This window comes from Cellvibrio sp. 25HG11W-0 (assembly GCF_057815475.1).
The window spans coordinates 2,364,530-2,479,872 of sequence record NZ_CM174230.1 but is presented as its reverse complement, the minus strand read 5'-3'; the positions used below and the strand labels follow the sequence as shown (position 1 = coordinate 2,479,872).

The following is a 115,343-nucleotide window of genomic DNA, read 5'->3' as shown; positions in this document are numbered from 1 at the left end:
TGCAACGATTCCAGCGATAGCAAGGCATCATGATCAAGTCACTAAAAAGCTCCATAGCCTCAGTCGCAATTGCAAAATCGACTGTTCCATCGGCGGCCATCTCAGAAATTTGCATAGGTGTGCCCTGATGCATATGCAACGCCACCTCTGGGTACTGCTTGATAAAAGACCCTATAACCGGAGGCAAGGCATAACGTGCCTGTGTATGAGTAGTGGCTAATGTAAGCGTGCCTTTGCGCTCATTACTAAACTCTTGAGCTACCTGTTTAATACTTTCTACTTTACGCAGAATCTCGCCTGCGGTTTTTAAAATTGCTTCGCCTGCGGGTGTTATACGAGTCAAATGCTTGCCACTACGGGAGAAAATCTCTACCCCCAGCTCATCTTCTAACAGGCGAATTTGTTTACTTATACCAGGCTGAGACGTGTATAAACTTTGCGCCGTCGCAGACACATTTAAGTCATGGTGCGCCACTTCCCAGATATAACGTAGTTGCTGTAGTTTCATAAGCCCTCCAAATGGCTCATTCACTCGTGCTCCCGCGTAAGGAGCCGTCAGTATTATTGCTCTTGGCCCATGCCAAGAGTTATAAATTCAAGATAGATTATAGGCATTAAATATAAGCCCAGCTTCAACCTATCGTTATGCATGATTATTCGTATTAAATCAAACCTGTTACAACTTTAGACTATATCCAGAGAATTCAAAGTTTTTGCAGAGCGATTATTACAATTCAAAGGAAAAAGTCCTGCCAAAGAGTCCAGAAAGCTATATGAATCAATAGGAAACCCGATCTATTGCGATTTATTTGCAATACCGTGAGGAACATGACCTGTCGCCACATGCTCACTGGCCGAATCACAATGCATTTGTTGATCATCAAAAAACACATCTGCACCATAGGCCTTCAAAAAAGTACCCTTAGATAGCCCACCCAAGAAAAGCGATTCATCGATTCGAATATTCCACGCCCGTAATGTACGAATTACTCGTTCATGAGCTGGTGCTGAGCGTGCAGTTACCAGCGCGGTTCGAATTGGGCATGCAGTACCAAACTCTGCCTGCAATCCTTGTAGAGCCGCTAAAAACTGCTTAAACGGACCACCACTCAACGGCATTTTTGCAGAAGCTTTTTCACTGGCAGCAAAGGCACTTAAACCCTGCGCTTTGAATACCTGCTCGGCTTCATCAGAAAAAATAACGGCATCGCCATCAAAAGCGAAGCGCAACTCATTTTCATTTTCACTTTTACTTTTAGAGGCAATTAAGGTGGCAGCGGCTATACCGTGATCCAACGCATGACGTACATCTTCCGCCTCAGTTGAAAGAAACAAATGACAGCCGAAGGCTGTGGCATACCGATAAGGAGAAGTACCACTACAAAAAGCGGCACGACTTATATTCAAGCCATAGTGCTCAATGGAATTAAATACACGCAAACCCGTATCAGCGCTGTTACGTGACAACAAAATCACTTCGACGCGCGGCTCTCCCTCTAAGCGCTCATTCAAGCGCAAGAGTTTTTGCACAATATGAAAGGCATCGCCGGGCATGAGAATTTCATCTTCATGCTCAATCTGGTAGCGAGCATAAGCTTCTAATCCTTTATTTATATAAACCTGATGGCTCTCATCTAAATTAAACAACGCGCGCGACGATATGGCGATAACTAACTTATCTCCGAAACCTTTTGGCATAGCCCCCTACTCCTTTCGATTCATATTCCACAGAGAACAAATTCAGCTAGAAATCTGCGCTTTTACGGGTACTACAGATTAACCAGCCCGAGTTGCTAAAATTGCAGACATATCTAAAGGCTTTGAATAGCGAAGTAAATTCGTTTCAGCAGCTTCAATTGCTAAAATTGACATGCGATCAGCCAACTCATTACCTTCCACGCCAACATGGCCATTGACATGCAGTAATTCAACGTCATCTTTAAGTGAAAGATAAATTGCGTACATAGACTTAATTAAATCGAGATTTTTTATTTCACCGCCTTTTTTAGTCCAGCCGCTCCTCTCCCAACCTACCGCCCATTGGCTTATACACTGAATTGAATATTGCGAATCACATAAAATTACAACTGAACGATTCGCAGCGATTTCTGCTTGCGCCATTATTAACGCTTGATGAAGCGCATTTAGCTCTGCTGTATTATTCGTGCCCATTGGGTTGTACAACCCATACCACAGCTCGCATAACTGCCCAGCACGATATACAGCCAAACCACTACCAGCCTTACCTGGATTTGGCTCGCAGCCACCATCGGTAAATATTTTGACATCGACCACTAAGGCATCAACCTCTGCCGCACTGTAAGTTTTTATTTTTAAAGCGGTACTCGTTTTTGTCGCACTTAATTTGGTCGCAGCCTTAACAGTTGTTCCCGCAAAAGCGGCGTCCGCCTCTGCGCGACTTGGAAAAGACTTATAACGTGCGCCTGGGTAGCCATCTACCTGCTTTTTGCAGCTATTCCAGTCAGTATAAATGCCAGACTCACGCCCTTGCCAAACAACATAAAATTTTGAAACCATAATTTACTCAAAAGTAATCTTAAACAAGTGAAGTTACTCACTATCAGCTAATTTCACGACTTCGACACGCGCGCTTCTATCACCACGCCCAGCTGGGGCCAAACTGCCAACCCCGTAAGTGCTTATACGCTGTTGTGCCACACCTTTGGCAACAAGTGCCTTTTTAAGTTGTACTGCGTAGCTTTGTGAGTCGCGCTGTTGCTGCAGCAAACCTACCGGCGCATAGTCATGACCAACCAATGCAACTTTCCAAGAAGCCTGTCGTAACATCACCTCAATCAGCGCATTAAGGTGTGCCTCTTTGATTTTTACAAGAGTGTTTCCTTGACCATCATCACTCACGGCATCCGGGAAAACATAATATCCACTACTCGACAGTGCCTTAACTAAGGTTTCCGGACTGGATGCTACACCCAACTCCAATACTTTTTTAGTCTGTAAAACATCCACCTGCATATAAACACGACGATTGCCGCGCTGAACAGAATAAATTGCAACATAAAATGGAATTGCTTCTGCAGTGGTGACTTCATAAGCACCATATTGCTGATACTGATCTAGCCCATAGAGCTGTTGTATTTTAAAATGATTATTAGCCCAGCTATTACTCGTACCACAGTCGCGCCCAAGGCAATGAAATAATTCGCGGTAGTTAAAGTTTTTCAGTTGATCAACATAAAAATCAAAACCATTATCGGCGGTGTGATTATCCGGCAATTCAAGTGTATAGCGAGTCAAGTTACCAGTAAGGCGCTCCTCTCTATCGGCTACCCAAGCTCCTTGTGTTTTTTTATAGCTCTCAAGTGCCAGACTGTACTCATCTACATCACCTTGGCTTTGATACATGATGCGTGCATTTTGGTATGGCTGTAAATTCAAATCAGCAAATGCTGATGAGCTAAGCAATATCAGTAAAAAACCATACATGCGCAATAAATACATAATAACTCTCAAGGTGTGATTGCTAAAAACACTAACAATGAAGCGATAATTTACTGAAAAAATAATTCAAATGGAGCGCAACTTCTTGCACCTGTGATTCCATGTGCAAGTGATGCCCACCACTCAATAACTTTGTATTTACTTGACCAAACAGCGCCACTTCAGCCAAATAGTTAGGATAAATTTTCGGCAGCCCCCCATCACCCAACAATAAATTTATCGGTGCAGTAATTCTATTTACAAATGCATGTATTTGGGCTTGCGTCAATTTTATAACGGAGGGTGCGAGCAAGAGCGGGTCGGTGCTCCAATAAACGCCTTCAGGCACCATTTTAATACCGCGCTCAGTTAAAGCCTTAGCCGCTGCCATACTAAGCGGAAACATACCGCGTGCCCGCGCTTTAATGGCTAATTCAATCGTAGGATAAATAGAGCGCGGTTTTTGCTTGTAGGTTTGCAGCCCTTGAAGTGCATTGGCAAGCTGCTGAGGTGCATCCTCTGCAGCCGCAGCATCTGGAATAAACCCCTCAATTAATGCTAAAGCATTTATACGCTGCGGAAATGTACCTGCTGCAAGCGTACCTACAATGCCGCCACGTGAATGACCTAAAAGCGAAAACTGATGCCAACCCAGCTGATCTGCAACCGTAAATACATCATTGATATCGTCCCAAAGTGTATAGGAAGATTGGCCGAGTCTATGACCACTTTGACCGTGCCCAGCCAGATCCAATGCCACTATATAAAAATCACTATAGTGCCCTTGCTGGCTTACATCCATCTGCAGCAGTGGGATTAATCTGTTAAAACTCGCAGAATTGTCTAACCAGCCATGTAAGGCCAATATAGGTAACCCACCCTCATGCCCCCATGCTTGGGCCGCCAGAGTGATTCCATTTACATTGAAATGCAGGTCGCGCGGCACCAACCTAGCCCCCCATAAAAAGTACTTAACAAGTGAATTCAAAAGCACTCAGGCGTGTTGTAGCCAAAGAAATTCCGCCAACTCTGGGCTTATGATTTCAACCTTAAGTGCTGCTAATGAGCTAGTGCTCATAGGATAGTAATCTGACGCCACACCACAGAGCTGATTAATAACGCGTCCAACCAAAGGCTGATGACTAACCAACAATACTGAGGCTTCGCTGCTTTCATCTTCCTGCAGCTGATTGAGCCAGCCGTAGAGAGCAAGGGAGCTTGCTTCCGGAATAAGCAGCTCAGTTGTTTTAACGACTAGCGAAGGAAAGTATTCCTGCGCTATAAGGGCTGTTTGTTGCGCCCTCACCAAAGGGCTCGCCCACAATTGCTTGAGGTTTGCGACACGCGCAATTGTCTTCTGTAAAACGCTGTGCGTATCAGCACGTCCTTTTTCCGTTAACCGACGTGCCGCATCAGTCGTTTGCTGCATCTCTGCCTGACCGTGACGCAGAATATAGATATTCATAATCTCTCACTTAGCAAAACTCAAATTACAGAAATTACTTATTGGAACCGGCTTCCGATTTATCTACTACATCAGTTGCAACACTTATATTTGTTACCGGCCAATCGGCAAAGGGAAAAGGCTTTTCTTCACTGCTATAACAAAGAAACTTTAAAACCGAAAAAATATAACAAGAAAGCGAATCGCCAAATTTACGCAAGTGCAAATTATCTTCACCGGTAATCAATGAAAACAAAAATTGAACCGCAACCAAACCCCACATAACTAGACTTGCCAACTGTAAAACCGCAGCAAAAAACAGCATAAAAATCAATCTGAGCCAATGCTTACTTGATAAAAGATTTGATTTTAATTGTTCATTATCCATTATTTTTTCCCCAAGAATTCAACATCATAATTTTGTTCACCCAGCATCAAACCGCGCGCCACATCCGCTATCGCACGCTGCTCATACAGAACAGCATAGAGACCTGCAACAAGCGGCATATAAACACCAAGTTCATCTGCTTTTTGCTTCACCTGACGCAGCGTATTCACACCCTCCGCCACTTGACCTAAATTTGCAACAATCTCCTCTAACTTTTTGCCCTGCCCTAATGCATAACCAACTCGGTAATTCCGACTTAAATTAGACGTGCAAGTTAAAATCAAATCGCCAACACCAGCCAAGCCCAGAAAGGTCATAGGGTCTGCGCCCATTACTTGAGCAAAACGCCCCATCTCTGCCAAGCTACGCGTTAATAGCATGGCTTGGGTATTACTACCCGCCCCTAAGGCAGCAGCCATGCCGCAAATTATGGCGTATATGTTTTTTAAAGCCCCTCCCAACTCAACGCCGTAGCGGTCTCCATTGGAGTAGACCCTAAAAGTTGCAGAACTAAGTGTTTCTTGTACACATGCGATAAGCGCTGAATTCTCACTCGCAATCACCGAGCCGGTTTGTTGTAATTGAACAATTTCTTTCGCAAAATTAGGACCGCTAAGGACGCCTATTTTATGCTCTGGCAGCTCTTGCTCTAATATCTGACTCATTAGAGTAAAGCCCTGTGGCTCCAAACCTTTAGCCGTACTGACAACCATAGCAGCAGGCGCCAAAAATGGCTTTATTTGCTGCACAACCACTCTAAAAGAATGACTTGGAATCGAAACGAATATTAAATCCGCCTGCGCCACTGCCGCCTTTAAATCAGCAGTAATCAGCAGTTGCTCATGAAGGGGATGCCCAGCTAGATAGCGTGTGTTTTCCCGCTTGGCTTTACACTCTAAGGCTTGCTCCTCTGAGCGCATCCACAAATAGGTAAGATGGTTATTGTGCGCAATAATATTCGCAATTGCAGTTCCAAAACTGCCACCACCTAAAACTGCTACTTTTAATTGTTTAGTCATAAATTATCCGAGTAGAGAGCATACGCCCAGCCAAAGTCACTGGCATTAATGGTGAAAAAAAAACACAAAGCACACAATTTGTAACTTTTTTGCACAAAATTATTCATCGAAATTTTGTCCACATTTTCTGTGGATAACTTAGTGGATAGTTTTTGGGAAACCCTCTCAAAGCCCCACCAATTCTACCGACATAACAAATCGATCACTTTTTAACCTTATTTATATTTCCTTTATAAATCATATGGTTATAGGTTTAAAGCAGCCGAAAAGTACGTTTTTTCGCAGATCTGCACAATCGGCAAGCACCCCAGCATGAATTGCACAAGCGGTGTGCATAAAGAGTTAGTGACTATTAACCTGAAACAACCGATAGACACATAACCTTCATATTGCAAGCGATCTTTTCCTTAAAGCTTTCATCAAATTGAAATATTTTTTCGCCCATTCAGCAAGATCAACTATTGGAGTAATTCCATTCACGTTGCAAGCTACTCACTCAGTTCGTCGGGGGCAAACTTCCCATAACTGCCGTCAGCATAGATTAATGCCGCACTAGGATCAGACGCTATGAGAACATCTTTTATTAAAGCGATTATTATGTGATGAGTACCATAAGAGGTCACCTTATCCGTCTCACAAATAAATACAGCTGGTGCATCAGCCAATACTGGAACACCTTGATGATCGACCCAGTCACCTATTTCAAAGCGATTTTTTTCCGGTGCCCTGCCTGCGCACAAGTTGGAAATCGCTTGATGCTCCTGCCCTAATACATTAATGGCAAAATGGCTGCCGACCGTGGAAAGATGCTCTTGGCGTGAAACAAGCTGATTGATGCACACAAGTAATGATGCAGGAGAATCAGACACCGAGGTAACAGAGGATACCGTCATGGCAAAGTGCTCTGTTTCACCTACACACGTAGATAAAACACACACACCCGAAGCAAGTCGACGCATTCCCAGTCTCATAACTACTGCTAAATCATTGTTTTGCATAATAAGTCCCCGTACATTTGAGCGCGTATTCTGACCAGACCTGCCGCCACAAACAAGAGCCAACCTCAGAACTGATTAAGTGGCAGACAACATGCCTATTAATTAACTCAAGCTTGAATTAATTTGATTTTCTTGCATTTTTTTCGTTGACGACACCCAATCCCATCGCTATTATGCGCACCACTTGAGACGCACAGCGAATCAACTCGGAGTGTAGCGCAGCCCGGTAGCGCGTCTGCTTTGGGAGCAGAATGTCGGGGGTTCGAATCCCTCCACTCCGACCATTTTCCCACCAACCTGTTTAGGTTTCTCCAGCATGCGCCCGTAGCTCAGCTGGATAGAGCATCCGCCTTCTAAGCGGATGGTCGCTGGTTCGAGTCCAGCCGGGCGCACCATTTTGGGTGACATTAAAAGCCCACATTTCTTTGTTAAAAGTCCTTGTTAACGTACTTCGTTAGTGGATGTTTTTTTGCTACGGTGACTGTAGCTCAGTCGGTAGAGCCCTGGATTGTGATTCCAGTGGTCGTGGGTTCGATCCCCATCAGTCACCCCATTTTATTCTCACACTCCTCTAAAGCCTTATATCTGAGCACAATAGCGGCTCATAGCTAGAATTTTTACCCCCCTCACTCCAAAAGCACTTTTCAGGAATTCTGCTTGGTTCCCGCTTCAGGCTATGGGAAAATGCCAACCATTCATATCTCTAATAGGTAATTTTCGCCCATGTCTGCACTGGTACTCGACGGCAAAGCACTTGCTGAAAAAACAGAACAAGAACTTTCATTGCGTGTTGCAACATTAAAAGCGCGAAGTCAGGGACAAACTCCAATCTTGGCAACTATTCTAGTAGGCGCCGATCCTGCATCGGCGACCTATGTAAAAATGAAAGGCAATGCCTGCAGCCGCATTGGCATGGAATCACTAAAGGTCGAACTGCCTGACACCACTACGACCGAAGAACTGCTTACAAAAATTCACGAACTTAACAGCAACCCCAACGTTCACGGAATTTTATTGCAGCATCCTGTACCACATCAAATTGACGAACGACTTTGCTTTGACGCCATCAACGCCGAAAAAGATGTAGACGGCGTCACCTGCCTTGGCTTTGGTCGCATGAGTATGGGTGAAGAAGCCTACGGCTGCGCAACCCCAAAAGGCATAATGCGCCTACTTGAAGCCTACAACATTGAAATGAGCGGTAAACACGCCGTGGTCGTAGGGCGCAGCCCAATTCTAGGCAAGCCAATGGCATTAATGCTGCTAAATGCGAATGCCACCGTCACCATTTGTCATTCGCGCACAAAAAACTTACCTGAACTTATTAGACAAGCAGATATATTAGTTGGCGCCGTAGGCAAGCCTGAATTTATTAAAGCCGAATGGATTAAAGATGGTGCCGTTGTGGTCGATGCTGGTTACCACCCTGGCGGCGTAGGTGACATTGAACTGGCACCACTGTTAAATCGTGTTTCAGCCTACACTCCCGTACCTGGCGGCGTAGGCCCCATGACCATCAATACGCTGATTTATCAAACCGTCGATTCAGGTGAGAAAAAAATCAGTTAACCAAACTCTGCACGCGCTCATTTTTTTGGGTGCGGCAGTTTTATCGATGTAAATTTAGATTGAAAGTCTCGCAAGTCAATGAACGTCACTCAAGGAGCTGCACATGCGCAACCATCTCATAATAACCGCTGGACTTATCACATTAAGCTGTACCGCCTTAGCAGATGTACGCTATAGCTGCACACTCAATAACGCTGAACGCCTGATTGAAGTTGTGTATGACACCGAAGGACAAGCACTGCCGTGTCACGTTGACTACACCAAAGAAGGCAACACCCAGACACTGTGGAATTACGCCAATACACCCGACGCCTGCGAAACTAAAGCAGCAGAGTTTGCGGAAAAACAAACGCAGTGGGGTTGGAGCTGCAACACCAGCGAACCCAACCAATCAAAAACAGAAGCAGCTGCAGAATAAATCTACAAAAGTAATACCGAGCAGGCTTAGGCCTGCTTTTTCTTTATACGGGCTTTTCTTTTTACAAATATTTTTTACCAATAGACACCCTCGCAATGAGCAACTACCTTCCTATTATTTATCGCGACGCGCAGCTCATTGCCATCAACAAACCCAGTGGTTTATTGGTTCATCGCAGCGAAATAGATCGCCACGAAACACGTTTTGCGGTCCAGCTTCTGCGCGATCAAATTGGGCAGCCTGTTTTTCCTGTACATCGCCTCGACAAGCCAACCTCAGGCGTTTTACTTTTTGCCCTCAATGCTGATTGCGCTCGAAAATTAGGCGATATATTTTTTCATCACCAACTCACCAAGCACTATGTTGCAGTAGTTCGCGGCGTCACGCCTACATCTGGTCACATTGATCACCCACTGACGGAAGAACAAGACAAATACACCGACAGTAAGGCTCGCCAAAATAAACCGGCGCAACCTGCTGCCACGAAATACAAGACGCTTGCACAAATAGAGCTACCATTTGCCGTTGATAAATACCCCTGCAGCCGTTATTCACTTGTAGAGTGTCAGCCGCAAACAGGACGTAAGCATCAATTGAGGCGACACCTCAAACATATTAATCACCCCATCATTGGCGACGCGAAACACGGCAAGGGGCGTCACAACCGTTTCTTTCAAGAACAATTTCATTGCCACCGACTGTTACTTGCCGCCACCCAACTTGAATTAATTCACCCCTATAGCGGAGAATTTATCAAACTCGTGGCACCAATTGGTGAAACATCCCAGCTTGCAGCACTCGAGAACCCCGAATTCAACAAACAGGGCTGCTCATTCCGTAGCACCATAATACAGTTTGGCTGGAGCAACGCCCTACCCTCAAATTGGCTAACACCAGGAATAAATAGCTCATGCGATTAGACAAGTTTCTCAGCGATAACAGCGAACTTTCTCGCTCTCGTATTCAAATCGCCATTAAACAAAAACAAGTTGCGGTAGATGGCATCATTGCCAAGAAAGGCGAGCAGAAAATTCGCGGCGATGAGCTAGTGACACTAAATGACACAGCTATAGCGCCCGTGCCTATTCGCTATGTCATGCTACATAAACCCATCGGTTACGTATGTGCTAATAAGGATAGTGAACACCCCACAGTGCTTGATTTAATTGATTTGCCACACAAGCATAATTTGCAAATTGTCGGGCGCCTCGATATAGACACCACCGGCCTTGTACTCCTAACAGAGGATGGTGACTGGAATCACAGAGTGACCGCCCCACGTCGCCACTGCCTCAAGGTCTATCAGCTCACGACAACTGAGCCCATACCCACCACTGCGATTGCAGAATTTATGGCAGGTGTACAACTTAATGGCGAACCACAGCTAACCCTACCTGCCCAGTTGGAATTACTAAGCAGTCACAAAGCTCGCTTAACTATTCAAGAAGGCAAATATCATCAGGTTAAGCGTATGTTTGCCGCACTGGGCAATCGCGTCACACAGCTACACAGAGAAAGCATTGGGGATATTCACCTAGACCCAGCACTAAGCCCTGGACAATACCGAAGCCTCACACTCAGCGAAATTAATCGAGTTTAATATGCAAGATCTTGCACTTAATTGGCTAGTCAACCAAATACCTAACTATACAGCGGCGTCAGAAAATTGCGGGCTATGGTGTACCGATGAAAATCTAACCGGCGCACTTCCCACTGGAGAGCTGCTAAAGACATTATTACTTATCACCAATCGCTGGGACCTTTATCAGGAGGCCCTAGAATTGAATTTCAATGCGGAATTCAGTGATTTTGATTTGACCCCAATAGCTGATGAAAGCCTAGATTACGTTTGCTATCGCGTATCCAAAGAAAAGCCCATCGTCCATCATGTGCTCAACGAAGCTTGGCGCTGCCTCAAACCACAAGGCAAGCTCTTGTTATCTGGACATAAAAATGAAGGGATAAAAACCTACATTGAAAAAACTGCCAAGCTATTAGGCTGTAGCAAGAATATTCAAAAAAACACAACCGCTTACAATGCGACACTAAATAAGCAAAACCCCTACGACGCAACAATGCGACTTGATGACAACAACTACAAGGTGTTGCGCGCGCTCAACACCGCATCAACCAAAACACCTGAATCAACAAATTTATCCGTCAATTTGCCCCACATAGACACCAAGCCTGGCTTATTTGGCTGGAATAAGATTGATCAGGGCAGCGCTTTTTTGATCGAACAACTTCCAGGCTTATTTTCAAGCTGGTCTCAGCCCCCAAGGAGCTGTCTCGACCTCGGCTGTGGTTATGGCTACCTGAGCCTCGCAGCGGCTCAGCTTGATGCCTGCGGCACCATAGAGCACTGGCACATGACTGACAATAACGCTGCAGCACTCAGGGCTGCAACGCACAATGCCCAGTGTAATGGGCTCAATGCGGAGATAACTGCTACCGATTGTGCAGATAAGCTACAACTCAAGGTTGATTTGATTCTCTGCAACCCCCCTTTTCATCTGGGTTTTAGTCAAAGCGGTGATTTAACTGACAAGTTTCTCGCTGCCGCCCAGCGACTATTAAGCGCACAAGGAACAGCAATTTTTGTGGTTAATCAATTTATACCGCTTGAGCGTAAAGCAGCAGGGAGATTTGCGCAAATCACAACACTGGCCGATAACGGTAGCTTTAAAGTTATTCGCCTCTCCCATCAATGAAAGTCGGCGCCCTCCAATAAATCATAACAACTGAAAGCGGAGCCCAAATTTCAAACCGAGCAACGCGTGAAGTAAAGCTCAACACAATTGGATGAAAGTCAAAATTTTTACAGGTTGACCACAGCAAATACAGACTGGATTATTAATAACCTAATAGCGCTATATGCATGATTTTTTTATAGAAAAGTGTTGACCAACTAAAATTCCAGCTATATTATGCGCCCACTTCCAGAGAGGAAGTCACCGATCCGCCTTAGCTCAGTCGGTAGAGCAAATGACTGTTAATCATTGGGTCGCTGGTTCGAGTCCAGCAGGCGGAGCCAAACAAAGTAAAAAGGCTGCATTTATGCAGCTTTTTTTATGCTTCAAATATACCGAAGCAACAAGATTTATAGTTCACGCCTACCGAGTATTGGGTGTTTATTGCGGAGATTGAGCATGTTTAAAGTAAACGAATATTTCGAAGGCGCGGTTAAATCTATCGCATTTCAAACCGAAACCCTGCCCGCCACTATTGGCGTTATGGCAAAAGGTGATTACGAATTTGGCACCAACCAAAAAGAATACATGACCGTAGTTAGCGGTAGCCTAACTGTTATTTTACCCGGAAGCACTTCCGCAGAAACTTTTAAACAGGGCCAAACATTTATCGTAGAGGCCAATCAACGCTTTAAAGTCAGTGCAGATGTAGAAACCTCTTACCTCTGCTGTTACGAGTAATAATTTTTAAAGTTAAGATTCACCAATCCGCCTTAGCTCAGTCGGTAGAGCAAATGACTGTTAATCATTGGGTCGCTGGTTCGAGTCCAGCAGGCGGAGCCACATAACGCAAAAAGGCCACAGTAAATGTGGCCTTTTTTATTGCCAATGCCCCGACAATAGACATTCTAAAAAAACTAACCTACAGACCTATAACCTACTAAGCGCTCAAAAATAGAATCGGATTGAGCCTGTATGGGTACAAACTGACGCTGGCGCAATTGAATACGGGCATACTCCTCAGCCACCGCTATTGCCGCACAGTTAATAATATCCAAATTACCGGCATACTTAGGCAAATAATCTCCCAAGCCTTCAACACAAATATCAACCCTCACGCCATCATGTAGGCGCACAGGCTCCGCCACTAATTTATACCCTGGCACATAGCAGCGAACGCGCTCTAGCATAGCATTTAAAGCTTCAATTAAATTATCCATATCAACAAAGGAGCAATGCGCCGTCACACTCGTAAGCATCGGTGTCTCAAGGTTAATCTCGTCAACACAAAGCTCAACGGCCAAGTCTCCAACCTGAGTATATTTAAACAGCCCTGCTTTAGTATTTTGATAATATTCATCAATATTCGCTAAAGTGCCGGGGCCTATGGAGTTTGTCGACACAATAGACTTAACCGCTATCTGGCTAATATTAGGTATCACCCGACTCAATACCTGAGCAACAGGGATTGACGCTTGCCCCCCACAGGAAATCATACTTACATTTCGATGTTGACGAACATCGACCATCCCTAAGGCCGGCACACAACACTCGCCAATTTGCGATGGTGTCATATCAATTGCGAAGATTCTCAGCTTTTCAAAAACCTGTGCATGTAATAGATGGTGTGCTGCCGATGTAGCATCAAAAACGATATCGCAAGCATAGTCTTCATTGTAAAATGCCTGAATGCCTTGGTCAGATAAAGGCACACCTAAATTTTTTGCGTAACGCATACCTTCCGAATCAACGTTTCTACCAGAAAAAATTACGCACTCCAAAAATGGAGAACGTTGAATTTTAACAAGCAGATCGGTGCCAATTTTTCCCGTCCCAAGAATTCCTACCCTTAAGCAACTAGTAGACTGATTCGTTACGGAAACAGACTTACTTGCTGAAGAATTAGCTGCACCAAAAAACTGTTTAATGAACTGCATAATTTTTCCCTTGTAAAATTATTTCATTAACCTGAAAAGAGAACTGCGCGACACTTACAATACTTCATAAGCAATACAATTCCATATAACGCAATTGCTTAATACTGTTTTTTGAAAAATTCTAGATGCACCTCTCATTTTTAGGTTATTCCATCAAAAAAAAATTATGAAATAAAAAAAATTTACTACAGTTAATAATCGACTAAAAACATACACGAAAAGCATTGACACCTAAGCTCACATTGTGACGCTTAAATAGCCTCTCAATAGAATTTAACTGACTTGGCGAGTGGTTTTTAATCTAAAAGAACTTTATGCGACAAAATATTTTTAGCCTCTGTTAATAAATCTTTTCATTGATCAAGTAGCTCGTCATAATCCAGCCCCCATCAATATAATTGAAAGGAATTGTGAGGCAACTCACTTATTGCATTAACTTAAGTGTGAGAGATGGGGATTAACCGACTATAAATATAAATGTGGATTTCCGAACCTAGTCGCGTAATGCTTTTAGGTAATCTTCCTGGCTTTCAAAGGAGCATAAAGTGGTTAAACAACCCAAAACCTATTTTGAGGCCATTATGGGGATTAATGCGCCATGGTCCATACAGGAAGTTGTCATAGATGAAAAAAGTCAAATCATTCAACTCGAACTCAGCTATGCATCTGAGTCCTCTCGCTTTTCTTTTTTCTCAAAAAGTTCCGGTAATACTGCTGACAAAATCACACACTCAGAAAAAAGCAAACGCTGGCAACACATAAGCCTCGGCTATTACACCTGTTATATAAGCTCTTCACATTTTGATCAGACAACAAGCCCAATTGGAATTAGCCGCGAAGCGCTTGTACAACCTCACTTTTTAGGAGGAATGAATCGAAATTACACCCACCTTCTACGTCAGCAAGTATCACTCGCGCAAATTCGCGGACTCAATCGCGAAGCTATTGCAAATATGTATAAACTTGATCTAAATCTAGTCGATGAGATCCTAACAGATATAGAAAAAACTCCCGACTCTTATAGGTTAGCCACCTATCTCCCCACGGAAGCAGATCCTATCTGGGAAAGAATCATCACCGATAAACTTCACCTTAAAACACAAATGTTCTCCTTGAAGCTTTTGCTATCGAAACTAAAATTAACCTTTTTTGATAGCCAAAATGAACACAAAATAAAGGAGTCCATCAGTGAATTGCGAAAATACTTTATTGCTCATGTGAATTCACTCGATGCTGAATACAGTCAAATTTGCGCACTCTCAACCCAAAAGAAGGCCGTTGAAGAGCGCCGCAGTAGTGCGCTAAAACTCGTTTTGCCCGCACTCAAAAATAGCATTTGGTTAAAAATAATTACGGATAAAGTAAATTTAAACTCTGGCAATATGCCGCTTAATTTATTTTTAGTGCGCAGTCGCCATGCGTTTCAAAATAGCAGCGACAATAACACCCGCTTAGTTGTACTTAACTCCGTTCGAGAGTTTTTCCGGAAAAATGCCCGCTCTCTAAAAGCTGAACTCGTTCTTATCAACAAACTAATGAATGCGCCAGAAGAACGACAGTTCACGCTCCCTAATGAACAACATCAAATTTGGCAGCGCATTTTAAAAGATGATGCATTTATACCCAGCTCACATATGGCCTATAAACTACTTCTCTCGAATTTGCGTTCGCAGCTATTAATGAACCCCGACCCCACCGTTGAACTCAATGCTGCACGTCGCGTACGCGACTTCATCAATCACAACCAACGCTTTATGCAAGAAGAAATGCGTCAAGTGATACGCATAAGCCACGCACATTAAGACCGAATTAATTAAGGAGTCACTTCATGTCACAAGATGCCGGCATCAGCATCAACAGCGCATTGGTTAGCCGCGAAGAGTTAATTGCAAAAATTACTCGTGGTGAATATCTAGTCATAGCAGCGGATGAAGACGTTCTTGCTAATCTCCCTGCGGGTAACTGGATTGCAGGTACTATCCCCTACTTTATGACGGAGGATGGCGGCAAAGCAGATCGCAAGAGCATCTTTGTAAATACGCTTCAAGGGATAAGTCCCAACCGCGCACCGCGCATTACACTTTACGATGCAAACTCAATTAATCGAATTGCACAAGAAGCGCCCGAGCATGGATTCACCATTGTGATTTTACCCGCTCAATCAGATGTGCATTTAAGCTATGCGCAAAATGCACCCGATTTTCCCAACATGTATTTCTCACCTATTATCGGTTGGATTTCAGGAGTACATCTCGACGACTTAGGAAAGCGCAACGCAAAAATTGGTTTTGGGCCAGCTAATGGCATGCTCTTCGATCAACAAGCTGTTGCCATGCACATCCCTATGCCCGAGCAACAATTGGCCAACATCAATATTATTAACCTGTTTAGTCAGGGTAATGGCCCAGAAATAAAATTTTCCACCACAGGATTCAACGTTAGCGAATGTACGATAAATGGTGAGCCTGGCAATCTTGCAGACTATGTTAAACGCGAAAATATAGACACGCGCCTACCCTTAGTCGCCAATTATTCTGGCGTACTCATTAACGTCAGTATTCAAGAAGTGATTGAAGCAGAACACCGCGTAGCTCTCTACGCTCCCGTATTTGCCGATGTAACCTACAAATTTGCCACCCCCGTTCCTAATTACATAGAGGGCTTTAATAAAATGTTGCCGGGAACCACCAATGACAACATCGCATTCTCCTGTAATTGTATTTTGAACTACCTCTATTCAGAACTTGATGGTAAAAAGACACGTGATCTAACTGGCCCAATTACTTTTGGTGAAGTCGCCTATCAGCTTTTAAATCAAACACTCGTTTATTTAAGCCTAACTGACGGTAAATAACCCCCAGCCAAATACATAAACCCAAGAGAGCACGCGAAAAGCGTTTTTTCTTGGGTAAAAAGAAAACAAGTTAACGACCAGCAGCATAGGCTTTAATATATTGCTGAAGAGGCTTTTCATTGGCTTTAACAAATGCTACATCCGCTTTGGACACTGCCAAGACCGCCGGATCGGCCTTCTCGCGTAAGGCCTTAGCTTGATCTTCAGTTAAATTGTCCAAATCATCTAATAAAAAATATGCCGCAATTGCATTGCCTAACTTTGAGCCTAGGCGCATATACTCTCCAACTGATTTCCATCCATATTGTTGCGTAACAGCCTGAGCTGTTTCCAATAAATTCCGCTGCTGTAAATATGCTGAAATTTTTGCATCCTGCTCTGAAGCTGATAGTGCGTCGAATACTGCTAATGCCTCTGCAGAAGAGGTCATCCCATCTAGTGCCTGTATTACCTCAGCCATAGCGCGACTGGACTGCATCCACCGCTCAACAGATTGCGTACTAAGCTGTGTATTATTCGGCAACAACTGCGCATTAAGCCCTAACGAGCACCAACACAACCCACTAAAAACAATCACTTTAATTAGGTTCATTTACTCGCCTCACTTATTTCGCTAAGCGCAAACAAATAGCCGTAGCCAAAGCCCACACCCAATAAAAAAACAAAACTAAAAATGGTGTTAGCATGCCTAACGACAACCCTGCTACGCCCTTCCCCTCATAGTAGGGATAAAAAACAAATAACTGAATAAGTGTTGGAAATAGACAAATGACAAAACTACGTGCCATTAAATTCCCTGCAAAAATAGGCAGTAAAAACAATAATCCCCATAAACCGCCCCACACAATTCGTGGATACATCCATTGAGGCGCAACTGATCCACTCAGGCGCACGCCTAGCGAGTGATTAATACCGTATTGTGAAAATAGCCACATGACCACACACATAGCTAAACCACCCAAACAACCCGCACCAAAAACCACCAATGCATTTCTCATCATTTACACCTTTATTAATTACTTACTACCGACTTAACTCACTAAAAACTCTACACATATTCATGTTACATCCACATAACAATCGACCAAAAGCCCTTATTAAGCTAAGCCAAAGCAAAGCATATTAGCAGCTTGCTTAACATTTGGTTACACCCGCAGCAGTTTTAAAAATGATAGAATGAGCGACTATTTTTTAAGCAGTGAATTATTCATGTTTCGTTTTTTTGAAAGTTTAATCAACCCTTTTCCTCACCAAGCGCCGCAAGAACCACCAAAAACGCTTTATGCATTTTGTCGGCATTACGCCATAGGGGCTGAGCCTTATTTGATTGCTATGGCGCTTTTAACGGGACTGATTGCCATTATGGAAGTCTCGCTGTTCGGGTTTCTAGGTGAACTCGTAGATAAGCTCAATCAGCACACTCCTGCGACTTTTTGGAAAGAAACAAATAACGAGCTCATATGGATGGGCTTTATTGTCGTTATCGCCCTCCCCCTAGCAGTCTTCGTGCATTCACTTTTTATGCATCAAACGCTGCTCGGCAATTTCCCCATGCGCGTCCGCTGGCAGGCACATCGCTATTTGTTGGGACAAAGCTACCAATTTTATCAAAATGAATTTGCTGGGCGCATAGCGACCAAAGTGATGCAAACTGCACTCGCCGTGCGTGAAACCATCATGAAACTGCTGGATGTCATGCTTTATGTAATTGTCTATTTTACCGGTATACTCGCGCTCGCCATTTCGCTGGACTATCGCTTAGCACTGCCGTTAGTTGCGTGGATAATTGCATATGCAGGGCTACTCTATTATTTCTTACCCCGCCTAGCCAAAATTTCAGCGCGGCAAGCGGATGCCCGCTCAGACATGACCGGACGGTTAGTCGACACCTACACTAATATATCCACAGTGAAACTATTTTCACACTCTCAGCGCGAAGCAGATTACGCCAAGCAAGGCATGGAAAATTTTCTCGGCAGCGTACACCCACAAATGCGCCTAGCCACCTTACTTAGCAGCGGAGTCTGGACAATCAATGCTTTCCTTATTTTCGCTGTTGCCGCTGTCTCCATTTGGCTCTGGTCAAATCTTGCGATCACAACAGGTGCCATCGCTGCAGCCATCGGCTTAGTGCTGCGCTTGAATGGTATGGCACAATGGATTATGTGGGAAGTCTCTGCGCTTTTTGAAAACATCGGTACCGCGCGCGATGGCTTAAACACCTTATCGATAAAACGTGAGGTACAAGACTCTACAGATGCTCCCAAACTCATCGCCAATCACGGCAGTATTGAATTTAAACAGGTGCGTTTTAATTACGGTAAAGAAAGCGGTCTAATGAATTCTTTTGACCTACACATTCAAGCAGGAGAAAAAATTGGTTTGGTAGGGCGTTCCGGCGCAGGAAAATCAACCTTGGTAAATTTATTGTTGCGTTTTTATGATGTAGAGCAAGGCGAAATATTGGTAGACGGACAAAATATTGCGCAGGTTCAACAAGAAAGTTTACGCGCACATGTGGGAATGGTGACTCAAGACACATCACTACTGCACAGATCTATTCGTGACAACCTTGTCTACGGTAAACCCAATGCCACAGATGAAGAAATGATTCGCGCAGCAAAACAAGCAGAAGCCCATGAATTTATTTTGTCATTAAATGATAACCAAGGACGTACTGGATATGACGCTCATGTAGGCGAGCGCGGTGTGAAGTTATCAGGAGGTCAACGTCAACGTATCGCCATAGCGCGTGTACTGATTAAAAATGCCCCTATATTAATAATGGATGAAGCCACCTCTGCGCTTGATTCTGAGGTAGAGGCTGCGATTCAAACCAACTTAAATACACTTATGCAAGGCAAAACGGTTATAGCAATAGCTCACAGGCTGTCCACCATAGCCGCACTGGATCGCTTAATTGTGTTAGACAAAGGCCAAATTATTGAACAGGGAACCCACACGCAATTAATTGAACAAGGTGGCGTTTATGCACAATTATGGGCTCATCAGTCTGGCGGCTTTTTAGGTGATTTCTAACAGCTTTCTTCCAAGCAACCGCCAATAAACACTTACAACATCCGAACAAGTAAGTGTTTCACAGGCTCCATAGCTTAATTAATAGGCTCCCTGCCCCTAAATTGGATTATTAAGATTGCACGTAATGAAAAATAAAAATGCAGCCAAAGAAGTCAGCATTTTTAAAGCAGAATAATATGGAAAATATTGGCTCTAATGTTTAGGAAAATAAAGATCTAGAATCAATAACACCATCCCGACCAAAAAACCCATGTGCCCCACAACAGCCCCTCCAGCCAAAAGCCAACTCAAAAAAATGGCATCATCACCTGGAACCAACAGGCTGTAAATCATAAAAGGGGCCGCGCAAGTCAAGACCAACAATAAACTCAAGGCTATAACTTTTACGCCACGCGGTGATTGGCTTTGACAAATAATACGAACGGGGTTGCGCACGGCAATTACCACATCAGATCATCAGGAATTACATAGTCTTTGTAGGGATCATCCTCATCCGCTTGCAGTTGCGTTTTAACATTTGCGACAACTATAGCCTTTTCATCGCGCTGCGCAATTTTATCTGCAACGACTCGCGGTACCAACTCATAACTTTCGCCCAACTTCACTACAGCCAACACACCGCGTACAACCTGCTCTTGCACCAAGGCAGACACTCGCATTTTTTTGATTACTTTGCCATCAGTGAAGTTATACTCAACATCACCTTTGCCGGAATCTTTCGCTTGACGATGATTTTCAATGAGCTGTTTAATTTGTGCAGCTATGGCTTTTTGTTGTATTTCTGCCTCTCGCTTGCGATTAAGCTCGCGATCGCGCTCAAGCTTTTCTAAACGCGCCTGCTCTACCGATTGCTTAACCTCATCCACAACAGGCTCCGCTGAGCGGCGCGCGACATTCGTCTCTTTACGCTTTTCTTTATTGACCTGTTTTGCTTTTTTATTATCAGCCAACCCGGCCTTAAGCAGCTGATCTTGCAGAGATGCCATAAATATTTACCTGAATAAGAAGATATTGCGCATAATATTACCCTTTTTTAGCCCTGCCCACGAAGCCAAACTATGAAGACTTGGGATATTTTTTGTCGCGTTGTCGATAACTACGGTGATATAGGTGTTTGCTGGCGACTCGCTCGCCAATTAGCAACCGAACACCCAATAAATGTTCGCCTCTGGGTTGATGAGCTTGCCGCCCTGGTCGCTATATGCCCCAATGCCAAAATCCTCCCTCAGCAAAACATAGCTGGCGTGGAGATATGCGAGTGGCCCGAATCGTTTTCAAGCAGTATTGTGCCTGCCAATGTCGTGATTGAAGCCTTTGCCTGTAATCTCCCGCAGAAATACATTGCTGCTATGGCTCAGCAAAAACAGCTGGGCAAGCTAACCCAATGGTTCAACCTCGAATACTTAAGCGCGGAGGAATGGGTCGAGGGCTGCCATGGGCTTACTGCATTAGATCCACAAACTGGCCTGAGTAAAACCTGGTTTTTCCCCGGCTTTAGCACCAAAACTGGCGGCCTAATACGCGAACAACACCTACTGAGTGAACGTGACAGATTTACTCAAAACAACCACAGATTGCACGCTTGGCGAGCCCAATTGGCTGGATATAACTGCCCCGTCGATGCTCTTTACATTTCGATTTTTGCGTATGAAAACCCCGGAATAGGCTCGCTGTTACAGACTTGGCAAAGCGCTCCCAATCCCATTATTTGCTTTATTCCTCAAGGAAAGATCCTCAATAGCATTACCACTTATCTTAAGAAATTTGCGCCTAACTCCATAAATTTCGAAGAAATTGGCGTGCAACAAAAAAATATCACGCTGGGAAATCTGGAACTTATCATTATTCCATTTTTACAGCAGCAAGACTATGACCGCCTACTTTGGGCCTGCGATCTAAACTTTGTGCGCGGTGAAGACTCCTTTGTACGCGCTCAGTGGGCAGAAAAACCGTTGATATGGCATATATATCCGCAGGATGATAATGCTCACCTAGAGAAGCTAGAAGCCTTCTTGGAAAGATACGCAGGTGCAGAGCCTACAGCCATTGCTGAGGCGATTAAGGCGCTCAATCGACACTGGAATCTGGGTAACGACTGCACACAGGCATGGAAAAGCCTCCTAGATCAACGACAAAACTGGGCTCAACATGACAAAATCTGGGTAAATCATCTCAAATCTTTGGGTGATTTAGCCTCAAACATGGTGCAATTTTGCCAAAAAACGCTATAGTAGCGCGCCGAATTTATTCACCCAATATAGAGATTTATCATGAAAACAGGACAAGAATTGCGTGCCGGTCATGTAATCAACATCGACGGTCAACCTTGGTTAATTCAAAAAGCAGAAATAAGCCGCTCAGGTCGTAACACTGCTGTTGTAAAAACCAAATTAAAAAACCTGCTAAACGGTTACTTGACTGAAACCCCATATAAAGCCGACGACAAGTTCGAAGACATTATTCTGGATCGCAAAGAAGTAACCTATTCCTACTACGCAGATCCAATGTACGTTTTCGTTGATAGCGATTACGAGCAGTATGAGCTGACATCTGATGAGTTGGGCGATATGGGCCCTTACATTGAAGACGGCATGGAAGACGTGTGTGAAGCTGTATTCTTTGATGGTAAAGTTATTTCAATTACTCCGCCAAACTCAGTAGTTCGCGAAGTGGTATACACTGAGCCATCTGTGCGTGGCGACACCTCAGGCAAAGTTATGAAGCCTGCGCGCTTGACCAATGGTCACGAACTGCAAGTTTCTGCATTTGTGGAAATCGGCGATAAAATTATCATCGACACCCGCACCGGTGAATACAAGTCTCGCGCTAAAGACTAATATTTACTCGAATCTAGCGGCCAGCACTGGTCGCTAGACTTCCTTTATCTTACCCCTCACCCCTCTAACTTTTTACCTCTTTAATTGCCACCGTATACCTGCCTAATTAACTGCCACCGCATATCTGACTAAAGTCACTCAGCCAGCAGTCGAGCAGTACTTAAATGAACTAATTCTTTGTCTATAGCTCCAACTGAAGCTAAAAAAATTAAGGACAAACAATGAAACATTTATTACTCACATTACACCAGTTCATAATACTTTCAATCTGCGCAGCGTCCCTTCACGCGTTTGCCGATGTCAAAATCGCTCTCGATACCCCTCTCAATCAAGCTATAGCGGAATTTAATCAAAACCTAAACGAGCCAGCAGAAAAAGCGTTCAGTGCGCTAAGTAAAGCCCCAGAGTATCAAAACCAAGCATATTACTATTTAAGTCTGATACAGCTTCGCTTAGGTAACAGAGAGAAAGCAAAAGAGTATCTAAAGCTTGCTAAAGAAATAAAACCTGATGCAGCCAATGAATGGGTATTGGAAGGAGATATGTTATGCCAACAAGCGCAAGAAGCTTCCATTTTTAAAGCCATGAACTATGCCAAGCAATGTATTGCCGCATATGAGCAGGCAATCGCTACAGAACCCAATAATACCTCCGCTCTTACAGCAGCGATTAAATACTATCTTCAAGCCCCTGCTATAGTCGGAGGCAGTGATGATAAAGCAAAGGAAAAGCTTTTAATATTAACGATGCTAGACCCTAACCGCGCAGATAGCATCAATGCCAAACGTTACTTAGCACAGGGCAAAAAACAAAAAGCCATGCAACTACTCGAACAAATGAGCCTACGCGAACAGCAAACCATTGAGGGAGCCTATACCTGCGCTCGCCTCTACCGCGACAATAAAAATTATCTGAAAGCACTCGCAGCACTCAGGAAACTTCGCGAACTTGAACTTACACCCAACACCAACTTCGAGGAGTATTGGATGTACATGGATAGCTATCTGCAGGAAGGAGAAATATTGTTAGCTCAAAAACAAGATCTTAATCAAGCCGTTAGTCTACTTGAAGAATACAATCGACAAGCTAAAAACCCTGCAGATATCCATTATTTTTGGGGAATATGGAGCCTCGCTAAAGCCTATAAAACAATCGGGAATTTACCAGCATATCAGCGCGAAGTAACAAGAATAAAAAAACAAAACTACCAACAGAATAAAGAATTTACCCTGCAGTTTGAGCGCGCCATTAAAGAGACTGTAATTAAATCTGTGTAACTGTTTATCATTAACCCTCCGAAGGGAAGGATAAACAGTATGAACCCAAAAGACCTTGAAGCCTTTGCCCGCGAAGCGGCAATGCACCTGAAAACCGAAAAAGATCTGAGTAATTTCACCCAGATGCTGACCAAAGTCGCCGTAGAGGCTGCCCTCAACGGTGAGCTGGACGCCCATCTTGGCTATGAGAAGCACCAGAAATCCACCGCCTCCAATAGCCGCAATGGGCACACCACTAAAACACTGAAAACGGAAGAAGGTGAATTCCAGCTCAATACCCCGCGGGATCGTGAGGGCAGTTTTGAGCCGCAACTGGTGAAGAAGCATCAAACTCGCTTTACCTCCATGGATGACAAGATTCTGAGCCTCTACGCCAAGGGCATGACAACCCGTGAAATCGTCGCAACCTTTAAAGAAATGTATGGTGCTGACGTATCACCCACATTGATCTCCAAAGTCACCGATGCGGTGATTGAGCAAGTGATTGAATGGCAATCGCGCCCGCTAGATGCGGTCTATCCGATTGTCTATTTGGACTGTATTGTGGTGAAAATCCGGCAGGATAAGCAGGTAATCAACAAAGCGATTTACCTGGCGTTGGGCGTTACTATGGACGGCCAAAAAGAGTTGCTGGGCCTATGGTTATCAGAAAATGAAGGCGCCAAATTCTGGCTTGGAGTACTAACCGAACTTCAGAATCGCGGTGTGCGTGACATCTTGATTGCCTGTGTTGATGGTCTCAAAGGCTTTCCTGACGCCATCACTGCCGTCTATCCGCAAACCCAAATCCAGCTGTGCGTGGTGCACATGGTGCGCAATTCGGTGAGATATGTGCCTTGGAAGGACTACAAGGCCGTAACCACTGACTTGAAGCGGATATACCAATCCGTGACCGAAGAAGAGGCGCTTTTGGCGCTGGAGCAACTAGGCGAGCGCTGGGATGACAAGTACCCGCAGATCAGTCGCTGCTGGCACACGCATTGGGCGAACCTGCGCACGCTATTCCAATATCCTGAAGACATTCGGCGTGCGATTTACACGACGAATGCGATTGAATCCCTGAACAGCGTCATTCGCCAAGCCATCAAAAAACGGAAGTTATTTCCGACCGATGATTCTGCGAAAAAAGTTATTTATTTGGCGATTCAAGATGCGGCTAAAAAGTGGACAATGCCAATTCGAAATTGGCGCGCAGCATTGAACCACTTTATGATTGTCTTTGATGAACGCTTGAGCGATTATCAGTAACCGGCAGTTACACAGAAGTATTTACAGGCTCCCATTAAACGGGACAATATTACTCAATAGTTATTCTCACTTACCGACAACAAACAGCTAGGGCCAACATTCATGTACAAATTTATGAAACAGATCATTCTTCTAAGTGCAACGCTCTTGTCCCTAAACCTACATGCACAAGAGCGTGTTCAAGCCAATTTCAACCATAAAGCTCTACTGAGCAGCGATGACCCACTACTCGCGGCAAACAAACAATTAGTTTACAATTTTTGGCGCGAGGTATTTGAAGCCGGTCATATGGAGTTAGCACCTAAATATATGAGTGAAAATTATATACAACACAATCCAAACGTAGCCACTGGGCGCAAAGCCTTTATCGACTTTTTCTCAGCCCTTAAAAAACCACAACCAATAGTAGATAGAATCAATGCTCCACTCGTCAATATTGTGGCGGAAGGAGATATCGTTATTTTAAGTTTTGTGCGCGAAAAGCCAGATCCAACAAAGAAAGGGGCAACCTACACCACGACGTGGTTCGACATGTTTCGCATTGAGGATGGAAAAATCACAGAACACTGGGACCCAATGATGAAATAACATCGGCAAAACGTATTACGCCTTGGATGAATACTTTATCAAGTACCAATACAGACGCGAACCCAAGAGCAATAAAATAATACTACCGAATAATACCGCATCAAAATAGCTAGAACGCAACTGCCAAAAAACATGAACCCAGGCCAAAATAGCAATTAAGTAAATACCTTTATGTAATTTCAGCCAGTGCTTACCTAGTCGGCGCATCATCCGTTGGGTAGAAGTGACGGCAAGGAGGATTAGGAGAAATACAGCCGGCATAGAGACTAAAATATAGGGACGCTTTACCAACTCAGCCCCAAATCGCGATATATCACCACCGAGAATAAACAAAAAATAGGCACACACATGTAGCAACGCATAAAATAAAACAAACAGGCCCAACATGCGCCTATGGGTTTGTAGCCAACGAAACTGCAGGTAATCGTTATTAATAAGGCGCCTTAAAGGCGTTACCGCCAAGGTTAAAAATAAAAAATATATCGTCCACTCACCCGTATATAAAACGATTGTCTTTGCAGGATCCGCGCTTAACTGGCTCCCCAATACTTGATAAACCAACCAAACGATAGGAATAAGAGAGGCACAAAAAATTAATACTCTTCGCCACATTACAGCCATAGGGGAATCGCCAGAAAAAAACGTTGGATAAATACACAACAAAAAATATCAATAGTACTTTTTCAGGTCCATACCTTTATAGAGATGCGCCACCTGCTCAGCATAGCCATTGAACATTTTCGTGGGAATAATATTGGGTTTAAACAATCCGCTGGGCAAGCGCCGCTCTTCCGCCTGACTCCAGCGAGGGTGATCCACCTGAGGATTCACATTTGCGTAAAAACCATATTCTTGCGGCGCAATCATATTCCACGTGGTCTTCGGAAGTTTTTTTACAAATTCAATTTTTACAATGGATTTGGCACTTTTAAAACCGTATTTCCAAGGTACCACGAGACGTAGAGGCGCCCCGTTTTGATTTGGTAATACTTTGCCATACAAACCCACCGCCATAAAGCTAAGCGGGTTAATAGCCTCATCCATGCGCAAGCCTTCGCGGTAGGGCCAATCAATAGTACTGAAAGCACTCTTTTGCGCTGGGAATTGTGCAGGATCTTCCAGGCTCGTAAAAACCACGTACTTGGCATCCGCTGTGGGCTCAAAGCGCTTGATGAGCTCCGCAAGTGAAAAGCCAACCCAAGGAATGACCATCGACCAAGCTTCAACACAGCGCAACCTATAAATACGCTCTTCTAACTCAAGCCCTTTTAATAGATCCTCTAAATGATATTTACCTGGTTTGGCCACCTCACCCGCTATTTCCACTTGCCAGGGATAAGGTTTAAACGACCCAGCTTTAGCCGCTGGGTCAGCCTTGTCATAACCAAACTCATAAAAATTGTTATAGCTTGTGACATGTTCAAAAGGTGTTAATGTTTCTATAACTTTTTCGCTATTGGCCTTGGCCGATGCTATTTGCGTTTTCAGCCATATAGGGCCATTAACCTGTTGCTCGGCAATTTGGCTTGGTGCCGCATACAAATTTGGCGCTACCCCTAAGGCACCAACAGCCGTCATACCTGCGGCACCAAAGGCAAGATCTCGCATAAAATCGCGGCGTGCCTGATAAATAGCTTCAGGTGTAATTTCCGATGATGCAATGTCGCTAGATTTTTTGATCAACATATAAGCCTCATTAATTTAATCAACCTATACCTATGCTGTAAAATCATAGGAGCCTTAGGTGCACAGGTATCAATAGCTCATAAGAAGCAGATTCATCACTGCAGTATTTGTTACAGCACCTAGACATCAATTTTAAATTTAACGCCCAAAAATATAATTCCTGCCCGCCAGTGCACACACTATTCTCGTTGCAGTTAAGTTTTGGCAATCAACTGGGTTCAAGCCCGATGGCATCACAACTGCCTCGCTCACACCCATAGTGGCCTTATCTTTCTTCAAAAAACTATACATTTTTTCGAAACGCTGTGAAAAATTTAACCCCTTAACTTCTACATCTTTAAATAGGTAAGTAAATTTTCCGTAAGTCATAGTGACACCGGCTAAACCTATTGCATGCATTTTTTCAATATATTGGCGGTAAGCAGCAATGAGATACTCCGCTTGATTCTGCCCTTGAAATTCGGGTAATGCCATAAGATTTTGAGCCATTAACGCATCAGGTGCCAAATGTGAATTAGCTCTATTGCCGAGCAATCTGTAAATACTGCTGCCACACTCGATAGTTTTAGTCATCAAAACACATGTAGCAAGATCTCCTGAGGCAACTTCTATTGGTGATAGTTCATTGTAGGAAACGCCACGTGGATTCATGGAAGCACTCTGTTCAACGGCCGCACCAGCGCCCTCTGTCGACTCGGTAGAGAGCTTAGTTGGCTCAATTAAAGATGATAGCCTAGGTAAGGGCAATTTAATGTTATTACGCATAGCCAATCGCTTTATAAGCAATGCCTGCACCTGTTCACTATTTTTCCTGAATTGCTGAAATGAGGGCAAACTTTTGGTTTGAGCTTTTACCTCAAGCTCACAGTAAATTTGCTCATAGTAGCTTTCGGCCAAGGCAAAACAAAAAGGGTTAGCCTTGGCATCTACCGCGATTGAAAAAATCAGCCCCATATAAGTAATGCACAGCCATAGGTTTAACATTATCAACTCCCTAATTAGCGGTATAAGGGGCTTACATGGTACATATCTACTTCGCTGTTATACGAAACAAGGGCTAAGGTACCTTTAATGGGTAATCAGCCAACACTGGTGTATTCTGGCGTTACGCTTAAAATCCTCATCAATAGTAGCAACGCTAATATCCTTTATTGTGTATGCACTCAATGCCTCTTCATCCAATTTAAAACTGCGCAAATTATTTGAGAATATTAAGGTGCCGTGCTCACTCAGTGCACGCATCGCCTGCTCGATCATGCCCACATGATCGAGCTGCACATCAAGTACATCCTCCATCCGCTTAGAGTTAGAAAAACTAGGGGGATCAAGCAATATCAAATCAAATTGCTGATCATTTTCTGTTAACCACTTTAAACAATCAGCTTGCTCCAATCGATTACGCGACTCACTTAAACCGTTGAGTGCATAATTTTTACGTGCCCAATTCAAATAGGTGTTCGACATATCTACTGAAACAGTATAACGCGCACCACCCAAAGCCGCGTGCACACTCGCGGTAGCGGTATAACAAAATAAATTCAGAAAACGTGCATCCTTAGCAAGGTGCGCAATCATTAAGCGCACCAAACGGTGATCAAGAAACAAACCTGTATCCAGATATTGCCACATATTGACATGTAATTTAGCTTGCCCTTCGCGCACACTAAATACATCCCCAGTAGGGCGGTCACTTACTTTTTCATACTGACTAGTACCTTTGTTGCGACGGCGCTGTTTATAGCTAATATGCGCGGCAGGTATATCCAATACAAATGGCACTGCTTGCTCTATCTCGGCAAAGCGTGCTGCTGCGCGGTCTTCATCCACAGACTTAGGGGCTGCATACTCTTGCACATGCGCATAAAGTTGTTCGGGCTTGTGCGGCTGAGTTTGCCCGCGATAAATATCTATTGCAGCAGAGTATTCAGGCATATCTGCATCGTAGAGACGATAACAGCTAATATCATTTTTCTTGGCCCACTTTTGCAATTGTTTAAAATTTTTCTGTAGGCGATTAACTAACATTTGCGCACCATTGGACAGCGCATCAGCCTGCTCTTGACGATTGCTGGCCTGAGCTTGAAGTTCAGCTGCAGTACGCTCTTCAATATCTTTACTGAATCGGCCATCCTGCTCTACCCGGCTCTGTACAAACGCTTCACCATCAATACTAAACATTAAAAGTTCGCTGGGTATGGTGCCGTTAAAAAACTTATACTTTTTCTCAGCACGCAAACCCATCTGCTTACCCAAATCAGGGTTCCCTGTAAAAACACCTGCACGCCACCCCTGAAACTCATTACGTAGACGTTCACCCAAATGCGCATACAGAATTTTGAGTGATTCAACTTCACCTAAACGCTCGCCATAAGGAGGGTTGCTAATAACTAAACCATTTTTAATTTCTGTGTGTGTAGGCTTTTTGAATTCACCCAACTCTTTGCGAGTAACGCGCAACCAATGATCGAGTTCCGCACTTACAATATTCTCCTCAGCAGCGCGAATAACTTTTATATCCGCATCATATCCGCGAATTTCTGGAAGATCTTTTTCTAAGCCAACACGCTTCCGCTCATGCGCTTCATCGCGGAGTTCTAACCACATATCATTGCGATGATGAAGCCACCGCTCAAAACCAAAACTACCACGCAATAAACCCGGCGCTATATCAGCAGCAATCAATCCAGCTTCCACTAAAAGCGTGCCCGAACCACACATAGGGTCAAGTAGCGCACCACCTTCAGCCGCTATTTGCGGCCACCCAGCACGCAACAATATTCCTGCGGCAAGGTTTTCTTTCATGGGCGCACTACCCTGTTTAATACGATAGCCACGGCGATGAAGACTATCTCCCGAAAGATCCAAACTCACAATAACTTTGCTTTTACTTAAGCGAACATTGATGCGCAAATCTGGATCTCGCTTAGCAACAGATGGACGTTCACCACTAAAATCACGCAGACAATCTACTATGGCATCTTTCACCTTCACCGCACCGAACTGTGTATTACGAATCACATCATTGGTACCAATAAAATCTACCAATAATGAACCCTGGGGGCTCAGATGCTCCTCCCAACGCAGGGCGCGCACACCATCGTATAGATCATCTTGATTACTGATTTCAAATGAGTCCAAAGGCAAGAGTACTTTATTCGCTAGGCGCGACCATAAACAAACTCTATAGGCTAAGCGTATATCACCGGAAAAATAGATGCCCGCAACGGTTTCACGTAGCTCCTCTGCGCCTAATTGGCCAAGTTCGGTGAGTAGCAGGCCTTCTAAGCCTTTAGGACAAGTAGCGAAATATTGGTGAATCATGGAACTTTTCCAAAAGTATTGTGACTAACTCTCAGTGAGCGTCATCAGAGTGTCAAATATATGTGCTATGCACTTATGATATAAAAACCAATATTAGTAGAAGATATTGGTCGTTCACTAAGCCGTTTAATTCTGGTGTACTTCAAGCCCACACCAAAAACCAAGAGGGTACAATTCGTTTTCCGCTACACAGCTACAAAAGATAATCCACAACAATTTGAGGTGCAATAACTGATGAAACGTCAAAAACGTGACCAAACAGAACGCGCATTCACAAAAGGGTATCAAGCTGGAATTGATGGGCGTTCTCGTAGTCTTTGCCCACATGAGTCAGGGCTGAATCGTCAGCAATGGCTTAATGGCTGGCGCGAGTCGCGCATAGATCAATGGGACGGTTACAGCCGTTTAGCTCAGGTTCAAAAAATCAACAACATTCATTCTATGGCCGCGAGTGGCTAATCAACAACTCGACAAATTATACAATATACAGCCCGAATACTGACTTCTGTCATTAAACCCTAAGCCCGCTAAGCGGGCTTTCTTATAGCTCCCATCTTTTTACGCTTCACTCTCTTTAGCACTGCAACCATTTACGTGTCAGATCAATTTTGCTCCTGTAAATAGCTGGCAATACCTTCTGCAGCAGCGCGAATCACATTAGGCCCCTCATAGATAAACCCACTGTAAATCTGCACCATTGAGGCACCAGCACGAATTTTTTCAGCAGCACTTGCGCCATCAAAAATCCCACCCACTCCAATAATGGGTAGCTTACCGCCCAAGCAACCATTGAGCACTTCGATTAGCTTAGTGCTCTTGGCGCGCACTGGCAGACCACTCAAACCGCCCGTTTCCGCACCCAGTGGGAAGGCCTCAACGCCCTCGCGCCCTATAGTGGTATTGGTGGCTATAACACCATCCATTCCCTGTTGCAGCAGAACCCCCGCCACTTGAGCTATAGCAGCAGCATCCATATCAGGTGCAATTTTTACGGCAATAGGTACATAGCGACCCTCTGCATCCGCTAAAAGGCCCTGCTCTCTTTTGATAGTTTCTAACAGTCGACTAAGCGAATCGCCGAATTGTAAATCACGTAAACCTGGCGTATTAGGAGACGATATATTTACCGTCACATAGTCTGCATGTGCATAGACTTTACGTAAACAGGTCAAGTAGTCATCGGCCGCATTTTCGACTGGCGTAGTCGCATTCTTGCCAATATTAATACCTAAAATTCCTTGATATCGACGTTTTTTAACCTGTGCCACAAGGTGATCCACACCTTTATTATTGAAGCCCATACGATTGATAATCGCTTGGGCCTCAGGGATGCGGAACAAGCGTGGTTGGGGGTTTCCCGCTTGAGGACGCGGGGTGATAGTACCTATCTCCACAAAACCAAAACCCAATTGACCCAAGGCATTAAAGTAATCACCGTTTTTATCCAGCCCTGCTGCCATACCGACTGGGTTAGAAAACCGGAGCCCCATGACTTCCTGTGGAGCAATGGGAATACTAGGAGCAAAATAGCGCAAGACACCCAATCTCTCGGCAGCACCGAGCATATCTAAGCTCAATTCATGGGAAGTTTCTGGGTCTAAACGGAACAACAGCGAACGGATATGGCTATACATGCGAGACTCTAGATCTGTGAGTGGAATTAAGACGGATAAATATAGCAACAAGGATACTGGATTAGTGCATCAGAGTCGATTTAGGAGCTTTAAATCAATTCCTAGGTTACGCGCCAGCAGCAAACCACCAATAAACACGACCGCCAAATCCAGCGCCCAATTACTGTCAGAGCCAGTGCTAACAGGCGCCTTACCACTTGCTTCAGTTTCTTTATCATTCATGGATGATTTCCTTTGAAATTATTAATGACATCAGGTGATGCTGCTTCGATCATAACCTAAATACCTGTGCAAAATTCTTATGGCGCTAAGCTTTTGTATGCACAGGCTGCCAATCGGCGCTATAACCGCACTCGATTGCCCCTTTATATTATTCGGCAGCCCTTATTATTCGGCAGACCTTGGCTCCACCCCAAATACAGCCTAGAATGCGCGCACTTTTCTCTTCCACGAGATCCCGCATGAAATTATTCGCGCCCGCCTTGTTAATCCTTGGAGCGATATTAAATATTCTTGCACTGTTCATGCTTATTCCTCTCATCCTCTCGATCAGTGAGGATTCTCGCAATCAAATCGCCTTTGTAACCGCTGCCGTGATTACCAGCCTCTCAGGTATTGGGCTACTGCTGTTTGCACGCAAAACCAATCTCGAATTTTTGCAACCGCGCCAAGTATTTTTGATTACTGCTTGCGCGTGGCTGGGCACCTCGTTTTTCAGCGCCATTCCGTTTCTGCTGATGCGCCATCACTTGAGCCTTGCGGATGCAATTTTTGAAGGGGTATCCGGCATCACCACTACCGGCTCATCGGTTATGTCTGGTTTGGATAAGTTACCGAGGGATATTTTGCTCTGGCGCTCTATCTTAAATTGGATTGGTGGCGTGGGCATCATTGGTATGGCTATCGCCATCTTGCCTTTTTTGCGGGTGGGCGGTATGCGCCTGTTTAAAACCGAATCGTCCGAATGGTCTGACAAAGCCATGCCGCGCGCGCGCAGCCTTATGGCCATGATTATCTATTGCTATCTTGGGCTCTCTGTTATTTGTTGCTTGATGTTTAAGCTGGGCGGGATGAGTTGGTTTAACGCAATTAACCATGCTATGGCCACGGTTTCTACCGGTGGTTTCTCAACCTCAGATAGCTCTTTTGGCCAATTTTCCAGCCTGTGGCTGATGTGGATCGCCATATTTTTTATGCTCGCCGGTGCAATTCCCTTTGTCTTGTTTGTGCGCTTAGTCGTGCACCAAAAGTTTATGTTTTTACGCGATGCTCAGGTGCGCGGCCTGCTCGCTATAGTATTACTGACCACCTGCTTCCTCAGTATTCCATTGATTTACCACCAAACCATGAGCCCTTGGGAGGCCATTACCCACAGCTGTTTTAACTTGGTTTCGGTAATTACCACCACCGGTTTTGCCTCCACGGATTATCAACAATGGGGCAATTTAACTTGGATAATTTTTTTGTTTTGCACCTTTATTGGTGGCTGCTCGGGTTCTACCAGCGGCGGGATAAAAGTGTTTCGTTTGCAGTTATTTGGCGGGCTTATTAAAGAGCAGTTAGTCACAGCGATACACCCTAAGGCGATTATCAGCAGGCGCTATAACAATCGTATTGTCAGTGCTGAAATTATCGCCTCTTCCGTATCCTTTATGATTTTTATGTTTCTTTCCCTGCTGATTATTACGATCATATTGGGTATGACAGGCCTTGATCTGATCACCAGCTTTAGCGGAGCAGCGACGGCACTTATGAATGTTGGTCCGGGGCTAGGTGATCTGATAGGGCCAGCGGGGAATTTCGCCAGCCTGAGTGACGCGGCCAAATATACCCTCTCCTTTGGTATGCTTTTAGGTCGTTTAGAGTTTGTGACGCTACTTGTATTATTTGCTCCCGCATTCTGGCGAACTTAACCTTCATTAGGCGAAAGATTTAACGACTCTATCAATTCACCTACTGACCTATTTCCCCTGTTTATCTGCCTAGCTGCTTATCTTCTAACCTAGGTAGAAACAACAACCCCAGAGTGAAATCTAAACTCTGCATCTCCGCCTTCAATCAAGGTTTTTTCCAACGCCAAAAACGCTTGCACTCGCTCCGATATGTCAGCGCCTTCGGCCGCCCGTTGAGCGAGCGTTAAATAATCTTCGTAGTGACGAGCTTCGGACTTAAGCAGTGACAAGTAAAACTTTTTTAGCTCTTCGTCTAAGTGCGGAGCAAGTTTGGCGAAGCGTTCGCAGGAGCGGGCCTCGATGATGGCCCCCACAATGAGGGTGTCGATAAAGCGCGCTGGCTCATGAGTGCGCACCAATTTGCGCATTTCACCCGCATAGCGGCCGGGCGTGATTTGATCGTAGCGAATGCCACGCGTCATCATGATATCCATAACCTGCTCGTAGTGACGCAACTCTTCGCGGGCAAGGCGCGACATTTTGTGCATCATGTCAAAATCGCCCACATAGCGGAACATTAAATTGAGCGCCGTTGATGCAGCCTTTTTTTCGCAGTTGGCGTGATCCAACAGCAGTAGCGCCTGATTATCGAGCGCATTTTGTATCCAAGCATCAGGGGTTTCGCAGTGTAAAAACTGATGGATTCGAGCGAGAGCATTCATAGTCTATATTCTTAAGGTTTTGGCAGGAGCATTTCAGGGGTAATAAAGCAGGGCGATATATAGCGTTCGTAATAAGCGCAGGAAAGCGCGTAAAAATCTTGATCGATAGAATCGCGAATTTCCGTTAGGGAGCGGCCGCGCCACTCAGGCTGCAATGCTAGGCCATAGATGTGTAAATCTTGAATTTGACTGGCGCCTGCGCGCAGCAAGTCAAACACCCAGCAATAGGGGTTTTGCTCTGCTTTGAATTGTATTTGTTGATGTTTGATTTGCGTAAAGAGCAGTTTTTTATCTATAACTTGGATTTTATTTTCAACAACTTGCGCCAAAAATTTTTCAAGCCGTTCAGCAATAATAACGCGCTGCTCATGGGTATACGCATTCCAGTCAATCACTTCATGACCAAAGCGCTTACAGCCACGGCAAACACTATCGCCAATACCCGTGGAGCAGATGCCAACACAGGGCGTTTTAACAGATTTTAAAATCAACATCGTTTTAAGTTAATAAATATCATTATTGAATTAATGAAAAAGCGAGCGACATATTAAGTTGCTCGCTTTTCAACGTTTAAATTGCACACAAGTTAAGAATTAATAGGGCGAACCCGTGATATCCAGCTCTTGTTTCCATACGGCACCTGCGCCGGTTAGGTAGAGTGTTTTACCTTCGGCACCGCCAAAAGCTGCATTGGTAACATTTGCATCGAGAGACATTATCGCAATTTGCTCACCCGCTGGGGTAAATACTTTTAGTTTGCGCTTAACATGCTCGGTCAAGTAGATATTGCCGAGGCAGTCGACCGCCATGCCATCCGGAATATGTAAGCCAGTCACCAAATCTGCACCCATTTGGGGTACGCCATCCACAATAGGGTAAGCGCGCAATAAGCCCTGCTCGCCGCCGCCATTAACATAGAGCACATCACCTGCGGGCGACAAGGCTATACCATTGGGGTTGGTTATAGTGTCATCTACCAAGGTGACAGCACCATCAGTCGCAACGCGATATACACCAGTTTTTGCCTGACCACCCGGAGCTGCAGCGCTCTGAAAGCTCGGATCGGTAAAATAAATAGTGCCATCTTTGGCTATGGCAATATCATTTGGCGAATTAAACACATTGCCCGCGTACTCACCCGCTAGTGGTGTACGCTCTCCAGTGGCCAAATTGTAGCGCGAGAGACCTTTAAATTTGTGCGTGCCAGCGACCAGATTGCCATCGTTGTCCAACGCTAAACCATTACTGCCAGAATCATCGATAACCGTCGTCATTACACCATCAGCACCTAAACGCTGAATGCGTGATGGAAAACCTTCCGCAAAGGTGAAGTCTGAAAAGTACAGTGCGCCTTGAGTCCAGACAGCACCTTCATACAAGCCGTCTTCTGTTCGAGTGCTGTTAGCACCCACTATGCGCTCTGGTGTTAGCTCCCCCATAGGTGCAGTACCCGTGCAGCTAGCTGCAGGTGGCACAACAACCCTAGATTTAAGCTCTGCCGCAAGGCTCGATGACGCGACTTGTGCAGCGGCTTCATGTTGCAATTGGGAGTCTTCTGCTTGTTTTTCGCAGCCAGTTACCGCGAACAGTAATGACGCCATAAGCGCCGATATCATTATTGTTTGTTGGGAAGTTTTCATGAATTCCTCAATTTATTAGTAGTATGGTTTTGACCTTATTTTGTCGTTGTATTTTTTATCTACAGCACTAATGCTGACTGTATTTGAGCAGTACATGATCGTCATTCGCGCGAATCACAAGCAGTTAATACGACTCAAAACAGGCCGCAACCATAGCACACACCCCTACCCCAAAATCTACTTTAATCGTTAAAACGACCGGGATTTGGCTGCAATTAACTACCCCACCAATTTCAATTCATCAATTGCTTTGCGCAGGCGTTAACAGCCATGCCAGCTTGCTGTATACTTTCGGCCCGAATGCCCGCTCGTTCGCGAGCACCTTGGCAGCGCCTTGTGCCTATGCGCCGCTAAATCCATGAAGGTCATGGATAGCCTCCAGACGCAGAGATCCTGCCGAGGGAGTAACATCACACTAATGAGGAAATTACCGTGCTTGAAGCCTATCGTAGTCACGTCGCAGAACGCGCCGCTGAAGGAGTTCCACCAAAGCCATTAAATGCAGAGCAAGTAGCTGGTTTGGTTGAACTGCTCAAAAATCCCCCCGCTAATGAAGCAGAAACCTTACTCGACTTAATCACCAACCGTGTTCCGCCCGGTGTGGATGAAGCTGCCTATGTTAAAGCGGCTTATTTGAGTGCGATATTAAATGGCGAAGCAAGCTCACCCCTCATTGATAAGCCCCTCGCGATTAAACTACTGGGCATGATGCTCGGCGGTTACAACATCGAAACCCTCGTGAACCTGCTGGACAACGCCGAATTGGCGCCCTTGGCCGCGAAAGAACTCAAGCACACGCTTTTGATGTTTGACGCCTTCCACGACGTGGAAGAAAAAATGAAAGCGGGCAACTCCATCGCGAAAGAAGTGATGGAATCTTGGGCTGCGGGCGAATGGTTTACCAACAAGCCTAAAGTACCCGAAAGCACCAAACTCACCGTATTAAAAGTCACCGGCGAAACCAATACCGATGATCTGTCTCCCGCCCCCGATGCATGGTCACGCCCCGACATTCCACTGCACGCCTTAGCCATGTTCAAAATGGCACGTGAGGGTTTAACCCCCGACGAACAAGGTGCTGTTGGCCCCATCAAGCAAATTGATGCACTCAAAGCTAAAGGTTACCCCTTGGCCTTTGTGGGCGATGTGGTCGGTACTGGCTCTTCACGTAAATCGGCCACCAACTCAGTACTGTGGTTCATCGGTGATGATATTCCCGGCGTACCCAACAAGCGTACCGGCGGTGTGTGTATCGGCAACAACGTAGCCCCTATTTTCTACAACACCATGGAAGATGCTGGCGCCTTGGTATTTGAAGCCCCCGTAGACAAACTCAACATGGGCGATGTCATTGAAATTCGCCCCTATGAAGGCAAAATCCTCAACGCCGAAACCGGCGAAGTTTTGTCTGACTTCAGCTTAAAATCCGACGTATTACTGGATGAAGTGCAAGCTGGCGGTCGTATTCCCCTCATCGTTGGCCGCGGCTTAACCACTAAAGCACGCGCTGCTTTAGGCCTCCCCGTAAGCACCCTATTCCGCTTGCCCGTAGCACCTGCCGATACCGGCAAAGGCTACACCTTGGCACAAAAAATGGTCGGCAAAGCTTGCGGCACTACCGGCATTCGTCCCGGCACCTACTGCGAGCCCTACATGACCACCGTAGGTTCACAGGACACTACCGGCCCAATGACCCGCGATGAACTGAAAGACTTGGCTTGCTTGGGCTTTTCTGCCGACTTGACCATGCAGTCTTTCTGCCACACCGCCGCCTACCCTAAGCCAGTGGATATTGACACCCAGCACACCCTGCCTGACTTCATCATGACCCGCGGCGGTGTTTCACTGCGCCCAGGCGATGGCATCATTCACAGCTGGTTGAACCGCATGCTGCTGCCTGACACTGTAGGTACTGGCGGCGATTCACACACCCGCTTCCCAATGGGGATTTCTTTCCCAGCCGGCTCTGGCTTGGTTGCCTTCGCTGCAGCGACCGGCGTTATGCCTTTGGATATGCCTGAATCAGTATTGGTTCGCTTTAAAGGCAAACTGCAACCCGGCATCACCCTGCGTGACTTGGTGAATGCGATTCCGTTGTACGCGATTAAGCAAGGTCTGTTAACCGTTGAGAAAAAGAACAAGAAGAACATCTTCTCTGGTCGTATTCTTGAAGTTGAAGGCTTGCCAACGCTTAAAGTCGAACAAGCATTTGAAATTTCTGATGCCTCTGCTGAGCGTTCGGCCGCTGGCTGTACTATTAAGATGGACAAAGAGCCCATCATTGAATACATGTCTTCCAACATCACGATGCTGCGCTGGATGATCGAACAAGGTTACGGCGATGTCCGCACCCTTGAGCGCCGCGCACAAAAAATGGAAGCGTGGATCGCCAACCCAGAGTTGATGGAAGCCGATGCCGACGCAGAATACGCGGCAGTGATTGACATTGACTTGGCCGACATCAAAGAGCCTATCCTTGCCTGCCCTAACGACCCAGACGATGTAAAAATATTGAGCGATGTTGCTGGCGCAAAAATTGACGAAGTATTTATCGGTTCTTGTATGACCAACATTGGTCACTTCCGCGCTGCTGGTAAATTGTTGTCTTCTACTAAAGAAGAATTAACCACTCGCCTGTGGATTGCGCCGCCCACCAAAATGGACGAGCACCAATTAATGGAAGAAGGCTACTACAATATTTACGGTGCTAAGGGTGCACGCACCGAAATGCCTGGTTGCTCGCTGTGCATGGGTAACCAAGCGCGCGTAGCACCTAACTCGACGGTTGTGTCTACCTCTACCCGTAACTTCCCCAACCGTTTAGGTAATGGTGCCAATGTGTACTTGGCCTCTGCGGAGTTGGCGGCAATTGCGGCGGTTATTGGCAAGTTGCCTACACCTGCTGAATACCAAGAATACGCACAGAAAATTGACAGCATGAGCAGCGAAATTTATCGCTACCTCAACTTCAATGAAATCGCCAGCTACCAAAAAGCAGCTGACGAAGGCAAGCGTATTGCAGCAGTTGAAATACAAACTGTTGCCGTGTAGCACAAAAGAACTATAGACGCATTGTATTAGCGCTTAGTCTTTGACAAAACCCCGCCTTCACATGCGGGGTTTTGTTTTTTTAGCGTAATATTTTTACACCTCTGCAAGAGTCAATCCTAATGCTGGCAAGCTGTAAAAGTTTGCTCTGGCGCATTGAAAAAACCCCCAAGATTTTGCAACAAGCACACATCATCACTCAATACGGAATGCGCCAAATTCTTGCGCACGATCAATTGAGTCTCTGGCCATTGTCGTTTTAGCTGTTGCGCCCATGTCAACGGTGTTATAGGGTCAAGTGCGCCCGCCAAAAGCAAGCTGGGCACATTAGGCTTTACCAGTTCAAGATAAACGTCTTTGGTGCTGTACTTATTAAGCTCGTGGCAAGTTTGAAACTGCCATTGATCACGCGTGTAGTCAGAAAATAATGGATAAGCTTCTACGGCAGCACGATAATCTGTCTCTGCTTGAATCGGGTTGTCCGCACAATCCACTGCAGCAAAGGTTAAACTATTAAAATTACTGCTGAAACTGCGATTCAAGTAAGGCGCCAATAACGTTTTAATAGCGTTAGACTTGCCCAATTCTACCGCCCTTACCGCTGCAGCCACTTGCGGCCAGCGCGAAGGATTGTAAATAGCAGAAAAACTTGCCGATAAAAAACGATGGTCATTTACTAAAAAATAAATGGGTGCCTCGCCATCCCAGCGCGGCACAGTGATATTCACTGGATGATTTTTTAGATGCTGTAAAGCAGCCATAAAGCGCTGCTCAAGTGCTTGAGCCTTAGGCGTGACCTGCGCGCTACCACTGATAGCAGCCGCACATTCAGGCATAACCACACAGCCAACAAAAAAATTCTGCATAGCAGAATCGAGCACCTGTGGCCAAGTTTGTACACCGCCAAATCCAGCGGGATACACAGAATCTAACACCATACTTTTTAACCGTGTTTTCCCCTGAGTTAACGCATATTCCGCACTCTCTTCTTCCTGCACCATGGTTTCTTGCCTTGCAATCTCTAAAGCTAAACGCGTTCCATAGGAAACACCCAATAAATTCCAGTCACCATAGTTCAACAACCCCATAAGCGCACGCACATCGGTTGCGCTCTGACGACTGCCGAAATCATGTGGATTAAGTTGACTGTGCCGCTGAAAATCGGCAAAACATTTTTCCGTCAATTGATAGGATGCTTTTAGCTCATCTGCTAAGGCAATATTTTCCTTTAGGATTTTACGATTGAATAGATCAAATGCCGAACAATCCAAGCGCGGTTGGCTATGCCCAGTTCCGCGTGGATCAAGTAGAATTAAATCGCGTTGCAGTTGAGCTAGCCTCATCCAACGCAACCATCCTGCAATACCCTCCTCATCTAAATTAGCACCTGCGCCAGGCCCCCCCTGTAAATATACTAATGGATCGGACTTGTGCTCAGAAGATTCATCGCGCAATACCACCACTGCCAATACAAAATGACTCGTTTCACTTTTTACATGAAGTTCAGCGCAATCCACCTGATCGCGCCAAGGTGCCTTAAACCAGCATTGAATATGCACAAGCTCATAAGGCGCCTTCTCTTTGGCCACCGGCGAGCTGAACTGAAATGAGAGACCTGTATACGCAAAGGCTGCTGCCACACTTATTCCCAGCATCAACACCATAATAAAAAGGTAGCGAAGCTTAGAATAAAAATGACGAGAACTATTCATCAGCTAACTCTACAGTGCCCGCCTGATCTGCAGTGCCCACATAAACAGAGACCTGAGGCCAAGCAAGCATCCAAGGCTGCAGAAATTCTTTGACTGCAATGGAAAATGCTGATGATAAAAAAAACTCACCTTCTCGCGGCAATTCAGTGAACCTATAATCGCGCTGCTCAAGTCTAAACCCAACACTGAATGCGTGGAGATAGGCGCGATCTATATGGCGATTTTCAGTAGCATCCGCATAAAGTAGGTCACCCGCGATTGGCGCGCCTATGCTTTTTAAGGCAACGCGTAATTGATGCGTCTTACCCGTGTGCGGTTTAAGTACAAACAAGCGCCCACTACCCTCGATCCCATTGCTAAAAAACTGTGTAGTGGCCGGATTGGTCAATGTTGGCATTAACTTCCACGCGCCGCGCCGCGCCGCTTGCATATCTCCTTTTATTAAACCTTGTTTTTTCTTTGGTTTTTTGTGGCTAATGGCAAGATAATATTTTTCTATTTGACGCAAACGAAACTGATCCAGTAATGCACGGTTTGTTTGTGCATTTTTAGCCATCACCAAGAGTCCTGAAGTTACCTTATCTAAGCGATGTACAGGATACAGCTCGGCATATTGCTCGCGCTGTTTAACTGTTTCAAAAAGTCCAGCCTCGCCAGTATCACTGTGAAAACTGGTGTTGGGTTGTTTATAGATCACCACAAAATCTTCGTTATCTTCAACTATTTCATACATCTAGGTGATTCCATAAAAAAAGTAACTCAAGAGGCCATATATTTAATTAACGATAAAAATAAAAGCCTAGTGACGTAAAAAACTAAGGAATTTCTCGCGGCCTCAGTGGGCATGGCTATAATGAACTCAGGTGTCCGCTACAGACTGTAAAAATGACGGGTAAACCCTATGAGCGCCTATTGCGGTGCTCCATGTTTGGAATTGTGTCGTGCTTGTTGGGCTTCGTGAGCCAACCAGATTTCAGGCCAAGCCAACAAACCAATCACCATACAGCTAGCGGACACCTTTTTTACCTCCTCGCAATTTATGATCCCGCCAAACTCTTTCGCCTCCATTAAACGCCTAAAGCCCTTCTAAAATAGCCATTAAACCAAACACTATCACTGAAACATCAGGGCCAGCACACTATTGCTCGCAAATACAGAGTTCGTGTCGTGACCCTATAGTATTTCGAGATTATAATCTCTGCACCTAACGCCTTACGACTGTTGTTATGCATACGACCGAATCAGACGATTTTACCCGCTACCGCACACAGCACAAACTACGCTTGAGCTATATGCCCTGGCTCTACGCAACGCTCAAACCGCGCAATAGAGTTTGGGCTGAAGAATGGCAACAAGAATGGCAAGCTTACTTAATGAGCATGGAGACCATCTCTATTGGTCGTAATTGTTTTATTGCACCAGAAACCCGCCTTTTTGCTGAGCCTGGGCGCGCCATAGTAATAGGCGACAACTCTTATATTGCAGCAGATTGCGTTATTCATGGCCCCATCACTCTGGGCAACCACGTATCGATAAATCACCATGTAAGCCTCGATGGTGGCACAAAAGGCATAAAAATTGGCCATAATACCCGTATTGCCGCCTACACTTCAGCTTATGCCTTTAATCATGGAATGGCTGCAGAGTATTTAATTAAAGACCAGGCCGTTAGCTCTCAAGGCATCAGTATTGGTGAGGATGTTTGGATTGGCGCTCACAGCGGTATAGTGGATGGAGTTAAGATCGGCACAGGTGCTGTCGTCGGCATGGGGAGCGTGGTTACCAAAGCGGTGGCCGAGTACACTAAAGTTGCCGGCAACCCTGCACACTTAATTGGGATGCGCTAAAACCAGATGACAGCATGATCAACCTACGGCTATATATTTGACAACGACTCCTATATTGTCCTACCACCTAAGCTAGGATTATTAAAGGAAATAGGTCGAGCCACAGCAAAGCGAAGATCACAACTAAAGATTGAGCAGCACACTGTGTTAAAAACCGAGCAAATTGAAATGAATGAGCATTGTAGGCGAGCACCGCGCGATCCAGATTTAATAGCCTTAGGGCAAGCAAGCTAATTTATCAGGGGTTCACTAGATCATACATTCAAAGGCTAGTTCATGTCGGTAGCTATGCGCCTCATCGCTGTGGGATTATGTGCATTTGCATTGCACGCCACAGCTGCGCCTCAAACAACTTTACGCATACTGACCTGGGAAGGTTATGCGGATGAAGATTTGGTTGCACAGTTTGAACAGCAAAATAATGTAAACCTCGACATTAGCTACGCCTATTCGGATGACGAACTTTGGCAAATGTTTAATGAAACACAGAACGACCCTTATGATCTTATAGCCGTAAATACAGCAGAGCTTCAACGCTATATTCATAAAGGTCTACTTAGGCCAGTGAATACCCAAAGCATTCCCAATATTCAAAAACAAACACCTCGCTTTCAACAACAACAAAATATCCCCGGCATAATCAATAACGAGAAACTCTACGCCGTACCTTACGCCTACTCGGAAATGGGTTTAATTTACAATCGGGTATTAGTTAATCAGGCTCCAGAGTCCATTAGTGCGCTTTGGGATGAAAAATATGCAGGTAAAGTATTAGCGTTCAATACCAGCACTCACAACTTTACCCTCGCCGCACTTAATCTCGGCTTCCCTCACCCCTTTCAAATGACCTCTGAAGAGTTAACCGCCGCCGCACGCCGCCTTGTTGCGCTTAGGCGCAACGTGCTGACCTTTTATTCCTCACCACAGGAAGTTGTAAAGTTATTTAAAACGCAAGATATAGCCATTATTTATGCCAACTACGGTACCCAACAACTAAAAGCACTGCGCGATGTAGGTGCAGATGTGGGCTACACCCTTCCTCCCGACGGCACTCTTGCTTGGCTAGATTGCTGGGCTATAGCGAGCAACTCAAAAGGCGATCTCGCTGAGCGCTGGATAAATTTTTCACTTTCAGAAAAAATGAGCATGCGCCTCAGCAATACACATGGGCTAGCGAACACAATTCAAAACACACAACAATCTCAAGCTATACCACTAATCTGGCTTGAGCCTATAAAGAATTCTGAACAGCGCAATAACCTTTGGGAGAGCATTTTATCAGGTGACGTCTTGGAGCGATTTAAATGATTCGAGCCAAAATTGTCGTCAAGCTAACGTTATGGATAGCACTCCTCAGCATTCTTAGTGCATCGGTGAGCGTCTATTACTCTTATACGAACAGCCGCGATCTTCTCATTAAATCGGCTAAAGAAAAATTAATAACCGCCACTCAGGTATTGGCCAACCGCTACAGTTTTTTTATTGATGATATAGCCAAGGATCTTGTATTTATTTCTAAGTTGCCAGCCCTCGAGGAAATTGTCGAAGGCCAAAACAAACAATCAATTAAACAGCAAAAAGAACGACTTGGCGGCGCGCTAAGTAAATTTCTGTTAGCACACATGGAATATACCCAAGTACGCTTTATTGGCACCCAAGATCATGGTCGCGAGCTAGTAAGAGTCGATAAAACGACAGGTCACACACTTATGGTGAAAGGCTTAGCACTGCAAGAAAAGGGGCATTTTTCTTACGTTTTTAACACATTAAAACTCAAGCCTGGTGAAATTTACATATCGAGTATTCGCCTCAATAAAGAGCGAGGTGCTCGTAGCGATTTTGGTAAACCGACCCTAATTGCCGCCACCCCAGTATTTACAGAAAGTAATCGTTTATCCGGCTTGATTGTAATTAATGTAGATCTTGAGCAAATGTTTTCATTAATTCAAACGGATGTATCGAGCGATATAGATGTAATAGCCACCAATGCGGAAGGTGACTACTTGATACATCCTGACAAGGTGAAAACATTTGGTTTTGACAAGGGCACACGCTATTTGATACAACAAGACTTAAAAGCTTCGCAGCGAATTTTTTCTGGCGAAGCTGCGCAACTTTCTGAAGAAATCACAGATTTTAGCGACCCAACAAAACGTGCCATCATCTCACTTAAGAAAATTCCCTTTAACACACCCGCAGAGCAAAAATATATTGTTATTGGCTTGATCACTAAGCTCGATACTACATTGGCAGAAAGTCGACAATTAGGACTCAATAATTTAAAAATATCCCTTGGCTTTAGTTGCCTGCTCATCCTTATTTCGTTCTTGCTCGCGCGCACTATTTCTCGCCCACTACAGCTTATGGCGAAAACGTTTGAAAACTTTCAGGATGGCGATGCACTACCCGAACTACCCGTCAACACTAATGATGAATTGGGTGTACTGGCTAGAAACTTTACCTCCATGGCAAAAAAATTAAATGCGCAATTTGATGAGCTACGCAACCAGCGGCGAATATTACACCGGGTTGCCCATCACGATGCGCTAACAGGGCTACCTAATCGTATTTTATTAGAAGATCGCATGAATCAAGCCATTATCAAAGCGCGACGTGATAAAACGGAAGTTGCAGTTATGCTGGTTGATTTGGATAACTTTAAACCCGTGAATGACCTATATGGACACGATGTGGGCGACAAACTTCTGCAGCAGGTCGCCTTAAAAATGTTGACCGCTGTTCGGGAAGTTGACACAGTCGCGCGTATTGGTGGCGATGAGTTCATGATCATTATTTCATCGCGCGACCAGCACCTTGCAAATATGGACTTACGACTTATCAGCCGTCAAATTGCCGAAAAAATTCGCGCTCAACTCAGCCAGCCACTGCATATTCAACACCATCAAATCAATATCTCCTGTAGTATTGGCATAGCACTGCACCCGCAAGATGGCTCGACAATTGATAGCCTTACCAAGCATGCAGATCAAGCGATGTATTACGCTAAATCTGCGGGAAAGAACATCATTAAACACTATAGCGATATCCTAAGTTAAAACCACACACGAATGGTTAAAAACCAATTCGGCTTACTAGGCAATCGGATATTGCGCACACTCAGTTCAGGATACACATCTACATGATTCATAGTAATTTTGCATTAAGCCTACTTACCTGGTTGGAGCTTGCTTTTATAACAGTCATAGGTATAGGGCTATTAATAGTCGTTTTTATGTATGTGGTTGATATTACCCAAAGCACACACACCATCCGCAAAAACTATCCGGTAATTGGGCGTTTTCGTTATTTCTTTGAGCACCTCGGCGAGTTTTTCCGTCAGTACTTTTTTGCACAAGATCGCGAGGAAATGCCTTTTAATCGCGCTGACCGCTCTTGGGTTTATCGCGCCGCTAAAAATGTGGACAGCAACATTGCTTTTGGTTCTACCCTCAACCTTAGTCAACCGGGCACATTAATTTTTCTCAACTCGCCCTTTCCTATATTGGACGCAGATAGCATACCTATTTTACCTGTGACCCTAGGTCCCTTTTGTAAAAAACCTTATACCACAAGTTCAATTTTTAATATTTCAGCCATGAGCTACGGCGCCATTTCACGCCCCGCCATACTCGCGCTCTCTCAGGGAGCCGCTAAAGCAGGCTGCTGGCTCAATACCGGTGAAGGTGGTCTCTCGCCTTATCATCTTGCAGGCAATTGCGATTTAGTTTTTCAGATAGGGACTGCTAAATACGGTGTGCGCGACACAAGCGGTAACCTGAGCGATCAACGCCTGCAGGAACTCGCCGCCATAGATCAAATAAAAATGTTTGAAATTAAACTTAGTCAAGGTGCCAAGCCGGGTAAAGGCGGCATACTCCCCGCGGAGAAGGTGTCTTTAGAGGTAGCCCAAATTCGCGGCATCCCTCAAGGCGAAGCTTCTATTAGCCCCAACGGCCATACTGATATACGCTCAGTCATTGATTTACTCGATATGGTCGGACGGGTTCGCAACCACACAGGTAAACCCGTCGGTTTTAAAGCAGTGATGGGTGAGCGTCGCTGGCTGGTGGATCTTGTGCATGAAATCCGTGTGCGCGGTATAGAATCTGCCCCTGATTTCATTACCCTCGATAGCGGCGATGGCGGCACAGGCGCTGCGCCTCAACCGCTCATGGATAATGTTGGCTTACCCGTAAAAGAAAGCCTACCTTGGTTAAGTGGCTTATTAGAAGAGGCGGGCCTTAAAGACCGTATAAAAATTGTCGTCGCCGGTAAACTTATAACACCCGCAATGGTGGCTTGGGCGCTCGCCAGTGGTGCAGACTTTATAAATAGCGCACGCGGCTTTATGTTTGCACTAGGCTGTATTCAAGCCTTGCAATGCCATAAGAACACCTGCCCTACAGGCATCACGACACATAATGCGAAACTACAAAAAGGTTTAGACCCTACCGATAAAGCAACTCGCGTGGCAGCCTATCAACACAACTTAACTAAAAGTGTTGCTATGATTGCACACTCTTGTGGCGTTATAGATCCACGCCAACTCAAAGCAGAACATATACATTTAGTTATGCCCAATGGCTTTTCACGACCTATGCACGAAGTGCAACCGCAACCAATCAACTTGCTAGGCGATATAAAGCAAGATGCTGGTCAAGCAAGCACAAACAACATCAGTCTTTCTTAAGGTTTATAACATGTTATTCAATCAGAGCTTTATCCGATACATTCGCTCTTCGTTGTTGATTTTGAGTTTATTAGGTGCAGTTTGTAGCGCTCAAACGCCTCTTAACATTCAACAAAGTACCGCCGTGGATGACATTAAGTTAACCGTTAAAGAGCTCGGTTGGATGGATAAAAGCCACATGGAAAAGGAAGTCGAAAAAGTTAACCAACTAGCCCAATTAAAACTGGGCATGCAATTACATAGAGATCTCTCCGATTTAAATTTACTTCAGCTTTTAGTAGATAAAAATTGGGTTAAAAATGAAGATGTTGTTTTGCAACAAGCCATGGGCATAGCACTGGGTAATATTATGCTTGCCGACTTCCCCAATACGCTTGAATGGAAAATCTATGAGGACAGCCTAGGACGCAGCCGTGCGGTTTGCGCCAAAGGCACAAAAGAATGCATGTTTCCCGTCACCATGATCCAAAGACGCATGCAAATAGGCACGCGCCCTGACATGCAAAAACTTTACGATACTGCAATCATGCGAATGGAAAAATTTTTGCCGCAAATCCCCTATGGCGGTGGAATATTGCATAAGTTGCACACTGACTCATTTAGCGCCACGCCCCAATAGTTTCAGTTACTCAAACATCTACAGCGCCAAGGTTAAGTTATTTTTTAAAGACGCGGAGAGCTCAACTTCTGACCTCCATATTCTTATTAAAATAGCGCATTTACTAAAAACCCCTCAAAACAGAAACCATCGAATTATTATATGGACGCTTTTTTAAGTTCAACTCTCGCTGTAAGTCTTGCTGAAATTGGCGATAAAACGCAACTGCTCGCACTTTTTCTTGCCGCTCGCTATGGTCGCCCATTTATCATTAGCGCCGGCATCCTACTCGCCACACTGCTGAATCATGGGCTTTCGGCATGGCTGGGTACATGGCTCGCGGAACTCATTCCAGCACACTGGATACCTTGGATCATTAGCGCCAGTTTTGTAGCCATTGCACTCTGGCTACTTATTCCCGACAAGGCAGATGAAGGTGATAGCCGCTTTACCCAATACGGGCCTTTTATTGCCACTCTGGTATTATTTTTCTTGGCAGAAATCGGCGATAAAACCCAAATTGCCACGGTTATTTTAGCCGCGAAATTCAATGAATCACTGTGGATGACAACCGCTGTTATAGCGGGTACGACCCTGGGAATGCTACTGGCCAATATGCCCGTTATTTTTGCGGGGAAGTGGCTGCTAGATAAAATGCCTATGCAGTTGGCCCACCGCATCGCGTGTGGCCTTTTTTTAATACTGGCGCTAGTTACACTGGTGGCCGCACCTTAAGCACATATTAAAGTGTTTTTTGCTGTGAACTCAATCCGCCTGCAACAATAAATGCTGATAGCGCCCTAGAGATCTATAAGGCTCCTGCCGTGAAAACTGCAGCTCTAACTCGAGCAATGTTTGAGGTTGAGCTTCGCGCGCTTCTCCATCAAAGATGTAATCGTGAAAAACACGAATACCACTGTGACAAAGCAAGTTCAAAGGTAATGCCTGCAGCCAGCTCAGCACCTTAATTGGGTCAAGAGGATTAATTGGCGTTAAACTACCGCGCGCACCAGAGTAGTCCTGAGCAATTATTTTCTTGAAATTCGCACGCAATAAGTTCTTGTAAATCAATGAGTGTAAATTATAAAACGTTAATGACAGATAGGCTTGTGGCTTCAAGTAGCCTAATAAGTGCGGCAAGAGCGACCTTGGCTCTTGCAGCCATTCCATCACTGCGTGACAAATCACCATATCAAATTGTAAGTTTTCGCCTCCTGTAAAATCACTCGGCAAATGCGTCGATAAATCTTGTAATGCGCAGTGCACCAGGGTTACTCGACCTTCCACGCCTAATGCGCGCACCTCCGTTTCAGCGAGTTTAAGCATCTCAGCTGAAATATCACAGATCACCACTCTATGCCCAGCTAGCGCCAGCTGTAGCGAAAATTGCCCTTGCCCACCCCCCGCATCGAGTATGGTCCAAGGTGCCTGAAATACATCCACATCTGTGGTGTGTGAGCCCGCCCGAAATGGCGCCATAGCAATATGCTCAGCACAATCGCGGTTGAGCACAGCAAGGCGAATATCACCCTTGAGGCCACCATACACATTTTTTTTAAAGCGTTTGGCAAGATCATCAAAATTGCGATCTTGCAGATTGGACTCTTTAGCCATTGGGTGCTCGAATATTGTTTGGCGCAGCTACAGTGTTGTGCTGGACGGATCGCGTAAATAAAGCGCGTATTTGCACTGAAATAGCTGCGCAAGTCAACAAATACCGCGCCTTTAGCACGGCAAAATTTGTTATGCTAGGCAGCTTAAACTCAACATCTTGTGCGAACTCCCAAGCTCATGTCCGAACAACTCTGGTTTGTCTATATGATACTCAGTAGCGATCAGCAAATTTATACTGGCATTACCACGAATATGACGCGGCGCTGGCGCGAACATAGTGAAGGTAAGGCTGGCGCACGCTATTTTAATGGGCGCAAACCAGAAGCCCTATGCTTACTTGAAGCGGTATCTTCACGCAGTAATGCGAGTAAACGCGAATATCTACTTAAGTCACTCAGTCGCCCCAAAAAAATCGATCATATTGTACAAAGCTTAAACAGCACACGCAGCTTGTTTGCTAGCCAGCAATTCGCTGACTTACCCATTATTGATGCGCAATCTGCGCCCTTTGCGCGCAGATGACTCAAAACATAAGACATCACCACATCTTAAACAATAGCGTCCCATCAAGTCGCCGCAGCGCTTGCGCGCGATGTGCTCGTCCAATACGTACCTGTATTTGCGCGCACATCAGGCCCACACAGAATATTGTAGAGCTACTGATTTTGCAGCATCCTCAAGAGGTTACAAATGCTAAAAATACGCTCGGGCTTTTAGCCTTAAGCTTAAAAAACTCACAAACACTCATCGGTGAAGATTTTTCTCCTAAAGATCTGCATGAGGCACTCTACGCGGATCACCGCCAACCCATTTTACTGTACCCTGCTACCCCAGAAGATAAAGCTATAGGACTGCAATCACCCGCAGTATTGACCCATGCAGACATGCAGCGGCCAGAAACACTGCGCCTTGTCGTTATTGATGGAACTTGGCGAAAAAGCCGTAAAATGCTCTATGTAAACCCAGAATTACAGTCTTTACCGCGCCTAAGCTTGGATGCAACACCCGTGTCCATTTACACCATTCGCAAGGCGCACCAAGAAAATCAGCTATCAACCCTAGAGGCAAGTTGTTACGCTTTGCAGCAACTTGAAGCGCAGCACTCCAACTACACTCACTTGCTCGCTGCCTTTACAGACTTTGTTGCCCAGCAGGCAGCTTTTACACCTGCAGCACACCTTCATTCAAAATCAACACGAGATCCTGAATCCCTATGAGTCATCCCGCTTTTGAATTACTTCGCAGCCAACCGCTAGATTCACTCAAAATTCGTGTTGAAGAATATCGCCACCGCGTTACCGGTGCGCAGCATATTCACCTCGCTGCCGATAATAACGAAAATGTTTTCCTCGTGGCACTGCGCACAGTGCCGCAGGATTCGCGCGGTGTAGCTCATATTCTCGAACATACTGCACTTTGTGGTAGCCAAAAATATCCGGTCCGCGACCCCTTCTTTATGATGGTGCGCCGTTCACTTAATACCTTTATGAATGCTTTTACCAGTTCTGACTGGACTGCTTACCCTTTTGCCAGCCAAAACAGAAAAGATTTCAATAATCTTTTGGATGTTTATTTGGATGCGGTATTTTTTTCTCGCTTAGACGAATTAGACTTTGCACAAGAAGGTCATAGAGTAGAATTTGCTGAGCCAGAAAACGCCAATTCTGATTTGGTTTTTAAAGGTATTGTATTTAATGAAATGAAAGGTGCAATGAGTTCAGTGTCTTCACAGCTGTGGCATACGCTCTGTAAATACCTCTACCCAACCACAACCTATCACTACAACAGTGGCGGTGAGCCAGAAGATATCCCCGACTTAACTTATCAACAACTGCAAGATTTTTATCGCGTCCACTATCACCCCAGCAATGCTATTTTTATGACCTATGGCGACATAGCGGCCGAGGTCCATCAGCAAAAATTTCAAGATCAAGCTCTCAGCAAATTTGACGCGCTCGATACACACATTGCCGTTCCCAATGAAAAACGCTATCACGCTCCCATTAAAGTAGAAGAAGCCTACCCGCTAGATGAGAGTGATGCAGAAGATTTAGAACATAAAAATCATCTGGTCATTGCGTGGCTGCTTGGTACAACCACCAATCTAGATGAATCGTTAGAAGCGCAATTGCTCGCCAATATTTTGCTCGACAACAGCGCCTCGCCATTGCAGCAGGCTTTAGAAACCAGCGATTTAGGCCAAGCGCCCTCACCGCTCTGTGGCTTAGATGACTCCTCCCGCGAAATTGCGTTTGTATGCGGCTTAGAAGGTTGCAAATTAAGTGATGCCGATGCAATAGAATCCATGATTCTCGCCACGCTAGAAGCAGTTGCTCAAGACGGCGTACCACAAGCACAAATCGAAGCATCACTGCATCAATTAGAATTGTCGCAACGCGAAGTTGGTGGCGATGGCTACCCCTATGGCCTGCAAATCATTCTAACGGGGTTAACGGCAGCTACCCACCGCGGCGACCCGATCGCATTGCTCGATCTAGATGCAGCTTTAGAAAATTTACGCAGCAAGATCCAAAATCCAGAGTTTATTCAACAGCTCGCGCGCAAATGGTTAATTGATAATCCGCATCGCGTTCGCCTAAGCCTACGCCCTGACACAGCAATGGGGGGGCGCATTCAGGCGACTGAAATCGCACGTTTAGCTGAATTAAAAGCCAGCCTCAATGAAGCTGATAAAGCCGCCATTATTGCTCGCACAAAAGCCCTGCAGGCGCGCCAGCTGCAAAAAGATGACGAAAGTATTTTGCCCAAGGTTGGCTTGGAAGATATCCCCGCTGACTTGCATTACACTGCAGGCTCACACGAAACCTTCAATGGCTATCCACTACGTCGCTATGCAGCAGGCACCAATGGCTTAGTCTATCAACAGATCACCTGTAAATTACCCGCACTTACCCCCGAGCTACAAAACATACTCAACCTATATTGCTTATGTTTAACCGAGCTTGGTGTGGGTACCAAAGATTACTTAGCCGTACAGCGTTGGCAGGCCGAAGTGGTCGGTGCCATCAGTGCTTTTAGCAGCGTACGCGGCGATGGTAATGACGTACAAAAAATTGATGCTTATATAACGCTCTCCACCAAAGCACTCAATCGCAACAGTCGCGCCATGAATGAATTGTTGCGCAGCACCCTACTCGACGTGCATTTTGATGAGCTCGACCGTATTCGCGAATTAGTTGCCCAAAGTCGCGCACGCAGAGACCAAAGTATTACCGGGCAAGGCCATAGTCTAGCCATGGCTGCGGCCTGCGCAGGCATGACCCCTAGCGCCAAAATCACACATGAACTGAATGGTTTGGCGGGAATAGCGGCACTTAAGCTATTAGACAATGGATTAGATGATGAGCAAAATATTCAATTGCTTGCAGAGCAGCTCCAACAAATTCACCAACTTATTTTGGCGGCACCCAAGCAATTTGTCATAGTGGGTGAAGATGAACATTTAGATAACCTCAGCCAATTGCTAAGTGAACACTGGAGCCAAAATAATGCGTCAGACGCTTTTACGCCGTTTGAGCTGCCTCCCATCAATCAAACCGTACGCGAAGCTTGGATTACTAATACCCAAGTCAATTTCTGCGCGAAAGCCTACCCTAGCGTACCCAGTGATCACCCCGATGCTGCGCCGCTCACTGTATTAGCTGGATTTTTACGCAATGGCTTTTTACATCGCGCCATTCGCGAGCAAGGTGGTGCCTATGGCGGCGGTGCGAGCCAAGATAATCATAGTGCTGCATTTCGCTTCTACTCCTATCGAGACCCACGCTTAGTGGAAACACTGAATGACTTCGATGCAGCACTTGAGTGGTTGCACACCAATGACCACCCATGGCAGTCGCTGGAAGAGGCTATATTAGGAGTCATAAGCAGTATAGATAAACCCGGCTCTCCTGCAGGCGAAGCCAAGTCTACGTATCACGCAGAGTTATTCGGTCGCACGCGCGCCAAACGCGAGCAATTCCGCAATCGTGTACTCGCAGTGAAAGTGGCTGATTTACAGCGTGTGGCTAAAATCTATTTAGACCCCGCTAAAGCCAGTATTGCACTCGTTACACATCAAGGGCAGAAAGCGCAGATTGAAGCACTGCAATTGACAATAAAGACGCTCTAGCTTGAGACAGACTAAAATCAAGTCTGCCACCGCTGAAGAAGGAGCAACTGAGGCGAGCAGACTGAAATATGCGCCTGCGCGTAGTTTTCCATGGCAAACTCAACTAGTATTGAGCGCTAAGGCTGCTGGCGAATTCCTCGCCAACAAAAATAACAAATGCATTGATGCTCACTTGTAAACTATGACTACAAGCCCGCTTGACTATAGCGCCGCCTCCCACCCAGGATTGGTTCGCGACAATAACGAAGACTGTTTTCTCAGTCAGCCGGAGCATGGTTTGTGGCTAGTTGCCGATGGTATGGGTGGGCACGAAGCCGGCGAAGTGGCGAGCGCCATAGTGCGCGACACCATTGCCAAACAAATACATCTCAATAAATCCGCCTCACTCGCTGACAGTATTCAAACCGCTCATCGCAAAATTCTCGCCGCGCCAGCAAAAGGAATTGGCGCGCCTGGTATGGGCTCCACTGTGGTAGCACTGCAATCTAATGGCAACCACTTTCAAATTGCCTGGGTCGGCGACAGCCGTGCCTATCTATGGACGCCAAACGCTGAAGGCGGACGTCTAGAGCAACTCAGTATTGACCACTCGTATGTACAGATGTTGGTAGATAGCGGTGCTATAAATCCCGAAGATGCAGAATTTCACCCAGATAAAAATATCATTACGCAGTGTTTGGGTATGCAAGAGCTGCAAGAATTAAATGTTGATACCCGCAACTATCAATGGCAACAAAATCAATGGGTACTGCTCTGTAGCGATGGCCTCACCGACGAAGTGAGCGATCGCACTATCGCACAAATTTTATCTAATTCCAGCAATTGCTTGACTGGAGTAGATCAGTTACTACACGCGGCACTTACCAGTGGCGGGCGCGATAACATTACGCTGCAAATAATTGAATCGCCAATCCAACGGAAGTTGCGTCTCAATCATTGGCAAGATTGGGTACCTTATTTGACGGGTAAAACAAAAATTGACACATGGATATTTTCGACCGCTCTCATTTCTTTGATGGCGCTGTTAGTTTTTATTATTAGCCAATGACCACACTCAAAGCAATGCAATGATAACTGTCATGCAACTCTGTATTTAGCAGTAAAAAAGAGAAAGAAAGATCGATTATGGCTATGCATATTCCCGGCTACAGGGTTATTCGGAAAATAAATCAAGGTGGCATGTCCACCGTTTACCTCGCTATTCAAATTAGCGTGGGTCGCGTTGTTGCACTTAAAGTTATGAGTCCCCAGCTCAACAATGATCCCGCATTTAGCGAACGCTTTCAGCGCGAAGCCACTATTGTCGGCCAGCTATCACACCCCAACATAGTAGCTATTTATGACATAGGCCGTCATGAAGATTTAAATTACATCGCTATGGATTACCTACCCAATGGCTCTGTACACGACAAGATGTCACTCGGCTTAAGCGGTGAAGAAGCACTGCGCATTACCAAAGAAATAGCGCTGGCTTTAGATCATGCACATGAAAAAGGTTACATTCATCGCGATATAAAACCTGAAAATATTTTATTTCGCGCCGACAACTCCGCCGTACTTTCCGACTTTGGCGTGGCGCGCGGGCTCGCCAACAGTTCCCGGATGACCCACGTTGGAACCGTTGTTGGTACACCTCACTACATGAGCCCCGAACAAACCAAAGGGCAACATGTTGATGGCCGCGCCGATCTTTACAGCCTAGGCATCGTCTTTTATGAAATGCTCACTGGCACCCTACCCTATCAAGGCGATGAAGCAGTGACGATCGCCCTGAAACATATCAGTGCACCACTGCCCAAATTGCCGATGCAATACCTTGCATACCAGCGCATACTCGACAAACTGCTGGATAAAAACCCTGATCAACGTTTCCAGCGCGGCCGCGATCTCGCGCAAGCTATTGATGAACTTAGTGTCACCGTGCGCAATCCAAACATGACGCTAAACCAAACTACCGATCTTACGGTGCTAAATCTGTTTAGTGCACTCCTTGCCGCTACGCGCAACGCCATTCGTTGGCGCTGGAACAGATTAAATAAAATGCGCTGGTCTTCTGAACGCGGCTTTTATGTGCGCCCAGCCACTAAAGTTACCGAAATATTTTTTAATGAGCAGCATGAACAAGCAACGCCCACATTGCAAAGTCGTGCATTACAAGAAACCAGTATTCATAATGCGTTTAGTCGTCAACCCCTATCGGTAAAAGTACTCGCCTTCGGCTTAATTGCACTTGTCGGTATACTTGGCTTTTATTTCTTATTTTCAGGTAATTCAAGTTCCTCCAGCATAGTAAAAGAAACACCGACCTCTGCTCAGCTAAACAATGTAAATACTCCACCTAAAGGCATCGAACCACAAATTGCGATAGCCACGACAACATCGAAAAAAACCGATGAAAACCAAGACGCTACTCAAGGACAAGTACAAACTAGTGAACCCGCTGTAACAACAGCTTTAGATGGCCCCGTTACAGGGGACACGTCTACTCTTATCATGACCGACGAGGAACTTTCTCTCGGTGACAATACCGCATCAAATCAAATTGGTGCAAATGTGGAGCCGCGCCATAAATTACGCGTCGAAACAACGCCGAGTGATGCACGCGTAAGAATTCTGAATATTTCCGATCGTTATCAAAGCGACATGGAGTTACTCGCAGGTTCCTACCAAATCGAAGTCAGTAAGGAAGGTTTTGAAACATTAAAGCAATGGATAAAGATGACGGATAAGGATTTAAAAATCGCCATAAGCCTAAAGGAGAGCATTGCTTCCGGTACAGAGCTGAGCAGTAATTTAACCAATGGTGCCAAGGGTAAAGGACCGGAGATGATTACTATCCCCGCAGGTAGTTTTTATATGGGCAATAAAAACGATAGCCTCAGCATGCCAGTGCACCCGGTCAGCATCACCCGTAAATTCGCGATCAGCAAGTATGAAATTACCTTCGACAACTACGATACCTTTGCACAGGCCACTAACCGCAAGCGTCCTGATGACAACAAATGGGGCCGCGGTAATCACCCAGTGATTAATGTGACCTATAGCGATGCCCTTGCCTATGCTCAGTGGTTGACTAAAACTACAGGGAAAAAATATCGCCTAGCGACCGAATCAGAATGGGAGTATGTTGCTCGTGCCGGAACCCTGAGCTATTTCTGGTGGGGGGATGATATTAAGGATGGTAGCGGTCGAGCAAATTGTCGGCGCGGCTGCAACTCAAAATTCTCTGGCCTCTTTGGCAGTAAAACTGCACCGGTTGGCAGCTACGCCGCCAATGGTTTTGGCGTTTATGATACTGCAGGTAATGTGGCTGAGTGGGTACAGGACTGCTTCGCCGACAATTACCGCCTTCACCCCAAAAATGGCCTCGCCTATGAAATTAAAAATTGTGACGCGCGAGTTGTGCGTGGCGGTTCAGCAAAGCATAATATCCAACAGCTAGGCAGTGCGACGCGAGATTACAATCACCCAGAAATTTATAATGAACATCTCGGTTTTCGCGTTGTAATGGAACTCAACTAAACTCATCGCCAGCTTATGCTGCTCATGAATAACAGCAAGCGATATGTCACGCTGCTTCACCCGTTAGTAGTTTTTAAAATCAACCTTTCATTTAACTTTTTAACCTAGGAAATTTACACCAACACAATGATAGATAAAGCATCTTTACGTCAACAACTCGTAGGCTTCTTTGGCGAAGATATTGACCCTGAAATTGATGAGCAAGTTATTCGTATGCTGCGCACCAAGTTGAATATTCGCCTGCCGCAACGCACCAAACTAAATGCTGCGCTGCAGGCTTCGGCGAGTACACACGCTGTTATTCAACTGCTTCTGGACTATCGCACCCTCTAAGCCGCACCAGCACGCTAGGCCTACCGCGGCTTTCAGTCTGCAGGCCTATCTTAGTTATGCCTGCTTTTTCAATACAGCCACGAACATTGTGTCGGCATCCTCGAGTGGTGCCCCCAAAATGCGCTGGCTGTGTAAGCTAAATTCAGGGTGCTCTTGCAAAAACCAGGCGACTTGCTCTTCGTTTTCACTCAGCTGCCAACTGCAACTGGCGTAAACCAAATGTCCACCTGCGCGCACACCTACAGCAGCTTGGGTGAGAATTTGTCGCTGTAATTCAATTAGTTCAGCGGTATCCTCAACGCTCAAGCGCCAGCGCGCATCAGGGTTGCGGCGCCATGTTCCCGATGAGCTGCAGGGCGCGTCCACCAACACCCAATCAAACCCTTGTTGCTGTGCGATCTCTTTTGGCAACCGCAAGGGTGCATCACCTTCCCACACAAAGTGACGTACGGTGTGGAATTGTGCGCGCTTAGTGCGGCGTTTTAATTCATCTAATTTGTATTCATGTAAATCCGTGGCAATGAGCGCGCCCTTATTGTTCATGCGCGATGCTATAGCCAAGGTTTTACCGCCAGTTCCTGCACAGGCATCCCAAATTTTTTGCCCAGGTTTAAAATCAACCGCTAGCGCAATTTGTTGGCTTGCTAAATCTTGTATTTCTACCCAACCGTTTTTGTAACAATCTGTGGTGTTAAGCCCCTTGCCGCCCTGTGCAAACAGATAGCCCTCTTCGGTTAGGGCAGCATCTACACCCTCATTACGTAGGGTTTTCACCAAATCTTCGACAGGTTTTTCGCTTTGTTTACGCAGCCATAACGGCGGTACCCGCGTTTGCATAGCTATGAACTCATGTAATTGAGCCTGCGTCCAACCACTTGTCGCCGCGCGCGCCTGCAAGAGTGGCAACCATTGCGGGCGCAGCCCTTGCCAGAGCAAAAACTCAGCAGAAACCTGCGCATCTTCGGTCTCATTGGCGGCTTGTTTTTCTTGCCACTGAGTAAAAAAATCAGCGCGCTCTTGTGCATCGCGCAGGTTTTTAGGCGCTTTAGTCTCGGTGCCATTTACACGCAGATCCACCCAATACCAAAAAGGCATTACGGGGATTTTTCGCGCATGAGCTAAGGTCCATTCGGCGTCCCACTGTCCTAAATCTGCTATCAGTTCTTGCTGTTGATAGCCCTGCTCCATAGCAGTTACCCACTGCAAAAAACGCACGCCTTCCATCAAGGCTGCCGATACCGCAAGCGAGTTGGGCAACACATTAGTTTCTGTATGGCGCGCTTCAAACTTAAGCTGTTTATGGCGCGCCTTCAACCAGCGATCCAGTGCAGGCAGTGAACCTTCACTCATTAGCTCACGCCAAGCAGAAAAAATTTGCTGGGTAAGTTCTTCTTTGATAAAAAATCCTGACATAAATTAAACTCTATTTTACATAAACTGAAAGTAGGCCCGCGGCGCTGATAACCAGCAAAGCGATGCCAAGAACGCGATAAAACACTTTAGTATTACCGCTTAGAATTGTTTCATGAAAGCGCAATCCGACCACATGACCCAGAGTAGCAGCCGGCAGCAACCACAAATGATGAATCAATTGCATATCCACACCGGCATAAATAAAAGCTGCCGTCTTAATACTCACTAAAATAAACCAAAGCACGAACAGCGTATCGCGCAATAAATGTTTAGCAACATGGGTCGCAAAAACCGCAATAATCAGCGGCGCACCAATCAGTGAAGTCCCGCTGATATAGGCGCCCATCATCAAAAAAATGACATCCAAACTTTTGCTATTACTTTTAAATGGCTTGTTTAAAATATAGGACACAGCATAAATCGATACTATGCCAAAAATAATAGCCGTCATCAGTGTGGCAGGCAGGGTCAATAAGCCAAAAACGCCGATCAACTTAGGGACTATCATAATCCCCAAGGCTTTTTTCAAATATGCCCAATCCACTGTCCCCATGGCCTTGGGGTTCGCACTTACGGCAGCACCAGCGCCATCTTGATGATTTGCTAGCAATATTCGCTGCGACTCAGCCAAGCGGTATTTGCGTGAATTTTGCCAAACGGTAATAAAGGAAAAAAACAATAAGTGAAGGGCAATAATCGGTAAAAATACCAAGGGTTGATTATCAATCAACAATAAAAATGGCAGCGACATCACCGCACCACCAAACCCCAAACCTGAGCGAACAAATCCGCCCCATGCAAAAATCAACGCAATTAAGGCGTATTGATAATAGGCCAAGTCCGCCATCTACACTCCAACCACCATACACTATGGCAAAAACATCTCATTAGTCGTACTAAGCACTCAGTGGACGGCATTATAGGTTTTTTGACGCCAGTCGTCGGCACTATTTTTGCGCCCTATTCTCATAGAGAAGCCTATCGCCTAACAACTAGCCGAGCCAAGCAAGCGTCCCTACTCCGTCGCTACCCGAATAAACGGTCCTGAAACCATAAGAGGGCCGGATAAGCCGCTGGCCAAATCCAAAAAAAACGGTTTAAACCAAACAAAAGTGCGTTCGCCAGATGAAACAATGCCGCCATCAACAAGGCAACAAAGAGTAAACGCTGATCCAGTAGCGCCAAGGGGAACGCTAGCTCAAACACTATAACCGCCCAAGATACCCCCCACAAAAGCCGTGGGCGCAAACACCATACACGCAACGCCTCGCTGACGGGATAGGCGCTTAATACAAAAACCTGCTGCAAGGCGCGACCACTACGCCAGTCTGTATTGATGAGTTTTACCCAGCCAGATTGAAAATAAGAAAGCACTGCCTGCACTGCCAAATAGCCCAAGGCAATTTCCTGCCAATAGCGGGTGGGGGCAAGGCTTGATAAGAGCATGCAGATCAAGATTAAGAGAGTCATGGTGTCACTACCACCATTGTAGGGGCCGCGAAATCGCCACAACATAAACACTGCGCTAAGTAAAAGTGCGACCTCTACCCACAATGGCTGGAAACCCAACACCAAGGCGATAGCTAAGCCCGCTCGCAGCAGACCCCAGATTCGTTCTGACGCCACGCCACGCACAAACTCCAAGCTCTGCTGGAGGATAGCTAAGCCTAAAAGTACTTCCGTTAACCTAACGGCAAACTCAAGGGTCATTCCTGTTCACCCACCAGCTTCAAACTAAAAAACGTCGACACAAAAACAACCTCGTCCTCGAGTACTTCATGCACCTGCTCTAAGGTGCGAATACGAAATACCAAATAGCGCGAATTCTGAGGTGTAATTAACTCCCCTGCCGCTACTGCCGCCGCCAAACGCTCGCCAATTTCCTGCGCATAAAAAGCAACGTCCCCATTAAACACATGCTCAGCACAGCTATTAATATATAAACGCTCATTCCACTCGGGGTTGTGTAGCAAGCGCCATAAAGAGGCAATAAAACCCACCTTCTGTGGCAATGGGCGAAATGCGAACCACGAATCTGGTCCGGCATCTAAGGTGTCGACACAGCTCCACTCAATACGTGGAGAAGGGCCAATACTGCTAAAAAAACGCCACGAAGGAAAAAGAACCGGAAGAAGATATTTAAACATTCATTACCTTTGAGCATTTTCAACTCTAGTACTTTTGTTAATTAGCACGGCTGAAAACCTATAAAATATCAAGTGCGGCACAGAAGGTGACGCAGCTTAGAATCTGTCGGGACCACCTTAATTGGTGTCCTCAATCTTTTGTAAAAGCAAAGAACGGGCGATATTACGGCTCAAAAACACCCTGCAAGCATTGGCCTCGCACACGGCTTTCCGTACAATAGACAACCTAAAGACTTACCCCGCCCCAAAAACTGATTAACGACGATGTGATCATGAATACGCGAACTCTCCGCAAAACCACCAAGAAAAGCAAACAACCTAAAACTTCGCCGGAACAGCAGTTTAACGAAGCGCTGGCACGGCACCAGCGTTTCAAGGCGCGAAACGATAAGTTTGAGCAGGAAATGCTAGCGCTAATAGAGCGAGTATCCCCCCAAATTGAACCAGCAGAAGTTGAAAAGTACCGCCAACTTTACACTCTAACCCAAAAGTTGATTCCATTTTTTAGCAAAAAGTCACTGCCCGAATACCTTCGTGATGCACTTTTTGATTGGATTAGCGAAAACCTCAACGAATTGAGCCAAAACCCGTATTCACACAACTTTGATGTAGCCGCCCTAATAGCCGAGTTAGACCAACATCGCGGTAAGCACATAGACAATCATCAAGAAAAGCATTTCAAAAAGCTGATCAATCAAGGCGTTCCAGAAGCGGAAGTTGAGCAGCTAAAAGACTTAAACGCTCGCGCTCGGCAAGCAAGTACCCAAGAGGAACTCGCCGAAATTCTAAAACAGCTGCTCCAAGAAGATACAGAAAGCGAAGACGATGATATAAACAACTTATTTGACGACCTATTTGCAGATGACGTAACCGATTTTGACAACGCATTTTTCGATGATTATGACGAGGCCGCGCAAGCACAAGAAAACCAACAACCATCGCTCGATCGACTATTCAAAGCATCCAGCATTAACAAGCTTTTTCGGCAAATAGCCAGAGCTATACATCCGGATTTAGAACGCGACGACGCCCAAAAAGCTAATAAGCATCGACAGATGTGCCTGCTAATTGAAGCACGTGAAAACAAAGATGTTGCCTATATATTACAAACGTACAAAACCACTTTTGGTAAATTACCAGACACCCTCCTCGATCAAGACTATATCCAGCTGACACAAATCATCAAGCAAATGACCGAGAGGCTTAGCGAGCAAAAGGAAGATATATTAAGCGCTGTGCCATTTGGGCACAGCTATTACGAAATGTTCTACCATCAAAAACCGCAAAAGGAAGCTGCTGCGATACGCGAACACATTAAAAACCAAAAAGAAGCCGCCCAAGAACACCAAGCCATTAACGCAGAAATCCGCAACATCAGCACGCTCAAAGACATGCTAAAAGCCAAAATGTACTTTGAGGTTCTTCAGTTTGGCGAGATGGAAGATGATGATTTCTTTTAGCCCCTCAACGTGAAAGCCGCTCCTGATTGGTGGTAGCACTTTAATTGGTGGGTGTCCTCATTCTTCTCGATTTTTTGAATACCTAGCACGGCTACTTTAATTGGTGGGTGTCCACAATCTTGTTGCTCATTCTACTTTTGAGGACACCCATCATCCTACTTGCTTAACCTCTTCTTAAAAAATATTGGATAAATACAAAAAACATAGAAAGCCGTAATCGACAAAAACACCAAACCTGTCTGGAAGACACCAACCATAAAACTACCAACTGGATCAAGGCAAAACAATGCGGCCAATAGCTTTTCCGTGCGAACTCCATGCAAATAGACAAACCCAACAAAATAGAAATATGCAAGCATGGCAGAACACATGAAAGATGAAAAAATAACACGCCCAACAGTCGGTTTAACTTTACACAAGTCAGTTTTCATTAAGACATATATTGGCCCAAATAAATTAAATGCTATTGAAAAGACATACATTTGAGCAACAGATGTTCCCCAAGATACACATCTAATCATTTGTGCAATCGGCCTAAATTCGTAGACATAATCAGGCAACCTATATTCAACAAATAATGGCACCAAAAAAGCGATCGCCGCCACAACCACGTAAAAAACAAATACTTTTGTCAACTTATCCCCTCCTCCTCAAACCAGCATTTAGACAACTAAAAGATACCCCATATACTTCGCTGCTGCTAACACCTACAAAGCACTAGAGTTTTCATACCTACACAATAAATTTAAAGCATATTTTTGTCAGCAACTTCTCGTACTTCTAAACACTTGGTTTCTGGGATATATGCCGAAACTTTAGTTTTAGGTTAGCGAAACGCGTCGCCATTAAATCCCCCAAAAAAAAATAAACTCTCTGTGCTTGTTGCTTTCATCATGAAATGGCGCAGCAAGCTCTATGCAATGTGGAATTTGAGCGCACCCAACATTCTACACGCGCCAACAGCCTTGACAAACTTATTATTCCCCACCGCCATTACTGTATGCATTCACAGCTCAAGCAGGTATCGCAAAATGTGGGAGCTGCATAGCCCGCCCACGCAATGAGCTTATAGCACTAGGGGCCACACCTTATTATCACTGCGTGAGTCGCTGCGTGCGACGTGCATTTTTATGCGGGCTTGATGGCCGGCTTGATGGCGAGTTTGATTTTTAGCGCGGCCGTAGTTGGATTACTGCGCGTATTTAGGTACCTGCCGATATTTTTACGATAGATGTCGCCACCTACGCTGTCATGTTCAACCACGAACAACATGACGCACAGGCTATTTACCCCATGCAACCATTACCGATAAAAAACGGCAAGATAACTTCTAAATAAAAAAATCCGGTATCCCCTAAGGTTACCGGATTTTTATTTGCACCTGAGTCACTAGCAAGTGCTATTAACTCAGGTTCTCAACCTAACGAATTCGCACTAGTTTTTGAAGTTAGGCAGTTCATCCAAGGTGATGACGAGGTTATGGTTATAAACTCGCGACTTGTGTGTATTGGTATTGTAGTACTCACCAGTCCAGAAGTTGCTGGAGTTAGTCTCACCTTCAGGGGTATCAACATCATTCCACACCATAAAATACAACCACCAAGCACCATCCGCCGCCATTAAATCTGGATCGGGAATATTGCTGTTTTCACTCATGGCGACCATTTTGGCTTGATGCGGATATGACTTGGTTAAATTAAACGCGGAAACCTGCGATTTATAATTTTTTGCGCCGTCATAAATATCGGTACTGACGATATCCACATAGTTGTCGCCGGGATACCAAGCTCCGCTTTGACCATTCCACACCCAAATTAAATTATTAAGGCCATAGTAGTTGGTCAAACGGTTGTACATATACTTCCACAACACCACTTGAGCGTATGCAGGTGGCACACCATCGGTGCGGTCAGAGCGGCCCCACCAAAACCAACCACCTGATGCTTCATGCAACGGACGCCACAACACAGTAACACCAGCATCTTGCAGCTTTTTAAGTTCAGCGGCAATCATCGCCACATTGGCTTCAATATGCGTGAAACTTGGGCTAGCGGTATCCAAAACACCATTTGCTATAGGTATTTTAAATGCGGTTTTTTCGGTATAAAAATCACCTATTGCGCCAGCAGCAGCATCAGGATCGCGCCAGTGCCACGTAAAGGTGACTAAGCCGCCACGATTCCAGTGGGTCACGGCCTCTTCTGTTTGGGTAATGCCGGAAATGCCATTCCAATACAAACCATAATTCATGAAATCAAAGCCCATAATGGCGGGGGCACGACCGGTGTCGTTTAACGCCCGTTGATATTGGTCGATTGCATCTTGCCAGTTCAAATCCATTTGCCCTGAAAGCACATGGTTGCCCCATATCGATTTGAGATAGGTGAAAACTTTACGTGTGGTGGCATTCGCATTGGCGTTCACCGGGGCGGTACTCATAGCAGTTTGCGTTACCGAACCCATGCCTGGGCACATAGATTTCGACAAGCAAATTTTACCTGATTCACTACCCCAGCTACCGGTATCGGTTGCACAGAGCGTGAGCTTTTCAGCGCCAATGACGCAGTATGCAAAGCTACCAACACCTGAGTCAGCTGCAGAGTTTTTCACGATACAGGAATAACTATTTTCCCAACCCCAACCGTCGCCATCGGGATCTGAATCACTGCTACGACAATAGGGAAAGCCATTGCTCGCCGCATTCGGAATTTGGTTGGTCGCTGCTGAACTGCTTGAACCTATAACACTACTTGAGACAAGACTACTCAAAGATGAGCTGAGTACTGAACTTGGTACTTGGCTTGAACTTGACGAAGATCGCAATGAAGAACTTATCACGACACTTGAACTTGCAAGGCTGGCGCTTGATACAACACTCCTAGACGAGCAATTCGATACGACACCGTAGCCCGCAGGCTGAGCACTGCAGGTAGCACTACCGATACAGCTCGCATTACTTTCCCAGCCCCAGTTTGTTGTTTGCTGCTGACACACAGGGTAAAGCGTACCGTACCAGTTACAGGAACTCTTGCATTGTGTTGCAGCAGAAGACACCACGGAGGAAGCAATCGACGAGGAGATAGCTACTGAAGACGCTTTTGAGCTAAGCGGTACTGATGATAACGCCAGAGAACTAGACGAGCGAATAGAGTTGAGCGCAATTGAACTTCGCGCGATTGAACTAGGAGCAGCAGAACTTGGTGCAACAGAACTTAAAGCACTCGATGAGCTAACAACAGCCGAACTCACCGAAGAAGTAACCGCCCCACCCACTATCGTTAAACCACTTAATGTAGGAAGAAAATTAGTACCCGTCGCGTTGCCGCAAAAACCAAACGAAACACTTCCCCCCACATTTATTTGATTGTTATAGCCTGCACCCGACACACTGGTGCTACTAAGTGTGCCGCTCCAAACATTAGTAATTTGTGAATTATTAGGATTAATCTGCGCCTGCCACGACGTGATTACCGCACTACTTTTATTCGTGATAGTAACCGCGGCACAGTAACCCGCGCCCCAATTACTTTGTATTGCAATATCTGCAAGCGCAGCGCCATTGCTAGATGCTACCGAGTTAGCTTGAACTGCAGCCCCCCACAATGTAAATACCGAGGCAAGCGCCAAGGCGGCCGACCTTTGATATAAAGGTTTCATATATTTCCCCTTTAAAACGAGTAGTGATAGTGATTATTTGAATTGCTACTTGAGTTCGGACGAGAGAGATCGAGTTGCGCAAAGTTGAGCGAGACGACAACTGCTTATTGTTATAAATGTCGCACTAAAAAATTTATATAGTTGATCTCACCCCCGAACCTTACCATATATATATGATAAATATTGTCAGAAAAATCACATCACAAATAGCAATATTAAAAACTGCAACAAATAGGGGAAAAATAGAAAACTTCGATTCAAAATGCCATCAAAGTAAGCCAGCCTGAATTAATTTTTATTTGTGATTGCGAAACAGGTGGCGATTTTATATGTAAAAAAATAGCCAGTGGAATGTACGTTTCTCAACGTAAAGATTGACCAGAGTTTTTATCAACACATAGCGGCTGATGTCGATTTACGAGCCAAATACATAAGACTTTCATCGAAAAATCAACGTAGTGCATCCCTGCCAGCACTCAACCCAAACAAGAAAAGGGCGAATCTACGTAATGTAAGGTGATTCAACCGACAACATCAAGAGCCTAATTGGTGTGGTATCCGTTGCGGCATCTGAAAATATTCCCACCCAATTGAGAATAAACGTTTGTTAAGAATCCACTTTTTTTAAAAGCGAATGTAAACGCACAAACATGAATAATTGGATTAAATAGCCCTGTGTTTGAGCTTTTCTATTTGATCACGCAAGGTGGCGGCCAATTCAAATTCCAAATCCTTAGACGCTTGAAACATTTGTTTTTCCAGCATCTCAATGGTTTTCCAAATATCTTTCGGGTCAACTTCCACTGCGTATTTGGCTTGCCGCTCAGCAACGGCAGCTCTATTCCGTGCGGCGCGGCCACCGGCACCGGGCACCACTGAATTCTCAAGAATATCGGTAATGTCTTTACGAATACTTTTGGGAGTTATGTTGTTTTTTATGTTGTGTTCAATTTGTTTTTGACGACGGCGATCGGTTTCATCAATAGCGCGCTGCATAGAGCCAGTTATACGGTCTGCGTACAATATGGCTTTACCATTTAAGTTACGCGCCGCGCGCCCAATGGTTTGAATTAATGAACGCTCTGAGCGCAAAAAGCCTTCTTTATCCGCATCAAAAATACACACCAAAGAAACCTCCGGCATATCTAAACCTTCGCGTAAAAGATTGATGCCTACCAACACATCAAATTGACCCAAGCGAAAGTCGCGAATAATTTCTACTCGCTCAACGGTATCTATATCCGAGTGCAAATAGCGCACACGCGTGCCGTGCTCAGCAAGATACTCCGTCAAGTCTTCCGCCATACGTTTGGTAAGTACGGTGATAAGTACGCGTTCATCTTTAGCAACGCGCAGGTGAATTTCCGAGAGCGCATCATCAACCTGCGAGCCCGCAGGGCGGACTTCAATTTCAGGGTCAATCAAACCTGTGGGGCGCACTACCTGCTCTACAACTTGGCCCTGATGTTCATTTTCATAGTTGCCTGGTGTTGCCGATACAAAAATAGTTTGCGGTGAAATACGCTCCCATTCATCAAAGCGCATGGGGCGATTATCGAGCGCTGACGGCAGGCGAAAACCATACTCGACCAGCGTTTCCTTACGTGATCTGTCGCCCTTATACATGGCGCCAATTTGCGAAACAGTCACATGGCTTTCATCAATCACTAAGAGTGCATCTTCGGGCAGGTAATCAAATAAAGTAGGCGGTGCTTCCCCACTGTCGCGCCCTGATAAATAGCGCGAGTAGTTTTCAATACCATTGCAATAACCTAGCTCCTGCATCATTTCTAAATCGAAACGTGTGCGCTGCTCTAGTCGTTGTGCTTCAACCAACTTATTGTTTTCACGTAAGTATTCAAGGCGCTTATGCAACTCCTCTTTAATATTCTCAATCGCCGCTACAATTTGTTCGCGGGGTGTTACGTAGTGAGATTTTGGGTAGACGGTAAAACGTGCAACCTTGCGCAGGCTTTCTCCCGTCAGCGGATCGAAGATTGTAATTTGGTCAACTTCATCATCGAATAATTCTATCCGCACAGCTTCGCAGTCAGAGTCGGCGGGATAAATATCAATCACGTCACCGCGCACGCGATAGGTAGCGCGCGCAAAGTCCATATCATTACGGGTATATTGCAATTCAGCTAAACGACGCAGTATTTGCCGTTGATCGATTTTATCGCCACGCACTACATGTAACAGCATTTTCATGTAGGCATCGGGATCACCCAAGCCATAAATAGCTGAAACAGAGGCAATAATAATGGCATCTTTACGCTCTAACAGCGCCTTAGTAGCAGACAACCGCATTTGCTCAATATGTTCATTTACCGCGGAATCTTTTTCGATAAAGGTGTCTGAGGAAGGTACGTAAGCTTCTGGCTGATAGTAGTCGTAGTAGGAAACAAAATATTCCACTGCGTTATTGGGGAAGAATTCTTTAAATTCACCGTAGAGTTGCGCCGCAAGAGTTTTGTTATGTGCCATGATCAAGGTGGGCCTTTGCACCTGAGCGATCACGTTCGCAATCGTAAACGTTTTGCCTGAACCCGTAACACCCAGCAGTGTTTGATGCGCTAACCCCGCCTCAATACCTTGCACCAAGCCGGCGATGGCAGTAGGTTGATCGCCCGCTGGCGCAAATTCACTTTTAATCTCAAACAACTGCTTTGACATAGGTACCCTAACTGTAAACGGATTAACACATCACAAGACCAGCCTAAAATTCATTCAGGTGTCACGAATGGCACAAAAGCGGAAAGTGGTGATTGTAACGAAAAGCAGCCCATTTCCCTAAAGCTGACGGCGGTTACATCCAAGTCCCCTGACAATTCACGTCAGCAGAGCGCTAAGCCACTAAGTTCGGCAACCCGTAATTAACCAAAAAGGAGCAGATTATGAGCGACTATCGCATTGAGCATGACAGCATGGGCGACGTTAAGGTGCCCGCATCAGCCTATTACGGCGCGCAAACTCAGCGCGCACTCGATAACTTTGCAATGAGCAACCTCAGGCTGCCACCGCGTTTTATACAAGCGCTCGTGCAAATCAAGAAAGCAGCTGCACAAACAAATGGAGAGCTGGGCTTACTAGAACAAAGCACTGCAGTCGCAATTGCTCAGGCTTGCGATCAGCTATTGGGAGGACACTACGCAGATCAGTTTCCAATAGATGTGTTTCAAACCGGATCTGGCACCAGCACCAATATGAATGTGAATGAAGTCATAGCCCATCTCGCGAGTACCAGCGCAGGCCAAGCCATTCACCCGAATGATCATGTCAACATGAGCCAAAGTAGCAATGACACTATTCCCAGCGCTATTCACCTAAGCGCATCACTCGCATTAACACAGCAATTATTCCCCGCCTTAGAAGAACTCCACACCTGTCTTTTAGGTAAAGCAGAAGCGTTAAATGAATGTGTAAAAACTGGTCGTACTCATTTAATGGATGCCATGCCCATTACCTTAGGGCAAGAATTAGGCGGTTGGGCAAGCCAAATTGAAAGTAATTACGTGCGCCTGCAAATGGCGTTGCCACAGTTATTGCGCTTGGCGCAAGGTGGAACCGCGGTGGGCACAGGCATTAATGCACACCCCGAATTCGCCGAGCGCTGCGCTGCGCATATTGCCGAAGCCACCAATTTGGCCTTTGTGCCTGCCGATAATTTTTTTGCGCTCATAAGCGCCCAAGATACCGCTGTTGCCATCTCAGGTCACTTAAAAACCCTCGCCGTTAGCTTAATGAAAATCGCCAATGATCTGCGCTGGATGAATTCTGGCCCCTTAGCGGGGTTAGGAGAAATCAGCTTAGTCGCGCTCCAACCGGGCTCGTCCATCATGCCCGGCAAAGTAAACCCGGTGATTCCTGAAGCTGTCTGCATGGTGTGCGCACAGGTGATGGGAAACGATGTATCTATTGGTATTGCAGGGCAATCCGGTAACTTTCAGCTCAATGTAATGTTGCCGTTGATTGCCCACAATCTGCTGCAATCGATTGAGCTGTTAAGTAATGCGTGCAAGGAGCTTGCTGATAAAAGCATTTCAAGCTTTAGCGTCAATGACCAAAAACTCAATCAATCACTGGCGCAAAATCCTATTTTAGTCACTGCGCTCAACCCCCTAATTGGTTACGAAAAAGCGGCAGCAATCGCCAAAAAAGCCTATCGCGAACAGCGCCCTATTATTGATGTGGCAGCAGAGGAAACGTCTATTACGCGCACGGAATTAGAAAAGTTACTCAACCCAATGCGGCTCACTCAGCAACCATGAAAATGACAGCTTATTAAATATCTGGTTAAAAGCTTAGTACCCTAGATAGTGCCCAGCGCCTTAAAAAGAGCCTGTGCGCTGAAGCTTGACTGATGTGACGCTGATGGAAAACAACCAGCACTAGCAGCCCGCCCTCACCTACTAAGAAGCCTCCAGCGTAATAGCTTCGCTCGATAATTCATGACTGCGGAATGGGGGCTTAGCTGTCGCGCCATCAACAAAAAAAGAGACCTTAGCTTTTGCAATTCCTGTAGGTTAAGGACAGAAAAAAGCGCTAACCACACTAGAGACTAACGACAAAATTGCGGCAAATGTAGCTTAAGTATTTCCGCTAAACGTTTAGTAGCAGGGCCAGCAAAATCCTGATCGGCAAAGGTTAGATACACAGTCACATCGCGCTCTGCGCCTATTTCAACGGGCAAATATTGTAAGCGCCCCGCCGCTATATCTTCTTGAGTGTAAGCATCCGGGAGCCAGGCATAACCTAAACCCATGCGAATCGCCTCCAAGGAAGTTTTAATGTGGCTCACTGTCCAGCGTTGGTCAGCCTCCTGCCAGCCTTCAGTTCGCCTGCGATACTGGCCCGAGTCACGCACGATAATCTGCCGATGCTGGCGCATATCTTCGTATTGAACGGGCCGCCCTAGATGCTGAAGCGGGTGTTCGGGGCTGGAAACGCCATGCATCACCAACGTAAATAACTTCTCCCCCATAAACCCTGTGGGCACACGGCCACCTATGGCCAAATCTACATGACGCTGTAAGAGCGCATCTTCAGTACCGCTTAACACTGATTCAAACATCTCAACACGGGTATCGGGAAAGTCTTGTGCAAAAATGGCCAAGCATTTGAGTACATGTACGGGCGGCACAATGAGATCAGCCGCGATTTTAATGAGCGGCTCCACCTGTACTGACAAGCAATGAGCAGACTTCTCCAAACGCTCTGCTTGCTCTAACAATAATTTGGCGCGTCTATATAACAACTCTCCCGCTGGCGACGCTACGGCTTTGCGCCCTTGCAGGTTGAATGCTTTTACCCCCAGTGCCGATTCAAGTTGCGTAATAGCATAGGAAACTGAGGACTGACTTTTCCCCAACAGCTCCGCTGCTTTAGCATATCCCCCTGCGTCTATTACAGCCAAAAGCGCACGCCACTGCTCTAGGGTGACTTTATTTTCACTAATACCACTCACCGCAGGCATTTTTGACTCAAGACTCATAGCAACTCATCCAATTATTAGATCAATATCCACCAAATATCACTATTTATCATTCACTCGTCAAATCATTTAATAGCCTCATGGCAATAAAGCCACAGATTACGTCAGATCAACCATGAGGATCTTCACAATGACAAACCTATTACAAATCAATAGCAGCCTGTTTGGTGACAATGGGAACTCAAGTGTTTTAAGCCAGGAGTTCGTCCAACAATGGAAAGCGGAGCACCCTAGCGGCACTATCACCCTACGCGATTTAGCCAAGGAAGCCGTGCCGCACTTAGATGCAACGCGAGTGCAAGCGCTTTTTTCACCGGCGGAAGGTCGCACATCAGCGCAGCAAGCAGTAATTGATTACTCAGACAAAATCATTGCTGAAATTGAAGCCGCAGATGCCATAGTCATTGGTGTGCCATTGTATAACTTTGGCATTCCCTCAAGCTTAAAGGCATATTTCGACCATATAGCTCGTGCGGGCGTCACCTTTAAGTACACTGAAACCGGTCCAGTGGGCTTATTAAACGACAAACCCGTTTATATTATTGCCACTCGTGGCGGCATTCACAAAGGCTTGCCTTCAGATTCGCAGACCCAATTCTTAACGACTTTCTTGAACTTTTTAGGTTTGAAAAATGTCCAGTTTATCTATGCGGAAGGTTTGAACATGGGTCAAAAAGATGATGCGTTTACTCAGGCCAAAGCTGAAATTAAGCAAGGTGCAGCAGCCTAAACACTGCACCCATACCCGATAATTTTTTAGCCGCTCAGATTAGGGAATAATCATTACTAAGGAGACATCTTATGCAACGGCAACTACAGCAAATTATTCAAGGTCGCGAAACCAGCGATGGCGCAGGAGTGCGGATTAAACGCAGCTTGGGTCAGCAGCAAACTGCCCGTTTCGACCCGTTTTTAATGCTTGATGAATTCGGCAGCAGCAGCGCAGATGACTACATCGCAGGCTTTCCTTCACATCCGCACCGCGGCTTTGAAACCGTTACCTACATGTTGGATGGGCACATGCTGCACCAAGATCATATGGGCAACAAAGGTCATCTACGCAGCGGTGATGTTCAGTGGATGACGGCGGGTCGCGGGATTATTCACTCGGAAATGCCCCAGCAAGAGCATGGATTGATGCGCGGCTTTCAACTCTGGTTGAACCTACCCGCTGCAGAGAAAATGAAACCTGCACACTATAAAGACATTGCAGCAAAGGACATCCCCTCTGCCAACCTGCCTCAGGGCGGGCGAATAAAGGTCATTGCCAATAGCGCATTTATTGCTGGCAATATCATCAGCGGCCCCATTCAGGGCCTAACAACCGAAGCCATTTATTGGGATCTACAACTGCCGGCTAACACAGAGTTTCATCACGCAACACCAGAGGATCACAACACGTTCGTATATGTCTATGAAGGCAATATTGCAATAGGCGAAGACAAGCGAAAATTAACCAAAGGAAATGCGGGCATATTAAGTAAAGGCGATCAACTAAGCGTTTATTCTCTACAGGAAGAGGCACGCTTTTTAGTGATCTCTGGCAAACCGCTCAACGAACCCGTCGTACAATACGGCCCTTTTGTTATGAATACGACAGATGAAATTGAGCAGGCAATTCAAGACTATCGCAGTGGCGAACTTATCAATTATTAAGCCCACAGCTATAGACAACACAAAAAAGCCACCCAAGTTATCCTTGGGTGGCTTTTTATTGCACGATCGCTAGCTATTAGTTATTGCTTGATGTGAATGGCAATCTATCGAGTATCCCATCTAGGAAATCGCCAGTGGAATTCAACGAACGCACTATAGACTCCATCGCCTGAAATTGCGCCATCAAGCGCGCCCTATATGCATCACTGCGACGATTTAAATCTGTCTCATCTTTTTCAACACGCACTATGTCTTTATTGATATTTGTTTCACGATCTTTTATGACTCCAGACGTTTTAAGGTAGTCATTAATCATATTGGTCATAGTGCCGGAAAAACCGCGCGAAAATGTAATAGTGCCGCCAGTGGCGCCAGGCTGAATAGTTAAACCTAGCCCCTCCGACGCATCACCCAAGGCGGGTAATAAGACGTTGCCATAACCAAAGGCCGCCTTACCATTAATGCTTCCGCCGACATCGGTTCCCTTAGCACCCGTCGCTAGGGTTATGCCTATTTCACCAATATCGGCACCCACATTAGATACTGCCACCTGACTGGTAGAACCATAAGAGTCTGACGTAAATACCAACTTATTATTGGTAAAGCTCACAGATACGACCGAGCGCACTTCTTTTAAATTAGGATCCAAGTTTATAAGACTTTGCATGTCTGCAGCCAAGGCTTCGCCAGTCAAATAAGACTTATTGCTAGGCAGAGTAATTAAATTAGACTCAATGCCGTCAATCTTAACCTTAAAGGAATAATCCTTAACACCCGTATCCACAGGAAAAACAGGAAGATCACCTCCCGTTAACTTACCCTTGCTAGGCTGCTGAGTAATAGCCACGTCATAAGTGCCCGGCTGACTCTGTGCAGAGAATTTATTGACAACAATATTCGTTGCCGATGAAGAAGTCTTAGGAATAAACAAATCGCGCACTAACGCAAAATTATTATCAATGGCCGCACGAAAGCCTGTATTGCCCTCCACTTCTTTAATTTTTAATGAGCCATCTAACTCGGTGCGAATACCCAAATTGGAGAGACTAGTAAAACCATCGCTCAACCCACTCACGCTTGACGAGAGAATATTGCGAACACCTTGCATTAAATTCTTTGCTAAAGGATCACGATGTAAACTGCCATAGTCATCAAGCTCCGCATCAAATCCAACCAGCTTTTCAACTTCAGTTTTAAAAGTATTGTAAGCCGCCACAAAATCACGGATTGTCTGCTCCGCAACAGCCTTATCTTCAGAAACAGTAACGCTAATAGTTTCTGTTAAAGATGCTGTAAACAAATCGAACTCAAGACCTGCAACTACATCATTAATTTGATTCGATTCGCGATTGACCAGTAACCCATTAACGCGGATTTTTGCATCTAAACCACCTTGTTGTTGGGTTAGATTGGAAGTGGTCTCATTAAAATTAAGACTCGCCAACCCAAGTGAACTGGGATCTTCAGCGGCCGTAATTTCAATTTCATTTTTCGCGCCAGACTTTGCAGTTAGTAACAACTTATAAGAACCACCATCGCTCACGATACTGGCAGAGACGCCAATAGCAGCCTTATTGATAGCATCACGCAACCCAGTTAAAGAATTATTTCCGTCATCGATGGTGATGGTTGCACCAGTTTTAGTGGAGTCAACGGTAAAATCATTTAGGGCATCATTCCACTCACCTAAACGCAACGTGAGCGTGCCCTTGCCCACCGGTGAAGTCAGTGAGTCATAAGCCCCTGAACTCACTGATTGGGACTGAGCCACTTGCTCTACTTTCAGTTGATAGTTGCCCGCACCTGCTGAAGCATTCAGCTTGGTAATGCCGATTAATTTAGTGTCAGGAATAGATAAAGATTTGGCGTTGAAGGTATCCGCATTGCCGAGTAATCCTGCAGCAGTCTGTAACTTAGAGAGAGAGCTACGCAACATACCGTAATCGGATATTTGTGTTTCTAGCAGTGTTTTCTTGGTGGTAAGCCTTCCAGCTTGAACCATCTTATTAGCTTCAGTGAGCTGATCAGCCAGTTTATTGCTATCAATACCTGAACCTGTGCCCAAGGCGCTGATAATGCTCGACCCTGTCGATGCATTGCTCGTAGTATTTGATGTACTGCTAATCATAACGCCTCCGGCCTCAAATTTACCGCCATATGAATGTTAGCGGCATGCTACGGGCAAACTTTAGCCTATTTTGCCGCTTTTTTTAAAAAATCACCGTCAATCTGCTGCTATAAGTACATTTAGATAGATATAAATATAAACAGCACAAAGCGGGCCACACTAGAAAATTAAAACGAACATATTCCTTGTGCACTTTAATGCTAGGTTTGAATTTTTTAAAAAGAAAAACCGCAGTTTCCTGCGGTTTAAGCGATGTAAAGAACACCTCAAATGCTATCTCAATAGCTGTAACACCTGCTCCGGCCGTGCATTTGCCTGTGCAAGCATCGCCTGTGCCGCTTGCTGCAAGACTTGCGAGCGACTTAAGGCAGCCGTTTCTGCCGCGAAATCAGCATCTACAATACGCGAGCGAGATGCAGATGTTTTTTCCGATATGTTCGCCAAGTTAGACATGGTGAAGTCAAGACGGTTATTGATAGCACCTAACTGTGAGCGCGCCTCATTGATACTTGATAAAGCTTTATCAATTACGCCTAAGGCTTTCTGCGCACCTTGAGCCGTCGCAATACTGATAGAGGCTATAGCCGTACCAAAGGCGCCTTCGGCTGTAACATTAGACTCTAACAATCCCATAGTCGCGGCTACAGCATTTGGGCCAAGCTTAATACTGATGGGCGAAGAGTTAGTGCTGGTGAGCTTAATACCACCAGGTACGGTCTCCGTTACTGCACCAATGGTTGCTGCTGCGCCTGTGCCAGACTGAATCTGTAATGCAGCCGCATTCAAATCCGTTAAGCCATCATTGGTACCATCAGTACCGAAGGTAATAGCCGCTGCATTACCCTCAAGCACTACACGCGTCCCAAGAAGCGTTGCCGTTACGCCAGTGGTATCTTTCTTCGCATTGAATGCATTAACCACATCGGCAATCGTCGTCAAACCATTAATGGCTATAGCTTCACCGTTCATCAACAGAGGGCTCGCAATAGTGGTCAAATCAACTCCACTAAAATCCAATGTGGTGGCAACAAAGGCTTGCGCCGTAACGCCAGTATCTTCTTGTACCGTATTAATTGCCGCAATTTTGCCCGCAAGGCTATCAGTATCTTTGTTAGAGATACTAACCCCATTAATACTTAGATCGCCCACATTCCACGCTACAGCCGGTGTGGTAATACCTACCCCTTCTACTTGACCAGCATTGGTATTCTCTCTAAAACCAAGCTTATCAAGCTGGAGCAGCGTGCCCGTTGAACCGCGGGTGATAGTGATAGGATCACCATGCTCTGACTCAAGCACCAAGCGACCGTTGTAGGTGCCCGCTATAGACCCGCCCGCATTAGTTGTATCCACAATCGTCAAGCCTGCAACATTTTGCGCGGCAAGACTTAGGCGACCATTGTCATCAATAGACGCATTCAGCAAGCCACCACTTTCTGAGTTAATCTTTTCTGACAGCTCTTTAATATTTTGCGTGTTAGTGATTTGAATAACGCTAGAGGAACCATCCAACTTAGTAATAGTAACTTCGAAGATTCCACCGTTTTCAAGCACCCCTGTACCAACACCGGTTCCCGTTGCTTGAGCGTAGCTAGATGCATCTATTCCCTGCACATTGGTATTAATATAACCAATTAACTTATCCCAAGTATCTGTAGCGCCATCAAAGGTTTCCAGCGCTTTTACCAGCGATTGACCATTAATGAGCACATCATTTTCATTCAGTACCAAGGCCGGAGGACCAACCAAATCCATTTGTCCACCAAGCATATCAACACCCACAAAGCCCATACCGAGGGTTTTTGCATCCATTGCAGGTATTTTCATGGTGATGGTCTGATTTGCATCAGAGCCAACTTGCAAGTTCACTTTTCCGAGTGAACCGTCTAATAATTTCTGCCCATTGAACGAGGTCGATGTGGCAATACGATCCAATTCCTGAATAAGCTGTTGCACCTCAGCATCCAGTGTCGATCGGTCAGCATTTGAATAGATACCGTTAGCGGATTGAATCGACAACTCACGCATACGCTGCAAGATATTGGTTGATTCTTGCAGCGCACCCTCTGCAGTTTGAATCAGTGACACACCATCATTTGCGTTTCGAATGGCTTGATCCAAGCCTCGAATTTGCGAGGTCATACGGTTTGAAATGGCAAGACCAGCCGCATCGTCTTTAGCAGAGTTAATACGTTGCCCTGAGGACAACCGCTCTGACGCGCGGTCTAGCGCACCTCCCGAGTTCATCAATTGACGCTGTGAATTTAAGGAAGCGACATTGGTGTTAATGACTAAAGGCATAATAAATCTCCTAATGATTGTTCCTGTTCACAGTGCTTTCCTGTGACAAGCCGACTGATGAAGCTCAGTGACATAGACAATCTGCATTGCATGGTCTGTGAGAACTTCGTGGCAAGGTTTGTAAGAAATTACGTCAACAAGATTTCTATACGAGCTGCCTAAACGAGTTTTTGCACAGACTATGCCAACACATATTCAAGGAGTTTTTTTAGCAGATAATAAATGGGTAAAAATTAAATTGGTACACCGTAAAAAGCACACCAAATATCAGGTTAATACCCTTACATAGATTTAACTTTTTGAAAAATAATTAAATAATTTTTTTCAAAAACGCCAGACGAAAAAAAAGAGAGAGGCATAAGCCACTCTCTTTTTTCAACAACAAAAAAAACCTTTAACTTACTGTTTTTAAAGGCTATTAAGCCTTTGCACTAAACAGCCTTCCGGGTTCATCTGGGTTATAGGTTTGCGCCATACGCAAAAAAGTTTCATCGGGAATCTGCCGAATAACCTCTTGTGTAGAGCGGTCTAAAACCTTAACAACTGTCTCGCCTGAATTAGGGTCATAACTGAAGTTAAGATCCCGTTGCGTGGACTGAATATATTCATTCATTTGCGCAACAGCAGCCTGAACTCGCTCCTCAATCGCCTGTGAATTGACAGGTTCTTTAGGTTCCGGTTTTGCCGCAACAGCGGCAAGCGGCAAATCATTGCCGACTTTTTGACCTTTTGCACTGCCCGCCTGTGGCGAAGCCGACACCGGTGCAACCGACGTCGGACTCGCAGTGACTTTAGTGATTTCGTTCATACCTTAATCCTCACTAAGGAGCTTCTCCACCGAGTTCGATTTAACTGAACTCAGTGGAGAGACTAGTCAACTTATCTCAGAAGAGATAACACTTGTTGTGGACGCGCATTTGACTGAGCCAACATGGCTGAAGCCGCCTGTTGCAACACTTGTGAACGACTTAGGTTTGCTGTTTCTGCCGCAAAGTCTGCATCGGTAATACGTGAACGAGCGGCAGAGGTTTTCTCGGAGATATTCGCCAAGTTTGATACCGTAAAGTCTAAACGGTTGTTCACCGCACCCAACTCTGCACGCACATCACTGATTGTAGTTAAAGCATTATCAATAATCTTAATCGCCTTTTGAGCATTAGCCTGAGTATCAATGCTTAAAGAGGCAATTGAAGCACCAAACGCACCGCCAGCACCAGCATTCGAATCGATCAAACCAGTTTTAGCTTCGGCAGCGCTATCCTTAACATCAACAGAGATAGGGTTACCATTATTACTGGTTAACTTTATGCCGCCAGCTGAAACCAATGTATCAGTTAACGCTGTCGCTGCAGCGTCGTTGCCTACTACCAACTCAACACCAGCAGTCTCTAAACCAGCCCAAGAGCCAGCGGTACCATCTGAAGCAAATGCCAAGCTTGCAACGTTACCTTCTAGGACGACTCTGCTACCCAATAGCGAAGCTGTTATGCCAGTACTATCAGTTACAGTATTAAATGCATCCACCACAGCCTGAAGTGGACCGCCTGAGGCAACACTACTAAAGTCAATGGCCACACCATTCAATAGAGCGCCGTCTTCAGCCAACACATCAGCAAGATCCACACCTGTAAAGTCCAATGTTGCAGACACAAATGCTGTAGCCGTTACGCCAGTTTGATCAGATACTGCATTAATTGCTTTAAGCTTATCGCTCAAGCCACCGGTATCGCTAGCACCAACACTCACACCATTAATTTTTAAATCACCAACGGCTATTGCTGTAGCATTAACTGGGTTACCTTCGATGGTACCGGCTTTATCATTTTCTTTAAAACCAAGAAAGCCAAGCTGCTCTAATGTACCTGTCGATCCACGCGTTACAGTAACCGGATCATTATTGTCTGCCTTTAATACAAGGCGAGCAGTGGTGGCGGTTGTAATGCCAGCACCTAAAGCACCAGCAGCATCAGTAACGGCGATGCCGGATACATTTTCAGCAGACAATGAAACTTTGCCATCATCACCGATAGAGACGCTGAATTTGCCACCCGCTTCAGCATTCATTTTATCCACCAGCTCACTTAAACTACTGGTTCCTTTTGTGCCACCGCCAACATTAATGGTTGTGGTTGTACCATCTAGATTGGTTAAGGCTACCTGTACAGCTTCCGATGAAAGCAAAATACCATCGCCGGCTGCAGTTGCACTTGCCACTGCATAGGTAGAGGCAGTCACACCCAGAACATTTTTATTCACTAAATCGAGCAAATCCTGAGTTGTATCTGCAGCACCATTAAAAGTTTCAGTGCCTTTCGCAATTGACTGGCCATTAATAAGAATGTCGCCCTCACTAATGGTTTTCGTTGTGGCAAATGAGGCCAATACTGTTTCGGAACCAATCAAATCCACGCTGGTAGACCCCATACCCAAGGTCTTAGCATCCATCGCAGGTACTTTCAATGAGATAGTTTGATTAGCACTTGAGCCCACTTGCAACTCAACTTTACCCAATTTTCCGTCAAGCAAGTTTTGGCCGTTGAATGAAGTGGTTTTAGCAATACGATCCAATTCTGATACCAGTTGCTTAACCTCGGCATCCAGTGTTTTACGGTCACCTGTTGTATAAATACCGTTCGCAGACTGTACCGACAGTTCACGCATACGTTGAAGAATATTGGTTGATTCCGACAGCGCACCTTCCGCTGTTTGAATGAGCGACACGCCGTCGTTGGCGTTACGAATTGCTTGATCCAAGCCGCGAACCTGCGATGTCATACGGTTGGCAATTGCCAGGCCGGCAGCATCATCTTTTGCAGAGTTAATACGTTGACCGGAAGATAAACGCTCGGTGGCGCGATCAAGCGAGTTGCCTGAATTCATCAACTGGCGTTGAGCATTCAGAGAGGCGACGTTTGTGTTAATTACTAAAGCCATGATGAATCTCCTAGATTAATGTCTTAAGCAGTGACCATCACATTAAGGTCTTGCTGCTCTGTGTCGGTTGATGAAGTCTGAGACAAATGACTAATCAGCACTTCTAACAAGGTTATCGACACATCTAGGAATAGCTTTAGGGGTTTTTTAACGTAAACACTAACTTTTCTACGAAGGTACTAATCAAGGGCGATAAAAAAAGTTATATAAAACAATTACTTTGCCAAATTACTGACCATAAGCATCAATTGCTTTACTAGCAACAGTAGACTGACGTAAATCTGACGAAACCTTTTCCCGGTCGCGCTCTGCAAGTACCGCTAACATTTTATTTATGCCTTGGATCTCTTGAATAATGCCCGCTGCTTTAGCTTCCAAGTTCGCATTAGCTAAGGATTCGAGATACTCCTCGTCACTGAGTGAGAGAAGGCCCTGCTGGCGCTGCTGCACGAGCGTTTCAAAAGATTCCCAGTCACCTGCTTCCGCTAAGGATAAGAGCGCTTGAGATTGACTGAGGGCACGCGCGAGAGGATCTAGCAATGAATTCATATCCATAGAAAACTCTTTTTAACAAGACAATGGTAGAGCGACGTAATGAACCAAGAGTAGCAAAGATAATGCGCTTTGGGCATAAGAATTGTACGTAGAGATGAGCTTAGGTAATACCTAGGGCAATTAGGCAGTAAATACGAGCACCATCACCAATACAGCGCGCCAAACTCTGTATTGGTTATTTGCCCATGCTTAAGCTTATTAACAGAAGATTAGAGATAATTAAATAAGGTTAACTGACTTACTTTTGCAAAGCTCTGCTGAGAGGCTGTTAGTACAAAGGACTGCATAGACAGTTCAATAGAAGCGTCAGCATAATTCAAATCTTGAAGACTGGATAAAACAGTTTTGCTGAACAAGGTTATATCCAAATTTAACTCGGTTGAACTTTCTAGGGTATTTAAGCGCGACCCGACCTCCCCTTGCACCGAAGCTAAACTAGTAATTGTATTATCTAAATTGGTTAGCGTTTTCGCGACCATCTTCGCTAGCTCCTCCTTTTTCTCTGGCGAGTTATCGACATTTTTCATCGCATCACTAAAACGAGCAAGTGTGGTGAGCAACGCTTGCTTGTCAGTAGACTCAATAAAAAAACTATCCCCGGGCTTAACTGGTACGCCGCGCGTCGAAGAGGTTCCCGCCTCTTGGGTATTTAAACCGGTCACACCATCTAAAAATATATTGCCGCCTTTAATCGTCACCTTATTATTGGCATTGGAGATAATCCCCTGCTCCGTCACGCTTAAACCAAGGCGCGCGAGCTGAGCACTATTGGCGGGGCTATTAAAGGCGGCGGCAAGATCCAAGGTGCTAGTGATATTTTGGTTAAAGGTAATTGATTCAGTCTTGCCGTTTACCTCCAACTGAAAGGTAAGTGGTGCGGCAGTGAAATCATGTGCCGTAATGGGAGCCGTAAAAGGAAGGTTGACTGAACGTGTGCCATTGCTACCCATAATGGCCGCAGCACTAACCCCAGTGCCATCGTTCAAAGAAATATTTTGCCCTACAGGGCTCGCAAAACCCGACACCGTAGCAGTAATACCAAGGTTGGCAAGCTTAGCAGCGTTACCCGTAGGCAATGTAGGTGGGATAGCTGCGCCAGTATTTAATTCAGCAAGAAATGCCGCGGTATCTCCTATAGCAACACCACCTGCGAAGGTAAGCTGTTCCGTTTTACCGCCCACCGTTATACGTATTGAATCCCCAGGATTGATTGCCGCTAACGGCGGCGCAGCACTAAAGGGTAAGCTGCCTGCAATTGCGGCCTCGCCAGGATAAGGATTTCCCAATACTTTAAAGCGCGCACCGGCAACCTCAATATCATCACCGGGAATATAAGGCTGATTGACCAGCAACTGTTTACCAGAAGCGCGTTCACTGACATTAAAATTTATTGCTGAGCCCGATTTGGTGAAAGAAACAACCAAATCATTTGGGTAAAGTTTATCGAATTTTTCCTGATCAAATACTTGCCCCACGGAAATTATAGCGGGTGGCAATGATTTATTACTGGCGCTCGCCGATGTGGTGAACGTGTTATGGCCACTCGGCACATCAACAAATAGTTTTTTACCTGAATCGCTCACTGCAACGCTCACGGACGTGGAAACCTGCAACCGCAGTTGTCCTTCATCACCGCGATATGAATAGTTTCCACCACCGTCGCTCACAAAAGGCTTAGTGCCACTTTGATATCCGGCAAATATATATTGGCCAGATGAATTACGAGTATTTTGCAGATTCACTAATTCGCTAATACGCGTATCCACCTCTGCCGCGAGAGACTGATAGTTCTCCTTGGTCATGACCGCGGTATTACCTGCAGAAACCGCAATCTCACGCATACGCTGAACCAAATCTACAATGGTCTGTAAATTTGTTTCCTCTAAATTGAGACCATTCTCGGCCACATCAATATTTTTCTTAAATTGCTCCGTGCGTGAGAGCTCTTGATTCAATTGCAAAATAGTCGTTGCCGCAACGGGATCATCAGCGGGTGACAGCACGCGCTTACCCGTTGCCATTTGTTCTTGGGTTTTAGTTACAGCCGCTTGCGCCTGGCTCATACCCAAGGTTGCGATGTTATATATTTGTGAGGTTGATACACGCATTATGTGCTCCCGTCGTAACGGCATTACCGCGGAGTGGCAACTATTTGCCTCTACTCCACCACTTCATTAAATAATGCACAAAGCGATCCAAGGTTGCATTCATAAAAACCAAACTTGCCGATATTAGTTAAAGTGCATTCAATAAGGTGTCAAAAAGTTCGCGTGCGACAGAAATCACCTGCGCATTTGCCTGATAGAGCTGCTGAAACTTTATCAAATCTGCCGCTTCTTCATCTAAATTAACGCCAGAAATACCATCGCGCATCGATTGGCTTTGCTCTAATAGGCTCCTACTCGCTTCTGTATTAATTTTTGACAGACTACTTTTGGTGCCTACTTCTTCGACGAGCTTGCCATAACCACCATGAAAACTTAGGGTGCCGCCTTGCATAGTTGCCGCTGTTTCAAGTTCGGCCATCACTAGTGCATTACGGTTGTCATTTTTAGCATCAGTGTTAAACCCAATGGTAAAGGTATCCCCTGCTTTAGGTTGACCACTGATCGCTGCCTGATAACCAACATAAGACGAAGCCGCAAAACCGGCGGCACTACTATCGCCGAATAAAGGACTATTAGTAGGCGATGTTTGCATACTAATGCCATTGGCCATGGTGACATCAATACGACCGCCAACGGTAATAGCACTTTGTTCACCCGCACCTGTATCTACGCCCGTTAAACGTACGTTGGGATTACCGTTACTGTCGTTTACATCAATAGTATTAGACGTACCGCTTGTGGCTTTTATACGAATATCAATATTCACACCAGAACTGGCAACTATACGCAGCTCTGGAGCCCCCGTGATTGGATTACTACCGCTCTGCGCATGAAACCCTAAGGTTTTTAAATTAGGATTTTCATTAATCCGCGCCGCCACATAAGTATTAAAATCAACTTCGCTCACATTGGGGTCAGGTACCTCAAACCCCATGGCAGTATTATTGAAATTATACTCAAGTAAATTTTCGCCATTAATTGACAACTGCAAGGGCGGTGCATAAGTCGTCGAGTCGAAATTAATATCCGTAATTGTGGCAGTGGTGTAGGCGTTTGCCGTAACACCTGGCAGCGCACTAATTTGCGCAGCAGTTTGCAATGCCGACGCACCAGAAACGGTGGTGATGGTTTTATTTGAAACCGCACCTGTGGCAGGATCTCTAAACGTAAAGTTTAATTGCTCCGCCAAATAGCCATTAGACTGCTGAATACTTGATGGCTTCATGGGCTGATTGGGCGGAACAGAATAAGGATCTAATGTTTGCGGTGCACGCCCATCAGGCAACCCATTGCGTTCGCCCTTACCCATCACCCGAGTTTCGCCAATATCTGTCGTAAAAATCGCATTACTCGCGCCAGGTACAAATGTTTGATCGCGCATTGCAGGCACTAAATCTTTAGGATTGGCCGGATCAGTATTATCCAAGACTTCATAAGTGGTATCAGAAGTGAAACGAATTATGATCGGTGGCGATAATTTCTTTTCCGCCAAAAAGGCGGGCAAACGATTGCCATCGGAGTCCAGCAACCCAAGGACTTCACCCGCACTTATCAAACCACTGCCAGAATTACTGGTATTCGTCGCCGTACGTATTGGGGATGCAAACGCCAAATCTTCTGGGCGCTTGAGTTCGGCATGCATATCGCGCGAACCATTTTTTGTGGGCTGAATAGTAAAACTATCCCCCCCTTGGAATGAACCGCTGGTTAAGTTAAGCGTAACGCCATCGAAAGATATAGACGTTGGATAGGCACCCGACAAAGTGCCCTGTTCAACAACCGTTTTATCCGATAGGCGCGTAACCAAATAATTATTTGAACCAGATGCAATTTCAAAGCGATAGTCGCTTGCAGTAAGTAAATTGGTATCGTCAATTTCAACTGACATAACACGATCAAAAGGTGCAGCGTTTGCCCCATGCACAACACGATTAGCGGCGATTAGCGGATCATTAATATCGCCAAACATTCTCTGCCCGTAATCACCATCAAGATCTATTCCCTGCTGTTGAACCTGATTAAACTGATCGGCCAATGCAAGCGCGATACGACCCAATTCATTTATAGACGGAAGCAACACTTCTTCACGAAAACTCAGCAGCCCACCCAACTGACCGCCATTAATTTGTTTGGTTACATCCGCGCTAGAGTTATTACCCTTTAACTGTACGCTCCCATCATTGGATACGGTAAAAGTACTGGCTTGAGTGCCTATGATTAAAGGTTGACCATTGCCAATAAATACATTGACATCACCATTGCTCTGATTCACCACTTGAATGGATACCAATTCAGATAACTTGCGCAAGGTTTCGTCGCGCTTATCCATGAGATCGTTCGGTGGGTTACCACTACCCGATGCACGCAATTCGCCAATAGATTGATTAAGCGCAGCAACGGATGTCGCAAGTGAATTCATTTGCGCGCTAATTGTTCTGATTTCAGTATTTACACTTTTTTCAATATCAGTTGTGCGCTGCGACAAATTATTAAAGCGAATACTCAAGCTTTCAGCTTCAGTGACTATAAGTTGGCGTGCAGGTGTCGATGCGGGATCATTAGAGCCATTTTGCATAGCCGCAAAAAATGTCTGCAGCGCACCTGACAAACCGGTGCTACTATCAGCGAAAAACTTATCCACTTTTCCAATATTGGTATTAAATTTGTCAAGTTGATTAAACGCGGTAGTATCTAAACGAAGCTGTGCGGTAACGAACTCACTTACAACGCGCTCAATAGATGTCGTTGTGACACCAGAGCCAATAAAACCCGCGCCACCAATACTTTGCTCTGGGCGTGTTGCGTAGTTAACCTGCTGACGCGAATAGCCTTCAGTATTCGCATTAGAAATATTATGCCCAGCCGTGCGCATTGCATTTTGACTGGCCTGCAAACCAGAAATAGCATTGGAGAGAAGACCTGACATATATTACTCCACTAATTTCTGATGCGCGTTATTGACAAGTGATATGGCGGCTGATGTGACTGCAGGAATATCGACAACTTTTTTAGCAGTAGTGACGGCACTAATAGCTGCAGTACCTAACAAGCTTTTTATTTTTTCAGCATAATTGGGGTCTGTCGCATAACCTGCCGCTTCAAGGGCTTCAGCATAGCCGGCAGAGTCTCCCTGTGCCTTTAGCGCGGGCTGATAGCGAGGGCTCTCTTTAATGAGATTCACATAATCTGCAAAACTTTCAGCATAACTCTGGTATTTTCTAAACTCTGCCTGCTCAGGTGCCGCAATGCCCTGACGATACTCTAGTGTAGAGACTTTTATCTTCTCACCCTGCCAACCGCTGTTCGATTTAATATTAAATAAGTTGAAGCTATTTTCTCCAGCGCGATTATGAATCACATGCTTACCCCAACCGGTTTCTAGCGCAACCTGAGCAAGCAACACATCAGGATTTAGCTTTAACTCTGCCGCCGCTTTTTCTGCATGAGGTTTTAGCAGTGCAACAAAATTCTCTGGCGACTCCGCAATTGTTGCTTTTGCACCTGCCTCAGCACTTGCATTAAGCCGATCAATCTTGGTTCTTGGGGATAGCTGCGCATTGCGCATTAATGCCGCCAAATTGAGAGATTCAACATCGAGCGGCTGCATCGAAGACGATCCTGATGTTGGAGAAAACTCTGACGGGAATAGCGCTGTAGTATTGAGCTGTTGATAAGCCACTGGGGAGTTCAATTCACCCAGCATCTTGCTGATACCCGCATCAAGACCTGCAGTAGCTTCAGAGGCGTCTTTGCTATCGTCCACACCATAATTTTGCAACATCTGGCGATAGAATTGATCTGCCAAACCAATGCCTCTACCACTGGTTAAATTCAACACCATCTGCTGATCCAACATGTCGCGATGAAACTTTTCTTCATTACTATTGAAATAACTATCTTCGGAAAAAACATCGTTGGTATCGCGCATGGTTTTCAGCATTTGCTGTACAAACATGGCTTCAAATTTTTTGGCAACTTCTTTCAGCGCCTGAGGGTCCTTAGCGCGCCCCATAGATTTCACTGAGTTCAATGCATCCTGATTCAAATAGCTATCTTGAACCAACGTCGCCTTGCTGCCAGCACCCATATCTATAGATGACATTAGATCACCACCAGCTCAGCTCTGAGCGCACCAGATTGTTTAAGCGCTTCCAGAATCGCCATTAAGTCACTGGGAGACGCACCAACATTATTTACCGACCGTACTATGTCATCCAAGCTTGCGCCTGGCGCGAACTTGAACATTGGATTATTTTCTTCATTTGCCTGCACATTGCTGGCCGGCACCACCACAGTATTCCCGGTACCTAGCGCATTAGGCTGGCTCACACTAAGGCTCTCGGCGATAGAAACCGTTAGGCTACCGTGAGTTACGGCCACAGGTGAAACACGTACATTTTTTCCAACAACTATAGTGCCGGTGCGAGAATTAATAATAACCTTCGCAACCTCCTCCCCTGGTGTAACTTGTAAATTTTCTAACATGGAAATAAATTCAACACGCTGCGCTGGATTTTGGGGGGAATCAACCATGACCGATACGGAGTCCATTGGACGTGCAGTATCCGGTCCGAGCAAGGCATTAATACTTTTTGCCATTTGATTGGCACTGGTGAAGTCGGCACGATTTAAATTAAATATAATCGGCTGACCTCCGGAAAAATTAGTTTCCACCATGCGCTCCACCATGGCACCACCAGGGATACGCCCAGCACTGGGAATGTTAACCGTGATTTTAGAACCATCACTACCTGATGCACTTAAGCCGCCTACTATTAAATTACCCTGAGCAACGGCATACACCTTGCCATCTAAACCTTTTAACGGAGAAACCAATAGGCTACCGCCACGCAAACTTTTGGCGTTACTGATTGATGAGACAGTAATATCAAGTTGCTGCCCAGGCTTAGCAAACGGCGGCAACTCTGCTTGGATCATCACCGCGGCAACATTTTTCATTTGCATCCGCGCACCTTCTGGCACCGTAATACCAAATTGTTTCAGCATGCTGTTAAAGGATTGTGTTGTAAAAGGTGACTGTGTTGTCTGATCACCAGTACCATCCAGACCTACAACCAAACCATAACCAATCAATTGGTTAGAGCGAACCCCCGCAACTGTCGCAATATCTTTAATGCGCTCTGCATGTGCGGAAATAGTTACTAATAACGTAACCAAAAGCATAAAGGGAGCAACAACAAATGCATGAATACCGCGCATAAAAGTACCTCAATAAAATCGAGCAAATTACAGTGGCCAAAGATCACTGTTAAAAAAGCGAGAGAGCCAACCCATAGATTGGGAATCTGCCAAGGCGCCTGTGCCGCTGTATGAAATTTTTGCATTAGCTAAGCGCGTAGAAACAATTGTGTTATCTGGTGCTATATCATCTGGCCGCACCATGCCACTAATGCGAATGAACTCATCACCACGGTTTAAGGTTATCCACTTTTCACCGCGCACCAGTAAGTTTCCATTCGGCAAAACTTCTGCGACCGTTACTGTGATGTTGCCTTGCAGGCTATTACTTTGATCAGCATCTGCACTGCCATTAAAGGTACGATCCTGTGCCAGCGCGGTGGTTAAGTCATTGCCTTTAAGAGTTGGGGTCATTCCTAATATCGGACCCGCGTTAAAATTAACGCCACTTTTTTTACCCGTAGCAACACCTGAGGATTTTTTTGAAACTGTTTTTTCACTCAAGGTAACTGTAATAACATCGCCGACAAAATGTGCTTTACGGTCATTGAACAGTGTTAAACCATAAGAATCTTGATAGAGTGAACCGTCGGTGCGCTGCGGTATAGGCATATTCGCTGCGACTGTAGGCGCATAAGTAGGGTCATTAGGTATGGGTTTATTAGAGGCAAAACACCCACTTAGCACCAAGACCACGATAAACATGCCGAAAACTTTCATCTTAGCGATACTCATGCTCATGATGACGAAACTCCGATTAAAGATTCTGCGTGATGAATTGCAACATTTGATCTGCTGTTGCAACGACTTTTGAGTTCATTTCATAGGCGCGCTGAGTCGTAATCATGTTGACCATTTCTTCAACTATATCAACGTTGGAACTCTCCAACATACCTTGCTTCAACGCACCCATACCATTTTCACTAGGCGTGCCCTGTGTAGGGTTACCACTGGCGACAGTCTCGACAAATAAGTTGCCACCGATCGCTTGTAAACCGGAAGGATTAATAAAGTCTGCGAGCGTGATATCGCCCAACTGTTGTGGGTCTGCTGCACCAGGCGAGAATGCATTGACGCTGCCATTGGTACCTATGGTAATTTTATTGACGCCCTCAGGTACGGTAATCGCAGGCTCTAGTATGTAGCCATCCGCATTAACCAATTGACCCTCGCCATTTATTTGCAATTGGCCATTTCGGGTATAGGCAATCGTGCCGTCGGGCTGCAAAACCTGTAAAAAACCGCGACCGTCAATCGCTACATCTAAGGTTTGCTCGGTAACCTGTAAGTTACCCTCGGTAAATTCTTTTTGTGTTGCGACGACCCGCGTACCCGTACCTAGTTGTAAGCCTGAAGGCAATTGTGTTTCTTGTGTTTCTTGTGCACCGGGTTGACGTTGATTTTGATAGAGCAGATCTTCAAAAATGGCGCGATCGCGCTTAAATCCAATCGTACTGGCGTTTGCCAGGTTGTTAGAAATTGTGGAGAGTTGTTTGTCTTGTGCCGACAGCCCGGTTTTACTGACATAGAGTGAAGCGAGCATGATGTTGACCTCTTTAAAGTAATTATCTCAAACAATAAACGCAGCAATAAAAATGAGCGCCTAACTAACCTGTAACAGCTGCGAAGAACTTGCTGAATTTTCTTCAGCTGTTTTCATCAACTTAATTTGCATTTCATATTGGCGCGAGAGGCTGAGAATTTGCGTAAACTCTTCAATTGCATTGACATTACTGCCCTCAAGCATTCCACTTTTAACTTTAACCTCGGCGGCGGCCTGTGCCTGCTCGCCATCGCGTTGACGAAACAAACCGTCATCACCTTTTTCAAGCGCTTTCACATCGGGGTTTACCAGCTTGATGCGCCCTACTTCAACCATTGTCTCCGGCCCTTGGCCTAAGCCGACAACGGATAAGGTGCCATCAGCCCCAATTTGAATTTTTTCATTTTCAGGTACATTTATAGGACCCCCATCGCCCAATACGGGCAAGCCACTCCCGGTGCGTAACATGCCGGTCGCATCCACTAAAAAATTACCTGCGCGGGTATAAGCTTCGCTGCCATCTGGTGCCTGTACCGCAATAAAACCATCGCCGTGGATTGCGATATCTAAATCATTACCCGTTTCAATCATGGCGCCAGGGCGAAAATCTGACTGCGGAGACTCGGTCATTGCAAAGGCGCGCGTAGGTTGCCCATCACCGTAATAAACACCCATGCTGCGCGACTGTTCAAAGTCTGCACGAAAACCAGTAGTGCTGAGGTTAGCGAGGTTGTTGGCTCGATTGGCTTGAGCCAGCGTATTGTGCTTGGCGCCAGTCATGGCGATATAGAGCGCTCTATCCACAATTATTTCTCCTACAAACTAACCGCTATTTTTTTGGCAGATTTGCCGTTACAAGTAGTTTTGCAAGAGGGGTGCCAAGTCAGCCACTCGTGGCGGCAGACGCAGGAATAATGTCCAACTGATTGAAATGATTGTGTTTAAGAAGGATTAGTTGCGAATAAAGGGAGGCAAATGAGACAGGAGAAACATAAACAGCAGAATGTAGAAAAACATAAAACACCGAGCGGCAAACAGCTGCCGCCACTTGCCGCTCGGAATTGCTAGATTAACGAAGGTTAATAATAGTTTGCGTAGTGGCGTTGGCCGTCTCGATTGTTTTTGCATTCGCCTGATAATTTCGCTGCGCAATAATCAGGTTCACCAACTGCTCCGACAAGTCAACGTTGGACTCCTCCACTGCCCCTGCTGTGATATTACCTAATTGCGCCGAACCTGGGGCACCAATAATCGCCTCACCAGATTCGAATGTTTGCGCCCACATAGTATCGCCGGTCGGCTTCATTCCCTCAACGCTACTAAAATTTGCAAGCGCCACCTGCCCCAACACCTGCGCTTCACCATTGGTAAAACGCGCAAACACAATACCGGTATTGCTGATATCAAGGCCCGCCAGACGACCTGTGGTGTAACCATTTTGGTCTAATTGCTCAACTGAAAACCCACTGCCGAACTGCGTACTACCGTCTAAATCAATAACAAAATTAGAGCTTGCAGGTGGTTCGGCAACGGGAATAGTGCCGCCCTGTAAAACATTTAAAGGGGCTAAAGCACCGATTGGAAGTCCATCTGTTCCCAACGGAGTCCAGTTAGAAATCAAGATCGAATCTGTCATCGCCGCGTTAATTGTTCCATCAGGCGTAAAGTGCACATTGAATGACGCCATAGAGGGAACAATATTGCCAGGAGACGGCAAGCTTGGGTCCGGATCCCCCACATTCTGCCCGTCAATTTGCACATACATCTTCCAATGATTTGCGGAGGTAGACGTATCAGCAGGATCATAGGGCTGTTTTACGAAAAACTGACGCATTGAATGCACATTACCTAGGCTGTCATACACAGGTGTGGTAGTAGCATGATTGTAAGTTTTTTGATCTTTAGGGTCGAAAGCATTAATCGGCACTGGGGTGAAGAATGTAGGATCACCAATAGCACCAAATAATATACCCCCAGATACCGGCGTAGTCGGCTGACTACTGGTAATAGAATAACCTTCCTGCATGGTGATGGTGACTTCACCACCCACCTTCACGGCACTACCTACCGATGCAGGTGTTGTGATGGTATCGATTTGCTGCAATACACCCTGGCTACCTATAACACCTACCGCATCACCCGCAGAGCCAAATGAAAACTCCAAATCTCTACCTGTTGCTGAAACGAGCTCCAGGTCACCAGTAGTTTCATTGACGCTGGCTGTAATGCCAAATAAAGTAGATTTACTTAATTTATTAATTTCATCACGCATTGCGGTCAAATCAGGTAGCGCTGAGGATGTAAGCACTACGCCATTGAGCGTGAAGGTTTGTGTATTATTTTCAAATGGTTTGGCCGCAACAGCTGGAGGACCTGGATCCGCTGGCACTTCTTTTAATACTGTTGCCGTGGTGCGCGCCGTGGCACTAACGCCTGCTAAAGCATTCAACTCTGATGCCGTTTTATCAGCGCCCGCTCCGGATTTACTAATATAGGTCACCGGTGACGCATTGTTTGGGCCTTGAAACACAAAGGTATGAGATGAATAGTTATTAGTTACCTGAGGCACACCTACCGTAATATTTGCAGGCGTAATCGCATCTACAGCGGTGGTTAATGAATTTGAGCCTGTCACTGTCGTAATAGCTAAATCAGACGCTACTCCCGTAGATAAATCACGCAGCTTTAACTTCCCATCAGTGTCCACAAAAGCTTGAATATTTAATGGTGTAGGTTTGCTGAAATTTTTATTATTAATTTCATTCGCCACTGCGGTTAAATTATTATAAGTGCCTGCACCCATAATAATATTAACGGTTTGTGGCGTGGGATTTCCTGGCACTGTGCGTGACAATGTAAATTCAGTTGGCGGTGCGGCCGCAATCACGAGTGGCGAGCCCGCTGAAGCAACAGCGGTATCGATATTAACGGTGGAGGTCGTAGCAACCTTGAGCCCAACATTGGCATTACTTATGCCCGTGCCATTTGTTTTAAAACGGCTGCCTGTTGTCTCAAGAACCTTTTCATTGGAGTTCACATTATAGGAGGCAGAAACATTGGTCGTTTGACGCGGTTCTTGTGAACTTACATCAACACGCAAGTCACCCAATACACCGCTCACATTTCCATCTGGATCTGCTGCAAAGCCTTGTAATTTTGCATTTGTACCATGAACAATATAGCCGTCCTTATCAAGCCCGAATGTTCCCGCGCGAGTAAATAATCGCTCTCCATTTTTTTCAACAACAAAGAATCCTTCGCCGTTAACAGATAAATCCAATTCATTCTGTGTAAACTTTAAATTACCTTGAGTAAATTGTTGGCGAATATTCTGTACCGTCACGCCACTCCCCGGTGTATTTGAGCCGCCACCAAGAAGTGTACTTGAATAAACATCACCAAATTCAGCACGCGAAGATTTAAAACCAATCGTACTGGCATTGGCGATATTATTACCACTGACTTGTAAGTCGGTATTGGCGGCGCGAATGCCACTGAGCGCGGTATTGAATGACATATACTACTCCTAGGTTTAACTGCCCAGAAAAATTGCAGCTCACCATTTCAAGGTTATTTCATGAAAAATATTTTTAACCAACACTACGATAAAATTTAAAGATCGATACATTTTTACGGTTAATTGAATTGCTTAACAGACTTGACGTCAACAGCACCTACCCCTGCCAAATTCAATATTAATTCACCATTCTCGCCAATGGTAACGCTATTAACATTGGCGCTTAAGGATGTGGCTAAGGCTTCACTTTTACCGTTTTGCGTAGCATTCACTTCAAAGCGGTAATTTCCTGCCGCGGCGGCGGAGCCTTCCGCATCCCAGTCGAGGAGATTGCCATTCACTTCTATATTCTGCCCATCCCAGCGAAAGGTAGCCTCACCCTGAGGGAGAGTGCCAACGGGAATTGACTGCACCAGCGAACCCATTTCGTCATAAATACTGACTTTCAAATCTGTTGTCGGATAGGTTAGGTCTACGCTCCCCGACACTATGCCACCATTAACTAAAGTACTTTTATTGGTTTCAACACTGACATTGCGGCCCACCAAAGAAGAGGCTTGTAAGGCGTTATTTGACATAAAGCTGGTGAAGTTTTTGTTAAGACGCTCCAACCCCTCAACCGAGCTAAACTGAGCCAATTGCGCAACAAATTCAGTATTGTCTTGCGGGCTTAATGGGTTTTGATTATTCATTTGAGTAATCATCAACTGTAAAAAAGCTGCCTGCCCTAACTCATTGTTGTTTGTATTAGCGGTCTGGCGTTTGGTAATACTCAAATTGTCCGTAACGCTTGAAGTAGTCGTAGTTCCGGCAATAGTCATGGCGATTTCCCCTTACTGACCAAGTGTGAGAACACGTTGAACCATTTGCTTGGCCGTATTCATCACTTCAACATTCATTTGAAATGAACGGGACGCAGAAATCATGTTCGTCATTTCTTCAACAGGGTTTACGTTGGGGTAAAACACATAGCCTTCAGCATCAGCTTTTGGATGTGCTGGCTCGTAACGACGCTGTAGAGGCGCATCACTTTCAACAATCCCCAATACCTGCACACCCGCATTGGCATCTACTTCATTTTGACTGTAGGCGCCCTCACCCATGGCTTGGCGTATGGCATCCTGCTGAATAGCGGCAAATACTGGCTGACGACTGCGATACACTTCATCCACACTGGAGCTTGCAGACTGCGCATTTGCCAAGTTGCTCGCCGTAGTGTTGAGGCGCAAACTCTGCGCATTCATACCTGTACCCGCTATATCAAAAATTGTTCCGAGTGCCATAGTGCGTTCCGCCTAAGATAAGTGGAAAGTGAAATTATTCGCCGCGAATTGCGCTGCGTAAACCTTGGAACTTGCTATTTAAAAACTGAAAGCTTGCCTGAAATGCCAGGGTGTTTTTCATGTATTCAGCATGTTCAATTTGATCTTCTACGGTATTACCATCGATTGATGGCTGCTGCGGTGTGCGGTATAACAGCTCGTCATCAGTGCCTGCGAAACTAGATCCCCCAATATGTTTTTCATTGGTGGTATTCACATCAAAATGACTACCGGAGTTCATTTGCTGATTAAGTGCCTGCTTAAAATCTAAGTCCTTTGCTTTAAAATTTGGTGTATCAATATTGGCTAGGTTATTCGCCAATACAGAAGCGCGCTCAGAGCGAAAATGTAATGCCGACTCATGGATACCCAGCGCATTTGCAAAAGAAATAGACATAATAGGATTCCGCTTATTGACCGTTAATCATTGCTAATAAAACATTTGCAATGGTTATGCCAATACAGAATAAATTCCTAACCCATTGATTTAAATAGGGTTAGTGTGTACCCAATAGATAACTCACTTAGCTTACATGAGCGAAAAACATAAAAGGCGGCAAACTATTTCCGCCCTCACTGCCATGCAGGTTTTCACCCACAAAGCCCCTTGCCCTCAAAAAAAACTGCGCGTCAGAAACGACAAAGCCGAGCTAGGCTCGGCTTTGTCGTATTTTAAAAACGAATTTATTCTGAAAGATTAGATAGCCTTATAAAGGATACCCGGCTCACAGCGCACCATTTCAAACAAATCAGCAGCTCCTGCCAGGCCCTCCGATGAACCTAAATAAAGAACACCTTGGGATTTGAGCGATGCATGAATTTTTTGCAAAATTTGACGTTTCAAATCCGCATTAAAATAGATCAAAACATTGCGGCAAAACACAATATCAAACTTACCCAGTGATGAATAAGAGTCCATTAAATTGAGTGACCGAAAGTCAATTCGATCTTTTATAATCGGTTTAGCTCGCCAAATATCAGGACTCGGCTTATCAAAATAACGCTCTTGGCGCTCCTGTGAAAGGCCCCTCAATATCGACAATTTATCATAATCGCCTTTGCGGGCTTGCTCGAGCACAGTGGATGACAAATCTGTTGCCACTATCTGCACCTGTCGAGAGCTATTACCCGCAGCCTGTCGCTTGTGCTCTTCCACCATCATACTAATCGAGTAAGGCTCCTGCCCAGACGAGCAAGCCGCAGACCAAATACGTATAGGGCCAAACATTTTATTGGCTCCATTCATTAGCTCCGGCAATAAGTGGCCCTTTAAATTATCGTAGGGATAATTATCGCGAAACCAAAAGGTTTCATTAGTCGTCATTGAGTCAATTACTTGCTCTTTAAGACGGCGATTAAGCCCCAACTTAAGTACTCGAACTAATTCGCCGAATGATGCTAGCTTGTTTTCCTCCAGTAAGCGGCGAATACGGTTAGTCACTAAATATTGTTTATTGTCGCCCAAGGATATGCCGCAAGCCTCCTCTAAAAACTGACGGAATTGATTAAATTCCGTCTGATCCAGATTATCGGCCCCTAAGGGCTTTGCAAATGGTGATTCTTTTTTAATCATAAGGTCTCATATGAATTACCGCGTCTGCGATTCATGCCTGAATAGCCTTTAAAGCCTATTCTTCCTGTGGTAATAAACTTTCGCCGGTAATTGATAAGACACGATCATTTACGCGGCGCGCCAATTCATCAGGGTGAAATTTAGCAAGAAAATCATCAGCTCCCACCTTGCGCACCATGGCTTCATTAAATACGCCACTGAGTGATGTATGGAGAACGATGTGTAGTTTTTTCAACTGTGGATTGTTACGTACTTCTGCCGTAAAGGTATAGCCATCCATTTCCGGCATTTCTATGTCGCAAATGATCATAATGAGTTCTGAATAGGGATCCTTGCCCTCCTTAATAATTTCATGTAGATATTTCAGCGCTTCTGCACCATCTTTTTTAATGGTTGTACGAATTCCCATACCTTCGACAACACGCTGAATTTGTTTGCGGGCAATTGTCGAATCATCAACAATCAGAATGTGTTTTTGCACTACTTTATCGGCAATGCCATCCTCTATAACGCCCGCAGTCACATCTTCATTGACCGGTGACACCTCAGCAAGAATTTTTTCTACATCAATGATCTCTACAAGCTGGCCATCCACTTCCGTTACGGCAGTAAGATAATGTTCCTTGCCTGCCCCCTTAGGTGGTGGATGTATATCACCCCAGTTCATATTAACGATTCGCTCCACCGAGCGAACTAAAAACCCCTGTGCCGTACGGTTATATTCAGTAATTATGACAAAACAGCTCTCAATGTCTGGAAGTTCACGTCGTCCAATCGCTAAGTTCATATCCATAATCGGCAAGGTGCCGCCGCGGATATGCGCCACACCGCGCACAACACTATTGCGCCCAGGAATAGCGTTCAACTGCGGGCACTGCAGCACTTCCTTAACCTTAAAAACATTAATGCCATAGAGTTGTTTGCTACCCAGCCGAAACAACAATAGTTCCAAGCGGTTTTGTCCAACCAGCTGAGTCCGCTGATTAACACTATCCATTACTCCGGCCATGCCATTACCCCATCGTTTCTAAAATATCTTGTCGACCACCAGCCCAACTGCGGCACAGTATTTGCTTCATCGCTTATAATTCAGATTAGCGGCAACATATTGTCATTCTTGAGTGATTTGCTCACAAAAAGCCGCACTGACCCAAAGCTCTTACCCTATGAGGATAGGACAAAATATGGAACTTCCTAGTTTTTGTAGCATTATCTTTCGTGTATCTCTGCGCACAAAATGTGGAAACCCCTCTTTTTGTATATCTTTTGCGCTAGCACTCTACTTGCTCGGTATCAGCGGGTTCAGTAGTGCAAGCCAAAGCTATGGCCCAATCCAACTTAAACAAGAGGTTTTGGAGTTTCTAAACAAGGAGTACGGTGCAGTTGAACATGAGCATCTAGAAATCACAGTTGGCAATCTCGACAGAAGACTGAGGATTCGTAAATGCTCTAGACCACTTGAATTAGACCCCCAAGATAACACTGGTCTTGGCGGCAATATTAGCGTGCGGGCCAGCTGTAAAAGTAAGCAGAGTTGGGCCATCCATATACCTGCGCAAGTTTACATTTATCGTCAAATACCTGTCGCTAAACATAATTTGACGCGAGGTGACATTATTAGCAATAAACACCTCCAACTAGAATCCATCAACGTAAGTCTTATTCGCCAAGCGTTTATCAGCCAATCTAGCGGGGCTATTGGGCAAGAGGTTAAACGCAGTATCTATCAAGGTACGCCGCTCAAGAGCGCAAATTTGCAGGCACCGACATCCATACGGCGAGGTGAGAATGTGGCCATTTCAGCAAAAATGGGTGGAATAAAAGTAAATAGTGCAGGTACGGCACTGAGTGATGGCCGTCTTGGTGAAAATATTCGAGTGCGCAACAACCAATCAAAACGCATTATAAGTGGATTGGTTGTTGCCTCTGGTGAAGTGCAAATTAATTAAATTTTTAAATATTGGGCGCTAAAGTTATACGCAGTGCAGCCGATAAGCCTTATAGGGAACCACCATTTTGGCTCTCAGGTGCACAACGACATAGCTGGCAACGACATTGGGGATAGAAAATGAACTTTGATACTACAAACAACCTAGGTTCGATTGGTGCTAAAAACACCAAAAGCAGGATTACATCACCGGCTCACGAGGCGAAACCAAGCAGCGCAAGTACCGCGCCGCTAAAACCAGAAACTGGCGATCAAGTAGTGCTGAGCCAAGAGGCAAAAACCCTCGGACGGTTACAAGGCAAAATCAATAGCTCACCTGATGTAAATTTAGACAAGGTGGCTGAAATCAAACGCGCAATTACTGAAGGGCGCTTTGAAATTAACCCTGAACGCATTGCTGAAAATATGCTTAAGCAAGAAGATTTATTAGGCTAAATAACTGATCGCGCATCCCCAATGTCGCCCAAGTTCCGCCTATACATCTCATAAATAAGAGGTTGCTATGTCACTAAATATTGCATTAATTGCCGATATGATTACCCAAGATGCTGCTGCACTCGCACAACTTAAAGAGCTACTAGCACGTGAACGAATTCAATTAGAACAGCGCAAAACTGATGAGCTTACGCATATCATTGAGCAAAAAGCGATTTTATTAGATCAGCTAAATAGCAGCGCCAAGCAGCGCCAAGAGGTATTAAAAGCATCAAACTTACCCACCAACGCGGCAGGCTGGGATATGCTCTTAGAAGCTAATAGCGCGCCAGAAGCTTTACGCACACGCTGGCAGCAACTCACTCAAAGCTTCGTGGAATGCCAAGAAATGAATGACATTAATGGCAAAATGATTTCACGTTCGCAACAAACACTGAGCCAGCTTCTCAACTTATTGCGCGGCAAAACACCAAGCCCGTCACTTTATAATGCCCATGGCGCCAAAGCACAAACTACAGCGTCATACACTCTTGCAAAAGCCTAAAAATAGGCAGCAGCTGAAATATGCTGCTGCCTGTTTTATAACCTCGCCGATCCAGTAGAACCGAACATCTTCACTCTCTTACTAACAGTACGCTAGGCTTATACGCATTAGCACTATATAATCTCGCCCCTCCAAGCAGTCCCTGTAGTTTAATTGGATAAAACCTATGCCTCCTAAGCGTATAATGTGGGTTCGATTCCCGCCGGGGACGCCATTTACATGGCTATATATTGCTCACTGCTTTTCCACCGCCCCCATATTGCCCTGATCCTAATGCACAGCTAAAGTCTACCCATTCGCCCCCTGTAGTTAGCAAGCCATGAATTTTATTTTATTTGAACCCAGTGAACTATTAACACTGCACACGGCTTCCATTGAAGACCCACGCCGCATTAAACACATTCTCGAAGTGCATCAAGGGAAACTGGGCGATGAATTTAAAGTTGGACTTATAAACGGAGAAATGGGTAGCGGCATTATTAGCGCGCTGAGAGACAAGGCAATTGTTTTTAATGTCACCCTTGCACAGCTACCACCACAAGCGTTACCACTCACACTTATTTTGGCGCTACCTCGCCCTAAAATGCTACGTCGAATATTTCAAACCATCGCCACACTTGGCGTAAAAAAATTGTATTTAATCAACTCATATAGGGTGGAAAAAAGTTACTGGCAAAGCCCTTTTTTGCAAACAGAAGCTATTAGACATCAATTAATTTTGGGGTTAGAACAAGGTGGCGACACACTTCTGCCAGAAGTAAACCTCATCAAACGCTTCAAACCTTTTGTAGAGGATGAGTTACCCCGTATCATAAAAGGGACGCGCGCCCTGGTCGCACACCCTTACACTGACGAGCCCTGCCCCCGTGCAATAGATTACCCCTTAACACTTGCGGTAGGGCCGGAAGGCGGTTTTATCGACTATGAGATTGAGCTACTAAAAAAATGCGGATTTAATGCAGTACATTTAGGGGCGCGCATCATGCGCGTGGAAACAGCTATCCCCTATCTATTGGGCAGGTTGTATTAATTACAGAAAATTCAAACAGGCTGATCAGCTTTTAAAATTGCTTCGAATGCCACCCGCTTTACCGCTTGGCTCGAAAAATAACCCTGATAAAAATGACAGCCAAAGCTTCTTAAGATCGCTAGCTGTTCGGCATTTTCAACACCTTCAGCCACCAGCTCCATATCCAACAAAAGCCCCATAGTAATGATTGTTTCAACAAGCACCCTATCGTTGCGATCATCAATAATATCGCGCACAAAACCCTTATCAATTTTCAGTGTGCTCACAGGCAAACGCTTTAAGTAACTAATTGATGAATAGCCGGTACCAAAATCATCTAGCGAAAAACTGATACCTTCATTATTTAACTGCGTCATGGTTTCAATCGCATCATCCACCCGCTGAATTACAATTCCTTCGGTAATTTCCATATCGAGGGAATTTCGCGGTATGGGATAGCGCTGCAGAGCCTGCAATACATCATCAACAAATGCATTGCGCCTAAATTGACGCGGGCTAATATTAACGCTGAGCTTCATGCCTTCAGCCCACAAACCATCATTATGCCATTTCAATAAAGCCTTACAAGACTCTTCTAGAACCCACTGGCCGACCTCGATAATCATGCCGGAGGTTTCTAGAACAGGGATGAAATCAACAGGCGAAACCATTCCCTTGGTTGGGTGTTGCCAACGCAATAAAGCCTCTGCGCCCACAACGCGCCCCGACAACACATCTATCTTAGGTTGATAAAAAACTTCAAATTGTTTTTCATCGAGCGCCCGGTGCAAATCACCTTCCATCACTAGCTGGCGGCTGACTTTATCGGCCATCTCTTCATTAAAAAACTCAATCGAATCGCGGCCTTTTTCTTTTACTTGATACATTGCCGTATCGGCATAGCGCAACAACTCATGTACCGAGTTATTTTTGTCGGGATAAACCACCACACCCACACTGCAGGTAACACGAAGTTCCATGCTGTCGTGAATATAGGGCTGCGAAATGACCGAGCGGATCTTTTCGCTAATTTCGCCAGCGCGCAGAGCGGCCACCTCAATATTCTGATCCAATACTGTCAACACTACGACAAACTCATCGCCACTCAGACGCGCCACTAAATCCTCCTCGCGCACGGAAGACTGTAAGCGCGACGCCACCACTTCTAACACCTTATCGCCAACGGGGTGACCTAAAGAGTCGTTGATGGTTTTAAATTGATCCAAATCGATAAACAACACAGCACCATAATATCCATGGCGCTCGGCGCGACGCAGTTCGTGCTCTAAACGCTCTACTAACTGCAGGCGATTAGGCAAGCCCGTCAAGGCATCATGGTGCGCCATAAATTCCATTTTGGCCTGAGCATTTTTGCGCTCAGTAATATCGACTGACACAATTAAAGCCACTTTTTCATCATAAAAAGCCAATGGCATTATGTGTGTCTGCAAAAACAATTGTTTACCTGTAGCCGTCACAAAGCGTTCTTCAATAACATCCAACTCCTCATCGCCACGAATCACGCGATAATCATTTTGCAGCATGGCGTCTATATCAAATACAGAATTTTTTAATAGCTGACGCACATGTAAATTACGTATTTTGTCAGGCGTATAGCCCAAGCCATTTGCCAGTGCTTTATTGGCAAACAAGTAATAACCAGCGATATTGCGCGCGCCAATCATGACAGGAAGGTGATCAATAATTTGACGCAAATGCTCTTCGCTTTTACGCAGCGCTAACTCTACCGCACGGCGTTTGGCCAGCGATAACTCCACGACATCAAGCAATTCATTTGAGCCGCTAATAAGTTGCGCCAATTCATCTTTGCGCTGTGGCGGTAAGGCGGTAAGGCGGCTTACACCTGGGTGATCAGGGTTGATCTCACTGATCTCACGCGCAAGACGAACCAAAGGTTTAGTAAGACGAATATAGAACACCACAAACAGCAACAGCACTAAAAACATATTGCGTAAAATACCGGTAATTACCGCCGTTTTTGAACGGTTATAGAAAGGCTCCAACGCCAAGTCCATATCAACCGAAAAACGAATGCTGCCCGCAGTGCCATCGTTATAACCAGGGAGTAAGAGAGCCGTAGTATATTCACGCGTATTATCACTAATAGTATCTGTCAGCCAACGTGTACTTAATTCTGGGCGAACACTACGGTCCTGAGCAAGGATATTGCCAGTGTCATCATAGATAACCACTTCATAAATAAAGCCATAGCGTAATAGCCCCGAGACAACTTCATGGGACAACTCATCATCAAGAGTGGATACGGATCTTATAGCTGGTGGCTTAGCAACTTGAATAACGCGATCGATAAGGGAATCTAATTCTTTTTGTTGGTTGAGAAAATCCAAATACAACTGTACGGAGCTAAGTAAAAAGCTCAGCACGAAGGCCAAAACAATCCCAATTTTGGCCAACTGAAATGATATGCCATGAAAAAAAGAGGGAGCCTTATCTCTCATTGAAGTCGAGTATCCACATTTTACGTATAGTTATTGTCAAGCCTCGAAGGGGCAGCGCCCTTAGACACCCTAATAGAGCCAAAGCTAGCCTGAGTATAGATCAATAATGGAATTTACATGACATTCTATAACTAAATTTACTAACCACCGTTTCTCACCCACGCTTTTTGTATGCTCAATTGCGCCCGCCTAGTTAAGCCAATACCGCCTGAGCATCCACTGTATTTAATTCGAACGCGTTGCCTACAGCTCTGTGAGTTAACACTCCGTTATAGGTATTCAACCCCTGCATGAACAAACGATCAGTTTTTAAAGCTTCTAAGCCGCCATTTGCCAAACGCAAAACATAACTAATGCTCGCATTGGTTAAACCTAAGGTCGCTGTACGCGCCACAGCGCTGGGGATATTGGTGACGCAATAATGCACCACGCCTTCTTCAATATAAGTAGGGTGTCTGTGGGTCGTGGGGCGCGAACTCGCAAAGCAACCGCCCTGATCTATAGCGACATCGACTAATACACTACCGCGGCCCATAGCCCGCAGATGCTCTCTATTCAATAGTTTTGGTGCACTGGCGCCGGCATTAAGTGCGCTACCGATAATTAAATCAGCGCTAACCGCCAAATCATTTAGCCGACTTTGATCTGCATATTCACAAACCAAGCGCCCTCGCCAAATCTCATCTAGATAGCTCAGACGGGCTAATGACTTATCCAATACTGTCACTTGTGCACCCAAGCCTACCGCCATAGCAGCTGCTTGGGCACCTACCACTCCAGCCCCCACAATAAGCACCTGTGCTGGAGCAACTCCCGGTATGCCGCCCAACAATATACCTTTACCGCCTTGCAGCATCTCCAAATGATGAGCGCCAGCCTGAGTCGCCATACGCCCAGCAATTTCGGACATAGGCTTTAAGAGTGGCAAGCGCCCCTGCTCATCAATGACTGTCTCATAGGCAATCGCCGTAACGCCCTTGGCTATTAATACGTCAAGCAAGGCACGATTAGCCGCAAGGTGTAGATAGGTGAACAATAGATGGCGAGCTTCCAACAAATCATATTCGTCAGGCTGAGGCTCTTTCACTTTCACAATTAATTCAGCTACTGCGTAAATTTCAGCAAGAGTAGTAAGTAGTTTTGCACCCGCAGCCTCATAGTCCACATCCTTAAAGCCTACTGCAGCGCCTGCATTACACATAACAAAGACACTGTGACCCGCCCTAATCAGCTCAGCCACACCACTTGGGGTCATGGAAACTCGAAACTCTTCAGGCTTTATTTCTTTTGGTACGCCAATGCGCATAGCCAGCCCCTCCTTTTTGTAGCTGTAGATTTGTACCTACAGAAAAGAAGTATAGCCAGCCAATACTCAATCGGTCTTTTTATAAGTAGAGAAACCAAAGTCCCCTGCTAACTGATTTTAATTGCCAGATTGGCGCAACTTATGCTGGTTATTGTGTATGAAATAATTATTGACGGACAAGGCTTTATATTTACAGCGAGGAATTAATACATGGACCTTCACTATCGCCAACTTAACGAACACATCATAAAACCCATGCTGCAGTTTATGGCGCTTGATGTACCGGGGCTGGCAACTCTACTGCTTGCCACAGCCCTGCAGGAAGCCGGCCTAAGTGAGGCCAACCAGCAGCAATGGGGCAGTAACAATGGATTAGGGCTGTACCGTATAACTGAGTGCAAACACCTAGCACTTTGGGATTCCTATTTGATAAGTGATGCTGAACTCGCATCGCGTGTGCGCGGCCTTGCAAGTCAGCAGGCTTTTTTACGTGCACCACACCAGGAGCTTATTGGGAATTTAAGTTATAGCAGTGCTATGGCGTTGATGGTTTACCGCGCAGCGGGAGCATGCTTAACATCGCCCGCATTGATTGAGCGACGACCTAAACACTTAGCGCAACTATGGAGTGCGCATTTCGACAACGGCACAGGTCAAGCACGAAGCGCGGCAAGTTTTATGGAGAATTGGCACAAATATACGTTTTTGTTGGAGACACCCTTGGCCGCTTAGACAATTATTGCGCCAAGGTTTAATTTTCTAGTGCGTGATAACGCCCTAATTCACATGTAAATTTTCGATGCCTGGTGGCTCAGCGCACGCTCACTAGCGAAGGTCGAGCACATCAACATACTGCACCGCGTCCCGTGGTGGCGTAACTAAAGGCAAGCTCGCGCAGGTATCGGCTTCTGGCTCGTGATCACTCGCTTGTGTTTCAAGATGAATAAAATCAAACAATTTTAAATCCGCTAGCTGGGATGGCTGTACATTGCGGATAGCAGAAAAAATTGTTTCGGTGCGCCCAGGATGCTGTCGCTCCCACGCGTGTAGCATATCCTTCACCACTTGTCGCTGTAGGTTTTCCTGAGAGCCACACAGGTTACACGGAATAATGGGGAAGCCTTTCTGTTGTGAAAACTCTTCTATATCGGCCTCTGCGCAATAGGCTAAGGGGCGAATCACTATGTTGCGCTTATCGTCTGATAGCAATTTTGGTGGCATGGCTTTTAGCTTGCCACCGTAGAACATATTTAAAAATAGCGTTTCAATAATGTCATCGCGATGATGACCTAAAGCAATCTTAGTCGCGCCAATTTCATCGGCAAACCCATAAAGGGTACCGCGGCGCAAGCGCGAGCAAAGGCCACAAGTGGTTTTCCCTTCTGGCACTAACTCTTTGACAATACTGTAGGTATCCCGCTCGACAATATGAAAAGGCACGCCCAAGGCTTCCAAGTACTGCGGCAATATATGCTCTGGAAAACCCGGCTGTTTTTGATCCATATTCACCGCCACCAACTCGAACTTAATCGGCGCAGTCTTTTGCAGGCCTAACAAAATATCCAGCATGGTGTAAGAATCTTTACCGTAAAGCCAATAAAACCTACAAAGAAAACCTATTATCCGCCTAAAATACAACTAATAATTAAAATTATCCTTAACTAAATAAATATAAATTGTAAAGAAAGTAGGTTTTCAAACTTAATCGAGTGTTACTGAGGTTGCCTCACTCGCGTCGCTAGGATTGAATGACAATCGAGTATTGCCTACTCCATTTTGCTTCAAGTTTAACCAGTGCTGTTTCACCTTCCAATTTGGTTGCCGCTTTATAAACCGGTCTTAAGTCAGCCATGAAGGCCTTTTGATTTTTAGAGGCTATATAGCGCATTGAATTGCGAAGTTGGTGGATGACGCAGGACTGAACTCGGTATAAGTAAGATGCTGTTAATCGCCTCAAGGAAGCCGGGAAGCGCGTCCGCCGCCGCGATTAAATATCTTTTACACCGCGTTGTTGCAGGTCGGTTAATACTGACAACCAGAAGTTGGCGCCTTCAGATTCAGAACTATACAGACCTAAAATATCTTTGCAGCCATCAGATTCAGTGCCAGCACGATATAAATGGCTTTGCTAACGTAACAACCATCCTCTTTGATTTTGTAGTGAATTGCATCCAGCCACGCAAAAGGATAGTGGCTATTCAGGGAGGCGTTGCTGCCATTACTTAATATCAGGAATCTGTTTATCCGTGATTGCGCCGATGCTAGCGGTGAGACATCCTGATGCCGGAAATTTCAGCAACTTGCGCAATTGCTGTACCCTGCTTTACTTTACTCGTATTGAGAATAAATCCCATCTATCTTTTTTGTTTTGCATCTTGGTTAGAACAAATTGCACTATTTACTGCCGGTTCGTCGAGAATGAGTTAAAATTCCTAGTCTCAAAATATGCATATTAGCTAACTGTCCGAGGTTGCCGATGGGGCTCATATCGTGGATCGGCTGTTTTATCCATCTACTGATCATTATCTGATTGCCGCAATTAATTAGATGCTTTCCTCGCTAGTCAATCTCAGCCTCACGTATTAATTTTTCAATAAATAATTTATTAACTGGTAGCACAAATGTTGGAAACAAATAGAGAGAAACTCGAATTCAACAAGTTAAGGAAGCGGATTCGAAAAAACGTTGGGAAAGCCATTTCAGATTACAACATGATTGAAGAAGGCGATGTTGTCATGGCCTGTTTGTCGGGCGGTAAAGATTCATTCGCTATGCTTGATATACTGATTCATCTTAAAAAAACAGCTCCAATAAAATTTGACGTAATTGCAGTTAACCTAGATCAAAAACAGCCGGGATTTCCCGAGCACGTTTTACCCGAATATCTCAGTCGCCTAGAAATCCCATTTTATATTATTGATAAAGATACCTACTCCGTCGTTAAATCTAAAATTGAGGAAGGAAAAACTACTTGTGGGCTGTGTTCTCGTCTTCGTAGAGGCACCCTCTATTCGTTCGCTGAAGATATTGGGGCCACCAAGATTGCACTTGGACATCACCGTGATGACATTGTTGAAACACTGTTCTTAAATATGTTTTTCGGATCTAAATTAAAAGCAATGCCTCCCAAGCTGCTATCTGATGACAAACGAAACATCGTCATACGACCTTTAGCCTACTGCAGAGAGGATGACCTTACTGAATATGCAGAATATATGCAGTTTCCTATTATTCCCTGTAATCTTTGCGGTAGCCAAGAAAACTTGCAGCGACAACATATTAAAAACATGTTGCAGCAATGGGAGAAGGAGCATCCGGGCCGAATAGAAAATATTTTTGGATCGATTCAAAATGTGACCGGAAGTCAGTTAGCTGACACCAAATTATTCGATTTTGCAGCACTCAGAATTGATAGATCAGGTAGCAAAGCGGACTATCTGTTTAGCGAAGCGACCATAAGTTCTTCCAATATTACCTCGAGAACTGAGCTTATTGATGTTTTAAATTTGAGTTGATTATGCATTAGGTTGCTCAGAAGTGAGCAACCCAAACCACGGAATTATTTTACCCACCCCACTTAAAATTGGACGTATTCACACTCATAAATTAGTTCACGGGTTGATTTGCGTTTAATACTCCCCCTGTGAGGTGCACTGATGTTGTTTTGCATCCAAAACTGATCATGGTGCGGAAATGGGCAAAGGCCTTTTTTCTCCTACCCTTGTTTGTGCCTCGTAAACATTTTTCAAAGGTTCCCCAGAACTATCGACGCATACGCATGCCTTCGCTTATAACGGCGTGACCCTCAAAGACTATGCACTGCCTCAGGAAATCCCCTATGTCCACCCAACAATTGATTAGCCAAGCCCTAATATCCACCCTGACTATTGACGGAGTAAGCATCACCTTGACGCAACGCGGGGCAAGTGATCCAGTTGTCTATCAAGGCACTGGAAAAATTACCCAAGATGGTGACGGTGTGCTGAGCTTGCACATGATCCATGTGGGTACGGTGGAGCAATTGGCATCGCAAATGAAGGCCGATGCGGACGGGCTGGATGTGCTGCCGGGTACACTGGTTCCCGATCACCGGTATTTTGATATGGTGTGTATCGACACTTATGGGGGCGAATGGATTGCCGAAAAAATCAGCCTCGATAAAAGCCATTTTTTCTTTCCCACCAATAGCGTCGTTATCAAACCGGTGTTGCGCAGTGTGACCCGGCGTTATGAGGCCACATCTTCGCGCATGCACAGCGCGCTGCAATTTATCGTTCCGTATTCCGTAGAGCTTCCTTGCAATGAATTTGAATCCTATGGCAATGGCGGCAAAAGGCGTACTATTTTCAAACTCACGTTCGATGATATGGAAATAACGGTAAACAACGCGGACGAGAAATTAATTATCTCTGTGCTGACTCTACGTGCACTGCCGATCAATACTTTATCGAGCGCTGCCCTGACGGGGTTGTCCATTTTGGCGGGACGCCAGCTTTCCCCGTTAATCAAGGAAACCCGGGAAGGCCATCTATTATTGACAGAAGTGAAAGCATTGAAAAAAAAACCTGCGCATTCATTGCCTCGTTTATTTGAATCGACATTTCCCTTGAATTATGACGATGCCTCGGCATTTCTGAATAGCTATATCCACGCCTACTTGCAAGATCCTGAAAAAATCGCAGAGATTTACGGTTACTGGCACAAAATATTTATCGCGAAAGGTGCAAGCCAGGAATTGTGGGCGCTCGCATTAACAACCTCAATTGAAGGTGTCATCAAACACTATTTTTCAGCGCTTTTAAAACACGATACCGCATACGAGAGAAAATTGGATGATGCGCTTACCGTAATTCAGGCATCGACCATTGATGCTGAGGTGATTGAAAAATTGCAAAGCAGTTTGTCGAATTTCAAACGCAAGAATATCGCCGCAGGATTGGCCGCGTACGTGGAGGATAAGCCGCTCTTTAGCCACTGGCCGGGGCATTGGTCAAAACTGCGCAACCAGTCAGCACATGCGGATGCATTGGAGGAATCCCCTGAAAAAATTCAAATTTACTATGATAGAGCATTCACGTGCCTTGCCATTTTTTACCATTTACTCGCTTCCACCATTGGCTATACCGGAAAGCTGACGGCGTACGGCACACCCGGTTGGCCGGAGCTACCGCCGACACCGGAAGCCGGTGATGCAATAGACGAACTTGCTGAGACTTGATCACATGGCAACAATTCCCAATTCACTCATGAGTACAGTTGCTTCGGTATTAGCAGTTCATTATGCGAGTCATTCCAAAGTCAATCTTGCTTTTTATGGACGCAGGCGCACCTAGTGATCCACCCGACGGTAATATGGAAATGAAATGTATCGCCTGGCTAAAGCGATACAACGAGGATGAGAACTTAAATCCACTGCGGGTATTAGGTCTTGTCATCCAAAAATTAATGGGTGCGAACCCTGAGATGGATGAACGCATCCGTATGGCACAGGAACGCATCACTGAATGTCTTGCGAAAAATCGGTTGGGTCATCAACTAAATGGTTTGTTACCGTAGCGGGCGCCACGCTGGCCACCAAAACGCTGGCGGATTTTTTCATTTCACCATGACTCCAGCCCGGCACTTCGCTGGACTACGCCAAGACTAGATACAGCAGGTTTATCAATAACTTAGGCGAGTTCATCATATGCCAGTGCTTTCTGAAACTTGACCCGACTTTCTCTTTGCTGGCCCCTAGAAGGCTCCTAGGAACTGGGGGTTTCCGATGAGTCATCGTGGCAAAATCAAGCTCACCAAGTCCGCTGTCGATGCGGCACAACCACAGGCGTAGGCCGTCGAACTCTGGGACAAGCTGGTGCCCGGCTTTCTTGTGCAAGATTACCCCGTCGGGCCGCAAGGTGTTCATGCTCCAATATCAGACAAACGCCGGCGAGCGCCGCAAGCCCGCCTTGGGTCAACACGGGGAACTGACCGTAGAACAAGCCCGCTCGCTAGTGCAGGAATGGCTGACTCAAGTACGCCGGGGCGGTAAGCCCGGCGTCATGTCCAAGCCTATAAGCGAGGAGGCTTACGGAGCTGGAGCCGTGCGCTCAAAGTGGCGGGGGCAACGCATGTGGGGACGCACGGTATCCGCCATCGCTCGGCGACCAACATTGCAAATCGGGCATCCCGGTCAAGGTCGGCAAGGCCCTGACGGCTCACAAGACTTTGGTGATTTTCATGCGCTACGTCCATACCGGGGACAAGCCGGTGCGGGAAGCCGCCGAGCTGGTGGCAAATCGGCGCAAGACAATCACGGGGGCACGCCGTACTGAAGGAGTGAAGGCATGATCCGGTGAGAGGTCTCCGTTCCGTCGCTAGCAGCACATTCGACGCTGCTAGCGACAGCAAGGCGACCAAGCTGATAGCGAACCAACGCAAGTCGGTCGTCAGCGCGCAAAGAGTCGAAAAATTAGGCCGTCAAGTCAAGTGTTCGCTTTGCGCGCTGCCAGTTTTGCCTCAAGCAGACGATAGGCTCTCTTCTCATCGAGCATAAGCAGGTTCGGCTCGTTCTGTAAAAGGTCAGCCAGCACCGGCGTCACAACATCGAACAGCGCTGGCAGCAGCGCCTCGCCGATTGCTCGCGGCTCTGCAAGGTCCTCCAGTAGTCCCGACATTTCGCCGTGAGCGAGCTTGTTGCGGCCTTCTCGGTAGACCTTGTGGACTGCGACATCCACCGTGAGCACGCCCTCGGGCACGATCTCACCCTCAGGTTTGAGCGCAGTCTCGGCGAAGCTTGTCATATCGCTCGCCTTGCCACCTGCGCCCGACAGCCCGTCGGCGGCACAGCCATAGTTGACCACTGCCATGAAATCGGAAGCCTCGCGACGAGCTTCACCGACCCAGTACAGGGCATTCGCCCAGCGCTCGACGAGATGCAGCGCATGTCCGCTTCGTCGTCCATCGACGTAGTGCTGCAAGATACACCCGGCGGCATCCAGAAAGGATTGTTCGCCCGCCATCTTGGCGGCCAGTGCACCGGGGCGTCCACCAATGCCAGGCATCTGTAAGCTCGATCCACGCAATATCCTTCCGTCTAGCGTGGTCGCGAACCGGTCCTCTGCAAAAAGATGCTGCCTGCCGGCTTTGGTAAAGCGTCGCGCATCCTCGACATGGAACCTTAGTCCGATTGCGTCAATCGCAAGTCCCACCACCACCGACGCTTTGAAATGGGACCGCGCATGCTCATGCCCTTCCATCCGAATGGTCGCTACCCAGCTATAGTGGCGTAGCGTGCGCAGAACATCCAACGCATACGATGCACGGCGGCCACTCTCGGCGACAGTTGATCGAGCGGTCAACTCCTCCAGGTCCAGTTCACGGGCCTCGACCTGGTGGATGAGCTCGCGAACCTCCGAGTCCTTGACAAAGGAATCGAGCCATTCCGCTCTTGGCAGGAATCGCACTGGTCCCACGGCAAATGCTGGCACGGCCTGATCCGAGTGAAACAGATGGCAAGGGATATGCCGGTCAACATCGGGACTTGCGCTGGCGGCAAGCTGCTGCAGGCGCGCTTGGTAGTCGTCGACGAGCGCAGCGTAAAAATCGTCACCGAGCACCACGTCCTGCGCATTCTGACCGTCCGGTACTTCTGGAAGGCGCGATTGGCAGTCGCGAAGCGTGTCCCCGATCGCCTGGAACGAGAGCTTCATGAAGGCCTCCCGGTCAATTGTCTGGCGCAAGGCTTCGAGTGATTTCCAGCTTTGCTGTGCCAGCATGTGAGCTGCGTCCACGCCGACTTGGGTGACCGGATACTGACCACCTTGGGACACCGAAATGGCAAGCGGAACCAAGGGGTTTGCGCTAAGGGCTTGCCATTCAGCAAAGGGCATCGCCTTCGCCTTGATCACGTCCTCGATAATCGTCTCCATGAGCGCTCTAGCGGGCGTCTCTTTTGTACCACCCGAGCTTCCAAATTTGTTCTCTCTTGCCATTTCCCCTCCTACTTAGCCCAATATGGGGCTGGCGCTACACACAATCAGCTTCATTGATCCGCGGGTCATGGCCACATATAAGTGCTGTGCGCTCATGCCCTCCGTATTCAGCACTACCGCCACTTCCGCCTCCAGCCCCTTGAGCAGCAGCGTGCTGCCGACTGCACGCTTGGGTAACGGGCGGCCCAACAACCGGTTCTCTTCGCGCACACGCCTGGCCGCCTCCGCAAGCGGGACATTTCCTGTCGAAGCTCCTCGCAGCGCCTTGAGTACGCCATAAAGAATGGCGGGCCGATGCACGCGCACATTCGGCATTTCGCGCAGCTCCGACAACAGTGTTGCGGTTGCGGCAATGGACGGGGCGCGCTGGAACGCCAAGGCACAGCTCTCCGCTGCGGACGGCGGATTCCTCGCGGTTCCTCGGGTCAATGACTCCAGACGCCGTGTCAGCTCTGCGACACCCACATTGGTCATGACACTTTGCGCCAGCGCGAGCAACTGGCCCAATGCCCCTGCAGACGCAACATCGAAACTATTGCCGAAGGCGATGAGATCTTGTAAGTCGACTGCCTCAACGGTCGAGGCCCCTGGCGTCTGGCTTGCGAAGCTCTGCTGGCTCGAACGGCTACGGCTGTCGGCGATGATCAGCACACGCCCGTCGGCCGTGGGCGGCAGTGTCCGTGCGGCAGCTAGTCGCTGCGGGTGGTCGTTGGGTGGAACGGTCTGAACCCACGTCACATGTGCTGGTGGTCCGGTGCGAACATCCACCGACTGACAAGCCACCAACAGGCGCCTGGCCTCCAGAAGCCACTGTCCGAGTGCTTCCGCACCAGCATTGCGCCACCGCCACGGCGTGGCCAGTTCCGCCACGACCGGAAAATGCGCGCACACTTGCTGCTCCCAGTTGGCCAGGTCGTTACCACCGAAGCCGAAGATGCCCTGCATCGGATCACCAAGCACGCAGGTCGGCAAAATCAAAGAGAGAAAGTAGACGAGATAGTGCTGAGGCACCGAACAGTCCTGATACTCGTCAACGATAAGGTGCGCATAGGACGCTTTCAGGACCTCGCTGACGTGTCCGGCCTGCAACAGCTTCCATGCGAATTCGCGGATCGCCGGGTAGTCTCGCGCTGGCGTGGCAAGCCGCAGGATGTCCGGGTCGTGACCGCTGCGACCCGGAAAGCTCGCAATCAACCGAATGGCCCAGCCGTCGATGGTGCTCAATCGATAGGCACTGTGCGGCACACCGGCACGGTCCAGCCGGCCACGAAGTGCTGCCACGCCAGCATTCGTGTGCGTGAGCACGAGGATAGGTTTGCTACCTCGGTGAGCAGCCAGAGCGTGAGCGATCAACTGCGTCTTGCCGCAACCGGCAGGTGCTGTAACGGTGCCGCGGGCAATCGCGCGCAGGTCGATTTCAGCGGGGGCCATGGGCAGCCCACGCAGATACCTGGTCCACCAGTGCTTTGAAGCCTGGATCGCATAGCGGCAAGTCCGGCGCCACGATGGTCCTTGCTACGTCCTCCATCCAAGAGATGGACTTGAACCAACCGGCCTTGCGGATGCGCGCTGCCTGCCCGAGCATGGCTCGGGTTGGTACTGACAGCGCTTGTGTGTTCTGGATTTCGTCCCAGACGGCCTGAACGGTCAGCATGTTGTTCGAGACCGTGCGAAGGTGTTCATGAATCAGGTCACCATGCAGGTCGTGGGCATATTTGATCAAGTGCTGACACGCCACCGGCGTGAGGCTGCCAAATAGTTCGTCCTCCAATGCGCGGCCTGCGCGGTAGGCAACGACTGCGCCACCGGCCTGCAGAAATGCCTGTTCGACGGCAGACGTGGGCTTCTTGTCGTCATCACGTACCACCATCACCCTGTAGCCTAACGACTGGAAGGCCGCTGCGCGAGCATAGGGGCGGTCCGGCTCGCCACCGCCACAATCGACCATGGCAATGCCTTGTGCTGCCAGAGACACGCCGCCGTGTTCAACCCGGTGCAGATCCAGCCCACGCAGAAGTCCGATCTCGCTGGCTCCTTCGCACACGATCACGGAGCCAGCCAGAAAGGCTTCGGGATAAAGACGGATGGTGCTTTGGGTGTCGTTGTCAGTACCCACCATGCGGGCTTCGTGACGGTGGAGATTACGGCGCAGCACGAAGAGCTGGCCGCCCGACAACTCCCTAAGCGCTACCGGCGAATGCGTAGTGAGAAACGCCTGCAGCGGGGCCGCTTCCTTCGCTCCGAGAGAGCCGAGAAACCGAGCAATGCGGTGCGGCTCAAGGCCGTACTCCAGTTCGTCCGAAAGGACGATCGACGCTTGGCTGGCAGCCCTACGCTGCAGACCAGCCACCAACAGGCGCGTGGACCCGACGCCGAGACTGCGAAGCGGGATGCCGCCCTCGTTGTGCAGGGAGATGGTCCCGCCCCCGAACGACACGGACTGAGAGTCGAGCAGTGCTCTCGCCTTCGCGCCGATGTGGACGCC

At 46.0% G+C, this 115,343-nt stretch carries 100 protein-coding genes, 6 tRNA genes and 2 pseudogenes (2 of these 108 running past the window's edge); 49 read left to right on the top strand and 59 right to left on the bottom strand.

Annotated features, from left to right (window positions below):
* The 9 genes from cysB to AC0KUT_RS10385 all read right to left on the bottom strand — a co-directional run.
* Window positions 1–508 carry the 5' portion of an HTH-type transcriptional regulator CysB gene (cysB, locus tag AC0KUT_RS10425; RefSeq protein WP_488829825.1) on the bottom strand. It extends 467 nt beyond the left edge of the window, so the window shows 508 of its 975 coding nt (coding positions 1–508); it begins with the start codon at window positions 506–508; its stop codon lies off the left edge, out of view.
* Between the two features lie 287 nt (window positions 509–795).
* Window positions 796–1,698 (bottom strand): 5'-nucleotidase, encoded by a 903-nt coding sequence (locus tag AC0KUT_RS10420; RefSeq protein ID WP_488829824.1) that lies wholly within the window; start codon window positions 1,696–1,698, stop codon window positions 796–798.
* Between the two features lie 78 nt (window positions 1,699–1,776).
* Complete coding sequence (locus AC0KUT_RS10415) at window positions 1,777–2,538, bottom strand: ribonuclease H1 domain-containing protein (RefSeq protein ID WP_488829823.1); 762 nt, start codon at window positions 2,536–2,538, stop codon at window positions 1,777–1,779.
* Between the two features lie 33 nt (window positions 2,539–2,571).
* Window positions 2,572–3,480 carry a DUF4892 domain-containing protein gene (locus AC0KUT_RS10410; RefSeq protein ID WP_488829822.1) on the bottom strand — a complete coding sequence of 303 codons (909 nt, stop codon included), beginning with the start codon at window positions 3,478–3,480 and terminating at the stop codon, window positions 2,572–2,574.
* A 31-nt stretch (window positions 3,481–3,511) separates the two neighbouring features.
* Window positions 3,512–4,447, bottom strand: a complete 936-nt coding sequence (locus AC0KUT_RS10405; RefSeq protein WP_488829821.1) for an alpha/beta fold hydrolase — start codon at window positions 4,445–4,447, stop codon at window positions 3,512–3,514.
* Window positions 4,448–4,453: 6 nt separating this feature from the next.
* Entirely contained in the window at window positions 4,454–4,924 is a 471-nt protein-coding gene (gene sixA, locus AC0KUT_RS10400) for a phosphohistidine phosphatase SixA (protein ID WP_488829820.1), read from the bottom strand.
* 34 nt (window positions 4,925–4,958) lie between these two features.
* Window positions 4,959–5,291 carry a DUF4389 domain-containing protein gene (locus AC0KUT_RS10395; protein WP_488829819.1) on the bottom strand — a complete coding sequence of 111 codons (333 nt, stop codon included), beginning with the start codon at window positions 5,289–5,291 and terminating at the stop codon, window positions 4,959–4,961.
* Window positions 5,291–6,310 carry an NAD(P)H-dependent glycerol-3-phosphate dehydrogenase gene (locus tag AC0KUT_RS10390; protein WP_488829818.1) on the bottom strand — a complete coding sequence of 340 codons (1,020 nt, stop codon included), beginning with the start codon at window positions 6,308–6,310 and terminating at the stop codon, window positions 5,291–5,293. Before AC0KUT_RS10390 ends, AC0KUT_RS10395 begins: the two co-directional genes overlap by 1 nt.
* A gap of 488 nt (window positions 6,311–6,798) precedes the next feature.
* A complete protein-coding gene (locus AC0KUT_RS10385; protein ID WP_488829817.1) occupies window positions 6,799–7,269 on the bottom strand; it encodes a flavin reductase family protein in 471 nt (156 codons plus the stop codon).
* A gap of 246 nt (window positions 7,270–7,515) precedes the next feature.
* Here AC0KUT_RS10385 and AC0KUT_RS10380 point away from each other — a divergent pair.
* The 11 genes from AC0KUT_RS10380 (at window position 7,516) to AC0KUT_RS10330 (ending at window position 12,828) form a co-directional block, all read left to right on the top strand.
* Window positions 7,516–7,592 (top strand) — tRNA-Pro (locus AC0KUT_RS10380).
* 34 nt (window positions 7,593–7,626) lie between these two features.
* Window positions 7,627–7,703: transfer RNA gene (locus tag AC0KUT_RS10375), tRNA-Arg, on the top strand.
* A gap of 82 nt (window positions 7,704–7,785) precedes the next feature.
* Window positions 7,786–7,861 (top strand) — tRNA-His (locus AC0KUT_RS10370).
* Window positions 7,862–8,031: 170 nt separating this feature from the next.
* Entirely contained in the window at window positions 8,032–8,877 is an 846-nt protein-coding gene (gene folD / locus AC0KUT_RS10365; protein ID WP_488829816.1) for a bifunctional methylenetetrahydrofolate dehydrogenase/methenyltetrahydrofolate cyclohydrolase FolD, read from the top strand.
* A 103-nt stretch (window positions 8,878–8,980) separates the two neighbouring features.
* Window positions 8,981–9,295, top strand: a complete 315-nt coding sequence (locus tag AC0KUT_RS10360) for a hypothetical protein (protein ID WP_488829815.1) — start codon at window positions 8,981–8,983, stop codon at window positions 9,293–9,295.
* A 95-nt stretch (window positions 9,296–9,390) separates the two neighbouring features.
* Window positions 9,391–10,215, top strand: a complete 825-nt coding sequence (locus tag AC0KUT_RS10355) for a tRNA pseudouridine(65) synthase TruC (protein ID WP_488829814.1) — start codon at window positions 9,391–9,393, stop codon at window positions 10,213–10,215.
* Window positions 10,206–10,895: a 16S rRNA pseudouridine(516) synthase RsuA gene (gene rsuA / locus AC0KUT_RS10350; RefSeq protein ID WP_488829813.1), complete on the top strand. Its 690-nt coding sequence runs from the start codon at window positions 10,206–10,208 to the stop codon at window positions 10,893–10,895. Before AC0KUT_RS10355 ends, rsuA begins: the two co-directional genes overlap by 10 nt.
* A 1-nt stretch (window position 10,896) precedes the next feature.
* Entirely contained in the window at window positions 10,897–12,006 is a 1,110-nt protein-coding gene (locus tag AC0KUT_RS10345) for a methyltransferase (RefSeq protein WP_488829812.1), read from the top strand.
* Between the two features lie 247 nt (window positions 12,007–12,253).
* Window positions 12,254–12,329: transfer RNA gene (locus AC0KUT_RS10340), tRNA-Asn, on the top strand.
* Between the two features lie 115 nt (window positions 12,330–12,444).
* On the top strand, window positions 12,445–12,726 hold the full coding sequence (gene ppnP / locus AC0KUT_RS10335; protein ID WP_488829811.1) for a pyrimidine/purine nucleoside phosphorylase: 282 nt from the start codon (window positions 12,445–12,447) through the stop codon (window positions 12,724–12,726).
* Between the two features lie 26 nt (window positions 12,727–12,752).
* Window positions 12,753–12,828 (top strand) — tRNA-Asn (locus tag AC0KUT_RS10330).
* Window positions 12,829–12,902: 74 nt separating this feature from the next.
* Here AC0KUT_RS10330 and AC0KUT_RS10325 read toward each other — a convergent pair.
* On the bottom strand, window positions 12,903–13,922 hold the full coding sequence (locus AC0KUT_RS10325; protein WP_488829810.1) for an acetylating acetaldehyde dehydrogenase: 1,020 nt from the start codon (window positions 13,920–13,922) through the stop codon (window positions 12,903–12,905).
* 545 nt (window positions 13,923–14,467) lie between these two features.
* Between AC0KUT_RS10325 and AC0KUT_RS10320 the strand changes: the two genes are divergently transcribed.
* Window positions 14,468–15,724 carry a hypothetical protein gene (locus tag AC0KUT_RS10320; protein WP_488829809.1) on the top strand — a complete coding sequence of 419 codons (1,257 nt, stop codon included), beginning with the start codon at window positions 14,468–14,470 and terminating at the stop codon, window positions 15,722–15,724.
* 26 nt (window positions 15,725–15,750) lie between these two features.
* Window positions 15,751–16,776, top strand: coding sequence for a DUF6976 family protein (locus AC0KUT_RS10315; protein WP_488829808.1), 1,026 nt, complete (start codon window positions 15,751–15,753; stop codon window positions 16,774–16,776).
* 70 nt (window positions 16,777–16,846) lie between these two features.
* Here AC0KUT_RS10315 and AC0KUT_RS10310 read toward each other — a convergent pair whose 3' ends face one another.
* A complete protein-coding gene (locus tag AC0KUT_RS10310; protein WP_488829807.1) occupies window positions 16,847–17,368 on the bottom strand; it encodes a hypothetical protein in 522 nt (173 codons plus the stop codon).
* Between the two features lie 13 nt (window positions 17,369–17,381).
* Window positions 17,382–17,777 (bottom strand): hypothetical protein, encoded by a 396-nt coding sequence (locus tag AC0KUT_RS10305; protein ID WP_488829806.1) that lies wholly within the window; start codon window positions 17,775–17,777, stop codon window positions 17,382–17,384.
* A 208-nt stretch (window positions 17,778–17,985) separates the two neighbouring features.
* Here AC0KUT_RS10305 and AC0KUT_RS10300 point away from each other — a divergent pair, with 208 nt between their 5' ends.
* Entirely contained in the window at window positions 17,986–19,815 is a 1,830-nt protein-coding gene (locus AC0KUT_RS10300; protein ID WP_488835710.1) for an ABC transporter ATP-binding protein, read from the top strand.
* Window positions 19,816–20,255: 440 nt separating this feature from the next.
* Here AC0KUT_RS10300 and AC0KUT_RS10295 read toward each other — a convergent pair whose 3' ends face one another.
* Window positions 20,256–20,801 carry a DUF2058 domain-containing protein gene (locus tag AC0KUT_RS10295; RefSeq protein ID WP_488829805.1) on the bottom strand — a complete coding sequence of 182 codons (546 nt, stop codon included), beginning with the start codon at window positions 20,799–20,801 and terminating at the stop codon, window positions 20,256–20,258.
* A 72-nt stretch (window positions 20,802–20,873) separates the two neighbouring features.
* Here AC0KUT_RS10295 and earP point away from each other — a divergent pair, with 72 nt between their 5' ends.
* From earP to AC0KUT_RS10270, 5 genes are all read left to right on the top strand, one after another.
* Window positions 20,874–22,046 (top strand): elongation factor P maturation arginine rhamnosyltransferase EarP, encoded by a 1,173-nt coding sequence (earP, locus tag AC0KUT_RS10290; protein WP_488829804.1) that lies wholly within the window; start codon window positions 20,874–20,876, stop codon window positions 22,044–22,046.
* Window positions 22,047–22,085: 39 nt separating this feature from the next.
* The gene (gene efp, locus AC0KUT_RS10285) at window positions 22,086–22,652 is read left to right on the top strand and encodes an elongation factor P (RefSeq protein ID WP_488829803.1); all 567 of its coding nucleotides are present in this window, start codon (window positions 22,086–22,088) and stop codon (window positions 22,650–22,652) included.
* 221 nt (window positions 22,653–22,873) lie between these two features.
* Window positions 22,874–23,929, top strand: coding sequence for a tetratricopeptide repeat protein (locus tag AC0KUT_RS10280; RefSeq protein WP_488829802.1), 1,056 nt, complete (start codon window positions 22,874–22,876; stop codon window positions 23,927–23,929).
* 39 nt (window positions 23,930–23,968) lie between these two features.
* A complete protein-coding gene (locus tag AC0KUT_RS10275) occupies window positions 23,969–25,177 on the top strand; it encodes an IS256 family transposase (protein ID WP_488829801.1) in 1,209 nt (402 codons plus the stop codon).
* A 102-nt stretch (window positions 25,178–25,279) separates the two neighbouring features.
* A complete protein-coding gene (locus tag AC0KUT_RS10270) occupies window positions 25,280–25,765 on the top strand; it encodes a nuclear transport factor 2 family protein (protein WP_488829800.1) in 486 nt (161 codons plus the stop codon).
* A gap of 15 nt (window positions 25,766–25,780) precedes the next feature.
* On the opposite strand, the gene msrQ is transcribed toward AC0KUT_RS10270, so the two are convergent.
* The 4 genes from msrQ to rlmKL all read right to left on the bottom strand — a co-directional run bounded on the left by msrQ (window position 25,781) and on the right by rlmKL (window position 30,772).
* Window positions 25,781–26,386, bottom strand: coding sequence for a protein-methionine-sulfoxide reductase heme-binding subunit MsrQ (gene msrQ, locus AC0KUT_RS10265; protein WP_488829799.1), 606 nt, complete (start codon window positions 26,384–26,386; stop codon window positions 25,781–25,783).
* Window positions 26,387–26,434: 48 nt separating this feature from the next.
* Window positions 26,435–27,451: a protein-methionine-sulfoxide reductase catalytic subunit MsrP gene (gene msrP, locus AC0KUT_RS10260; RefSeq protein WP_488829798.1), complete on the bottom strand. Its 1,017-nt coding sequence runs from the start codon at window positions 27,449–27,451 to the stop codon at window positions 26,435–26,437.
* 138 nt (window positions 27,452–27,589) lie between these two features.
* Window positions 27,590–28,216 (bottom strand): hypothetical protein, encoded by a 627-nt coding sequence (locus AC0KUT_RS10255; RefSeq protein WP_488829797.1) that lies wholly within the window; start codon window positions 28,214–28,216, stop codon window positions 27,590–27,592.
* A gap of 303 nt (window positions 28,217–28,519) precedes the next feature.
* The gene (rlmKL, locus tag AC0KUT_RS10250) at window positions 28,520–30,772 is read right to left on the bottom strand and encodes a bifunctional 23S rRNA (guanine(2069)-N(7))-methyltransferase RlmK/23S rRNA (guanine(2445)-N(2))-methyltransferase RlmL (RefSeq protein WP_488835636.1); all 2,253 of its coding nucleotides are present in this window, start codon (window positions 30,770–30,772) and stop codon (window positions 28,520–28,522) included.
* Window positions 30,773–31,006: 234 nt separating this feature from the next.
* On the opposite strand from rlmKL, the gene rmf reads away from it, so the two are divergent.
* Window positions 31,007–31,231 carry a ribosome modulation factor gene (gene rmf, locus AC0KUT_RS10245; protein ID WP_488835634.1) on the top strand — a complete coding sequence of 75 codons (225 nt, stop codon included), beginning with the start codon at window positions 31,007–31,009 and terminating at the stop codon, window positions 31,229–31,231.
* 143 nt (window positions 31,232–31,374) lie between these two features.
* Here rmf and AC0KUT_RS10240 read toward each other — a convergent pair whose 3' ends face one another.
* Window positions 31,375–32,406, bottom strand: coding sequence for a quinone-dependent dihydroorotate dehydrogenase (locus AC0KUT_RS10240; protein WP_488835632.1), 1,032 nt, complete (start codon window positions 32,404–32,406; stop codon window positions 31,375–31,377).
* 69 nt (window positions 32,407–32,475) lie between these two features.
* Window positions 32,476–32,628 (bottom strand): hypothetical protein, encoded by a 153-nt coding sequence (locus AC0KUT_RS10235; protein ID WP_488835630.1) that lies wholly within the window; start codon window positions 32,626–32,628, stop codon window positions 32,476–32,478.
* A gap of 239 nt (window positions 32,629–32,867) precedes the next feature.
* Between AC0KUT_RS10235 and AC0KUT_RS10230 the strand changes: the two genes are divergently transcribed.
* Entirely contained in the window at window positions 32,868–34,319 is a 1,452-nt protein-coding gene (locus tag AC0KUT_RS10230) for a TrkH family potassium uptake protein (protein WP_488835628.1), read from the top strand.
* Between the two features lie 89 nt (window positions 34,320–34,408).
* Here AC0KUT_RS10230 and AC0KUT_RS10225 read toward each other — a convergent pair whose 3' ends face one another.
* From AC0KUT_RS10225 to AC0KUT_RS10215, 3 genes are all read right to left on the bottom strand, one after another.
* Window positions 34,409–35,020, bottom strand: a complete 612-nt coding sequence (locus AC0KUT_RS10225; protein WP_488835626.1) for a MiaE family protein — start codon at window positions 35,018–35,020, stop codon at window positions 34,409–34,411.
* 11 nt (window positions 35,021–35,031) lie between these two features.
* Complete coding sequence (locus AC0KUT_RS10220) at window positions 35,032–35,514, bottom strand: DUF1289 domain-containing protein (protein ID WP_488835624.1); 483 nt, start codon at window positions 35,512–35,514, stop codon at window positions 35,032–35,034.
* Window positions 35,515–35,613: 99 nt separating this feature from the next.
* Complete coding sequence (locus AC0KUT_RS10215) at window positions 35,614–36,660, bottom strand: SMP-30/gluconolactonase/LRE family protein (RefSeq protein ID WP_488835622.1); 1,047 nt, start codon at window positions 36,658–36,660, stop codon at window positions 35,614–35,616.
* A gap of 432 nt (window positions 36,661–37,092) precedes the next feature.
* On the opposite strand from AC0KUT_RS10215, the gene acnB reads away from it, so the two are divergent.
* Window positions 37,093–39,711, top strand: a complete 2,619-nt coding sequence (gene acnB / locus AC0KUT_RS10210) for a bifunctional aconitate hydratase 2/2-methylisocitrate dehydratase (RefSeq protein WP_488835619.1) — start codon at window positions 37,093–37,095, stop codon at window positions 39,709–39,711.
* Between the two features lie 116 nt (window positions 39,712–39,827).
* Here acnB and AC0KUT_RS10205 read toward each other — a convergent pair whose 3' ends face one another.
* Together AC0KUT_RS10205 and AC0KUT_RS10200 are read right to left on the bottom strand one after the other, a co-directional pair.
* Window positions 39,828–41,420 carry an alpha/beta fold hydrolase gene (locus tag AC0KUT_RS10205; RefSeq protein WP_488835617.1) on the bottom strand — a complete coding sequence of 531 codons (1,593 nt, stop codon included), beginning with the start codon at window positions 41,418–41,420 and terminating at the stop codon, window positions 39,828–39,830.
* A complete protein-coding gene (locus tag AC0KUT_RS10200; RefSeq protein ID WP_488835615.1) occupies window positions 41,413–42,153 on the bottom strand; it encodes a TIGR01621 family pseudouridine synthase in 741 nt (246 codons plus the stop codon). The genes AC0KUT_RS10205 and AC0KUT_RS10200 overlap by 8 nt, the downstream gene beginning before the upstream one ends.
* A gap of 493 nt (window positions 42,154–42,646) precedes the next feature.
* Between AC0KUT_RS10200 and AC0KUT_RS10195 the strand changes: the two genes are divergently transcribed.
* From AC0KUT_RS10195 to AC0KUT_RS10170, 6 genes are all read left to right on the top strand, one after another.
* Window positions 42,647–43,267 carry an acyltransferase gene (locus tag AC0KUT_RS10195; RefSeq protein WP_488835613.1) on the top strand — a complete coding sequence of 207 codons (621 nt, stop codon included), beginning with the start codon at window positions 42,647–42,649 and terminating at the stop codon, window positions 43,265–43,267.
* A 276-nt stretch (window positions 43,268–43,543) separates the two neighbouring features.
* Window positions 43,544–44,575 (top strand): extracellular solute-binding protein, encoded by a 1,032-nt coding sequence (locus AC0KUT_RS10190; RefSeq protein WP_488835611.1) that lies wholly within the window; start codon window positions 43,544–43,546, stop codon window positions 44,573–44,575.
* Window positions 44,572–46,323: a diguanylate cyclase domain-containing protein gene (locus AC0KUT_RS10185; RefSeq protein ID WP_488835609.1), complete on the top strand. Its 1,752-nt coding sequence runs from the start codon at window positions 44,572–44,574 to the stop codon at window positions 46,321–46,323. Before AC0KUT_RS10190 ends, AC0KUT_RS10185 begins: the two co-directional genes overlap by 4 nt.
* A gap of 83 nt (window positions 46,324–46,406) precedes the next feature.
* Window positions 46,407–47,957, top strand: a complete 1,551-nt coding sequence (locus AC0KUT_RS10180) for an FMN-binding glutamate synthase family protein (protein WP_488835607.1) — start codon at window positions 46,407–46,409, stop codon at window positions 47,955–47,957.
* A 10-nt stretch (window positions 47,958–47,967) separates the two neighbouring features.
* Window positions 47,968–48,576, top strand: a complete 609-nt coding sequence (locus AC0KUT_RS10175; RefSeq protein ID WP_488835605.1) for a DUF3806 domain-containing protein — start codon at window positions 47,968–47,970, stop codon at window positions 48,574–48,576.
* A gap of 141 nt (window positions 48,577–48,717) precedes the next feature.
* Complete coding sequence (locus tag AC0KUT_RS10170; RefSeq protein WP_488835603.1) at window positions 48,718–49,290, top strand: TMEM165/GDT1 family protein; 573 nt, start codon at window positions 48,718–48,720, stop codon at window positions 49,288–49,290.
* Between the two features lie 30 nt (window positions 49,291–49,320).
* On the opposite strand, the gene AC0KUT_RS10165 is transcribed toward AC0KUT_RS10170, so the two are convergent.
* A complete protein-coding gene (locus tag AC0KUT_RS10165; protein ID WP_488835601.1) occupies window positions 49,321–50,169 on the bottom strand; it encodes a methyltransferase domain-containing protein in 849 nt (282 codons plus the stop codon).
* Between the two features lie 177 nt (window positions 50,170–50,346).
* Between AC0KUT_RS10165 and AC0KUT_RS10160 the strand changes: the two genes are divergently transcribed.
* The 6 genes from AC0KUT_RS10160 (at window position 50,347) to AC0KUT_RS10135 (ending at window position 58,156) form a co-directional block, all read left to right on the top strand.
* Window positions 50,347–50,691 (top strand): GIY-YIG nuclease family protein, encoded by a 345-nt coding sequence (locus tag AC0KUT_RS10160; protein WP_488835599.1) that lies wholly within the window; start codon window positions 50,347–50,349, stop codon window positions 50,689–50,691.
* Window positions 50,688–51,386 carry a tRNA-uridine aminocarboxypropyltransferase gene (locus tag AC0KUT_RS10155; protein ID WP_488835597.1) on the top strand — a complete coding sequence of 233 codons (699 nt, stop codon included), beginning with the start codon at window positions 50,688–50,690 and terminating at the stop codon, window positions 51,384–51,386. The genes AC0KUT_RS10160 and AC0KUT_RS10155 overlap by 4 nt, the downstream gene beginning before the upstream one ends.
* Window positions 51,383–54,301: an insulinase family protein gene (locus tag AC0KUT_RS10150; protein WP_488835595.1), complete on the top strand. Its 2,919-nt coding sequence runs from the start codon at window positions 51,383–51,385 to the stop codon at window positions 54,299–54,301. The genes AC0KUT_RS10155 and AC0KUT_RS10150 overlap by 4 nt, the downstream gene beginning before the upstream one ends.
* Before the next feature lie 181 nt (window positions 54,302–54,482).
* Window positions 54,483–55,349, top strand: a complete 867-nt coding sequence (locus tag AC0KUT_RS10145; protein WP_488835593.1) for a PP2C family protein-serine/threonine phosphatase — start codon at window positions 54,483–54,485, stop codon at window positions 55,347–55,349.
* A 77-nt stretch (window positions 55,350–55,426) separates the two neighbouring features.
* Entirely contained in the window at window positions 55,427–57,823 is a 2,397-nt protein-coding gene (locus AC0KUT_RS10140) for an SUMF1/EgtB/PvdO family nonheme iron enzyme (RefSeq protein ID WP_488835591.1), read from the top strand.
* 126 nt (window positions 57,824–57,949) lie between these two features.
* Complete coding sequence (locus AC0KUT_RS10135) at window positions 57,950–58,156, top strand: hypothetical protein (RefSeq protein ID WP_488835589.1); 207 nt, start codon at window positions 57,950–57,952, stop codon at window positions 58,154–58,156.
* Window positions 58,157–58,210: 54 nt separating this feature from the next.
* Here the strand turns inward: AC0KUT_RS10135 and AC0KUT_RS10130 are convergent, their stop codons facing one another.
* From AC0KUT_RS10130 to AC0KUT_RS10115, 4 genes are all read right to left on the bottom strand, one after another.
* Window positions 58,211–59,569: an RsmB/NOP family class I SAM-dependent RNA methyltransferase gene (locus AC0KUT_RS10130; RefSeq protein WP_488835587.1), complete on the bottom strand. Its 1,359-nt coding sequence runs from the start codon at window positions 59,567–59,569 to the stop codon at window positions 58,211–58,213.
* A 10-nt stretch (window positions 59,570–59,579) separates the two neighbouring features.
* A complete protein-coding gene (locus AC0KUT_RS10125) occupies window positions 59,580–60,416 on the bottom strand; it encodes a sulfite exporter TauE/SafE family protein (protein ID WP_488835586.1) in 837 nt (278 codons plus the stop codon).
* A gap of 179 nt (window positions 60,417–60,595) precedes the next feature.
* Window positions 60,596–61,279 carry an HTTM domain-containing protein gene (locus AC0KUT_RS10120; RefSeq protein WP_488835585.1) on the bottom strand — a complete coding sequence of 228 codons (684 nt, stop codon included), beginning with the start codon at window positions 61,277–61,279 and terminating at the stop codon, window positions 60,596–60,598.
* On the bottom strand, window positions 61,276–61,716 hold the full coding sequence (locus AC0KUT_RS10115) for a hypothetical protein (protein WP_488835583.1): 441 nt from the start codon (window positions 61,714–61,716) through the stop codon (window positions 61,276–61,278). The genes AC0KUT_RS10120 and AC0KUT_RS10115 overlap by 4 nt, the downstream gene beginning before the upstream one ends.
* A gap of 272 nt (window positions 61,717–61,988) precedes the next feature.
* Between AC0KUT_RS10115 and AC0KUT_RS10110 the strand changes: the two genes are divergently transcribed.
* Window positions 61,989–63,176 carry a hypothetical protein gene (locus AC0KUT_RS10110; RefSeq protein ID WP_488835581.1) on the top strand — a complete coding sequence of 396 codons (1,188 nt, stop codon included), beginning with the start codon at window positions 61,989–61,991 and terminating at the stop codon, window positions 63,174–63,176.
* A gap of 155 nt (window positions 63,177–63,331) precedes the next feature.
* Here the strand turns inward: AC0KUT_RS10110 and AC0KUT_RS10105 are convergent, their stop codons facing one another.
* The 4 genes from AC0KUT_RS10105 to uvrB form a co-directional block, all read right to left on the bottom strand.
* Window positions 63,332–63,811, bottom strand: coding sequence for a hypothetical protein (locus AC0KUT_RS10105; protein WP_488835579.1), 480 nt, complete (start codon window positions 63,809–63,811; stop codon window positions 63,332–63,334).
* Between the two features lie 493 nt (window positions 63,812–64,304).
* Window positions 64,305–64,448: a hypothetical protein gene (locus AC0KUT_RS10100; protein ID WP_488835578.1), complete on the bottom strand. Its 144-nt coding sequence runs from the start codon at window positions 64,446–64,448 to the stop codon at window positions 64,305–64,307.
* Between the two features lie 162 nt (window positions 64,449–64,610).
* Window positions 64,611–66,833 carry a glycosyl hydrolase gene (locus tag AC0KUT_RS10095; protein WP_488835577.1) on the bottom strand — a complete coding sequence of 741 codons (2,223 nt, stop codon included), beginning with the start codon at window positions 66,831–66,833 and terminating at the stop codon, window positions 64,611–64,613.
* 663 nt (window positions 66,834–67,496) lie between these two features.
* The gene (uvrB, locus tag AC0KUT_RS10090; protein ID WP_488835575.1) at window positions 67,497–69,509 is read right to left on the bottom strand and encodes an excinuclease ABC subunit UvrB; all 2,013 of its coding nucleotides are present in this window, start codon (window positions 69,507–69,509) and stop codon (window positions 67,497–67,499) included.
* 221 nt (window positions 69,510–69,730) lie between these two features.
* Here uvrB and AC0KUT_RS10085 point away from each other — a divergent pair, with 221 nt between their 5' ends.
* Window positions 69,731–71,104, top strand: a complete 1,374-nt coding sequence (locus AC0KUT_RS10085) for a class II fumarate hydratase (protein ID WP_488835573.1) — start codon at window positions 69,731–69,733, stop codon at window positions 71,102–71,104.
* A 290-nt stretch (window positions 71,105–71,394) separates the two neighbouring features.
* Here the strand turns inward: AC0KUT_RS10085 and AC0KUT_RS10080 are convergent, their stop codons facing one another.
* On the bottom strand, window positions 71,395–72,327 hold the full coding sequence (locus AC0KUT_RS10080; RefSeq protein ID WP_488835571.1) for a LysR family transcriptional regulator: 933 nt from the start codon (window positions 72,325–72,327) through the stop codon (window positions 71,395–71,397).
* Window positions 72,328–72,457: 130 nt separating this feature from the next.
* Between AC0KUT_RS10080 and AC0KUT_RS10075 the strand changes: the two genes are divergently transcribed.
* Window positions 72,458–73,057, top strand: a complete 600-nt coding sequence (locus AC0KUT_RS10075; RefSeq protein ID WP_488835570.1) for an FMN-dependent NADH-azoreductase — start codon at window positions 72,458–72,460, stop codon at window positions 73,055–73,057.
* A 71-nt stretch (window positions 73,058–73,128) separates the two neighbouring features.
* Window positions 73,129–73,983 (top strand): pirin family protein, encoded by an 855-nt coding sequence (locus tag AC0KUT_RS10070; protein ID WP_488835568.1) that lies wholly within the window; start codon window positions 73,129–73,131, stop codon window positions 73,981–73,983.
* Between the two features lie 76 nt (window positions 73,984–74,059).
* Here AC0KUT_RS10070 and fliD read toward each other — a convergent pair whose 3' ends face one another.
* From fliD to flgB, 16 genes are all read right to left on the bottom strand, one after another.
* Window positions 74,060–76,111: a flagellar filament capping protein FliD gene (fliD, locus tag AC0KUT_RS10065; protein WP_488835567.1), complete on the bottom strand. Its 2,052-nt coding sequence runs from the start codon at window positions 76,109–76,111 to the stop codon at window positions 74,060–74,062.
* A gap of 273 nt (window positions 76,112–76,384) precedes the next feature.
* A complete protein-coding gene (locus AC0KUT_RS10060; RefSeq protein WP_488835566.1) occupies window positions 76,385–78,412 on the bottom strand; it encodes a flagellin N-terminal helical domain-containing protein in 2,028 nt (675 codons plus the stop codon).
* A 418-nt stretch (window positions 78,413–78,830) separates the two neighbouring features.
* Complete coding sequence (locus AC0KUT_RS10055) at window positions 78,831–79,220, bottom strand: flagellar protein FlaG (RefSeq protein ID WP_488835565.1); 390 nt, start codon at window positions 79,218–79,220, stop codon at window positions 78,831–78,833.
* Between the two features lie 71 nt (window positions 79,221–79,291).
* Window positions 79,292–81,346 (bottom strand): flagellin N-terminal helical domain-containing protein, encoded by a 2,055-nt coding sequence (locus tag AC0KUT_RS10050; protein ID WP_488835564.1) that lies wholly within the window; start codon window positions 81,344–81,346, stop codon window positions 79,292–79,294.
* Between the two features lie 228 nt (window positions 81,347–81,574).
* Window positions 81,575–81,901: a flagellar protein FliT gene (locus AC0KUT_RS10045; protein ID WP_488835563.1), complete on the bottom strand. Its 327-nt coding sequence runs from the start codon at window positions 81,899–81,901 to the stop codon at window positions 81,575–81,577.
* A 209-nt stretch (window positions 81,902–82,110) separates the two neighbouring features.
* Window positions 82,111–84,009 (bottom strand): flagellar hook-associated protein FlgL, encoded by a 1,899-nt coding sequence (flgL, locus tag AC0KUT_RS10040; protein ID WP_488835562.1) that lies wholly within the window; start codon window positions 84,007–84,009, stop codon window positions 82,111–82,113.
* A gap of 127 nt (window positions 84,010–84,136) precedes the next feature.
* Window positions 84,137–86,935: a flagellar hook-associated protein FlgK gene (flgK, locus tag AC0KUT_RS10035; protein ID WP_488835561.1), complete on the bottom strand. Its 2,799-nt coding sequence runs from the start codon at window positions 86,933–86,935 to the stop codon at window positions 84,137–84,139.
* 3 nt (window positions 86,936–86,938) lie between these two features.
* The gene (gene flgJ, locus AC0KUT_RS10030; RefSeq protein ID WP_488835560.1) at window positions 86,939–88,111 is read right to left on the bottom strand and encodes a flagellar assembly peptidoglycan hydrolase FlgJ; all 1,173 of its coding nucleotides are present in this window, start codon (window positions 88,109–88,111) and stop codon (window positions 86,939–86,941) included.
* Window positions 88,111–89,193, bottom strand: coding sequence for a flagellar basal body P-ring protein FlgI (locus AC0KUT_RS10025; protein WP_488835708.1), 1,083 nt, complete (start codon window positions 89,191–89,193; stop codon window positions 88,111–88,113). Before AC0KUT_RS10025 ends, flgJ begins: the two co-directional genes overlap by 1 nt.
* Before the next feature lie 63 nt (window positions 89,194–89,256).
* Window positions 89,257–89,943, bottom strand: a complete 687-nt coding sequence (gene flgH, locus AC0KUT_RS10020; protein ID WP_488835706.1) for a flagellar basal body L-ring protein FlgH — start codon at window positions 89,941–89,943, stop codon at window positions 89,257–89,259.
* 22 nt (window positions 89,944–89,965) lie between these two features.
* Complete coding sequence (gene flgG, locus AC0KUT_RS10015) at window positions 89,966–90,751, bottom strand: flagellar basal-body rod protein FlgG (protein WP_488835559.1); 786 nt, start codon at window positions 90,749–90,751, stop codon at window positions 89,966–89,968.
* A 60-nt stretch (window positions 90,752–90,811) separates the two neighbouring features.
* Window positions 90,812–91,555, bottom strand: coding sequence for a flagellar basal-body rod protein FlgF (flgF, locus tag AC0KUT_RS10010; RefSeq protein WP_488835557.1), 744 nt, complete (start codon window positions 91,553–91,555; stop codon window positions 90,812–90,814).
* Window positions 91,556–91,820: 265 nt separating this feature from the next.
* Window positions 91,821–94,268 (bottom strand): flagellar hook-basal body complex protein, encoded by a 2,448-nt coding sequence (locus AC0KUT_RS10005; protein WP_488835556.1) that lies wholly within the window; start codon window positions 94,266–94,268, stop codon window positions 91,821–91,823.
* A gap of 119 nt (window positions 94,269–94,387) precedes the next feature.
* The gene (locus tag AC0KUT_RS10000; protein WP_488835555.1) at window positions 94,388–95,089 is read right to left on the bottom strand and encodes a flagellar hook assembly protein FlgD; all 702 of its coding nucleotides are present in this window, start codon (window positions 95,087–95,089) and stop codon (window positions 94,388–94,390) included.
* A 12-nt stretch (window positions 95,090–95,101) separates the two neighbouring features.
* Window positions 95,102–95,551, bottom strand: coding sequence for a flagellar basal body rod protein FlgC (gene flgC / locus AC0KUT_RS09995; RefSeq protein ID WP_488835553.1), 450 nt, complete (start codon window positions 95,549–95,551; stop codon window positions 95,102–95,104).
* A gap of 34 nt (window positions 95,552–95,585) precedes the next feature.
* On the bottom strand, window positions 95,586–95,987 hold the full coding sequence (gene flgB / locus AC0KUT_RS09990; RefSeq protein WP_488835551.1) for a flagellar basal body rod protein FlgB: 402 nt from the start codon (window positions 95,985–95,987) through the stop codon (window positions 95,586–95,588).
* A 136-nt stretch (window positions 95,988–96,123) separates the two neighbouring features.
* On the opposite strand from flgB, the gene AC0KUT_RS09985 reads away from it, so the two are divergent.
* On the top strand, window positions 96,124–96,291 hold the full coding sequence (locus AC0KUT_RS09985) for a hypothetical protein (protein WP_488835549.1): 168 nt from the start codon (window positions 96,124–96,126) through the stop codon (window positions 96,289–96,291).
* Here AC0KUT_RS09985 and AC0KUT_RS09980 read toward each other — a convergent pair.
* Complete coding sequence (locus tag AC0KUT_RS09980; protein WP_488835547.1) at window positions 96,288–97,163, bottom strand: CheR family methyltransferase; 876 nt, start codon at window positions 97,161–97,163, stop codon at window positions 96,288–96,290. The genes AC0KUT_RS09985 and AC0KUT_RS09980 overlap by 4 nt on opposite strands.
* A 55-nt stretch (window positions 97,164–97,218) precedes the next feature.
* Entirely contained in the window at window positions 97,219–98,172 is a 954-nt protein-coding gene (locus AC0KUT_RS09975) for a chemotaxis protein CheV (RefSeq protein WP_488835545.1), read from the bottom strand.
* A gap of 175 nt (window positions 98,173–98,347) precedes the next feature.
* Here AC0KUT_RS09975 and flgA point away from each other — a divergent pair, with 175 nt between their 5' ends.
* The 5 genes from flgA to AC0KUT_RS09950 all read left to right on the top strand — a co-directional run bounded on the left by flgA (window position 98,348) and on the right by AC0KUT_RS09950 (window position 101,120).
* On the top strand, window positions 98,348–99,112 hold the full coding sequence (gene flgA / locus AC0KUT_RS09970; RefSeq protein ID WP_488835543.1) for a flagellar basal body P-ring formation chaperone FlgA: 765 nt from the start codon (window positions 98,348–98,350) through the stop codon (window positions 99,110–99,112).
* Window positions 99,113–99,231: 119 nt separating this feature from the next.
* The gene (gene flgM, locus AC0KUT_RS09965) at window positions 99,232–99,546 is read left to right on the top strand and encodes a flagellar biosynthesis anti-sigma factor FlgM (protein WP_488835541.1); all 315 of its coding nucleotides are present in this window, start codon (window positions 99,232–99,234) and stop codon (window positions 99,544–99,546) included.
* Window positions 99,547–99,613: 67 nt separating this feature from the next.
* Window positions 99,614–100,090, top strand: a complete 477-nt coding sequence (locus AC0KUT_RS09960; protein WP_488835540.1) for a flagella synthesis protein FlgN — start codon at window positions 99,614–99,616, stop codon at window positions 100,088–100,090.
* 138 nt (window positions 100,091–100,228) lie between these two features.
* A tRNA-Arg gene (locus AC0KUT_RS09955) sits at window positions 100,229–100,304 on the top strand.
* Window positions 100,305–100,409: 105 nt separating this feature from the next.
* Window positions 100,410–101,120, top strand: a complete 711-nt coding sequence (locus AC0KUT_RS09950) for a 16S rRNA (uracil(1498)-N(3))-methyltransferase (RefSeq protein WP_488835539.1) — start codon at window positions 100,410–100,412, stop codon at window positions 101,118–101,120.
* 11 nt (window positions 101,121–101,131) lie between these two features.
* Here the strand turns inward: AC0KUT_RS09950 and AC0KUT_RS09945 are convergent, their stop codons facing one another.
* The gene (locus AC0KUT_RS09945) at window positions 101,132–103,579 is read right to left on the bottom strand and encodes a putative bifunctional diguanylate cyclase/phosphodiesterase (RefSeq protein ID WP_488835538.1); all 2,448 of its coding nucleotides are present in this window, start codon (window positions 103,577–103,579) and stop codon (window positions 101,132–101,134) included.
* A gap of 193 nt (window positions 103,580–103,772) precedes the next feature.
* Complete coding sequence (ald, locus tag AC0KUT_RS09940) at window positions 103,773–104,885, bottom strand: alanine dehydrogenase (protein ID WP_488835536.1); 1,113 nt, start codon at window positions 104,883–104,885, stop codon at window positions 103,773–103,775.
* A 210-nt stretch (window positions 104,886–105,095) separates the two neighbouring features.
* Between ald and AC0KUT_RS09935 the strand changes: the two genes are divergently transcribed.
* On the top strand, window positions 105,096–105,617 hold the full coding sequence (locus AC0KUT_RS09935; RefSeq protein ID WP_488835535.1) for a hypothetical protein: 522 nt from the start codon (window positions 105,096–105,098) through the stop codon (window positions 105,615–105,617).
* Window positions 105,618–105,710: 93 nt separating this feature from the next.
* Here AC0KUT_RS09935 and ttcA (AC0KUT_RS09930) read toward each other — a convergent pair.
* Both ttcA (AC0KUT_RS09930) and AC0KUT_RS09925 read right to left on the bottom strand, forming a co-directional pair.
* Window positions 105,711–106,472: pseudogene (gene ttcA, locus AC0KUT_RS09930) on the bottom strand (tRNA 2-thiocytidine(32) synthetase TtcA); the annotation flags it as partial.
* 151 nt (window positions 106,473–106,623) lie between these two features.
* Window positions 106,624–106,956, bottom strand: a pseudogene (locus AC0KUT_RS09925) (transposase).
* Window positions 106,957–107,506: 550 nt separating this feature from the next.
* Between AC0KUT_RS09925 and ttcA (AC0KUT_RS09920) the strand changes: the two are divergent.
* The 4 genes from ttcA (AC0KUT_RS09920) to AC0KUT_RS09905 all read left to right on the top strand — a co-directional run bounded on the left by ttcA (AC0KUT_RS09920) (window position 107,507) and on the right by AC0KUT_RS09905 (window position 111,199).
* Complete coding sequence (gene ttcA, locus AC0KUT_RS09920; protein ID WP_488835534.1) at window positions 107,507–108,400, top strand: tRNA 2-thiocytidine(32) synthetase TtcA; 894 nt, start codon at window positions 107,507–107,509, stop codon at window positions 108,398–108,400.
* Between the two features lie 323 nt (window positions 108,401–108,723).
* Window positions 108,724–110,103, top strand: a complete 1,380-nt coding sequence (locus tag AC0KUT_RS09915; protein ID WP_488835532.1) for a hypothetical protein — start codon at window positions 108,724–108,726, stop codon at window positions 110,101–110,103.
* A 62-nt stretch (window positions 110,104–110,165) separates the two neighbouring features.
* Window positions 110,166–110,441, top strand: coding sequence for a hypothetical protein (locus AC0KUT_RS09910; RefSeq protein ID WP_488835531.1), 276 nt, complete (start codon window positions 110,166–110,168; stop codon window positions 110,439–110,441).
* Window positions 110,442–110,692: 251 nt separating this feature from the next.
* Window positions 110,693–111,199 carry an Arm DNA-binding domain-containing protein gene (locus AC0KUT_RS09905; RefSeq protein WP_488835704.1) on the top strand — a complete coding sequence of 169 codons (507 nt, stop codon included), beginning with the start codon at window positions 110,693–110,695 and terminating at the stop codon, window positions 111,197–111,199.
* A gap of 150 nt (window positions 111,200–111,349) precedes the next feature.
* Here the strand turns inward: AC0KUT_RS09905 and AC0KUT_RS09900 are convergent, their stop codons facing one another.
* From AC0KUT_RS09900 to AC0KUT_RS09890, 3 genes are all read right to left on the bottom strand, one after another.
* The gene (locus AC0KUT_RS09900) at window positions 111,350–112,795 is read right to left on the bottom strand and encodes a hypothetical protein (RefSeq protein WP_488835529.1); all 1,446 of its coding nucleotides are present in this window, start codon (window positions 112,793–112,795) and stop codon (window positions 111,350–111,352) included.
* A 75-nt stretch (window positions 112,796–112,870) separates the two neighbouring features.
* Complete coding sequence (locus tag AC0KUT_RS09895) at window positions 112,871–114,289, bottom strand: UvrD-helicase domain-containing protein (RefSeq protein WP_488835528.1); 1,419 nt, start codon at window positions 114,287–114,289, stop codon at window positions 112,871–112,873.
* Window positions 114,276–115,343 carry the 3' portion of an ATP-dependent nuclease gene (locus tag AC0KUT_RS09890; protein WP_488835526.1) on the bottom strand. The gene runs 663 nt beyond the window's last position, so the window shows 1,068 of its 1,731 coding nt (coding positions 664–1,731); its start codon lies off the right edge, out of view; it ends in the stop codon at window positions 114,276–114,278. The genes AC0KUT_RS09895 and AC0KUT_RS09890 overlap by 14 nt, the downstream gene beginning before the upstream one ends.

What these genes read in the sequence shown, in the direction of transcription:
- AC0KUT_RS10140 (WP_488835591.1), top strand. Translation starts at nt 55,427, where the DNA reads ATGGCTATGCATATTCCCGGCTACAGGGTTATTCGGAAAATAAATCAA.
- AC0KUT_RS10175 (WP_488835605.1), top strand. Translation starts at nt 47,968, where the DNA reads ATGTTATTCAATCAGAGCTTTATCCGATACATTCGCTCTTCGTTGTTG.
- AC0KUT_RS10345 (WP_488829812.1), top strand. Translation starts at nt 10,897, where the DNA reads ATGCAAGATCTTGCACTTAATTGGCTAGTCAACCAAATACCTAACTAT.
- AC0KUT_RS10390 (WP_488829818.1), bottom strand. Translation starts at nt 6,310, where the DNA reads ATGACTAAACAATTAAAAGTAGCAGTTTTAGGTGGTGGCAGTTTTGGA.
- fliD (WP_488835567.1), bottom strand. Translation starts at nt 76,111, where the DNA reads ATGATTAGCAGTACATCAAATACTACGAGCAATGCATCGACAGGGTCG.
- AC0KUT_RS10055 (WP_488835565.1), bottom strand. Translation starts at nt 79,220, where the DNA reads ATGAACGAAATCACTAAAGTCACTGCGAGTCCGACGTCGGTTGCACCG.
- AC0KUT_RS09900 (WP_488835529.1), bottom strand. Translation starts at nt 112,795, where the DNA reads ATGGAGACGATTATCGAGGACGTGATCAAGGCGAAGGCGATGCCCTTT.
- efp (WP_488829803.1), top strand. Translation starts at nt 22,086, where the DNA reads ATGAAAACAGGACAAGAATTGCGTGCCGGTCATGTAATCAACATCGAC.
- earP (WP_488829804.1), top strand. Translation starts at nt 20,874, where the DNA reads ATGAAGACTTGGGATATTTTTTGTCGCGTTGTCGATAACTACGGTGAT.
- AC0KUT_RS09945 (WP_488835538.1), bottom strand. Translation starts at nt 103,579, where the DNA reads ATGAGAGATAAGGCTCCCTCTTTTTTTCATGGCATATCATTTCAGTTG.
- AC0KUT_RS10215 (WP_488835622.1), bottom strand. Translation starts at nt 36,660, where the DNA reads ATGAAAACTTCCCAACAAACAATAATGATATCGGCGCTTATGGCGTCA.
- AC0KUT_RS10170 (WP_488835603.1), top strand. Translation starts at nt 48,718, where the DNA reads ATGGACGCTTTTTTAAGTTCAACTCTCGCTGTAAGTCTTGCTGAAATT.
- AC0KUT_RS09910 (WP_488835531.1), top strand. Translation starts at nt 110,166, where the DNA reads ATGCGAGTCATTCCAAAGTCAATCTTGCTTTTTATGGACGCAGGCGCA.
- flgA (WP_488835543.1), top strand. Translation starts at nt 98,348, where the DNA reads ATGGAACTTCCTAGTTTTTGTAGCATTATCTTTCGTGTATCTCTGCGC.
- AC0KUT_RS10195 (WP_488835613.1), top strand. Translation starts at nt 42,647, where the DNA reads ATGCATACGACCGAATCAGACGATTTTACCCGCTACCGCACACAGCAC.
- AC0KUT_RS10080 (WP_488835571.1), bottom strand. Translation starts at nt 72,327, where the DNA reads ATGAGTCTTGAGTCAAAAATGCCTGCGGTGAGTGGTATTAGTGAAAAT.
- AC0KUT_RS09915 (WP_488835532.1), top strand. Translation starts at nt 108,724, where the DNA reads ATGTCCACCCAACAATTGATTAGCCAAGCCCTAATATCCACCCTGACT.
- AC0KUT_RS10165 (WP_488835601.1), bottom strand. Translation starts at nt 50,169, where the DNA reads ATGGCTAAAGAGTCCAATCTGCAAGATCGCAATTTTGATGATCTTGCC.
- AC0KUT_RS10000 (WP_488835555.1), bottom strand. Translation starts at nt 95,089, where the DNA reads ATGACTATTGCCGGAACTACGACTACTTCAAGCGTTACGGACAATTTG.
- AC0KUT_RS10420 (WP_488829824.1), bottom strand. Translation starts at nt 1,698, where the DNA reads ATGCCAAAAGGTTTCGGAGATAAGTTAGTTATCGCCATATCGTCGCGC.
- AC0KUT_RS10255 (WP_488829797.1), bottom strand. Translation starts at nt 28,216, where the DNA reads ATGCGTAATAACATTAAATTGCCCTTACCTAGGCTATCATCTTTAATT.
- AC0KUT_RS10190 (WP_488835611.1), top strand. Translation starts at nt 43,544, where the DNA reads ATGTCGGTAGCTATGCGCCTCATCGCTGTGGGATTATGTGCATTTGCA.
- flgM (WP_488835541.1), top strand. Translation starts at nt 99,232, where the DNA reads ATGAACTTTGATACTACAAACAACCTAGGTTCGATTGGTGCTAAAAAC.
- flgG (WP_488835559.1), bottom strand. Translation starts at nt 90,751, where the DNA reads ATGCTCGCTTCACTCTATGTCAGTAAAACCGGGCTGTCGGCACAAGAC.
- AC0KUT_RS10325 (WP_488829810.1), bottom strand. Translation starts at nt 13,922, where the DNA reads ATGCAGTTCATTAAACAGTTTTTTGGTGCAGCTAATTCTTCAGCAAGT.
- msrQ (WP_488829799.1), bottom strand. Translation starts at nt 26,386, where the DNA reads ATGGCTGTAATGTGGCGAAGAGTATTAATTTTTTGTGCCTCTCTTATT.
- AC0KUT_RS10230 (WP_488835628.1), top strand. Translation starts at nt 32,868, where the DNA reads ATGAAATTATTCGCGCCCGCCTTGTTAATCCTTGGAGCGATATTAAAT.
- AC0KUT_RS10315 (WP_488829808.1), top strand. Translation starts at nt 15,751, where the DNA reads ATGTCACAAGATGCCGGCATCAGCATCAACAGCGCATTGGTTAGCCGC.
- AC0KUT_RS10385 (WP_488829817.1), bottom strand. Translation starts at nt 7,269, where the DNA reads ATGCGTCGACTTGCTTCGGGTGTGTGTGTTTTATCTACGTGTGTAGGT.
- AC0KUT_RS10070 (WP_488835568.1), top strand. Translation starts at nt 73,129, where the DNA reads ATGCAACGGCAACTACAGCAAATTATTCAAGGTCGCGAAACCAGCGAT.
- AC0KUT_RS10180 (WP_488835607.1), top strand. Translation starts at nt 46,407, where the DNA reads ATGATTCATAGTAATTTTGCATTAAGCCTACTTACCTGGTTGGAGCTT.
- AC0KUT_RS10415 (WP_488829823.1), bottom strand. Translation starts at nt 2,538, where the DNA reads ATGGTTTCAAAATTTTATGTTGTTTGGCAAGGGCGTGAGTCTGGCATT.
- AC0KUT_RS10200 (WP_488835615.1), bottom strand. Translation starts at nt 42,153, where the DNA reads ATGTATGAAATAGTTGAAGATAACGAAGATTTTGTGGTGATCTATAAA.
- ald (WP_488835536.1), bottom strand. Translation starts at nt 104,885, where the DNA reads ATGCGCATTGGCGTACCAAAAGAAATAAAGCCTGAAGAGTTTCGAGTT.
- AC0KUT_RS10125 (WP_488835586.1), bottom strand. Translation starts at nt 60,416, where the DNA reads ATGGCGGACTTGGCCTATTATCAATACGCCTTAATTGCGTTGATTTTT.
- ttcA (WP_488835534.1), top strand. Translation starts at nt 107,507, where the DNA reads ATGTTGGAAACAAATAGAGAGAAACTCGAATTCAACAAGTTAAGGAAG.
- AC0KUT_RS10130 (WP_488835587.1), bottom strand. Translation starts at nt 59,569, where the DNA reads ATGTCAGGATTTTTTATCAAAGAAGAACTTACCCAGCAAATTTTTTCT.
- AC0KUT_RS10160 (WP_488835599.1), top strand. Translation starts at nt 50,347, where the DNA reads ATGTCCGAACAACTCTGGTTTGTCTATATGATACTCAGTAGCGATCAG.
- flgH (WP_488835706.1), bottom strand. Translation starts at nt 89,943, where the DNA reads ATGAGTATCGCTAAGATGAAAGTTTTCGGCATGTTTATCGTGGTCTTG.
- flgK (WP_488835561.1), bottom strand. Translation starts at nt 86,935, where the DNA reads ATGTCAGGTCTTCTCTCCAATGCTATTTCTGGTTTGCAGGCCAGTCAA.
- AC0KUT_RS10025 (WP_488835708.1), bottom strand. Translation starts at nt 89,193, where the DNA reads ATGCTTTTGGTTACGTTATTAGTAACTATTTCCGCACATGCAGAGCGC.
- folD (WP_488829816.1), top strand. Translation starts at nt 8,032, where the DNA reads ATGTCTGCACTGGTACTCGACGGCAAAGCACTTGCTGAAAAAACAGAA.
- AC0KUT_RS10355 (WP_488829814.1), top strand. Translation starts at nt 9,391, where the DNA reads ATGAGCAACTACCTTCCTATTATTTATCGCGACGCGCAGCTCATTGCC.
- AC0KUT_RS10085 (WP_488835573.1), top strand. Translation starts at nt 69,731, where the DNA reads ATGAGCGACTATCGCATTGAGCATGACAGCATGGGCGACGTTAAGGTG.
- AC0KUT_RS09980 (WP_488835547.1), bottom strand. Translation starts at nt 97,163, where the DNA reads ATGATTAAAAAAGAATCACCATTTGCAAAGCCCTTAGGGGCCGATAAT.
- AC0KUT_RS10220 (WP_488835624.1), bottom strand. Translation starts at nt 35,514, where the DNA reads ATGTTGATTTTAAAATCTGTTAAAACGCCCTGTGTTGGCATCTGCTCC.
- AC0KUT_RS10050 (WP_488835564.1), bottom strand. Translation starts at nt 81,346, where the DNA reads ATGGCTTTAGTAATTAACACAAACGTCGCCTCTCTGAATGCTCAACGC.
- AC0KUT_RS10305 (WP_488829806.1), bottom strand. Translation starts at nt 17,777, where the DNA reads ATGATGAGAAATGCATTGGTGGTTTTTGGTGCGGGTTGTTTGGGTGGT.
- AC0KUT_RS10410 (WP_488829822.1), bottom strand. Translation starts at nt 3,480, where the DNA reads ATGTATTTATTGCGCATGTATGGTTTTTTACTGATATTGCTTAGCTCA.
- AC0KUT_RS09960 (WP_488835540.1), top strand. Translation starts at nt 99,614, where the DNA reads ATGTCACTAAATATTGCATTAATTGCCGATATGATTACCCAAGATGCT.
- flgL (WP_488835562.1), bottom strand. Translation starts at nt 84,009, where the DNA reads ATGCGTGTATCAACCTCACAAATATATAACATCGCAACCTTGGGTATG.
- AC0KUT_RS10095 (WP_488835577.1), bottom strand. Translation starts at nt 66,833, where the DNA reads ATGAAACCTTTATATCAAAGGTCGGCCGCCTTGGCGCTTGCCTCGGTA.
- AC0KUT_RS10075 (WP_488835570.1), top strand. Translation starts at nt 72,458, where the DNA reads ATGACAAACCTATTACAAATCAATAGCAGCCTGTTTGGTGACAATGGG.
- AC0KUT_RS10300 (WP_488835710.1), top strand. Translation starts at nt 17,986, where the DNA reads ATGTTTCGTTTTTTTGAAAGTTTAATCAACCCTTTTCCTCACCAAGCG.
- AC0KUT_RS10150 (WP_488835595.1), top strand. Translation starts at nt 51,383, where the DNA reads ATGAGTCATCCCGCTTTTGAATTACTTCGCAGCCAACCGCTAGATTCA.
- flgJ (WP_488835560.1), bottom strand. Translation starts at nt 88,111, where the DNA reads ATGTCATCTATAGATATGGGTGCTGGCAGCAAGGCGACGTTGGTTCAA.
- AC0KUT_RS10270 (WP_488829800.1), top strand. Translation starts at nt 25,280, where the DNA reads ATGTACAAATTTATGAAACAGATCATTCTTCTAAGTGCAACGCTCTTG.
- AC0KUT_RS10145 (WP_488835593.1), top strand. Translation starts at nt 54,483, where the DNA reads ATGACTACAAGCCCGCTTGACTATAGCGCCGCCTCCCACCCAGGATTG.
- ppnP (WP_488829811.1), top strand. Translation starts at nt 12,445, where the DNA reads ATGTTTAAAGTAAACGAATATTTCGAAGGCGCGGTTAAATCTATCGCA.
- AC0KUT_RS10275 (WP_488829801.1), top strand. Translation starts at nt 23,969, where the DNA reads ATGAACCCAAAAGACCTTGAAGCCTTTGCCCGCGAAGCGGCAATGCAC.
- AC0KUT_RS10280 (WP_488829802.1), top strand. Translation starts at nt 22,874, where the DNA reads ATGAAACATTTATTACTCACATTACACCAGTTCATAATACTTTCAATC.
- AC0KUT_RS09905 (WP_488835704.1), top strand. Translation starts at nt 110,693, where the DNA reads ATGCGGCACAACCACAGGCGTAGGCCGTCGAACTCTGGGACAAGCTGG.
- AC0KUT_RS10225 (WP_488835626.1), bottom strand. Translation starts at nt 35,020, where the DNA reads ATGAATGCTCTCGCTCGAATCCATCAGTTTTTACACTGCGAAACCCCT.
- AC0KUT_RS10395 (WP_488829819.1), bottom strand. Translation starts at nt 5,291, where the DNA reads ATGGATAATGAACAATTAAAATCAAATCTTTTATCAAGTAAGCATTGG.
- AC0KUT_RS10205 (WP_488835617.1), bottom strand. Translation starts at nt 41,420, where the DNA reads ATGAATAGTTCTCGTCATTTTTATTCTAAGCTTCGCTACCTTTTTATT.
- msrP (WP_488829798.1), bottom strand. Translation starts at nt 27,451, where the DNA reads ATGTTGATCAAAAAATCTAGCGACATTGCATCATCGGAAATTACACCT.
- AC0KUT_RS10185 (WP_488835609.1), top strand. Translation starts at nt 44,572, where the DNA reads ATGATTCGAGCCAAAATTGTCGTCAAGCTAACGTTATGGATAGCACTC.
- AC0KUT_RS09950 (WP_488835539.1), top strand. Translation starts at nt 100,410, where the DNA reads ATGAATTTTATTTTATTTGAACCCAGTGAACTATTAACACTGCACACG.
- AC0KUT_RS10005 (WP_488835556.1), bottom strand. Translation starts at nt 94,268, where the DNA reads ATGTCATTCAATACCGCGCTCAGTGGCATTCGCGCCGCCAATACCGAC.
- AC0KUT_RS09935 (WP_488835535.1), top strand. Translation starts at nt 105,096, where the DNA reads ATGGACCTTCACTATCGCCAACTTAACGAACACATCATAAAACCCATG.
- AC0KUT_RS09985 (WP_488835549.1), top strand. Translation starts at nt 96,124, where the DNA reads ATGAGCGAAAAACATAAAAGGCGGCAAACTATTTCCGCCCTCACTGCC.
- AC0KUT_RS09975 (WP_488835545.1), bottom strand. Translation starts at nt 98,172, where the DNA reads ATGGCCGGAGTAATGGATAGTGTTAATCAGCGGACTCAGCTGGTTGGA.
- AC0KUT_RS10240 (WP_488835632.1), bottom strand. Translation starts at nt 32,406, where the DNA reads ATGTATAGCCATATCCGTTCGCTGTTGTTCCGTTTAGACCCAGAAACT.
- AC0KUT_RS10100 (WP_488835578.1), bottom strand. Translation starts at nt 64,448, where the DNA reads ATGTTGTTCGTGGTTGAACATGACAGCGTAGGTGGCGACATCTATCGT.
- flgB (WP_488835551.1), bottom strand. Translation starts at nt 95,987, where the DNA reads ATGTCTATTTCTTTTGCAAATGCGCTGGGTATCCATGAGTCGGCATTA.
- rmf (WP_488835634.1), top strand. Translation starts at nt 31,007, where the DNA reads ATGAAACGTCAAAAACGTGACCAAACAGAACGCGCATTCACAAAAGGG.
- AC0KUT_RS10045 (WP_488835563.1), bottom strand. Translation starts at nt 81,901, where the DNA reads ATGGATATGAATTCATTGCTAGATCCTCTCGCGCGTGCCCTCAGTCAA.
- rlmKL (WP_488835636.1), bottom strand. Translation starts at nt 30,772, where the DNA reads ATGATTCACCAATATTTCGCTACTTGTCCTAAAGGCTTAGAAGGCCTG.
- AC0KUT_RS10235 (WP_488835630.1), bottom strand. Translation starts at nt 32,628, where the DNA reads ATGAATGATAAAGAAACTGAAGCAAGTGGTAAGGCGCCTGTTAGCACT.
- rsuA (WP_488829813.1), top strand. Translation starts at nt 10,206, where the DNA reads ATGCGATTAGACAAGTTTCTCAGCGATAACAGCGAACTTTCTCGCTCT.
- AC0KUT_RS10135 (WP_488835589.1), top strand. Translation starts at nt 57,950, where the DNA reads ATGATAGATAAAGCATCTTTACGTCAACAACTCGTAGGCTTCTTTGGC.
- sixA (WP_488829820.1), bottom strand. Translation starts at nt 4,924, where the DNA reads ATGAATATCTATATTCTGCGTCACGGTCAGGCAGAGATGCAGCAAACG.
- AC0KUT_RS10155 (WP_488835597.1), top strand. Translation starts at nt 50,688, where the DNA reads ATGACTCAAAACATAAGACATCACCACATCTTAAACAATAGCGTCCCA.
- AC0KUT_RS10115 (WP_488835583.1), bottom strand. Translation starts at nt 61,716, where the DNA reads ATGTTTAAATATCTTCTTCCGGTTCTTTTTCCTTCGTGGCGTTTTTTT.
- AC0KUT_RS09895 (WP_488835528.1), bottom strand. Translation starts at nt 114,289, where the DNA reads ATGGCCCCCGCTGAAATCGACCTGCGCGCGATTGCCCGCGGCACCGTT.
- AC0KUT_RS10310 (WP_488829807.1), bottom strand. Translation starts at nt 17,368, where the DNA reads ATGAACCTAATTAAAGTGATTGTTTTTAGTGGGTTGTGTTGGTGCTCG.
- AC0KUT_RS10110 (WP_488835581.1), top strand. Translation starts at nt 61,989, where the DNA reads ATGAATACGCGAACTCTCCGCAAAACCACCAAGAAAAGCAAACAACCT.
- AC0KUT_RS10360 (WP_488829815.1), top strand. Translation starts at nt 8,981, where the DNA reads ATGCGCAACCATCTCATAATAACCGCTGGACTTATCACATTAAGCTGT.
- uvrB (WP_488835575.1), bottom strand. Translation starts at nt 69,509, where the DNA reads ATGTCAAAGCAGTTGTTTGAGATTAAAAGTGAATTTGCGCCAGCGGGC.
- AC0KUT_RS10060 (WP_488835566.1), bottom strand. Translation starts at nt 78,412, where the DNA reads ATGCCTTTAGTCATTAACACCAATGTCGCTTCCTTAAATTCACAGCGT.
- AC0KUT_RS10295 (WP_488829805.1), bottom strand. Translation starts at nt 20,801, where the DNA reads ATGGCATCTCTGCAAGATCAGCTGCTTAAGGCCGGGTTGGCTGATAAT.
- flgC (WP_488835553.1), bottom strand. Translation starts at nt 95,551, where the DNA reads ATGGCACTCGGAACAATTTTTGATATAGCGGGTACAGGTATGAATGCG.
- AC0KUT_RS10120 (WP_488835585.1), bottom strand. Translation starts at nt 61,279, where the DNA reads ATGACCCTTGAGTTTGCCGTTAGGTTAACGGAAGTACTTTTAGGCTTA.